The sequence below is a fragment of the Bartonella sp. HY761 genome (assembly GCF_026743145.1).
Taxonomy (GTDB): Bacteria; Pseudomonadota; Alphaproteobacteria; order Rhizobiales; family Rhizobiaceae; genus HY038.
Genome location: NZ_CP104887.1, coordinates 1,787,814 through 1,902,431, shown reverse-complemented (window position 1 = coordinate 1,902,431; position 114,618 = coordinate 1,787,814). Strand labels below are relative to the sequence as shown.

The 114,618-nt window shown below is 41.2% G+C and carries 117 protein-coding genes, 3 tRNA genes and 1 pseudogene (1 of these 121 cut by a window edge); 43 read left to right on the top strand and 78 right to left on the bottom strand.

Translation table 11 applies throughout. The features are described 5' to 3' along the window. Positions 1-310: 310 nt before the first annotated feature. The 9 genes from ilvA (at position 311) to rplQ (ending at position 9,442) form a co-directional block, all read left to right on the top strand. Positions 311-1,567: a threonine ammonia-lyase IlvA gene (gene ilvA / locus N6A79_RS08265; protein ID WP_262078154.1), complete on the top strand. Its 1,257-nt coding sequence runs from the start codon at positions 311-313 to the stop codon at positions 1,565-1,567. Positions 1,568-1,785: 218 nt separating this feature from the next. Then, a complete protein-coding gene (locus N6A79_RS08260) occupies positions 1,786-2,316 on the top strand; it encodes a hypothetical protein (RefSeq protein WP_262078153.1) in 531 nt (176 codons plus the stop codon). A 596-nt stretch (positions 2,317-2,912) separates the two neighbouring features. Then, complete coding sequence (locus tag N6A79_RS08255) at positions 2,913-4,385, top strand: DEAD/DEAH box helicase (protein WP_442784279.1); 1,473 nt, start codon at positions 2,913-2,915, stop codon at positions 4,383-4,385. A 511-nt stretch (positions 4,386-4,896) separates the two neighbouring features. Continuing rightward, the gene (gene secY, locus N6A79_RS08250) at positions 4,897-6,228 is read left to right on the top strand and encodes a preprotein translocase subunit SecY (RefSeq protein ID WP_182417115.1); all 1,332 of its coding nucleotides are present in this window, start codon (positions 4,897-4,899) and stop codon (positions 6,226-6,228) included. Next, complete coding sequence (locus N6A79_RS08245) at positions 6,225-6,803, top strand: adenylate kinase (RefSeq protein ID WP_182417114.1); 579 nt, start codon at positions 6,225-6,227, stop codon at positions 6,801-6,803. Before secY ends, N6A79_RS08245 begins: the two co-directional genes overlap by 4 nt. Positions 6,804-6,980: 177 nt before the next feature. Continuing rightward, entirely contained in the window at positions 6,981-7,349 is a 369-nt protein-coding gene (gene rpsM, locus N6A79_RS08240) for a 30S ribosomal protein S13 (protein WP_182417113.1), read from the top strand. 143 nt (positions 7,350-7,492) lie between these two features. Continuing rightward, on the top strand, positions 7,493-7,882 hold the full coding sequence (gene rpsK, locus N6A79_RS08235) for a 30S ribosomal protein S11 (RefSeq protein WP_182417112.1): 390 nt from the start codon (positions 7,493-7,495) through the stop codon (positions 7,880-7,882). Positions 7,883-7,975: 93 nt separating this feature from the next. After that, complete coding sequence (locus N6A79_RS08230; RefSeq protein ID WP_182417111.1) at positions 7,976-8,989, top strand: DNA-directed RNA polymerase subunit alpha; 1,014 nt, start codon at positions 7,976-7,978, stop codon at positions 8,987-8,989. Positions 8,990-9,013: 24 nt separating this feature from the next. Further along, positions 9,014-9,442, top strand: a complete 429-nt coding sequence (gene rplQ / locus N6A79_RS08225; RefSeq protein ID WP_262097502.1) for a 50S ribosomal protein L17 — start codon at positions 9,014-9,016, stop codon at positions 9,440-9,442. A 4-nt stretch (positions 9,443-9,446) separates the two neighbouring features. On the opposite strand, the gene N6A79_RS08220 is transcribed toward rplQ, so the two are convergent. Continuing rightward, positions 9,447-9,605: a hypothetical protein gene (locus N6A79_RS08220; protein ID WP_268545573.1), complete on the bottom strand. Its 159-nt coding sequence runs from the start codon at positions 9,603-9,605 to the stop codon at positions 9,447-9,449. Positions 9,606-9,901: 296 nt separating this feature from the next. Here N6A79_RS08220 and N6A79_RS08215 point away from each other — a divergent pair, with 296 nt between their 5' ends. Continuing rightward, a complete protein-coding gene (locus N6A79_RS08215) occupies positions 9,902-10,549 on the top strand; it encodes a hypothetical protein (protein ID WP_268545572.1) in 648 nt (215 codons plus the stop codon). Positions 10,550-10,654: 105 nt separating this feature from the next. On the opposite strand, the gene N6A79_RS08210 is transcribed toward N6A79_RS08215, so the two are convergent. The 4 genes from N6A79_RS08210 to N6A79_RS08195 all read right to left on the bottom strand — a co-directional run bounded on the left by N6A79_RS08210 (position 10,655) and on the right by N6A79_RS08195 (position 15,465). Continuing rightward, the gene (locus N6A79_RS08210) at positions 10,655-11,908 is read right to left on the bottom strand and encodes a class I SAM-dependent RNA methyltransferase (protein WP_268545571.1); all 1,254 of its coding nucleotides are present in this window, start codon (positions 11,906-11,908) and stop codon (positions 10,655-10,657) included. Then, on the bottom strand, positions 11,905-12,657 hold the full coding sequence (locus N6A79_RS08205) for a TlyA family RNA methyltransferase (RefSeq protein WP_268547567.1): 753 nt from the start codon (positions 12,655-12,657) through the stop codon (positions 11,905-11,907). The genes N6A79_RS08210 and N6A79_RS08205 overlap by 4 nt, the downstream gene beginning before the upstream one ends. Before the next feature lie 39 nt (positions 12,658-12,696). Next, entirely contained in the window at positions 12,697-14,616 is a 1,920-nt protein-coding gene (dxs, locus tag N6A79_RS08200) for a 1-deoxy-D-xylulose-5-phosphate synthase (protein ID WP_182417107.1), read from the bottom strand. Positions 14,617-15,099: 483 nt separating this feature from the next. Further along, complete coding sequence (locus tag N6A79_RS08195; RefSeq protein WP_262078149.1) at positions 15,100-15,465, bottom strand: response regulator; 366 nt, start codon at positions 15,463-15,465, stop codon at positions 15,100-15,102. A gap of 253 nt (positions 15,466-15,718) precedes the next feature. Between N6A79_RS08195 and N6A79_RS08190 the strand changes: the two genes are divergently transcribed. Further along, a complete protein-coding gene (locus N6A79_RS08190) occupies positions 15,719-16,006 on the top strand; it encodes a DUF3572 domain-containing protein (protein ID WP_268545570.1) in 288 nt (95 codons plus the stop codon). Further along, positions 16,006-17,316: a DNA polymerase IV gene (locus N6A79_RS08185; RefSeq protein WP_268545569.1), complete on the top strand. Its 1,311-nt coding sequence runs from the start codon at positions 16,006-16,008 to the stop codon at positions 17,314-17,316. The genes N6A79_RS08190 and N6A79_RS08185 overlap by 1 nt, the downstream gene beginning before the upstream one ends. Positions 17,317-17,373: 57 nt before the next feature. On the opposite strand, the gene aspS is transcribed toward N6A79_RS08185, so the two are convergent. Then, positions 17,374-19,161 (bottom strand): aspartate--tRNA ligase, encoded by a 1,788-nt coding sequence (aspS, locus tag N6A79_RS08180; RefSeq protein ID WP_268545568.1) that lies wholly within the window; start codon positions 19,159-19,161, stop codon positions 17,374-17,376. Positions 19,162-19,318: 157 nt separating this feature from the next. On the opposite strand from aspS, the gene rnd reads away from it, so the two are divergent. Together rnd and N6A79_RS08170 are read left to right on the top strand one after the other, a co-directional pair. After that, complete coding sequence (gene rnd / locus N6A79_RS08175) at positions 19,319-20,476, top strand: ribonuclease D (protein ID WP_268545567.1); 1,158 nt, start codon at positions 19,319-19,321, stop codon at positions 20,474-20,476. Between the two features lie 222 nt (positions 20,477-20,698). After that, on the top strand, positions 20,699-21,664 hold the full coding sequence (locus N6A79_RS08170) for a 1-phosphofructokinase family hexose kinase (RefSeq protein WP_268545566.1): 966 nt from the start codon (positions 20,699-20,701) through the stop codon (positions 21,662-21,664). A gap of 48 nt (positions 21,665-21,712) precedes the next feature. Here N6A79_RS08170 and N6A79_RS08165 read toward each other — a convergent pair whose 3' ends face one another. Beyond that, positions 21,713-22,678, bottom strand: coding sequence for a hypothetical protein (locus tag N6A79_RS08165; RefSeq protein WP_268545565.1), 966 nt, complete (start codon positions 22,676-22,678; stop codon positions 21,713-21,715). 53 nt (positions 22,679-22,731) lie between these two features. Next, positions 22,732-23,610 (bottom strand): LysR family transcriptional regulator, encoded by an 879-nt coding sequence (locus N6A79_RS08160; RefSeq protein ID WP_268545564.1) that lies wholly within the window; start codon positions 23,608-23,610, stop codon positions 22,732-22,734. A gap of 90 nt (positions 23,611-23,700) precedes the next feature. Between N6A79_RS08160 and N6A79_RS08155 the strand changes: the two genes are divergently transcribed. Then, complete coding sequence (locus tag N6A79_RS08155; protein ID WP_268545563.1) at positions 23,701-24,105, top strand: CidA/LrgA family protein; 405 nt, start codon at positions 23,701-23,703, stop codon at positions 24,103-24,105. Then, complete coding sequence (locus N6A79_RS08150) at positions 24,092-24,808, top strand: LrgB family protein (RefSeq protein WP_268545562.1); 717 nt, start codon at positions 24,092-24,094, stop codon at positions 24,806-24,808. The genes N6A79_RS08155 and N6A79_RS08150 overlap by 14 nt, the downstream gene beginning before the upstream one ends. 18 nt (positions 24,809-24,826) lie before the next feature. Here N6A79_RS08150 and N6A79_RS08145 read toward each other — a convergent pair whose 3' ends face one another. The 3 genes from N6A79_RS08145 to rplM form a co-directional block, all read right to left on the bottom strand. Beyond that, positions 24,827-26,779 (bottom strand): P-loop NTPase fold protein, encoded by a 1,953-nt coding sequence (locus tag N6A79_RS08145; protein WP_268545561.1) that lies wholly within the window; start codon positions 26,777-26,779, stop codon positions 24,827-24,829. Positions 26,780-26,918: 139 nt separating this feature from the next. Further along, entirely contained in the window at positions 26,919-27,410 is a 492-nt protein-coding gene (gene rpsI, locus N6A79_RS08140; RefSeq protein WP_182417095.1) for a 30S ribosomal protein S9, read from the bottom strand. A gap of 2 nt (positions 27,411-27,412) precedes the next feature. After that, positions 27,413-27,877: a 50S ribosomal protein L13 gene (gene rplM / locus N6A79_RS08135; protein WP_182417094.1), complete on the bottom strand. Its 465-nt coding sequence runs from the start codon at positions 27,875-27,877 to the stop codon at positions 27,413-27,415. Between the two features lie 345 nt (positions 27,878-28,222). Here rplM and N6A79_RS08130 point away from each other — a divergent pair, with 345 nt between their 5' ends. The 5 genes from N6A79_RS08130 (at position 28,223) to N6A79_RS08110 (ending at position 34,550) form a co-directional block, all read left to right on the top strand. After that, complete coding sequence (locus N6A79_RS08130) at positions 28,223-28,648, top strand: CoA-binding protein (RefSeq protein WP_262078140.1); 426 nt, start codon at positions 28,223-28,225, stop codon at positions 28,646-28,648. 62 nt (positions 28,649-28,710) lie between these two features. After that, the gene (locus N6A79_RS08125) at positions 28,711-29,994 is read left to right on the top strand and encodes an O-acetylhomoserine aminocarboxypropyltransferase (RefSeq protein ID WP_268545560.1); all 1,284 of its coding nucleotides are present in this window, start codon (positions 28,711-28,713) and stop codon (positions 29,992-29,994) included. Between the two features lie 572 nt (positions 29,995-30,566). Continuing rightward, complete coding sequence (locus N6A79_RS08120) at positions 30,567-31,676, top strand: branched-chain amino acid aminotransferase (protein WP_182417091.1); 1,110 nt, start codon at positions 30,567-30,569, stop codon at positions 31,674-31,676. 323 nt (positions 31,677-31,999) lie between these two features. Further along, the gene (locus N6A79_RS08115; RefSeq protein WP_182417090.1) at positions 32,000-32,632 is read left to right on the top strand and encodes an invasion associated locus B family protein; all 633 of its coding nucleotides are present in this window, start codon (positions 32,000-32,002) and stop codon (positions 32,630-32,632) included. A gap of 205 nt (positions 32,633-32,837) precedes the next feature. Then, positions 32,838-34,550: an ABC transporter ATP-binding protein gene (locus N6A79_RS08110; RefSeq protein WP_326848731.1), complete on the top strand. Its 1,713-nt coding sequence runs from the start codon at positions 32,838-32,840 to the stop codon at positions 34,548-34,550. A 41-nt stretch (positions 34,551-34,591) separates the two neighbouring features. On the opposite strand, the gene N6A79_RS08105 is transcribed toward N6A79_RS08110, so the two are convergent. Together N6A79_RS08105 and N6A79_RS08100 are read right to left on the bottom strand one after the other, a co-directional pair. After that, complete coding sequence (locus tag N6A79_RS08105; RefSeq protein WP_268545558.1) at positions 34,592-36,967, bottom strand: hypothetical protein; 2,376 nt, start codon at positions 36,965-36,967, stop codon at positions 34,592-34,594. A gap of 171 nt (positions 36,968-37,138) precedes the next feature. Next, a pseudogene (locus N6A79_RS08100) lies at positions 37,139-37,797 on the bottom strand (IS1595 family transposase). Positions 37,798-38,208: 411 nt separating this feature from the next. On the opposite strand from N6A79_RS08100, the gene N6A79_RS08095 reads away from it, so the two are divergent. Further along, positions 38,209-38,394: a hypothetical protein gene (locus N6A79_RS08095; protein WP_182417170.1), complete on the top strand. Its 186-nt coding sequence runs from the start codon at positions 38,209-38,211 to the stop codon at positions 38,392-38,394. A gap of 85 nt (positions 38,395-38,479) precedes the next feature. Here the strand turns inward: N6A79_RS08095 and N6A79_RS08090 are convergent, their stop codons facing one another. From N6A79_RS08090 to N6A79_RS07910, 37 genes are all read right to left on the bottom strand, one after another. Continuing rightward, on the bottom strand, positions 38,480-38,731 hold the full coding sequence (locus N6A79_RS08090) for a hypothetical protein (RefSeq protein ID WP_268545557.1): 252 nt from the start codon (positions 38,729-38,731) through the stop codon (positions 38,480-38,482). Between the two features lie 5 nt (positions 38,732-38,736). Beyond that, complete coding sequence (locus N6A79_RS08085) at positions 38,737-40,005, bottom strand: Y-family DNA polymerase (protein ID WP_268545556.1); 1,269 nt, start codon at positions 40,003-40,005, stop codon at positions 38,737-38,739. 57 nt (positions 40,006-40,062) lie between these two features. Beyond that, positions 40,063-40,350, bottom strand: coding sequence for a hypothetical protein (locus N6A79_RS08080; protein WP_268545555.1), 288 nt, complete (start codon positions 40,348-40,350; stop codon positions 40,063-40,065). 77 nt (positions 40,351-40,427) lie between these two features. Further along, positions 40,428-41,171: a BRO-N domain-containing protein gene (locus N6A79_RS08075; RefSeq protein WP_268545554.1), complete on the bottom strand. Its 744-nt coding sequence runs from the start codon at positions 41,169-41,171 to the stop codon at positions 40,428-40,430. Further along, the gene (locus N6A79_RS08070) at positions 41,168-41,518 is read right to left on the bottom strand and encodes a hypothetical protein (protein WP_268545553.1); all 351 of its coding nucleotides are present in this window, start codon (positions 41,516-41,518) and stop codon (positions 41,168-41,170) included. Before N6A79_RS08070 ends, N6A79_RS08075 begins: the two co-directional genes overlap by 4 nt. A 483-nt stretch (positions 41,519-42,001) precedes the next feature. Then, positions 42,002-44,014, bottom strand: coding sequence for a hypothetical protein (locus N6A79_RS08065; protein WP_268545552.1), 2,013 nt, complete (start codon positions 44,012-44,014; stop codon positions 42,002-42,004). A gap of 107 nt (positions 44,015-44,121) precedes the next feature. Beyond that, complete coding sequence (locus N6A79_RS08060; RefSeq protein ID WP_268545551.1) at positions 44,122-44,607, bottom strand: hypothetical protein; 486 nt, start codon at positions 44,605-44,607, stop codon at positions 44,122-44,124. Next, on the bottom strand, positions 44,604-44,906 hold the full coding sequence (locus N6A79_RS08055; RefSeq protein ID WP_182417163.1) for a hypothetical protein: 303 nt from the start codon (positions 44,904-44,906) through the stop codon (positions 44,604-44,606). Before N6A79_RS08055 ends, N6A79_RS08060 begins: the two co-directional genes overlap by 4 nt. 138 nt (positions 44,907-45,044) lie before the next feature. Continuing rightward, entirely contained in the window at positions 45,045-45,302 is a 258-nt protein-coding gene (locus N6A79_RS08050; protein ID WP_268545550.1) for a hypothetical protein, read from the bottom strand. After that, the gene (locus N6A79_RS08045) at positions 45,299-46,243 is read right to left on the bottom strand and encodes a glycoside hydrolase family 19 protein (protein ID WP_268545549.1); all 945 of its coding nucleotides are present in this window, start codon (positions 46,241-46,243) and stop codon (positions 45,299-45,301) included. Before N6A79_RS08045 ends, N6A79_RS08050 begins: the two co-directional genes overlap by 4 nt. Positions 46,244-46,322: 79 nt before the next feature. Then, positions 46,323-47,027: a hypothetical protein gene (locus N6A79_RS08040; RefSeq protein WP_268545548.1), complete on the bottom strand. Its 705-nt coding sequence runs from the start codon at positions 47,025-47,027 to the stop codon at positions 46,323-46,325. Between the two features lie 39 nt (positions 47,028-47,066). Further along, positions 47,067-48,173, bottom strand: a complete 1,107-nt coding sequence (locus N6A79_RS08035; protein ID WP_268545547.1) for a phage late control D family protein — start codon at positions 48,171-48,173, stop codon at positions 47,067-47,069. Between the two features lie 3 nt (positions 48,174-48,176). Continuing rightward, entirely contained in the window at positions 48,177-48,383 is a 207-nt protein-coding gene (locus N6A79_RS08030; protein ID WP_182417158.1) for a tail protein X, read from the bottom strand. Positions 48,384-48,386: 3 nt separating this feature from the next. Continuing rightward, a complete protein-coding gene (locus N6A79_RS08025) occupies positions 48,387-48,812 on the bottom strand; it encodes a phage tail protein (RefSeq protein WP_268545546.1) in 426 nt (141 codons plus the stop codon). Further along, on the bottom strand, positions 48,813-51,716 hold the full coding sequence (locus tag N6A79_RS08020) for a phage tail tape measure protein (RefSeq protein ID WP_268545545.1): 2,904 nt from the start codon (positions 51,714-51,716) through the stop codon (positions 48,813-48,815). A 121-nt stretch (positions 51,717-51,837) separates the two neighbouring features. Beyond that, a complete protein-coding gene (locus tag N6A79_RS08015) occupies positions 51,838-52,167 on the bottom strand; it encodes a phage tail assembly protein (protein WP_268545544.1) in 330 nt (109 codons plus the stop codon). A gap of 52 nt (positions 52,168-52,219) precedes the next feature. Further along, on the bottom strand, positions 52,220-52,726 hold the full coding sequence (locus N6A79_RS08010) for a phage major tail tube protein (RefSeq protein ID WP_268545543.1): 507 nt from the start codon (positions 52,724-52,726) through the stop codon (positions 52,220-52,222). Between the two features lie 43 nt (positions 52,727-52,769). Continuing rightward, positions 52,770-54,203, bottom strand: a complete 1,434-nt coding sequence (locus N6A79_RS08005; protein ID WP_268545542.1) for a phage tail sheath subtilisin-like domain-containing protein — start codon at positions 54,201-54,203, stop codon at positions 52,770-52,772. 78 nt (positions 54,204-54,281) lie between these two features. After that, complete coding sequence (locus N6A79_RS08000) at positions 54,282-54,851, bottom strand: hypothetical protein (RefSeq protein WP_268545541.1); 570 nt, start codon at positions 54,849-54,851, stop codon at positions 54,282-54,284. A 1-nt stretch (position 54,852) separates the two neighbouring features. Continuing rightward, the gene (locus N6A79_RS07995) at positions 54,853-56,139 is read right to left on the bottom strand and encodes a phage tail-collar fiber domain-containing protein (RefSeq protein WP_268545540.1); all 1,287 of its coding nucleotides are present in this window, start codon (positions 56,137-56,139) and stop codon (positions 54,853-54,855) included. Positions 56,140-56,155: 16 nt separating this feature from the next. Then, positions 56,156-56,815 (bottom strand): phage tail protein I, encoded by a 660-nt coding sequence (locus N6A79_RS07990; RefSeq protein WP_268545539.1) that lies wholly within the window; start codon positions 56,813-56,815, stop codon positions 56,156-56,158. Then, positions 56,805-57,863: a baseplate assembly protein gene (locus N6A79_RS07985; RefSeq protein WP_268545538.1), complete on the bottom strand. Its 1,059-nt coding sequence runs from the start codon at positions 57,861-57,863 to the stop codon at positions 56,805-56,807. The genes N6A79_RS07990 and N6A79_RS07985 overlap by 11 nt, the downstream gene beginning before the upstream one ends. Further along, positions 57,860-58,240, bottom strand: coding sequence for a GPW/gp25 family protein (locus tag N6A79_RS07980; protein ID WP_268545537.1), 381 nt, complete (start codon positions 58,238-58,240; stop codon positions 57,860-57,862). The genes N6A79_RS07985 and N6A79_RS07980 overlap by 4 nt, the downstream gene beginning before the upstream one ends. Before the next feature lie 3 nt (positions 58,241-58,243). Beyond that, positions 58,244-58,426 carry a hypothetical protein gene (locus N6A79_RS07975; RefSeq protein WP_268545536.1) on the bottom strand — a complete coding sequence of 61 codons (183 nt, stop codon included), beginning with the start codon at positions 58,424-58,426 and terminating at the stop codon, positions 58,244-58,246. A gap of 24 nt (positions 58,427-58,450) precedes the next feature. Further along, positions 58,451-59,080, bottom strand: coding sequence for a phage baseplate assembly protein V (locus N6A79_RS07970; RefSeq protein ID WP_268545535.1), 630 nt, complete (start codon positions 59,078-59,080; stop codon positions 58,451-58,453). A gap of 10 nt (positions 59,081-59,090) precedes the next feature. Beyond that, positions 59,091-59,801: a hypothetical protein gene (locus N6A79_RS07965; RefSeq protein ID WP_268545534.1), complete on the bottom strand. Its 711-nt coding sequence runs from the start codon at positions 59,799-59,801 to the stop codon at positions 59,091-59,093. After that, positions 59,798-60,166, bottom strand: a complete 369-nt coding sequence (locus tag N6A79_RS07960; RefSeq protein ID WP_268545533.1) for a hypothetical protein — start codon at positions 60,164-60,166, stop codon at positions 59,798-59,800. Before N6A79_RS07960 ends, N6A79_RS07965 begins: the two co-directional genes overlap by 4 nt. A 23-nt stretch (positions 60,167-60,189) precedes the next feature. Next, the gene (locus N6A79_RS07955) at positions 60,190-60,405 is read right to left on the bottom strand and encodes a hypothetical protein (RefSeq protein ID WP_268545532.1); all 216 of its coding nucleotides are present in this window, start codon (positions 60,403-60,405) and stop codon (positions 60,190-60,192) included. A gap of 27 nt (positions 60,406-60,432) precedes the next feature. After that, on the bottom strand, positions 60,433-61,485 hold the full coding sequence (locus tag N6A79_RS07950; RefSeq protein ID WP_268545531.1) for a major capsid protein: 1,053 nt from the start codon (positions 61,483-61,485) through the stop codon (positions 60,433-60,435). 11 nt (positions 61,486-61,496) lie between these two features. Beyond that, positions 61,497-61,847 carry a hypothetical protein gene (locus N6A79_RS07945; protein ID WP_268545530.1) on the bottom strand — a complete coding sequence of 117 codons (351 nt, stop codon included), beginning with the start codon at positions 61,845-61,847 and terminating at the stop codon, positions 61,497-61,499. Next, complete coding sequence (locus N6A79_RS07940) at positions 61,840-63,156, bottom strand: S49 family peptidase (RefSeq protein ID WP_268545529.1); 1,317 nt, start codon at positions 63,154-63,156, stop codon at positions 61,840-61,842. The genes N6A79_RS07945 and N6A79_RS07940 overlap by 8 nt, the downstream gene beginning before the upstream one ends. Positions 63,157-63,165: 9 nt before the next feature. Next, positions 63,166-63,420 (bottom strand): gpW family head-tail joining protein, encoded by a 255-nt coding sequence (gene gpW / locus N6A79_RS07935; protein ID WP_268545528.1) that lies wholly within the window; start codon positions 63,418-63,420, stop codon positions 63,166-63,168. Positions 63,421-63,422: 2 nt separating this feature from the next. Continuing rightward, on the bottom strand, positions 63,423-64,859 hold the full coding sequence (locus N6A79_RS07930; protein WP_268545527.1) for a phage portal protein: 1,437 nt from the start codon (positions 64,857-64,859) through the stop codon (positions 63,423-63,425). 118 nt (positions 64,860-64,977) lie between these two features. Next, on the bottom strand, positions 64,978-67,092 hold the full coding sequence (locus tag N6A79_RS07925) for a terminase gpA endonuclease subunit (RefSeq protein ID WP_268545526.1): 2,115 nt from the start codon (positions 67,090-67,092) through the stop codon (positions 64,978-64,980). Further along, positions 67,064-67,627 (bottom strand): hypothetical protein, encoded by a 564-nt coding sequence (locus N6A79_RS07920; protein WP_268545525.1) that lies wholly within the window; start codon positions 67,625-67,627, stop codon positions 67,064-67,066. Before N6A79_RS07920 ends, N6A79_RS07925 begins: the two co-directional genes overlap by 29 nt. Positions 67,628-67,807: 180 nt before the next feature. Further along, complete coding sequence (locus N6A79_RS07915) at positions 67,808-68,377, bottom strand: phage tail protein (RefSeq protein ID WP_268545524.1); 570 nt, start codon at positions 68,375-68,377, stop codon at positions 67,808-67,810. A 218-nt stretch (positions 68,378-68,595) separates the two neighbouring features. Continuing rightward, positions 68,596-69,072, bottom strand: a complete 477-nt coding sequence (locus N6A79_RS07910; RefSeq protein WP_268545523.1) for a hypothetical protein — start codon at positions 69,070-69,072, stop codon at positions 68,596-68,598. Between the two features lie 781 nt (positions 69,073-69,853). On the opposite strand from N6A79_RS07910, the gene N6A79_RS07905 reads away from it, so the two are divergent. After that, the gene (locus N6A79_RS07905) at positions 69,854-70,204 is read left to right on the top strand and encodes a hypothetical protein (RefSeq protein ID WP_268545522.1); all 351 of its coding nucleotides are present in this window, start codon (positions 69,854-69,856) and stop codon (positions 70,202-70,204) included. Between the two features lie 41 nt (positions 70,205-70,245). On the opposite strand, the gene N6A79_RS07900 is transcribed toward N6A79_RS07905, so the two are convergent. From N6A79_RS07900 to N6A79_RS07890, 3 genes are all read right to left on the bottom strand, one after another. Next, on the bottom strand, positions 70,246-71,022 hold the full coding sequence (locus N6A79_RS07900; RefSeq protein WP_268545521.1) for a hypothetical protein: 777 nt from the start codon (positions 71,020-71,022) through the stop codon (positions 70,246-70,248). A 413-nt stretch (positions 71,023-71,435) separates the two neighbouring features. Further along, entirely contained in the window at positions 71,436-73,235 is a 1,800-nt protein-coding gene (locus N6A79_RS07895; RefSeq protein WP_268545520.1) for a DNA primase family protein, read from the bottom strand. After that, positions 73,225-74,475, bottom strand: a complete 1,251-nt coding sequence (locus N6A79_RS07890) for a DUF7146 domain-containing protein (RefSeq protein ID WP_268545519.1) — start codon at positions 74,473-74,475, stop codon at positions 73,225-73,227. The genes N6A79_RS07895 and N6A79_RS07890 overlap by 11 nt, the downstream gene beginning before the upstream one ends. Positions 74,476-74,513: 38 nt before the next feature. Here N6A79_RS07890 and N6A79_RS07885 point away from each other — a divergent pair, with 38 nt between their 5' ends. Beyond that, complete coding sequence (locus tag N6A79_RS07885) at positions 74,514-75,884, top strand: hypothetical protein (RefSeq protein ID WP_268545518.1); 1,371 nt, start codon at positions 74,514-74,516, stop codon at positions 75,882-75,884. Positions 75,885-75,898: 14 nt separating this feature from the next. On the opposite strand, the gene N6A79_RS07880 is transcribed toward N6A79_RS07885, so the two are convergent. The 6 genes from N6A79_RS07880 to N6A79_RS07855 form a co-directional block, all read right to left on the bottom strand. Then, on the bottom strand, positions 75,899-76,243 hold the full coding sequence (locus N6A79_RS07880; RefSeq protein WP_268545517.1) for a dATP/dGTP diphosphohydrolase domain-containing protein: 345 nt from the start codon (positions 76,241-76,243) through the stop codon (positions 75,899-75,901). A 1-nt stretch (position 76,244) separates the two neighbouring features. After that, positions 76,245-76,451, bottom strand: a complete 207-nt coding sequence (locus N6A79_RS07875; RefSeq protein WP_268545516.1) for a hypothetical protein — start codon at positions 76,449-76,451, stop codon at positions 76,245-76,247. Then, positions 76,448-76,768, bottom strand: coding sequence for a hypothetical protein (locus N6A79_RS07870; RefSeq protein ID WP_268545515.1), 321 nt, complete (start codon positions 76,766-76,768; stop codon positions 76,448-76,450). The genes N6A79_RS07875 and N6A79_RS07870 overlap by 4 nt, the downstream gene beginning before the upstream one ends. Continuing rightward, a complete protein-coding gene (locus N6A79_RS07865) occupies positions 76,765-77,241 on the bottom strand; it encodes a hypothetical protein (protein WP_268545514.1) in 477 nt (158 codons plus the stop codon). The genes N6A79_RS07870 and N6A79_RS07865 overlap by 4 nt, the downstream gene beginning before the upstream one ends. Beyond that, positions 77,241-77,729 carry a phage regulatory CII family protein gene (locus tag N6A79_RS07860; RefSeq protein ID WP_268545513.1) on the bottom strand — a complete coding sequence of 163 codons (489 nt, stop codon included), beginning with the start codon at positions 77,727-77,729 and terminating at the stop codon, positions 77,241-77,243. The genes N6A79_RS07865 and N6A79_RS07860 overlap by 1 nt, the downstream gene beginning before the upstream one ends. A 186-nt stretch (positions 77,730-77,915) precedes the next feature. After that, the gene (locus N6A79_RS07855) at positions 77,916-78,137 is read right to left on the bottom strand and encodes a helix-turn-helix domain-containing protein (RefSeq protein WP_268545512.1); all 222 of its coding nucleotides are present in this window, start codon (positions 78,135-78,137) and stop codon (positions 77,916-77,918) included. 94 nt (positions 78,138-78,231) lie between these two features. On the opposite strand from N6A79_RS07855, the gene N6A79_RS07850 reads away from it, so the two are divergent. After that, the gene (locus tag N6A79_RS07850; RefSeq protein WP_268545511.1) at positions 78,232-78,885 is read left to right on the top strand and encodes a LexA family protein; all 654 of its coding nucleotides are present in this window, start codon (positions 78,232-78,234) and stop codon (positions 78,883-78,885) included. A 591-nt stretch (positions 78,886-79,476) separates the two neighbouring features. Here N6A79_RS07850 and N6A79_RS07845 read toward each other — a convergent pair. Beyond that, positions 79,477-80,406, bottom strand: coding sequence for a hypothetical protein (locus N6A79_RS07845; protein WP_268545510.1), 930 nt, complete (start codon positions 80,404-80,406; stop codon positions 79,477-79,479). A gap of 254 nt (positions 80,407-80,660) precedes the next feature. On the opposite strand from N6A79_RS07845, the gene N6A79_RS07840 reads away from it, so the two are divergent. Genes N6A79_RS07840 through N6A79_RS07825 form a run of 4 tightly spaced genes read left to right on the top strand, consistent with a single transcriptional unit; the run spans position 80,661 to position 82,170 of the window. Continuing rightward, positions 80,661-81,197 (top strand): hypothetical protein, encoded by a 537-nt coding sequence (locus tag N6A79_RS07840; RefSeq protein WP_268545509.1) that lies wholly within the window; start codon positions 80,661-80,663, stop codon positions 81,195-81,197. A gap of 4 nt (positions 81,198-81,201) precedes the next feature. Next, positions 81,202-81,423: a hypothetical protein gene (locus tag N6A79_RS07835; RefSeq protein ID WP_268545508.1), complete on the top strand. Its 222-nt coding sequence runs from the start codon at positions 81,202-81,204 to the stop codon at positions 81,421-81,423. 34 nt (positions 81,424-81,457) lie between these two features. After that, on the top strand, positions 81,458-81,895 hold the full coding sequence (locus N6A79_RS07830; RefSeq protein ID WP_268545507.1) for a hypothetical protein: 438 nt from the start codon (positions 81,458-81,460) through the stop codon (positions 81,893-81,895). 20 nt (positions 81,896-81,915) lie between these two features. Further along, positions 81,916-82,170: a hypothetical protein gene (locus N6A79_RS07825; RefSeq protein ID WP_268545506.1), complete on the top strand. Its 255-nt coding sequence runs from the start codon at positions 81,916-81,918 to the stop codon at positions 82,168-82,170. Here the strand turns inward: N6A79_RS07825 and N6A79_RS07820 are convergent. Together N6A79_RS07820 and N6A79_RS07815 are read right to left on the bottom strand one after the other, a co-directional pair. Then, positions 82,130-83,479, bottom strand: coding sequence for a DUF6538 domain-containing protein (locus N6A79_RS07820; protein ID WP_268545505.1), 1,350 nt, complete (start codon positions 83,477-83,479; stop codon positions 82,130-82,132). The genes N6A79_RS07825 and N6A79_RS07820 overlap by 41 nt on opposite strands. 132 nt (positions 83,480-83,611) lie before the next feature. Continuing rightward, a tRNA-Ser gene (locus tag N6A79_RS07815) sits at positions 83,612-83,701 on the bottom strand. Between the two features lie 340 nt (positions 83,702-84,041). Between N6A79_RS07815 and N6A79_RS07810 the strand changes: the two genes are divergently transcribed. From N6A79_RS07810 to N6A79_RS07790, 5 genes are all read left to right on the top strand, one after another. Then, positions 84,042-84,728, top strand: coding sequence for a hypothetical protein (locus N6A79_RS07810; RefSeq protein ID WP_268545504.1), 687 nt, complete (start codon positions 84,042-84,044; stop codon positions 84,726-84,728). Positions 84,729-84,844: 116 nt separating this feature from the next. Beyond that, positions 84,845-85,132 (top strand): hypothetical protein, encoded by a 288-nt coding sequence (locus N6A79_RS07805; protein ID WP_268545503.1) that lies wholly within the window; start codon positions 84,845-84,847, stop codon positions 85,130-85,132. A 180-nt stretch (positions 85,133-85,312) separates the two neighbouring features. Beyond that, a complete protein-coding gene (locus N6A79_RS07800; RefSeq protein ID WP_268545502.1) occupies positions 85,313-85,714 on the top strand; it encodes a hypothetical protein in 402 nt (133 codons plus the stop codon). 450 nt (positions 85,715-86,164) lie between these two features. Continuing rightward, positions 86,165-86,803 (top strand): TetR/AcrR family transcriptional regulator, encoded by a 639-nt coding sequence (locus tag N6A79_RS07795; RefSeq protein WP_268545501.1) that lies wholly within the window; start codon positions 86,165-86,167, stop codon positions 86,801-86,803. Between the two features lie 2 nt (positions 86,804-86,805). After that, positions 86,806-87,630: a CPBP family intramembrane glutamic endopeptidase gene (locus N6A79_RS07790; protein WP_268545500.1), complete on the top strand. Its 825-nt coding sequence runs from the start codon at positions 86,806-86,808 to the stop codon at positions 87,628-87,630. 198 nt (positions 87,631-87,828) lie between these two features. Here the strand turns inward: N6A79_RS07790 and N6A79_RS07785 are convergent, their stop codons facing one another. Next, the gene (locus tag N6A79_RS07785) at positions 87,829-88,341 is read right to left on the bottom strand and encodes a peptidoglycan-binding domain-containing protein (RefSeq protein ID WP_268545499.1); all 513 of its coding nucleotides are present in this window, start codon (positions 88,339-88,341) and stop codon (positions 87,829-87,831) included. A 166-nt stretch (positions 88,342-88,507) separates the two neighbouring features. Beyond that, complete coding sequence (locus N6A79_RS07780; RefSeq protein ID WP_268545498.1) at positions 88,508-89,701, bottom strand: sensor histidine kinase; 1,194 nt, start codon at positions 89,699-89,701, stop codon at positions 88,508-88,510. A 620-nt stretch (positions 89,702-90,321) separates the two neighbouring features. Here N6A79_RS07780 and N6A79_RS07775 point away from each other — a divergent pair. From N6A79_RS07775 to N6A79_RS07755, 5 genes are all read left to right on the top strand, one after another. Then, positions 90,322-90,618, top strand: a complete 297-nt coding sequence (locus N6A79_RS07775) for a DUF5330 domain-containing protein (RefSeq protein WP_182417064.1) — start codon at positions 90,322-90,324, stop codon at positions 90,616-90,618. Positions 90,619-90,972: 354 nt separating this feature from the next. Further along, on the top strand, positions 90,973-91,464 hold the full coding sequence (locus N6A79_RS07770) for a universal stress protein (RefSeq protein ID WP_182417063.1): 492 nt from the start codon (positions 90,973-90,975) through the stop codon (positions 91,462-91,464). A 177-nt stretch (positions 91,465-91,641) separates the two neighbouring features. After that, a complete protein-coding gene (locus N6A79_RS07765) occupies positions 91,642-92,211 on the top strand; it encodes a NifU family protein (RefSeq protein WP_268545497.1) in 570 nt (189 codons plus the stop codon). Between the two features lie 378 nt (positions 92,212-92,589). Next, positions 92,590-92,679 (top strand) — tRNA-Ser (locus N6A79_RS07760). 386 nt (positions 92,680-93,065) lie between these two features. Next, positions 93,066-93,141, top strand: a tRNA-Lys gene (locus N6A79_RS07755). A 165-nt stretch (positions 93,142-93,306) separates the two neighbouring features. Here N6A79_RS07755 and N6A79_RS07750 read toward each other — a convergent pair. Beyond that, positions 93,307-93,996, bottom strand: coding sequence for an HAD family hydrolase (locus N6A79_RS07750; protein WP_268545496.1), 690 nt, complete (start codon positions 93,994-93,996; stop codon positions 93,307-93,309). 368 nt (positions 93,997-94,364) lie between these two features. Between N6A79_RS07750 and N6A79_RS07745 the strand changes: the two genes are divergently transcribed. Beyond that, positions 94,365-95,498 (top strand): site-specific DNA-methyltransferase, encoded by a 1,134-nt coding sequence (locus N6A79_RS07745; RefSeq protein ID WP_268545495.1) that lies wholly within the window; start codon positions 94,365-94,367, stop codon positions 95,496-95,498. Between the two features lie 70 nt (positions 95,499-95,568). On the opposite strand, the gene N6A79_RS07740 is transcribed toward N6A79_RS07745, so the two are convergent. The 11 genes from N6A79_RS07740 to N6A79_RS07690 form a co-directional block, all read right to left on the bottom strand. Next, positions 95,569-99,063: an AAA family ATPase gene (locus N6A79_RS07740; protein WP_268545494.1), complete on the bottom strand. Its 3,495-nt coding sequence runs from the start codon at positions 99,061-99,063 to the stop codon at positions 95,569-95,571. Beyond that, positions 99,063-100,313: a metallophosphoesterase family protein gene (locus N6A79_RS07735; protein WP_268545493.1), complete on the bottom strand. Its 1,251-nt coding sequence runs from the start codon at positions 100,311-100,313 to the stop codon at positions 99,063-99,065. The genes N6A79_RS07740 and N6A79_RS07735 overlap by 1 nt, the downstream gene beginning before the upstream one ends. Before the next feature lie 308 nt (positions 100,314-100,621). Next, complete coding sequence (locus tag N6A79_RS07730) at positions 100,622-101,035, bottom strand: DUF2155 domain-containing protein (protein WP_268545492.1); 414 nt, start codon at positions 101,033-101,035, stop codon at positions 100,622-100,624. 246 nt (positions 101,036-101,281) lie between these two features. Further along, positions 101,282-101,677 (bottom strand): NADH:ubiquinone oxidoreductase subunit NDUFA12, encoded by a 396-nt coding sequence (locus tag N6A79_RS07725; RefSeq protein ID WP_268545491.1) that lies wholly within the window; start codon positions 101,675-101,677, stop codon positions 101,282-101,284. Between the two features lie 92 nt (positions 101,678-101,769). Beyond that, positions 101,770-102,267 carry a GNAT family N-acetyltransferase gene (locus N6A79_RS07720; RefSeq protein WP_268545490.1) on the bottom strand — a complete coding sequence of 166 codons (498 nt, stop codon included), beginning with the start codon at positions 102,265-102,267 and terminating at the stop codon, positions 101,770-101,772. 5 nt (positions 102,268-102,272) lie between these two features. Beyond that, complete coding sequence (gene gatB, locus N6A79_RS07715) at positions 102,273-103,772, bottom strand: Asp-tRNA(Asn)/Glu-tRNA(Gln) amidotransferase subunit GatB (protein WP_262099580.1); 1,500 nt, start codon at positions 103,770-103,772, stop codon at positions 102,273-102,275. A gap of 361 nt (positions 103,773-104,133) precedes the next feature. After that, entirely contained in the window at positions 104,134-105,327 is a 1,194-nt protein-coding gene (locus N6A79_RS07710) for a hypothetical protein (protein ID WP_268545489.1), read from the bottom strand. Between the two features lie 358 nt (positions 105,328-105,685). Next, positions 105,686-107,794, bottom strand: a complete 2,109-nt coding sequence (gene recG, locus N6A79_RS07705; protein ID WP_268545488.1) for an ATP-dependent DNA helicase RecG — start codon at positions 107,792-107,794, stop codon at positions 105,686-105,688. Positions 107,795-107,978: 184 nt separating this feature from the next. Beyond that, positions 107,979-109,256 carry a multidrug effflux MFS transporter gene (locus tag N6A79_RS07700; RefSeq protein ID WP_268545487.1) on the bottom strand — a complete coding sequence of 426 codons (1,278 nt, stop codon included), beginning with the start codon at positions 109,254-109,256 and terminating at the stop codon, positions 107,979-107,981. Positions 109,257-109,883: 627 nt separating this feature from the next. Then, positions 109,884-110,435, bottom strand: coding sequence for an RBBP9/YdeN family alpha/beta hydrolase (locus N6A79_RS07695; RefSeq protein WP_182417050.1), 552 nt, complete (start codon positions 110,433-110,435; stop codon positions 109,884-109,886). A 114-nt stretch (positions 110,436-110,549) separates the two neighbouring features. Beyond that, the gene (locus tag N6A79_RS07690; protein WP_262078117.1) at positions 110,550-111,356 is read right to left on the bottom strand and encodes a TSUP family transporter; all 807 of its coding nucleotides are present in this window, start codon (positions 111,354-111,356) and stop codon (positions 110,550-110,552) included. 284 nt (positions 111,357-111,640) lie between these two features. On the opposite strand from N6A79_RS07690, the gene N6A79_RS07685 reads away from it, so the two are divergent. Continuing rightward, entirely contained in the window at positions 111,641-112,078 is a 438-nt protein-coding gene (locus N6A79_RS07685; protein ID WP_268545486.1) for a tellurite resistance TerB family protein, read from the top strand. 164 nt (positions 112,079-112,242) lie between these two features. After that, positions 112,243-112,632 carry a cobalamin biosynthesis protein gene (locus N6A79_RS07680; RefSeq protein WP_268545485.1) on the top strand — a complete coding sequence of 130 codons (390 nt, stop codon included), beginning with the start codon at positions 112,243-112,245 and terminating at the stop codon, positions 112,630-112,632. A 70-nt stretch (positions 112,633-112,702) separates the two neighbouring features. Here N6A79_RS07680 and ruvX read toward each other — a convergent pair whose 3' ends face one another. Further along, complete coding sequence (gene ruvX / locus N6A79_RS07675) at positions 112,703-113,167, bottom strand: Holliday junction resolvase RuvX (RefSeq protein WP_268545484.1); 465 nt, start codon at positions 113,165-113,167, stop codon at positions 112,703-112,705. Between the two features lie 283 nt (positions 113,168-113,450). Between ruvX and N6A79_RS07670 the strand changes: the two genes are divergently transcribed. Beyond that, a complete protein-coding gene (locus N6A79_RS07670) occupies positions 113,451-114,158 on the top strand; it encodes a metal-dependent hydrolase (RefSeq protein ID WP_262078114.1) in 708 nt (235 codons plus the stop codon). 195 nt (positions 114,159-114,353) lie between these two features. Here the strand turns inward: N6A79_RS07670 and N6A79_RS07665 are convergent, their stop codons facing one another. After that, positions 114,354-114,618: the 3' portion of a lytic transglycosylase domain-containing protein gene (locus N6A79_RS07665; RefSeq protein WP_182417044.1), read on the bottom strand. The gene runs 254 nt beyond the window's last position; 265 of the gene's 519 nt are visible here — the last part of the coding sequence; the start codon falls outside the window, past its right edge; the stop codon is at positions 114,354-114,356.

The window sequence follows — 114,618 nt, the reverse complement described above, 5'->3', positions numbered from 1 at the left end:
ATAATCCAATGAAAACAAAATCTTGTATTTTTGTAAAATGTATTTCTTACAGTTGATTTTTTTGAATTTTTATAAGGAAAAGAATGATTTTGTGAAAACGCCATAGTCTTAATCGATGGTCACTGGCGTTTTTTTGTAATATTTTTATCCAAATATAACAAATGTGGTTGTTTAAAAGGATTAGTTTGTAAATATACAATCCTCAGTGCATATCTTATCACAATTGCGACAAAAGGTTTTCAATCTCTCATTGTTATAGTAGGTGATAATTGTCAGGTTTTCTTGCTGTTAAAATAATAAGGACAATAAAATGACTGCTTTTTTGGAAAATGTTCAGCATGCGGCTGAAACATTAAGGGGATTGTTCCCAGAAACGCCATTGCAAAAAAATGAATTTTTGTCAGAGCGTTATGGAGCGGAAATTTATTTAAAGCGTGAAGATTTGACGCCTGTGCGTTCCTATAAGATTCGTGGCGCCTTTAATTTTGTTTCCTCGATGTTAGATCAAGTTTCACCTGCTCAGGCATTCGTTTGTGCTTCGGCAGGCAATCATGCGCAAGGACTTGCGTTTGTATGCCAATATTTTGGCCGCAATGCCGTAATTTTTATGCCAGTGACAACGCCGCAGCAAAAAATTGACAAAACGCGCGCTTTTGGGCGTGAATTTGTCGAGATTCGCTTGATCGGTGATACTTTTGATCAATGTTATGCGGCTGCGCAAGATTTTGTGGCTAATGGCGGCGGTGTTATGGCTCCCCCTTTTGATGATATGGGGATTATAACAGGGCAAGCTACTGTTGCATATGAAATTTCACAGCAATGGATGCATGAAACTCCGCCAGATTTGATTGTAGTGCCCGTCGGTGGTGGGGGGCTTGCTAGCGGCGTTTCAACCTTTGTAAAAGATAGTGGCTGGGCTACCGCAATGCGGTTTGCCGAGCCAGAAGGTGCTTCTAGTTTATTTAAAACATTACAAGCTGGCGAGCGCGTTAAACTCGATAAAATGGATACATTTGTTGATGGTGCTGCTGTTGCGCTTATCGGTGGGATGAATTTTGATATATTAAAACGCTTTGCGCCGCGTGATGTTATTCGCATCCCCGAAAATCGTCTATGTGCAACCATGATTGAAATGCTTAATATCGAAGGTATTGTGGTCGAGCCGGCAGGTGCTTTGGCTATTGATGCTCTAAAAGATATGGGAGCTAATGAATTGCGTGGCAAGCGCATTGTTCTTGTTGTATCGGGTGGTAATTTTGATTTTGAACGGCTGCCTGACGTTAAGGAGCGCGCATTGCGGTTTGAAGGTTTGAAAAAATATTATATCTTCCGCTTTCCACAGCGTCCTGGTGCATTGCGCGCCTTTCTCGATTTGTTAGGGCCTGATGATGATGTGGCGCGTTTTGAGTATTTGAAAAAATCTGCACGTAATTTCGGCTCGGTTTTGATTGCTATTGAAACCAAGCATAAAGAAAATTTTGTTTTGCTTAATAAAAAATTTGATGAATCTGGTTGGGCCTATAGTGATGTAACTCTTGATCCGGTTCTATTCGATTTTGTTATTTAACTTAAGTATGGATAATAATGTTGGCGGACTGTATAAGGCTAGGTCAAGTAATTGGGTAATTGCTAGGATAAGCATCGCCCGCCAATATTGGTCCTATGGTCGTAAAAAAATTTATGCAAAATATCTATAAAGCTTATGTATTTTAGCAATTATCTACTTTGCTATTTGAGTAAGAGGCTTTAAGTTGAATTTAAAGTGATAGGAATTGGAAAATAATTATGGCGAAAATATCAAGCATTATTATTGGTGTATTCATGCTTTTAGCTTTGGCTATAAATGCCAATGCTCGTCAGCCTAGCGGACTTGAACAACGCGAATTGGTTTTATTAGTAAAAAATATTAATGACGCGGTAGAAAAAAAAGATTTTTCAATTCTTGTCAACTCAATGCCTGAGCGCCTTTATAAAGAAATGGCGATTAAAATGTATACAACCGAGGTTGTATTGCGTGAAGATTTTAAAAAGCAAATTACGCAACAATTTAGCAATGTCATTGAAGGTGGTTATCAGCTAGATGGTGATAAAATTGAATATAAAGAAACGGCCGATGGCACATTCTATGCGCTGATTCCAACGCGTTTCGAAACATCACAGGCTGTAATTGAGTCGCAAACCTTGGCTATTTTTGATAATACTAAATGGCATATTGTTTTGGGGGGGCAAAAAACTGTACAAAATCCAGTTTTCTTAGAAATCTACCCTTCTTTTCAAAATGTAAGTGTTCCAGTTGGTAAAGCTATTGCTAAATAATGCTGTTATGGACAACTGGGTGACTTTTACTTAGAAAGACAGCGGGGTATTTCGATGCCTCGCTTTTATTTTAAGTTACGATAGATCATTCGGGATCCAGTCATAATATCAAGATATAATGTTTTGAAGTGCTGAAATTTAAATAGTAAAAGCATATTGCTTTTTGACTAAAATAGGCTTATAGAGCACCAAGCGATCCATTGCTAAAAAGTGCATGATAAAAATTGTGCAGCATTATTTGTTTATCATTTGAGAACTGATATAATATTAAAGTTAAGTATGGCATTTAAAATGCCAACTTTGTATTTTCCGATGACATAAAATCCAACGGAATTTAACAGCTTTTGAAGGCTGTGCCCATTGCAAGGCAGTTATTAGCTGCATATTTGGGTTTTTAACATTGTTTTATACATTTAGGGACACGCGGTCTTCATATTTCGAAGAAGGCACGAAATGTTTTAAACATAAATGAAACATAGACTGTCCCAAGATTTTTGAACTTAAGAAAGTATTTTAAATTGACAAATTCTAATTCATCCGGTTTCGCTGATTTCGGATTGCCTGAGCTATTGCTTAAAAATTTAGATCGCGCCGGTATGGTATCACCAAAGCCTATTCAAGAAGAAGCTTTGCCTGTTATGCTCGATGGAAAAGATCTGTTAGGTATTGCTCAGACAGGTTCTGGTAAAACCTTGGCTTTCAGTTTGCCTATTATTGCCCAAATTATCAAAAAAGGTGATAAGCGCCGCCCCAAAAGCGCACGCGCGCTTATTCTTGCGCCAACACGTGAACTTGCGCAGCAAATTCTTGATGCTATCAGCGCAATGACGAAAGATATGCATTTGTCATTAGGTCTTGTCCTAGGCGGTGTGTCGCGCTTAAAGCAAATCAAGCGTGTGGGGCCAGGTGTCGATATTTTGATTGCAACTCCCGGTCGCTTGATGGATCTCGTTCGTGATAAGGAAATTGATCTATCACAAACCCAATATTTAGTGCTTGATGAAGCAGATCGTATGCTTGATATGGGCTTTATTAACGATGTGCGTAAAATTGCATCATTATTGCGTAAAGATCGTCAGACCGCATTGTTCTCTGCAACGATGCCAAAGGAAATTAGCGCGCTTGCTGCAAGCTTGTTGAATGATCCGGTAAGAGTTGAGACAGCTCCACAAGGCACGACAGCAGCTGATATTAATCAGATTGTTTATGGTGTTCATCGCCGCAATAAAAAAGATGGTCTTTTAGGTCTATTGGCAGATGACGCTTTGCGTTCTGTTATTGTTTTCTCTCGCACCAAGCACGGTGCGGATGCGATTAAGCGTGATCTTGATCGCGCTGGTGTTTTATCTGGCGTTATTCATGGTAATAAAACTCAAAATGCGCGTCAAAAAGCATTGAATGGTTTCCGTAGTGGTGCTTTACGGGTTCTCGTCGCAACAGATATTGTGGCACGCGGTATTGATGTGCCTGGTATCAGTCATGTTATTAATTATGATTTGCCTGATGAAGCTGAAAGCTATGTTCATCGTATTGGTCGTACCGGTCGTAATGGTGCCTCAGGCGAGGCTATCACCTTGTTTGATGCAGAGACTGAAACAGTAAGATTGCGCGGTGTGCAGCGTGTAACGCGCAAAAAATTTGCAGTTGAGCCGTTAAGCGATGAAGTAATGAAGCGCAAGCCTGTGCCAGTTGAATTACCTCCAGAGGAGGACGAGCGTCCTTCACGTGGTCGTAATAGTAAAGGTAAACCAAATACTTCGCGTTTTGCCAAGGGGCGTGCAGAACGTAAACGTGGCGGAGAAGATACAAATTCAAGAGGCGGCCGTTCAGGCGGTCGTAATGATAGGTCATTCCAAGGTGCCGGTCGTAAACGTGAAGATTCTTCTTTTGATGGTGATCGTAAAGAGCGTTCATCAGCTGGCGAACGCCAAAGCTACGAAGGCAAAAAGCGTAATGGCGGGCAAGGTGAAAGACGTGGCTCAAATGCTAATGCTTCAGCGAAGAAGAAAAGCGGTTTCCAAGGTGGGCGTGGTTCACGTCGCTCAAATCGTGAGTCTTATGCAGCCTAATTAATTTTTCTGGCGCAAATTATCATTGCGGCAGGGTGGTTCTTATAGGGCATATCCCTTAGTATCATAGATAAAGGCCCGTCATTTGATGGGCCTTTATTTTGGTTAAAGTATTAATACAATATTGACCCATTATTGTGTCGGACAAAATTTGTGTGAACCGATTATCAAATTACATGCGCTAATTGAATAATATTGATGGTTTTGACAAAAAATGCTTGAGCAAGCTGCATTAATGTGTATCGTTGCGACACTTATTATGCGTTTGCTATTGATTGCCTTTAATAATTAAAGGTATCATTAAAGATGTATCATTGAGGGTGCTTTGTTACCTTCATAATTAATTAATAAAAATAATTAGTTACGGTGTTTTTTGTAAAAACATCTTTAACTTATGGCTTATGATAGTAGTTGGTTGCTATTAGTAACTGATTCTAAATTTGGATTGATTACTGTTTTTTCAGTGTCAGTTCCGGGTAGTACCCGATTGGCGACATACCGGAGAAAATATATGGCTTCAGCCGCAGAACAATTGGCGTCAAATCTGAATTTTTCAGCATTTTCGCGCGCTAGCGAATTAAAACAACGTATATGGTTTACATTGGCTGCTTTATTGGTTTACCGATTAGGGACCTATATTGCTATGCCTGGCATAGATACACAAGCTTTGGAAGATGCATTTACCAATCATGCTGGCGGTGTTCTTGGTTTGTTTAATATGTTTTCCGGTGGTGCTGTTAGCCGTATGGCTATCTTTGCATTGGGTATTATGCCTTATATTTCGGCATCTATTATCATCCAATTGATGACTGCAGTTATTCCTTCTCTTGAAGCTTTGAAGAAAGAGGGCGAGTCTGGGCGTAAGATTATTAGCCAATATACACGCTATGGTACTGTGCTTTTGGCTATTGTTCAGGCTTATGGTATTGCTATAGGGCTTGAAGCAAGTAATCTTGTGGTTGATCCGGGTTGGGCTTTCCGTCTGTCTGCAGTTATTACCCTAGTTGGTGGTACTATGTTTATGATGTGGCTTGGTGAGCAGATTACATCACGCGGCGTGGGTAATGGTATTTCATTGATCATCTATGTCGGTATCGTTGCAACGTTACCTGGTGCTGTTGCTCAAATGCTACAGCTTAATAGAGATGGTCAGCTTTCTGCATTTATTGTTTTTGCTGTTATCGTTCTTGTTATTGCACTTATTGCTGTTGTTGTTTTTGTTGAACGTGCGCAGCGCCGGTTAATGGTGCGTTATCCTAAGCGACAAGTTGGTAATCGCATGTTTGAAGGTGATACTTCAAACCTTCCATTAAAGATCAATACAGCTGGTGTTATTCCGCCTATCTTTGCGTCTTCTTTATTGTTGATGCCATCTACGCTTGGAGCATTTACTCAAAATCCACCAAGTTGGGCTCAACCAATTATAGTTGTGCTTCAACATGGTCATCCGGTATATATGGCGCTATACGCTGCTTTGATGGTATTCTTTTGCTTTTTCTATACTGCAATTGTATTCAACCCCAAGGAAACTGCAGATCAATTAAAAAAACATGGCGGCTTCATCCCAGGTTACCGTCCTGGTGAACGTACAGCTGAATATATTGATTATGTATTGACGCGTATCACTGTCCTTGGTGCGATTTATATTGTTGGTGTTTGTATGTTGCCAGAATTCTTTATTTCGTCGACCGGAATTGGTATGCAGCTTGGCGGTACATCGCTTCTTATTATCGTAACGGTAACACTAGATACAATTTCACAGGTTCAAGGTCATCTCGTTGCGCATCAATATGAAGGCCTAATTAAAAAGTCGAAACTTAGGGGAGGTAAGAAAACACGATGAAACTTATTTTATTAGGACCACCCGGTGCTGGAAAAGGCACTCAGGCTAAGATTTTGACTGAAAAATATAATATTCCACAACTGTCAACTGGTGATATGTTACGTGCAGCTGTTGCTGCTGAAACTGAAGTTGGTAAGCGCGCTAAGGAAGTTATGGCAGCTGGTCAATTCGTTTCTGATGAGATAGTCAATCAAATCGTTGCTGACAGAATTAGCGAGGCTGATTGCGTAAACGGCTTTATTCTTGATGGTTATCCTCGCACTGCAGCTCAAGCTACAGCTCTTGAAGAAATTCTTAAAGCTCGCAATACGCATCTTGATGCCGTCATTGAGTTGAAGGTTGATGAGAATGCTTTGATTAGCCGACTCGAAAGTCGGATAAGAGAAACGCAGGAAGCTGGTGGTAGTATTCGTTCGGATGACAATCCAGAAACATTCGCCAAGCGTTTAGTAGAATATAGAGAAAAAACTGCGCCATTGTCGGATTTTTATCGACAGAATGGCCAGTTGAAAGAGGTTGATGGTATGGCGCAAGTTCATGCCGTAACAGCTGAAATTCAAAGCCTATTACAATAAACTAGGTATTATTTCAGTTCTATATGAATTTGCTTGACTTTTTCGTTAAAATAGGATTAAGACAGCAAATTCATTTTTAAAATGTTATAGCCCTGATGGTTTTCTGTTAAGGGCTATTTTTTCACTGTAAATATATGCGGTATTTGCAGTTGTTAACCAGAACCAAGGAGAAAAGGCGTGGCTCGTATTGCTGGCGTCAACATCCCGACTAATAAGCGCGTAGTAATTGCGCTTCAGTATATTCACGGGATTGGACCAAAATTTGCTCAAGAGATCTGCGAAAAAGTAGGTATTCCTGCTGAACGTCGCGTTAATCAGCTTACCGATGCTGAAGTTTTGCAGATTCGCGAAACTATTGATCGTGACTATCAGGTTGAAGGTGATCTTCGTCGTGAAGTTTCCATGAACATCAAGCGTTTGATGGATCTTGGTTGCTATCGCGGTCTTCGTCATCGTCGTTCATTGCCTGTTCGTGGTCAACGTACACATACTAATGCACGTACTCGTAAGGGCCCTGCAAAGGCAATTGCTGGTAAAAAGAAATAATCATAGCTAGCCAGATTGTTCTGGTTGTCTATTTTAAGATTTGCTGTCCCTTTCTTGCGGCTTGTTGGATTGATAAGTCAAAAATAGGAATGGGTGGAGCTGCTGAAGTTACGGCAGTGTAGAGATCGATTGAAAGGTAGAATATGGCAAAGGAAGCCACACGTGTTCGCCGGCGCGAACGTAAAAATATTTCATCAGGTGTTGCGCATGTTAATTCAACATTCAACAACACAATGATTACAATTACCGATGCTCAAGGCAATGCAATTGCATGGTCTTCAGCCGGTGCGCAGGGGTTCAAGGGTTCACGTAAATCCACTCCATTTGCAGCACAGGTTGCCGCAGAAGATTGTGCGAAAAAAGCTCAAGAGCATGGCATGCGCTCATTGGAAGTTGAAGTTTGCGGTCCAGGTTCTGGCCGTGAATCTGCACTTCGTGCGTTGCAAGCTGCTGGTTTTGTGATTACTTCTATTCGCGATGTGACGCCAATTCCACATAATGGCTGTCGTCCACGTAAAAAGCGCCGCGTTTAATTTGGCTGTTTTATTAGCTAAAGGGGCCCCTTTAGCGTTCATGCTCATTGTCACGAATGGATGGTGACAAAAGCTAAGGACAGGAATTTAATCATGATCCAAAAAAACTGGCAGGAACTAATCAAGCCTAGTAAGGTTGAGTTTCAAAGTGATGCTTCTTTTACGAAAGCCACTTTGGTAGCTGAGCCTCTTGAACGTGGTTTTGGTTTGACTATCGGTAACGCGCTAAGACGCGTTCTTCTTTCATCTCTTCGCGGTGCGGCTGTTACTGCTGTGCAGATTGATGGTGTTCTACATGAATTCTCATCAATCCCAGGTGTTCGCGAAGATGTGACGGATATTATTTTGAATATCAAGGAAATTGCTATCCGTATGGATGGTGACGGTCCAAAGCGCATGGTTGTTCGTAAAGAAGGACCTGGTGTTGTTACCGCTGGTGATATTCAAACCGTTGGCGATAGTGAAATTCTCAATCCTGATCTTGTTATTTGTACACTTGATGAAGGTGCGGAAATTCGCATGGAATTTACCGTTAATAATGGTAAAGGCTATGTGCCTTCCGATCGTAATCGCGCTGAAGACGCACCAATTGGTCTTATTCCAGTTGATAGCCTTTTCTCACCGGTTCGCAAAGTATCCTACAAGGTAGAAAATACCCGTGAAGGACAAGTTCTTGATTATGATAAGTTGACTTTAACCATTGAAACCAATGGTGCAGTTAGTGGTGAAGATGCAGTGGCTTTTGCGGCTCGTATCTTGCAAGACCAACTTTCTGTTTTTGTTAATTTTGAAGAACCACAAAAAGAAGCTCCGCAAGAGCAAGTTTCTGAACTTGCATTCAATCCTGCACTTCTTAAGAAAGTGGACGAGCTGGAGCTTTCTGTTCGTTCAGCCAATTGCCTTAAAAACGATAATATCGTTTATATTGGCGACCTTATCCAGAAGACGGAATCCGAAATGTTGCGGACACCGAATTTTGGCCGTAAATCGCTTAACGAGATTAAAGAAGTTCTCGCTGGCATGGGTCTACATCTTGGTATGGAAATACCAGCTTGGCCGCCAGAGAATATCGATGATCTTGCAAAGCGCTATGAAGATCAATATTGAGCCATTAATTGAAGGAGAAAGCTCATGCGCCATGGTAATTCAGGCCGCAAGCTGAACCGGACTGCAAGTCATCGTAAAGCAATGTTCGCCAATATGGCGGCATCGTTAATCGAACACGAGCAGATCGTGACTACGCTGCCAAAAGCTAAAGAAATTCGTCCAATCGTAGAAAAGCTAGTAACTCTAGGTAAGCGCGGCGGTCTACACGCTCGTCGTCAAGCCATTTCAGCTATTCGCGACGCCAAACTTGTTGCTAAGTTGTTTGATACACTTGCACCTCGTTATGCTACTCGTAATGGTGGCTATTTGCGTATTATGAAAGCCGGTTTCCGTGCCGGTGATAATGCACCTTTAGCTGTAATCGAGTTTGTTGAACGCGATGTTAATGCAAAAGGCGCAGCTGATCGTGCTCGCACTGAAGCTGCTGCAAAAGAAGAAGCAAACGCTGCTTAATTATTTAAGCCCGTTTAGTATTGAAAAAGCCCGCTTTGGAAACAAAGCGGGCTTTTTTGTTTCTATAATCATCATATAATATATGAAAGGTATGGGATGTATTTAAAGTATGCTCAAATGCTTTAGAAGCAATAGCAGCTGTAATTTTTGCATCTTTGCGCATGAGCAAAATACAAGTGTTTTTTATTTTGCCAAAAAGCTATGAACATTATTGTTTGTTGTTATAATAGTATTTTAAAAGCAGATGAAAATTGTCTTTATCAGTTCAAAAAAAATTCGATAAGAAATTATTAGTTTGCAATGAGATGGGGACTCCATAGTCAGTTCATGAAGCTGTTGGTTAATTTTGACCCAGCAACTTCGGCTATATTTTATATTTTGCTGCATTTAAAAATTTAAAAATTGAGTCTAATATTGCTGAACTACTTTTTAATTATAATTTTTATTGAGGGAAGATTTATGCAATTTATAGCGTCTAACTTTAACTATAAATTAGTTTCTAGATTATTTTTGTTATGGATAATATCGTTGTTATTAACAACTCAGGTTAATGCCAAAGATGGCTATGAAATTTCATTGCAATTAGAAGATGGGACGACTCTAGAAGAATTATCTAAGCAATGGTGGATGTGGGCTAGTAGCTTTGAAAATACATCTGATGATCCTATTGATGATGAGGATGGTCATCTATGTTATTTGGGCAATAAGGATCATGTTTGGTTTTTAGCAGGTACTTATGATGGCATGCCAGTTACTAGGCATTGTAATATACCAAAACATAAATATATTTTTTTTCCAGTAGTTAATTTTATTATTGGCGAAAACCCTCGGTCTGCTATTTGTAGCGAAGTGAGCCGCGAGGTTAAGGATATAATGGATACTGCCAGTGGGATCTATGTTGATTTGAGTGATAGTTCATTATTTAAAAACCAAATTACACGTGTTTCAACAAAAAGTTGTTTCAAAATACCAAATGATAGCTATATCTATGCATCAGATGGTTATTGGGTTCTATTGAAATTTTCTGTGGCTGGAGAATATAAATTAAATTTTGGTACTAAAGATGAGTTTTCCCAAGATAATCATTATGTTATTACTGTTGATTAATATCCGGATATTAATCAACAGCTGCTATACATGATTTGAATATTGCGTGAGTTATTGCTAATTATTTATATCACTTAGTGTAAAGAAAACAGGATCTTTTCAACTTTACAGCTTCCAACCAGGTTTTGGATTTCTTTTGCTTAAAAGGGCGACAGCCTCCACATGGGGTGACCATAAGAACTGGTCAACTGGTATCACTTTTTCAAGCTTATAGCCGCCTTTGACAAGGATTGATAAATCACGTGCCAATGTCACAGGATTACATGAAACAGCAACCACGCGGCTAATAATAGCATTGGCTATTTCCTTAGCTTGTTCTTCAGCGCCGGCGCGTGGTGGATCAAAAACAAGGCCATCAAATTGTGCAAGTTCCTTGGCGTTTAATGGTCGGCGGAACAAATCGCGTTCTTCGTGGACAACTGTCTTTAACCCCGTTGCGTAACGGCTTGCGCGATCCAAGGCTTGTAATGCTGCTGCAGTATTCTCAACGGCTTTGACGTTCATTTTTTTTGCCATTGGGAAAGTAAATGTGCCTGATCCTGAAAACAGATCAACTGCATTTTTCGTCTTTTTTAGCCAATTGACTGCAATGCCCGTCATTGCAATTTCTGCTTCCGTGGTAGCTTGTAAAAAACCACCCGGTGGCAGGATAACTTCGACGCCATCAAAATCAATTAGGGGCTTTGCAACTTCAATAATGATTTCATCGTCAATGGCAATTCTTGCGATGTTTAGTTTGATAGCAAGGGTTGTAAGACGCTGGCGGTGGCGATCTTCGATATTTTCAACGCCAGAAATCATGATGTCGAGACCGTTATTAGCAGCCGTCACAGTCACATGAAAACTACGTGCATTATCTTGCAAAACTGCTGCAATGGCATGAATATCATCAAAGCGTGATGTTATAGCCTCAACGGTAACAGGACATTCATGAATCTCAACAATTTCGTTGCTTTGGTAGCGGTTAAATCCAAGTACTAAACCTTTTGGTGTTGCTTTAGCGGTTAAGACGATACGCCGTCTCGTTTGTGGCTCACAGGAAATGAGTGGTGCAACTTCAGTCTTCAAACCACGCGCTTCTAATGCATGAACAACAAGGTCACGTTTCCAAGCTTCATAATTTTCACGGTTCCAATGTTGTAACGAGCAACCACCGCAATCTTCAAAATAGACGCAAGTAGGTTCAATACGCTCATTAGATTTGCTTGTAAGCGCAATGAGCGTGCCTTTATCACCCTCGGTTGCAACATTAGCCTTTTCGCCTGGCAGGGTGAAAGGGACGTAAATATTGCCCGATGAGCCTTTGGCAATACCATCGCCACCAGCTCCAACGGCGCTTATTATAACATCTTTCGTCACTTGTCTTTCACTCCATAAAGTAAGAATTCCTGATTGCCATCTCCGCCTTCAATGGGCGAGGCAATAAGATCAATAGCGCGCCATTGTGGTAAATTATCCAACCACTCAAAAAGCGATGCCTTAACGCGCTCTACCGCCTTTTTGTCTTTAACAAGGCCACCTTTGCCAATGGCTTCGCGCCCAACTTCGAATTGAGGCTTTAGCAATAAAATCGCTTTGGCATTCTTATCAGCAAGTTCGAGTGCTGGTGGCAGTGCAAGGGTTAGAGATATAAAACTAACATCTGAAACCACAAGATTTAGCCTTTCACCGCCAAGGTGTGTTTTTTGCAAATTACGGGCATTCAAACCTTCATGCAGGGTAATTCGCGGATCACCTTGCAAAGATGGGTGAAATTGCCCATGCCCAACATCAATAGCAGTTACATGGCTTGCACCACGTTCTAAAAGTACTTGGCTAAAGCCACCAGTGGAAGCGCCAACATCTATGCAATGACTATTCTTTACATCAATCTTAAAATGATCAAGCGCACCAATCAACTTTAGAGCTGCGCGTGACACATAGGCCTTGGCAGGATCGTCAACCTCAATATTTGCGTCAAAAGGCGTTAAAGCGCCAGCTTTGGTTATTACTGTATTGCCAACTTTAACTGTACCGCGTTCAATTGCATCGCGTGCCCTTGATCTCGATGAAAAAAACTTGCGTTCAACCAATAATTGGTCAAGTCGTAGTCGCGTATTAATACCCATTTGATCAGGCTCTTGATCATCCTCTTTTGGCACTTTATTTTAAGCCCTAATTTGTGGCTGCTTGGCGAGATCTCGTCCAAGTGCATTAAATACTGCTTCAACAATACCGTCATGACCAAGGCCAATACGTGCGAGTACTTTATCTTGATTGCCATGGGCAAGGTAGCTGTCAGGTAGTGTCAGTGTGCGGATTTTTAAGCCATGTTCAAGTAGGCCTTTTTGCGCCAAAAGTTGTAATACCTGTGCGCCAAAGCCGTTCATTGCGCCTTCTTCAATGGTTATTAACACTTCATGCTCTTTAGCAAGGCGTGCGATTAAGTCTTCGTCTAGCGGCTTTGCAAAACGCGCATCTGCAACAGTGGTCGAAAGACCTGCGGCAGCTAGCTCATCTGCAGCCAGCATAGCTTCACCAAGGCGCGTGCCAAAGGATAAAAGCGCTATTTTTGTGCCTTCACGTATAATTCTGCCCTTGCCAATTTCAATGATTTCACCGCGTTGCGGTAATTCAAGACCGGCGCCTTCACCACGTGGATAACGGAAGGAAATAGGCCCTTGGTCATAAGCTGCAGCAGTGCGCACCATATGCATCAATTCAAGATTATCCGACGGTGCCATAACTACAAAACCGGGTAGGGCGGTTAAAAATCCAGTGTCAAAGCTACCTGCATGGGTTGCGCCATCCGCGCCAACAAAGCCTGCGCGGTCAATGGCAAAACGAACAGGCAAATTTTGTATTGATACATCATGGACAATTTGGTCATAGCCACGTTGTAAAAAGGTTGAATAAATGGCGGTAAATGGCTTGAAACCTTCAGCTGCAAGGCCAGCTGCAAAGGTTACAGCATGTTGCTCGGCAATACCTACGTCAAAGATGCGCTTTGGAAATTCAAGCCCGAATTGGTCAAGCCCAGTGCCACCTGGCATTGCGGCTGTAATGGCAACAATTTTATCATCATGGCGCGCTTCTTCAATAAGGCTTGATGAGAAAACCTTGGTATAGCTTGGCGTATTGCTTGGTGCTTTTGCTTGCTTACCAGTGATAACGTCAAATTTGTTAACGCCGTGATATTTGTCGCTTGCGGCCTCTGCTGGTGGATAACCTTTACCTTTTTTGGTGACCACATGAATGAGGACAGGACCAAAGGGATTTTCACGAACATTTTTTAGCACAGGTAATAGATGGTCGAGATTATGGCCATCAATTGGGCCAACATAATAAAGACCCAACTCTTCAAACAATGTGCCGCCGGTTAACATGCCGCGTGCATAGCCTTCAGAGCGGCGCATTCTATCCCAAAAGAATTTTGGCAATTTTTTTGTAAGTTCTTTGGCACGCTCACGCAAAGTTCTAAAGCCGGGATTAGAAACAAGGCGTGCAAGATAAGCGCTCATTGACCCTGTCGATGGCGCAATGGACATATCATTATCGTTTAAAATGATAATGAGGCGGGCATCCATAGCGCCTGCATTATTCATTGCTTCATAAGCCATGCCGGCTGACATCGACCCATCACCAATAACGGCAATCACATTGCGCTTTTCATCATTAAGTTCGGCGGCAACGGCCATGCCGAGGCCTGCTGAGATCGACGTTGAAGAATGCCCCGCACCAAAAGCATCATAATCACTTTCGCTACGTTTGGTAAAACCTGAAAGCCCATTTTCTTGGCGCAATGTTCGGATAGTATCGCGTCGTCCAGTTAAGATTTTATGTGGGTAAGCTTGATGGCCTACGTCCCAAATAATGCGGTCGTGGGGTGTGTCAAAAACATAATGCAGCGCAACGGTTAGTTCAACAACACCAAGTCCCGCACCCAAATGACCGCCTGTGACCGAAACTGCATCAATCGTTTCGCTACGTAGTTCTTCTGCCAATTGCGGCAAGTCAGCTTCTGACATTTTGCGCATATCAGCTGGGAATTGAACCTTATCTAGTAGCGGTGTCGTAGGACGTGACAATATAAAACTCCGTTGCTGCAACTTGGTCTTTTAAAATATTTCTATTTTTCTAAAATAGCTGCCTTAACGCAAATTACAGAAAAATGATATAATTTATTTTAATATCCTAAGGGATTTCGCTTCATCATTTATGATGGTTTGTAAAAATTGCTCATAGTGTGAATAATTTAAGCACTTGAGCAATGCAAAATGGCTCTCATATAAAGCCACTTTACTCTTATAATATGCTAAAAAATAGTCTTTTTTCAATAACAGCTATTAAATTTGTTTTAATTTAAAAAATAGCTAAAAGCATAAAAATCGCATTGTATTGCCTTTTTTTGACCATGTTAGACGGCAAAAAAGCTAAATTGCAACTATAATAGGCCTTGAAACAAAAGAAACTGCTATTTAAATATCTTATTTATATGCTTGTGACAGTTTAAAACCATTTTCGGGTTGATGGACATCATGGTGTAGCGGCAATAAAGCCCCGTTGTCGTTTTAGTCAAGAAAGCGTTTAATTGTTTCCATAAATTGCGGAACGGATATTGGTTTTGACATATATTCTTCGCAGCCACCTTCTCTTATACGCTCTTCATCACCTTTCATAGCAAAGGCTGTCACTGCAATAACTGGAATAGATGCAAGTTCACCATCAGCTTTTAATTGCCGTGTTACATCAAGGCCTGAAATTTCTGGCAATTGAATATCCATTAAAATGAGGTCTGGTTGGTGCTCGCGCGCCAACTCAAGAACCGTTAAACCATTACGTGTTGTTACTGTTTCATAGCCGGTCGCTTCAACAAGATCGCGAAAGAGCTTCATATTGAGTTCATTATCTTCAACAATTAAAACTTTTTTAGCCATGGTTTAAGTCTTCCTGCTTTAATTTTGTCTTTTTGCGGCAATTTGCAAAATTCCGAGAATTTAAAGCGCCTTTGAATGAATATTTTTTGTTCAGCTTTACAAAAAGCTCGACAAAATTACATGATACCAATTAGCAGATTATTTGCTATAAGGAAATGGCAAGCTTTTGCACGGTCAAAAGCATAAGTAGTTATTTTAGTGCTATTAGCAAGGTGTAGCATGGATCAACTCACATAATGAGGTAAATGGGTTAATGAAACATAGTGTTAATCATGAGCAGGCTGAAACTATTGCAATTACTGCGCTTGGCTTTTTAGCTGGTGATCAAGAATTATTGGAGCGGTTTATGGCAATAAGTGGCATTGCTGGTCAAGATATCCGGCAAGCCGCTAGCAGTCCAGGCTTTTTAGCAGGTGTTTTGAGCTTTTTGCTAAATCATGAGCCAAGTTTGTTGATGTTTTGCCAGAGTTCCAATATTCAACCAGAGCGCGTTGCCGAAGCATTTGCTGCGCTGCCAGGTGGCTCACCGATTGAGTTTTAATGGAAAAGCAAAACGATTTCTCAACGCCAGTTTTTGGATTTTGCCGAGATTGCCTCACCATACAGCGCGATAAGCGAAAGCGATGTGTGAAATGTGGCAGCCCCCGCATTATCGCTCATGATGAGCTTTATAGCCTTTCCATCGCGCATATTGATTGTGATGCCTTTTATGCCTCTGTTGAAAAGCGTGATAGGCCTGAATTGCGCGATAAGCCGGTAATTATTGGTGGCGGCACGCGCGGCGTAGTGTCTACATGCTGTTATATTGCGCGTATTTATGGCGTGCGTTCAGCCATGCCGATGTTTAAAGCATTAGAAGCATGCCCGCAAGCAGTGGTTATTCCTCCAGATATGGCAAAATATAGTAAAGTAGGTAAAGATATTCGCCAAATGATGCTAGAACTTACGCCATTAGTTGAGCCGCTTTCCATTGATGAAGCGTTTTTGGATTTGCATGGCACTGAGAAATTGCATAAGTCGCCACCGGCCTTTACTCTTGCACGTTTTGCCAAGCGCATTGAGAATGAAATTGGCATTAGTGTTTCTATCGGTCTTTCTTATTGTAAGTATTTGGCCAAAGTTGCCTCTGATCTTGATAAGCCTCGCGGTTTTTCAATTATTGGCCAAAAGGAAGCTTTGTCCTTTTTAGCTACCCAAGAAGTAAAAATGATTTGGGGCGTTGGTAAAATGATGGCGGCAAAACTTAATAATGATGGCATATTCACGATTAGCCAATTGCAAGAAATGGAAGAGGTCGAGCTCATGCGCCGCTATGGCGTGATGGGGCAACGTTTGTTTCGTCTTTCCCGTGGGGTAGATGATCGCAGTGTTGAGCCTGAAAATGAAATGAAGAGCGTGTCTGCCGAGCGCACTTTTGAAAGAGACTTATCAAAACGTGAAGACCTTATTGCGGTTTTACGTCATTTAAGTGAGCTGGTTTCACAGCGTTTGAAAAAAGGTAATATTGCTGGGCAAACCGTAGTGTTAAAATTAAAAACCAAGGATTTTAAATTACGTACGCGCAATCGTCATTTGAGTGATCCGACGCAAATAGCTGATCGCATTTTTCGTGTAGGGGTGGACTTATTGGATCGTGAATTAGATGGTAGTTCTTTTCGCCTGCTTGGCATTGGTGTTCAGCAATTAAGTGATGATGAACAAGCTGATCCGATTGATTTAGTTGATGAACAGGCAACAAAACGAGCAGCCGCTGAAACAGCGATAGATAAATTGCGTGATAAATTTGGATCAAAAGCAGTAGAGACCGGATTTACCTTTGGCAAAAATCCGATAAAATCATCCAAAGAGTAAATTAAAAACTGCATAAAATAAAAAGGCCGGTAAAACCGGCCTTTATGTTGTTTTACCTTACGCCTTTGTTGGGGGCGCCAATCTAATATGCAAATCACGCATTTGCGCAGGCGAGACATTAGAAGGTGCGCCCATCAACAAGTCAAATGCTTGTTGATTCATTGGGAAGAGTGAAATTTCACGCAAGTTTTGTGCACCTGTGAGCAACATGACAATACGGTCAACACCTGCTGCCATACCACCATGCGGCGGTGCGCCATATTGGAATGCACGATAAAGACCGCCAAAACGCTCTTCTACTGTTTCACGCGATAGGCCCGCAATTTCAAAGGCTTTAACCATTGTTTCTGGAATGTGGTTACGAATACCACCAGATGCAATTTCAAAGCCATTACAAACCATATCATATTGGAATGCTTTAATGGTAAGTGGATCTTGATTTTCCAGCGCATCCATTCCACCTTGTGGCATAGAAAATGGATTATGTGCAAATTCAATGCGCTTTTCATCCTCATTCCATTCATAGAATGGGAAGTCGATAATCCAAGCAAGTTCAAAACGATTATGGTCGACAAGACCAAGGTCTTCACCCGCGCGTGTACGGGCCGCGCCTGCAAAAGACACAAATTTTTTAGGATCACCTGCAACAAAGAAGCAAGCATCACCATCATTTAATCCAAGCTGTACGCGGATAGCCTCAGTGCGCTCTGGACCAATATTTTTGGCAATTGGACCTGCGCCTTCAAGCACTTCACCTTCTTTACGCCAGAAAATATAGCCAAGACCTGGTTGGCCTTCTTTTTGAGCCCAACTATTCATGCGGTCACAAAATGCTCGGCTACCACCGGTTTTGGCCGGGATTGCCCAAACTTCAGCCTTGGCATCATTGGCAAGAATATTGGCAAATACCTTAAAGCCTGAACCACGGAAATGCTCAGAGATTTCTTCCATAATAATCGGATTGCGAAGATCTGGCTTATCACTACCATATTTACGCATCGCATCATCATAGGTAATGCGTGGCATTACATCATTGACTGGTTTAACGCCGGCAAATTCCTTGAAGATGTCACGGATAACTGGCTCCATTGTGGTAAGAACATCTTCTTGCTCAATAAAGCTCATTTCAAGGTCAAGCTGATAGAACTCACCAGGTAAACGATCTGCGCGTGGATCTTCATCGCGAAAGCATGGTGCAATCTGGAAATAGCGATCAAAGCCGGAAACCATCAAAAGCTGCTTATATTGCTGCGGAGCTTGTGGCAAAGCGTAGAATTTGCCTTCATGGATACGGCTTGGTACCAAGAAGTCACGCGCACCTTCAGGTGAAGACGCGGTCAAAATAGGGGTTGAAAATTCTGAAAAGCCAATATCATGCATATGACGGCGCATTGACTTGATAATATCAAGGCGGCGCATGATATTCTTGTGCAATGTTTCGCGGCGCAAATCCAAAAAGCGATATTTTAAACGAATATCTTCAGGATAGTCTGGCTCACCAAATACTGGCAAGGGAAGCTCATCTGCTTTAGAGAGGACTTCAATCTCTTTGGCAAAAATTTCGACTTCACCAGTAGGAAGTTGGTTGTTTACGGTGTCTTCTGATCTGGCTTTAACTTCGCCATCAACGCGAATAACCCATTCGCCACGTAAGGTTTCTGCCATTTTGAAGGCAGAAGAATCAGGATCAGCTACAATTTGCGTCAAACCATAATGGTCTCTAATATCAATAAATAGAATTCCACCATGATCACGAACGCGATTAACCCAGCCAGAGAGGCGAACGGTAGAACCAACATCGGATTTGCGCAAAGCTGCACAATTATGGGTGCGATAACGATGCATTTTTAACTGCTTTCTGCTAAAAATTCAAAAAATATGTAAAACTATTGGGCAAAAGCACATTTTACCCTTGATTTGTCAAGCCTAACAGATTGATTGATGCAAAATTTAGCGCAATGGTGCAAGACAGATTTAAAGAAAAGAGATATAGGGGGCAATTATGCACTCAATTACAACAACAAAAGACCTTGAAGCCGCCATTGCCGCCTTGAGCAAGTCCGACTTTGTGACCGTTGATACAGAATTTTTGCGCGAATCGACTTTTTGGCCGCAATTATGTTTAATCCAATTGGCGTCACCCGATTTAGAGGTGTTGATTGATCCATTAGCGACTGGAATTGATCTATCCGCATTTTTTGAATTGATGGGCAATAAAAAAGTTTTGAAAGTTTTTCATGCGGCAAGGCAAGATGTTGAAATCGTCTATCATCTTGGCAACCTTATCCCTATGCCGATATTTGATACACAAGTCGCGGCGATGGTTTTAGGTTTTGGCGACTCGATTTCTTATGATCATCTTGTGCAAAAAACTACCGGCAAACAGCTTGATAAGTCGTCACGCTTTACCGATTGGAGTCGCCGACCATTAAGTGAAAGCCAGCTCACATACGCTTTAGCAGATGTTACCTATTTACGTGATGTCTATTTAGATCTTGTTCGCCAGTTGAAAAAGAGTGGGCGCACAAATTGGCTTGATGAAGAAATGCAAATCTTAACCAGTCCAAAAACCTATGAATATTTGCCGGAAAACGCATGGGCGAGGATCAAGGGTCGGTTTAAAAAACCTCGTGAAGTTGCAGTTTTACAAAAAATTGCGGCTTGGCGTGAAAGGGAGGCGCAAAAACGTGATTTGCCGCGTGGGCGTATTGTTAAAGACGATGCATTAGTTGAAATAGCGATACAGCAACCGCAAACTATGGATGCCTTATCACGGTTGCGTGCTTTACCTAAAGGTTTTGAGCGTTCGCATTTTGCCAATGATTTATTAGCTGCAATTAAAGAGGCTATGGCCTTGCCTAAAGAACAATTACCAATTGTAAAGCCGCCTAAAAATCTGCCTGAAGGTGCCAATAGTGCTATTGATATTTTAAAGTTATTATTAAAAATTATCAGTGAAGAAAATAATGTTGCTGCAAAAATTATCGCAAGCAGTGATGATATTGAAAAAATAGTGGTTGATGGCATTGCTGCAAAAATAGGAGCTATGCATGGTTGGCGCTATGAAATGTTTGGTAAAAAAGCTTTGCAAATGCTTGAAGGTTCCCTTGCTATTAGTTTTGAAAATAACCGGATTAAACTTATCGAAACAGTAAAATAATTTGCAATAAAACCGCCATAGAAATCTGATAAATTGGCTTGGCTTATTTATTAGCATTGCTAGGCGGTATTTTTATTTTGTTATTAGTATTTAAGAATCCAAAAGCCTCGTTTTATTGGCTAAAAAAATTGCAATTATTAAAATCTTTTATTGCTTTTTAAATCGATTTAAATAACATTGATTTTACGAAAGCATTATTTTGTGAGATCAGGGGTTGTAATTATGGCGAATGTTTTAACGGTTACCTTTAATCCAACGGTTGATGCAGCTAGTGAAGTGGATCGCGTACAGCCAACCCATAAAGTACGCACGCGCGATGAAAGTTTTCACCCAGGTGGCGGTGGTATTAATGTGGCGCGTGTTATTCATCGTCTTGGTGGTTCGGTAAAGGCGCTTTACGCACGTGGTGGCGTTATGGGTAGCGTTTTGGATCAGCTATTGGCAAAACGTGGTGTAGATGCTCATATAATACAAATTGCTAGTAATACTCGTATCAATAATGTGATTTATGAAACATCGACTGGTATGGAATATCGCTTCATTGCCGAAGGGCCTATTTTTACCGAGGATGATTGGAAGACGGTGGTTGACTCAGTAAAATCTGCGTCTTGGCACTGGCTTGTTGTTAGTGGTTCACTGCCGCGCGGCGTGCCGATGGATGTTTATGATGAAATGATAGCGATAGCTCGTCAACGCGGCGGTGAGATTGTGATCGATACATCTGGGCCAGCATTGCGCCATGTGCTTGATCTTGGTGGGCTCACGCTTATTAAGCCAAGTCAGGGCGAATTTGAAAACGCCATGGGACGGGAATTTAGAACCGTTGCTGATTTGGCTGAAGCAGCGCATAAGCTAGTATGCCAAAAAAAGAGCCAAATTATTGCTGTTACTCTTGGGCATCAAGGCGCAGTTTTGGCGATGAATGATAAAACACTTTATTTGCCATCACCCCCAGTTAAAGTTATCAGTGCATCAGGGGCAGGTGATAGTTTTATTGGTGGCATGGTGCATGCGCTAGCTCATGGTCAATCAATCGAGGATGCTTTCCGTTTAGGTGTTGCTTGTGGTAGCGCAGCGGTGATGGAAAAGGGTACAGGTCTATGTCAACTTCAAAATATCGAGGAACTATTCCAATATCTTACTCCGAGTGATGGTGCATTTGCGGTTTTACCTATTGATCCAGAATAATAAAATATAGTTATGGCTCAATATCAGTTCTTGAAGTGATGCTTTCATCTAGGGGCTAACCATATTTTTTATTTTTAATGCCTTTGTTTGCAAAGGCATTAGATTTTTGGGGAATTTATTAAAGATTTGATGTCTTCTATTATTTAGAGCTTTGATTTTAATCCAGGGAATTGGTCCATCAAATAGCCTTTTAGTAAATTGATCATCTTGATATTCGGGATAGCGTTTTAATATTCTCATCGCTAAGTTAAGATTTCTGATGCTGCGCTCATCACCGCGCTGAGTATATCCTGAAAGATGAATGATAACACTAATAATATCGTCTATTTTTCCATTATCCAGGTATCCTTGATTTAAAATTGCTGATAACTCATTATATCCTGAAGGATCCATGGCTAAACAATCAACTAAATTAATTCCTATTTCATTGCGTGTCCAAATATCTGCTCCAGCTTTTACAAGAATATCAACACCTTCAAAATTTTGTGCAATAGCAACATCTAAAACCAGTGGTGTATCATTACTGTTTATTTGTATATAATTAGGATCGCCACCAGTTTTAAGATAAATTTTTATAAGTTCATTGATGAATATTAAACCTTCAGCCTCATCATCGCCACCGCCCGGCATTCCTAAGTAATTCATAAAAGTCATCGGATGACGCTTTGATGGTCTACCGACCATAGTTACGTCCGTGCCATTAGCAATCAACGTATCAATTGCTTGTATATTGCGCCTCGACAAGGCATGGAAAAGCAAAGTTATTTCTCGTCCATAGCGTTGATTTATCGCTCCCTGCGGAAGTTTTGCTAAATCGCTTTCGCCGATATCTTGATGTCTTTCAATTTTTTGTGCCAAATGATAGACATCACGATCATAATCACGAAACAAACGATCAGATTGTGGGGTTGGCATTAAAGTCATATGATTATAAGTTTGATACCCTACAATAAGCAATAAAATGATTGCAGCAGTCGAAAAGATTATTTTCAATATTGAATGCTTATTTTTCATTTTATAAATCTCTACAATATTGGACCTTCATTGATATTTATCTGCAATTTTGTTCAATTATTGTGGAATTTTTTCGATAGTTGAAGCCAAGCTTTTGCTGCCTCTGATAGATGTGCATTTTCTCGCCAAAGAATAACCATATGCCATGCGATCGGGTGGTCTTCAATTTCAATACGTTGCACGCCGGGATAAGGGCGGGCTTCTGCAATCATTTTAGGTAAAAATCCAACCCCCATATCCGCGGCAACTAAACCAAAGATAAAGTCTATCTGGCTTGATTTGGCTGATATTTTAGGTACAATTCCAACTTCGGTGCAGGCATCTAAAACAATTGGTGTTAAAGCAAATTGGCTTTCAAATAAAATAAAGGGATGAATGGCAAGTTCTGCCAATGATGCTTTTTTTCGTCCTGCCGCAGCACTATCCGACATCAAGGCGACTAAGGGCTCGTTGCGTACTTCTTGGTAATTAAAACCTTTGGTAGTTGGTACCAAGGTTGCGGCAAGTTCTATATCACCGTGACGCACCATTTCTTCAAGTTTTTTGCCGCCATGTTCCACAATTTCAATATCAATATTTGGATATTGCGTTGTGTATTGTGCTAAAACAGGGGCAAATAGTACCGAACTTCCAATAGGTGGTAAGCCAATACGCAGCAAGCCGCGCTTCATGCCTTTTATATCCGCAACCTCACGTAAAATAGCGTCTTCTTCTGCTAAAATTCGCAATGCATGTTGGTGGACGCGCTTGCCAATTGCAGTAAGGCGAACGCCGTTTTTTCCGCGTTCAAGCAAGGTAACATCATAAAATGTTTCAAGCTGACTAATCGCCTTGCTGATGGTTGATTGAGTCGCATTCATGGCAAGGGCTGCAGCCGAAAAGCTGTTTAAACGTACTACTTCAACCAAGGCTTTTAACGAACGTGTGTGCATGATATTCCAATTTAGAATAGTTTTGATGAAATCAATTCACTTTAAGAATAGATAATAATGATCTATATAAAAGGTCAAGGAGTTTTTGCCATGAGCCGTCGTTTATTCATTCAGTCACGCTTTTTTATGCATCGCAGTTTAATTGCACAAATGATGCTTATTGGTGCTTTTTGGCTTTTGGGTGAGGTGATTGCTCGCTATGCGCATTTACCTTTGCCTGGCGGCATTATTGGTCTTGGTCTTGTTTTATTAGCATTGGGTTTGGGTTGGCTTAGTCTTTCAAGTATGAAGCGTGGTGCCAATTGGTTATTGGCTGAAATGCTATTGTTTTTTATTCCGGCAGTATTGGCCCTGCTTGACCACAAAGAGTTTATTGGTTTTCTTGGTTTAAAAATTCTCTTAGTCATTCTTGCAGGCACCTTAGTGGTGATGAGCGTTACAGCTTTGACGATAGATCTTTGTTACCGTTGGACTTTACGTCATGAGCAGCGTTAATTTTTTCTATAATCCACTTGTGCAAACTGTTTTTTGGTCTTTGCTTACTATTGGGCTTTATTATGCTGCAAAAGCATTTTATCGCCGCTTCACCTTTTGGTGGCTAACACCGCTTGCCGTAACACCTTTACTGGTCATGGTTTGTGTTGTGATGCTAAAGGGCGATTATGCGCATTATATCAGCTCCACCCATTGGTTAATGGCAATTTTAGGGCCCGTTACCGTTGCTTTTGCAATTCCCATTTGGCAGCAACGTGAGGTTATCCGTAAAAATTGGGTGATTTTAGCCATTGGTGTTTTGGCGGGTTCCACAACTGCCATGCTGACCGCCTATGGCTTGGCAACTATGTTGCAGTTAGATGAATCTATGCGGCTTAGTCTGTTGCCGCGTTCGATGAGTACGCCTTTTGCCATGACGGTATCAAGTGATATTGGCGGCATACCCGATTTAACGGCAATTTTCGTTGTTTTAACCGGTGTTTTTGGTGCAGCCCTTGGCGAGTTGGTTATGAAAGTTTTGCCTTTGCGCAGCAAAATTGCGCGAGGCGCACTATTTGGTATGGGCGCGCATGGCGCGGGGGTGGCGCGCGCCCACCAAATAGGCGTTGAAGAAGGATCAATCGCCGGCCTTGTGATGGTGTTGGTGGGCATAGTTAATGTAATGTTGGCACCAGTGCTCGGCTATGTGCTGCATTTACTTTAAAAACAATCAATTTTGAATCTATTTCAAAATTAATTTTTTAAAATACCCATCTAAAAGAAGTTTTCTATGGGTTTTAAATGGCTCGGACAGCATTGCTACTTGTTTTTGACATTCGTCTTCTAGTTGTTTTAACCAGCTTTGTTCTTTTTGTCTTAAGTTGGCTTCATTTTGGTAGCGGTTTATTAGTGCTCTAATAGCCAAAGGAGGCATGTCATGTATTTCGCCCGCTATATTTATTAGTCGGGCAAAGTCTTCTACATCAACATAATTCATTAGCGGAAATGAAATATACTGTTCCTCACTCATATTTTTGAAATTATCTTTTGATATAAAATTAATAAGTGTTCGGCTGTTTCTTAGGGTTTTTATAGCTCTTTTTGTTGTGTTAGCTTTGATTTTAGCCACTAGACTCTGAGCGCCTTCTAAATAATATCCATATCCACTATATCCATTAAATCTCAAGTCGTTTAATTCATCAAAGCTAGCAGGTATATTTTGAGCGTTTAGCGAAGTTAAATATTTAGTAAAATATTCCTCCAAACTTTCTCCATTAGGCAGAGGGTTGTAATTCATTTCGATCAATAGATTGATGTGACTTGCAACTTGTAAGATATCTCCCATTCTTGTGAATTTTAAATTCCTTAATGCCTCCATTACAGGTTGAAGATTTTCCTCAAGTTTATTTGGGTCATTAAATTGCCACCCAAATAATCTTATCCATAGAATAGATATATTTTCATCGTTTTGTTTAGGCTTACGTAACAGGTAGTTTTGCTTAAATGATTCAATCAATGATTTCTCAAGAGGTAATATACCTTTTTCGATCAATAAACCAACATTACTATATTCAATTGCAGTTTGTTGCCATTGAATATTGCTATAACGCTTTTCTAAAATGTCATAATCATTAGGTTGTTTTTGCGCTTTACCTTTTGCTGTAAATTCCTCGACAAGTAGTTTTCGATCAAAATCGGTTTTAAGAAAATCAGAAAGAATGTCCTCTGTGGTTGATCTCATTTGAATTACTATTCCTGATGGCTGTAAAATTATGCCAGCACGATATTCCAAGGTAATTACAATGATCTTTAACAAAAGATCGCTTAATTGGGCGGAATAAATTTCGTTTTCTTGTTTACTTTCAATTTCAATATTGCTCAAAAAGCTATGCAAACGCTCGAAGGTAAAGAATGCTGCTTTTAAGCTTCGTAAGTTATTGGTATGAGATTGTTTGAAAATATCAGTTATGGTATTTTTATTGGCTGATATAAGTTCTTTTACCGCCTTGCTATCTAGTTTTTCAATAAATATATCTAAAGCGCATTTAATATCTGGCTTTATTTCCAAAGTTTGACCGATGAGCTTTTCTTTAACTTGCTCATAGGTTGAAAAGCCGGGATCTTGTTTGTTATTTGATAGATCGTTGCCAAAAGGTTCTTTGAGCTTGTCTTCATCTGCAACCAAAATAACTTTTAGCTTATCATGCTCAACAAAATTGTTAATGTAGCCAAAGAGGTTGGATAAGGGCAGGCGGCAACGCTCAATATCATCAAAAATAAAAGCGGCGTTTTTGACTTTCGGTAATAATTTTTTTAAATCTTGCGCAAATTTTTTAGTGTCAAAGCCAACGCCGTAGATTTGCGGGGAAGCAACAATGCTCCCCAAAAAACTTTTTCCTAATTTTACAGCTGTATTACTAAGCCATGTATGAGCTGCCGTAAATATACGCTTTTCAATTTCCTCGACTGTATCAATACCGTTAAGGCTAACGTAGATCCAATTAAACTCTTTGTTCTCTTTAAGTTTTTCATGTGGGGAAAGTGCGTCATACTGCTTTTTCAAATCAAAAATAAAATGGGTTTTGCCGCTGCCCCATTTGCCCGTTAACAATATGGCAAATTGTGCGAAGTTTTCATTGTTGAGATAATCTTTAATATAGGCTGCAACTTCTGCGTTATGGGCTTGGTTTTCCATTGATAACTCTTTGCGCTTTAATGCTTAGTTTGATTGGTTATCATTTATAATGGATAATTTTACTTAATTTGCAATGGAAAAAAACAATAAAAAAAACCCCGCATAAAGCGGGGTTTTCCAAAAAATATAAAGCGAAATATTAACGCTTTGAGAACTGGAAAGAACGACGGGCTTTAGCTTTACCGTATTTCTTACGTTCAACAACACGGCTATCACGGGTAAGGAAGCCACCCTTTTTAAGAATAGCGCGCAATGCTGGTTCATAATAAGTAAGCGCCTTGGAAATACCATGACGAACTGCACCAGCTTGGCCTGAAAGACCGCCACCAGCAACGGTTGCAATGATGTCAAATTCACCATCACGGTTTGTTGCAACGATTGGCTGACGAAGAACCATCTGAAGAACAGGACGGGCAAAATACTTATCAAATTCTTTGCCGTTTACGATGATCTTACCTGAACCTGGCTTTACCCATACGCGGGCAACAGCGTCTTTACGCTTGCCGGTTGCATAGGCACGGCCAAGGCTGTCAAGCTTTTGTACGTGAACTGGTGCGCTTTCAACTGCAGCGGCAACAACATTGCCTGCTACTGCACCAAGGTCAGATAGGGAATTGATTTGCTCGGCCATGATTAAGCAATCCTTTTATTCTTACGGTTTAGCGCTGCAACATCGAGCGCTTCCGGCTGCTGAGCTTCATGGGGATGATTTGTGCCTGCATAAACGCGCAGGTTTTTCATTTGGCGGCGGCCTAGTGGGCCACGTGGAACCATACGCTCAACGGCTTTTTCTACGACGCGTTCAGGGAAACGGCCTTCAAGAATTTGGCGAGCTGTACGTTGTTTAATGCCACCAATATAGCCAGTATGCCAATAGTAAACTTTGTCAGTAAATTTCTTACCGGTCAAAACTACCTTGTCAGCATTAATGATAATGACATTGTCACCATCGTCAACGTGAGGGGTAAAGGTTGGTTTATGTTTACCGCGCAAACGATTGGCAACAAGTGAGGCAAGACGACCAAGGACTAGGCCTTCAGCGTCAATAATAACCCACTTTTTTACCACTTCGGCTGGCTTTTGTGAAAAGGTTGCCATAGAAGTTTTCCTTAAAATAGATCCATGCACAAATATGATAATAAATCATAATGAGGCAGGCTTTTTTTGTTGCTTATATTGCAGCATCACATGCTACAAAAGGTGAGGGATGTGATATCCCAATCCAGTCCTTGTCAATAAAGCGTGAAAGCTTAAAAAGCAAGCAAAATTATTTTGCAATAAAATTAATTAGTATAATTAAATCAATTGGTTGTTTGTGTGGTACTATATTACCGTATTAATTTTGGTTTGATTTTGCTTATTTGGGGCTAAAGTCAAGGTCTATTTTGCGTGTAATAGCTGAAAAAAGCGGTATAGTTTTATAAGAATCAAGGAGGATTTCTTATGGCCGATTTACTTTTAGATGATGATGAGATTTTATCAGCTCTTAACCGTGTAAAAACCATTGCACTGCTTGGCGCGTCCCCTAATCCGGCGCGACCAAGTTTTGTGGTAATGGAATTTTTATTAAGCCGCGGGTACAAGGTCATTCCGGTAAATCCGGGGCAGGCTGGCAAAGAAATTTTGGGTCAAAAAGTTTATGCTCGTTTGGCAGATATTGATGAACCAATCGATATGATTGATATTTTCCGCAATGTTGATGCTGTTCCTGCAATTTTGGATGAAGTATTGGCTTTGCCCCATAAACCATTTCTTTTTTGGATGCAGCTTGGCATTGCCGATATTATTTCAGCTAAACGCGCGATTGAAGCGGGTATTAATGTAGTGATGGATCGTTGCCCCCATATTGAGTTAGAGAAATTTTCTTAAAATATAATTGTACTGATTGACGACTATTGTTTTGTTGTTTGTAAATTAAAAGGGAATATATAATGAGTGACAATGCAAAGCATTTCGACACCTTAGTAATACATGCAGGCGCTGCACCTGACCCAACAACAGGTGCGCGTGCAACGCCAATTTATCAAACAACTGCTTATGTTTTTGAAGATGCCGATCAGGCGGCAAATCGATTTGCTTTGGCAGAGGCTGGCAATATTTATACGCGCATAACCAATCCTACCCAAGCAGTGCTTGAGGAACGAATGGCCGCATTGGAGGGCGGTGTTGCAGCCCTTGCGACCGCAACCGGCCATGCAGCAGAATTTTTAACCTTCCATACTTTGATGGAGGCAGGTGATAATTTTATTGCTGCCCGTCAACTCTATGGCGGTTCGATCAATCAATTTGGCCAAGCATTTAAATCTTTTGATTGGCAGGTGCGGTGGGCAGATGGTACAGACCCAGCGAGTTTTGCGGCGCAAATCGACGGGCGTACCAAAGCAATATTTATTGAAAGTTTTGCCAATCCCGGTGGCATTATTATTGATATTGCAGAAATTGCCAAGGTGGCTAAGGCTCATAATATTCCACTTATCGTCGATAATACAATGGCAAGCCCCTATCTTGTGCGGCCAATTGAACATGGCGCTAATATTGTTATCCATTCCATGACTAAGTTTATTGGTGGTCATGGCAATTCCATGGGCGGTGTTATTATTGATAGCGGTAATTTTGATTGGCATAAATCAGGTAAATTTAATAAATTGACAGAGCCGCGCCCCGATTATGCTGGTCTTGTCATTGCTGATGCTTTTGGAAAGGCTGCTTTTGCATTGGCGGCGCGTGTGCTTGGCATGCGTGATTTTGGCCCAACCATATCGCCATTTAATGCTTTTATGCTGCTAACAGGGGTTGAAACTCTTTCACTGCGTATGCAAAGACATTGCGATAATGCTTTGGCGGTGGCTGAATATTTGCAAAATCACCCACAAGTTTCATGGGTTTCTTATGCTGGTTTAAAGAATAGCCCCTATTATGCTTTACAACAGCGTATTGCGCCACTTGGAGCTGGTTCGGTTTTTACCTTCGGCATTAAGGGCGGCTATGAGGCAGGTGTGAAATTTGTTGCAGGGTTAAAGCTGTTTTCCCACCTTGCTAATATTGGTGACACGCGCTCACTGGTGATTCATCCCGCCTCAACCACGCATCGTCAATTAAATGATGAACAAAAACATGCCGCTGGTGCAGGGCCAGAAGTTATCCGTCTGTCGATTGGTATTGAGAGTATTGACGATATTATCGGTGATTTAAACCAGTCTTTTGCGCAAATTTAGCTTCTGTTTCACACTCAATATAAGCTGTGTAATACAGACGGTCAAAGGTTGATTATGGGTTAAGATGGGAGGAAGCAAAATAAAAAGACAACTCCACTTAGGCAATAAAGAGGGAAAATCTAAGTGGAGTTGTCATGAAACATACTGAGCACGGGGAAGATCAGTATGTTTAGCCCAGTTACCGGGCATAGATACTTTTTATGCGGGGGACTTAAAAAGTATCAAAGGATAATCGCTTAGGAGCTATCCAAGATTTCATGTTTAGAATTAGTGCACCAAAGCTTAAAAAAAAGGGGGGGTAGTCTTTTTTTTAAGCATTTTTTGTTTGGTTATCGTTGAAAACATCAACCAAACGATTTGCAATCTTTCATTTCATTCGTCTTGTTGCAGGTAAAATGCTTGAGACAGAATAAAGTTCCAACTTTTTTTATAAAATATTCAATTTTTTTTGAAATTGGTCTGAAATGCTGACCTATTTACAAAATTATATTGAAAAATCAGAAATATCGCGGCATAAAGTTTAATGATCATTGTATCAATTAATTTACGTCATCTTGATAAGGTATTTAAAAATGGCTACGGCGTCTTCGGATCTTACATTTCAGATTCTTCCCAATGAAAATCCAGTTGGAGTTTCTGAACGTGAAGAAGTTTTAAAGAATCCAGGTTTTGGCAAAGTGTTCTCAGATCACATGGCTGTGGTGGAATGGAGCAATGAAAAGGGTTGGCATAATGCACGAATTTGCGCGCGTAAGCCCTTTGAAATGGATCCTGCAGGTGCCGTATTACATTATGCCCAAGAAATTTTTGAAGGCATGAAGGCTTATCGCAATACTGATGGTAATAATGCCAAGGTTACATTATTTCGGCCAGATCAAAATGCACAGCGTATGGAAAAATCTGCCATTCGGATGGGGATGCCTGCTTTACCTGAAAATATTTTTCTTGAAGCTGTTGAGCAGCTTGTCAAAATTGATAAGGATTGGATACCAACAGAAGAAGATGGCAGCCTTTATTTGCGTCCCTTCATGTTTGCAAATGAGAGTTTCCTTGGGGTACGTCCCGCACATAGTTTTATTTTTTGCGTTATTGCGTCGCCAGTTGGTGCATATTTTAAAGGTGAGGGTAAGCCAGTTAGCGTTTGGGTAGAAGAAACATTGACCCGCGCTTCGCGTGGCGGCACTGGCGCGGTAAAATGCGGTGGAAACTATGCCGCTAGCCTTGCAGCACAAGCAAAAGCTTATGACAAAGGCTGCGACCAAGTAGTGTTTTTAGATGCGGCTGAACATTGCTGGGTTGAAGAACTTGGCGGCATGAATATCTTTTTTGTTCATGAAGGTAATGTATTGGTGACGCCGCCACTTACGGGTACTATTTTGCCAGGAATTACCCGTGCATCGCTTATCCAGCTTGCTCATGATAATGGATTTAAGGTTGAAGAGCGTCTTTATTCTTTTGATGAATGGAAGAATGACGCGGCAAGTGGCAAGTTAAAAGAGGTTTTTGCTTGCGGTACAGCGGCGGTTATTACGGCGATTGGCACAATTCGTTATGAAGGTGGTGAGTTTGTTGTCAATAATAATGAGACGGGAGAGGTTACCCGTGCCTTGCGCAATCAATTGGTGCATATTCAGCGCGGCGAAAAGGCTGATCCGCATAATTGGGTTAAAATTGTAGCTTAATTGGTGCTAGAGTTTAATTTAAAAACACGGTTTTAGTTTTTAGATGCGCACTCTATTTAATTCTCAGTGATCGCTCTGTTGGCTATTGCTGAGAATTTTATGATTTTCTGTTTTCTTTTCAATTATTTATTGAAGTAAGCGCAGCATATAATATTGTTGTTGATATATGCCTTGCTTGAATATAATTTAAAAAAAACGTCTTTAATTTGTTGTATTGCCTTGGATGATTGGGCCGGTCATGTTATTGCCCTAATTCGATTGCAGGAATTTCTCGATATGGTTTCGACCATAAAATATCAAATGTTGAAAGGATATATTTTATTATGCCGATAGCAAAAACCCTTACCACTTTGTCGTTGTTTGCCAGCGCTGCTGCCTTGCTTGCCGCTTTCGTGGTTCCCGCATCGGCACAAAGTGCGATGGATGGCTGGAACAAGGTTTGCAGCGAACAGCAAAATGCTGAAAAAAAGAAAGTTAGTGTTTGCAACACTATGAATAATATTGTGTCTGAAACAGGCCAATATTTAACAATGATCAATCTTATCGAAGTTAAGGAAGGTGGCAAGAGCCAAAAACGCATTGGTATTCAGGTGCCAACCGGTCGTCTTATTCCTGCCGGAATTACCGTCAAAGTTGATGGTAATGCTGAAAAGACCATTCCTTACATGATTTGTAATGGTCCAACATGTATCGCTAATGATAGTTTAAGCGATGAACTTGTTGCCCAACTAAAAAAAGGTACCAAGCTTGTTGTGACGTCAGTTAACTTTCAAGGAGCACCAAATCCTTTAGAAGTGTCTTTAGCTGGTTTTGCTAAAGTCTTCGACGGTCCTGGTATGCGTGAACAAGACTTCCAAGCTGAACAAGAAAAATTGCAAAAGGCAATTCAAGACAAGCAGCAAGAGGAAGATGATAAGATGCGTGAAGCACAAGAAAAGGCTAAAAACGCTCAATAATATTATGGTGTAATCTTTGCTTGGAATTACCAATCATTGATTGCCTTATGTGTTAAATAAAAGGAAGGCATGGTATTTTGTCTTCCTTTTTTTATGGTCTTTTGTTTTTTTACACGCTAAGTCACTGTTGCAAAATCCTTGCTATGCAATATGGTAAGCATCCCTTAAATTTATGATCTTGGAGTATACCGCATAGCGGTGAGCTATGGGATTAATTCCAAATAAATGTAGAAGGAAGCGATGTTTGAAAATGAATAAAAATCTAATTCGCTTATTGTTAAAATCCTTTGGTTCTAAAGGCCTTCACTACTTAACAATAATTTTTGTAATTTCGATTTTTGTCGCATTGCTTTCATCTTATGCGCCTATATTGCTTGCAAACATTATAAAAAATTTGAAAACATTCACTGTTAACAGCCATTCTTCAATAATTTGCGTCCAAATTATTGCTTTTGTTGGAATTATTGGGCTTGCTCGCTTAATGAGCCCATTGATTACGTATCTTAATGCAAAGATTAGAGCTGAAACCTATGGCTTTGTTACCGATACCTATTTAAATTATTTTAAAAAATATAGTGATGACGTAACTTTATATAAAACACCAGCACGTGTGGCGAGCCATATAAACCAAGTGAATAATGAAATATATATTATTTATAATCATCTTACCTCACAAATATTGATTCCGTTTTGCCAGTTTGTATTTTCAACTGCTATCCTTTTGTTTTTACAGCAATATTTATTTTTAATCGCCATTTATATTTACCTTGCTTTATATATGTTTATTCAAATTTATTTTTCTCGGCTCTTTGTGAAGTATAAGCTTGAATTGATGGAATCTGGCCGCTCGGTTTATGATTTGCTAGAGGATTTTTTAAATAATATTAATGTAGCCGTGAGGTTTAACACGCTTAAAATTCTATCTGATGCTTTTAAATCTAAGCTTGCCGATGACCTTAAAGTTCAAAAGCCCTATTTTAAGTGTTACATAGGTTTAAGTTTTATCAATTATCTTTTGGGTTTTTTAATTGGTAATATTGTTTTATTTTACAGCTATAGCGAAGTGGTTTTGGGGCCACAAGGCATTGAGTATTTCATTATGATGAATGGTTATCTCATGATGCTGATAATGCCAATTGAACAAATTGGCGGTGTTTATACTGCGCTTAGACAATCATTTTCAGCAGTGCTGTACTTCATCAAAGAAGTTGATTTTAATGGAGAAGAGCCTCAAAAAGGCAGGATGCTGAAGACCATTGACAATATCCGTTTTATTGATTTTTCTTATGCCTATAAAGATTCTGATAATTTAATTTTTAAAAATATGTCCCTTGATATTGCGACAGGGGATAAAATTGCACTTATTGGTAAAAGTGGCCTTGGTAAATCTACTTTTGCAAAAATTTTATATGACCTTGATGTTGCAAAGCCGCAAACATTATTTTTGTCTAATGTAGATGCATTGAATTTAGCTGCCATTAATTTGCGTGATAAGATCTGTGTCATTACCCAGCATAGCTATATTTTAAATGCTAGCAGTTATTTTAATTTGCAACTTGCCAATGCCAATGCAACTATTTTAGAAATGGAAAATGCAGTAAAAGCGGTTGGGCTTTATGATGAACTTTGCGCCCTACCAGATGGTATGGATACACTGCTTGGCCACCATGGCAATTTATTATCTGGCGGCCAAAAACAACGTTTGGCTATTGCGCGGCTATTTTTGAGTAATCCTGATGTCATTATATTAGATGAAGTGACTTCAGGCTTGGATATTTCAACTGAAAAATTAGTTTACGACCAAATATATAAAGCCTTTGCTGATAAAATCATTATTAGTATTAGCCATAGGGTGCAATTACTAGATTATAGCAGCAAAATGTATCAGCTGATAGATGGTCAGTTTATTTCGCAATAATTTGGTTGTATATGAAAGTTGTCGTGCTATCTCGTTGGTGTTTAATCTGCCTTTGTGGATGGTGTGGGTGGATAGGTTTTATTTAAATAAACTTTTATAGCCTCTTTACCCTGTAAAATCACCTCTTTGCCATTTTCGGTCATAACCAAGGTTTCAATTTCATTATATTGACGAAGCAGGCTTAGATCTACATCCTCCGCTCGTCCCATTTTTATGGTTTTTAAAGACGGCAAAGATTGAAAAAAGTTTTTATAATCATTGATTTTAGCACCGGTTATATCAATTTCACTAACGTGACTATAAGGAGTAGGCGGTGAGGGATTATCTACTATTGCTTGTTTAAGGTTAAGGGTTTTCAGCCTTTTCAAAAGTGGTAGAAATGCTAGGTCTTTGATATGGCTTTGCGTAAGATCAAGATGCTCTAATTTTTTTAATCGACCAATTTCATAGATATCACCAAGATCAAGGTTGCGAACGGTGAGGGTTACGCTATCAAGTGCGATTGGTTTAGCATTTATAATAGGGCCGGGTGCGCCTTTGCTCACCAGAAAATCTACAAGCTCACTGCCTTCATAATATTCCCCATCTATATTTATGGGCATGTGGATATAATAGCTTAATTCTTCATTTTTTTGGTTTGGTATTTTGCCAATATAAAGACGGCTTAGATTAGGCGGAGCGACAAACTTGCTAAAATCAATATTTTCAATGCCACGCACATCAAGAAAATCAAGCTGCTTTAAAGTTGAAATTATGCTTAAATCTTGAACTTTAGTACCAATTAAGCTCAATTTATAAAGAGATGGATGATGAGCAAGCGATGAGATATCTGTCACATCGCTATGGTTTAGATTGAGAATTCTAAGCTTTGATATTGCACTGAGTGGGGTAAAATCATAGCTTATTTTAGCTTTGCGCAAATTGAGCTCTATTAGGCTTGTCGCACCTTGAAGAGGCGCAAGATTTTGTAATTCCAACTCTTCAAGATCAATTCTCTCTAATGCAGTAAGATTTTCTAATCCTTCAAGGGATTTAACTTTTGTGCGCGATATATCGATCCAACTTGCATAAGCAGGATAACCAACTTGTGGTGCATCATCATAAAAAAGCGCCTTTTGAAAAGCGGTGCGTAAAGCTTGATTTTGCCTAAGCGGGGTTAAGTCGCTAATATTGGTTTCACTTAAAAATATACCACGTAACTTGGGGAGTGCAGCAAAAGGACTTATATCCGCAATGTCAGTTTTAGAAAGGTCAAGCAGGCGTAAATCTTTTAACTGAGATAAGGCTTCAATATGGGCAAATTGAAGCCTTGGTAAAATGATTTTATCGATGGAATCAAATTGGGTAAGGGGTGTTAGATCAGTTTTACCTTTTGCGTTTTGTGCTGAAATATTAACACATGAAATGTCTTCCATAATCACGCCATCATAACCCATCAATCCTTCATGAAAGTTAGGTTCGTCACGACCACATTTTTCAATGTTTTGACGCGAAGCCCAATAGGGCAAGCCCGCAAAGGTAACTTTTCGATCACCGCGCTTTTGCTTGAGATAACTGTAAAGCCCTTCACCAATATAGACGCTTTCTTCGCTATTTTGCGGCTCAAGAAGATTAAGCGTAATTTTGCCTTTTTTGTCGTCAAGCGGTGCTTTGCCAAAAGCAATACGTGGATTGCCAGTGGATTGTTTTGAATCTAATAAGTAAAATGTTGAGTAATCGATATTATTAGCGCCACGTAAATCTGCCTCTTCCAATCTCGGTAATGCAGCAAATCCGCTCATATTACGAACTGGGGTAGAGGTTAAATAAAGATAGGTAAGTTTTTCAAGGCCTGCCAATGGTGTTGTATCTTCAACCAATGTTCGTCTTAATTCAAGAAAATTTAATTTATTTTTATTGCGAAGTGCGCTTATATCTTTAACTTTGCTGTCATTTAAATTAACATAAGAAAGATCATCATGCCCTGCTAATACTGAAATATCAATGATATTGGTTTTTCTAAAATCGACACTTTTTAAGCGATGGATAGATTTTAAAGCAGAGATATCGCCAACTCTGCTTAATCGTAGGTCAAGGTGTTTAAGGTTTTTAAAATGGTCAATGCCATCCAGGCTCGCAATGTCGACATCAACAATGGTAAGTCTTTCAACAAAATCTATTTGTGGAACTGATAGCAAATTTTCCATCGTTCCATTTGCAAATCTTAAGTCAAAAATGTTTTGTTGTTGCTTAAGGGCGGCAATTGACTCTGGTGTCCGTAAATAGCGCTTACATACATCGCGTGATTTTGCTTGTTTGGTTTCTTGCTCCGTTTTACAAGTAATAATCAAGTCTTTTCCGTCTAAGCCATCATTGCTAGCATAAACACTGGTTGGCGCAAGTAATACACCAAAAAGCAAAAGCATTTTTTTGATCATAATTCCCACCCCAAATTTTAATAAATCATATTTTTTGCAAAAAAATGGCATTATTAAGATATTGATCAATATTAAATGATCAATATGCTGTAAATTATTTTATTAAATATGTGCTGGAAGATTTAAATAAAAAAATATATTCATGCCTAATTTAATATAAGGGGCTGACACCTAAGATTGTGATTTAAGGATGATTTTAAGATCATCTAGCAACTGTTTAGGTGTACCGATATTAAAGCGCCATTCACATTATTTCAAGAAAAGATTGAAATGCTCTTTTGGAACTCCGTTAAACTTTCTCATATGTCGTTTGGCTTGGTTCCAAAAATTTTCAATGCCATTAATATGGTTCTTTTCATTCGCAAATAAGATTGAATGATTAATGCGGAAATGTTTAAATTCTGAAACATCAAGCGCATTATATCCTCGCCAACAATCTGTATAAACAATGCTGTCAGGTACGATTTTCTGGCGGATTATAGGCATAAGCGTATCTGTTTTAGCATCCAAGATGATTTGTGTATAAACTTGACCACCTCGCTTAAGAATACCAAAGACAGCAACTTTACTTGGCTAGCTCCTCGACCGCGCATGCCTTTGCTATGACCTCCAAAATAACTTTCATCTAATTCGATTTCACCCACAAATTGTTCCGCACGTTCCTGTTGTTTTACGGCAATTGAACATCGCAATTTATGAAAAAAGCGTACAGCTGTATTGCGATGAATACCAGCCAAATCAGCAGCTGTTCTAGCGGTTGAACCCGCAATGAAGTATTTCATAAGCTCCAACTGCTTATTTCTTGTTAGTTTACAATGCTTTACATACATAAAGAGACCCTAACTTATATAAAGTCAGGTGTCAGCCCCTAATATAATTATAATCTTTAATATAAGTTTTGATATAGCTTTATGAAGTAATTATGTTTTTAAATTTGGAAGTTTTTAGAGCAATTTTGGCATCAAAAAATCATATCTTTATCGGCAAATCAATGTTTTTTGGTAAAGTTACAATGGCGGTGAGAGAGGGAATCACTGCTAATAACTTTTTATTGTTTTTATTGTGTAATTACACTTTTTACGCTGAGTTGAGTTACATTTTGTATTGCGTTTTGTGTGACTCTAAGCGCCATTTTTCTATAGATTAATGTAGAATTACATATTAAATGAAATGGGAATTTAGCAATTGACTCCTTTGAATAAAAATAGAACAATACGTGAACAAAATAAAAGGATTCGGTTATGAATACAGCACAGCAAAAGGATGAACTTGACCTGCTTATTGAAGCATGGGGTGGGGACGTAAAAGCCTTGCTTAACCAATTATTGCTAGAGCGCGAGCAGCTTATTTATCAAGTGCAGATGTCGGCCAATGCCATGTCGTCTGGTTTTGTTCGCGGTTGGAAGCCAGAAGTTCCTGTTGAATGAATTTAATATAGATTATCTGTGAATTGCATGGGCCTTAATCACCCATGCAAAGTGTGTTCCTAATACTTATTTTAAATGCATATTATTAAGCTAAACCACCTTGAAATGGACTTGCTTTCCTTGTTCCAACAAGCATCATTCTGATTTCACCTGTGCAACCTCGTGATTTGCATTGTGCTTTGGTTTCCACTTCATCAAGATATAAAAAACGATTATCCGAATTAACCATGATGTCACTTGGCTTTAAAAAATAGATATGCCCGCATTTTTTACATGACATTTCCAATTTCGTATCAGGCTCTAGGTCTTGTATTTGTAATTCTGTTTTCCAACTCATTTAATTCACCAAAAATCTTCTGCTGTGGGTATTCGTGTATAAGATATTTTTCCTCCAGCATGTCCGCCTTTAGGGGGCTTCCAATCGCCCAAACTAATGATCGTCCCCGAATATTTGCTATTTAAACTATCCACCGCTTCATTCACTGCTTCCCACTTTTTGCGTTTTGAATCGTCATCCAACAACATATCTAGCTGGCGTTGGTCTGCTTTTGATAGATTGCACAAACTAACTGAGACTTTGAATATCTTTTCATTTTTTGATAATTGGCTTTCGGCAATCCGCCACAAATCGCCAAGTCCAGATAAGATAGCTTGATCGTCATTGACAACTGGCAGTCTAGAATAACGTGACCAATAATCATTTTGGATTGAAAGCGATAAATATATGCCCGCACAATAAAAATTTTCACGCCGCAATCGCCTTGCAGCTTTTGTAATTAGCAATCGTGCAATTGCATGTGCTTTCGGTAGCGATCGGCTATCGGGTGGCAAAACACGGCCATGACCAAACATACCGCGCTCAGATTCACCGGCTTCTATCTCATAGCCATGAAGAGCATACCATAGGCGCTCGCCAGTGACTGAACGCCACAATTTACGCATGTGTTTTGGTTGTAAGTTAAGCAGGATTTCAGTGTTGAATATATTGGCTTTAAGCAACCGAAATTTCATACGATTACCAATACCCGGAATATCTTCCATCGGAATTTTTAATAAAGGTTCTGGCATGATTTGTGGGTGCCAAACTGCTAGTCCATCACCATATTGCCGACCATCATTTTTCTTGCCTGCTTTACACGCAATTTTTGCAAGCTGCCGATTAGCAGCCATACCGATAGAGCAGGTAATAAACTGCCCAATATCATTGTATAATTTTGATTTTATATTATGAGCTAGCGCCTCTGGTGTAGCACGATATTTAGGCTCAATTTTACATGTTAACTCATCAATGCTTTTTACCGCATCAATGGGAATTATGGTTTCAATTGTATTGATAATTGCATTATGTGCCCGACGATACAAATCAGGCTTTTGAGGGACTATAACTAAATCGGGACAAATTGCTCGTGCTTCCTTAATGCCCATCACATTCTTTACGCCAGACAACTTTGCCTCGCGTGAACACGCAATTATACTCGTTCTATCCGTTCCCTCAAAAGGAACAATGCCAACTGGTTTGCCACGCAAGTTTTTATCCGCTTGTTGCTCAACAGAAGCAAAAAAGCCATCAAAATCAAGATATAGACGTTCAATTTCAGTTGGTTTGCGCATCAAAATAAGACTCACTAAATTAGAATGTTCTTATTTTGTTCTCATTCTCGCCGGTTGTCAATCTTCAAATAATTTTGAATTTTGATCACTAAGAGTAAACCAAGCTCTTTCTGCAGCAGCAATTGCATCAACTTGATGCTTTGTGCTTCCACTTTCACGGTCTAATAAATCGCGTGGAGTTATTGTTGGATCAACAACTAGCCACTCCCAAGGTTCTTCATGTGATTGCTCCTCATTGTAGCTAATCTTAACGACTGGAAAATCTTCTTTTGGATGAAGGGCGACGAAATCACGAGGGGCTTTATCCCACGCTCTTTCCCATTTTAGAAGTGGTTTATATGTCATTCATCTATAAGTAGAATGCGATATAAAATAACAAGGGCAGATATTACAAATATCTAGTTTTAAAATGCTGATAATTGTTAATGTGAAATTGTTTTGTGGTCATTAAGCGAGATTTCCTCGTTAATCCTATATCCGCAATAGTAGCTTGTGCCAGATTTGACGCGGCGGATATAAATGCCTTTCACCATTAGCCGCGAAAAGTGCATTTTGGTAAAATAAGGGGCGTGGGCTTTGGCAGCCCATGCGCAATAGGTTTTATAGGCTTCATCGGCGCTGATGCGGCCCGTTGGGTCTTCGATCAAACATTGGTCGATAAATTCGCGTAAATAATCTAATAGCTGGTTATTGTGGTTGATTGCTGGCTTATCATCTTCTTGCGCGACAGGTGGCAGGCCAATATCATCCCATAATATTTGTGCGGCTTTGCGTCCAAAGATGCGGCGAGATTCTGCCACCAGTCGCAATTTTTCGTCGATATTATCAAGGTCAATTGACGCAGTGCGATATTGCCCTGTTTTGCGGATAGAGGGCAAAACCTCATGGGCAAGCCATCGCTTGAAACGTTCTGCCTCTGCTTTGCGTGAGCGAAAGACAAGGCGGTATAATCCCGCCTCGTTAATAATAATCATTTCTTGGTCGCCAGAGGGGGTACCCGTCTTACTGGTACCCCTTTCATCATCGCCTAAACTGGCTAGGGCATCGTGGTATTTGCTTATGTCCAAACATGAGCAAATATCTTTGCCAACAAACCAAGGTTCGCCGTCAATTAGCATTGAGCGCACAACATGGTCTTCAAAATCAAAGGTGGTTAAGGGGTTCATATGTAAATCCCCTTATATCTATCCATGGCGGGAATCTCGAAAAGGCTGCGCATAGCGGTTGCTGGATGCTTATCATTGACCAGCCGATAAGGTTCGCCCTTGTGAAAGCTTTTGCAATCTTGATTAAAATAGGAAGACCAACCGTATTTGGGTTCAAAATCGCCGTCTTCTTCAAAATCGCTTTCATCAGGTTCAAAATCAGCATCGCCGTCGATTTGGTCTAAAAGATTAATCAGATTTTCAATGATAGCTTCTACTAAAAGCCGCTTTTTTTGATAAATTTCATAGGCTAGCTTTTGGGCTAAGACGGATTCATCCGTTAGTTGGGGAATGGAAGTAACAGCCATGACGGCCTCCTAGTGTTTTTGAATAAACCCCTTTTGAGAGGGCAGTCGGGTGCTCAAAACAGCCACTAGGTACTGCCCGCAGCCTTTCCGTTTCCGGTATTGTATAGCATACGGACACCCGACCATAGCAAGCAAGGCGCTGAAAAGCGTTGCCATTGCGATAATCGTATAAGGAAATTGCAATATCGGTTGCATTTCCGCCTAGTTGTAGTGTTTTGAGCACTGTCGAAGAATCTGCCGCATAAGCGAATAAATGTCAAGATTTTTTTAAGATAGAAGTCGGGCGGTTGAACACGGCTCACAGTCCGCCCATAACCTTTCCATTGCTGGTATTGTATAGCTACAGACACCCGACCATTAAAATAAAAACTTTTGGTTAGATAAAATACCCATACAGACAATAGGAGGCAATCGTATTCTGTTTTTTTAGAAATAAAATATTTCTTTACCTTGCTGCTTTATTTGGGATAATCTATCCAGTTCTTAATCAAATTTCCAAGGATATTTTTCGCGAAAAATCTGTCCGATTGTATTGTTGTAAGGATTAAATATTAATCCATACCAACATTCGGCTTTATCTCTATATTTGCGGAGTGTTAAATGTTCTCTAATATCATTCATAACTTTATCATCAACCTTTCGCGCAATGTATAAAGTTAAACCACAAGACGAATCCTTCATCGGGATAGAAACATCTTTCATTATTTTTTTTGATTTTGCGGTTTTGATGGATTTTTTTAACAATTGGGATAGATCTTCAATGGCTTCACCTGATAGGGAAAGGATAAAAAATGCAATTTCTATTGCTTCGGCATTAGGTTGATTTCTTAGTTGTTTAAGAATTGTACCTAGTACAGTATTACGATACTTCGTAAGTAAACCCTTTATTTCTTTGTTGCCACGTAAACCCAAGCGCCTAACCATGAACGCAGCATCGATTTCAGAGGTAAACTCGTCACGTAAGTGAACTAGATCTAAGTTATCCTCAAAATAAAGGTTATGTTTTAGATGAAATGCCAAAGCGACAAGTTCATCATTAATCAAAAGTTTTTCATATGAAGCGTGTCTTTGGTTTAAATAATGTAAGAATTGTATTGGCGTATCAAGAAATTCTGCCATTACATCTAAGGTAAAAATGTCGATAATTAACGGGTTTTTGATTATATCATCAGTTTTAGGCAATAAAAATTGCTTGCTTTGGGTGTTTAAAGCAGGGTAATGGTCAGAAACTGCACATATAAGGAAAATATGTTCAATTGGTGCAGGGATATTTATTGCATTATTTTTAGTATCTTTAAAAACTAATTTTTGTGCATCCCAATTGATTAGCGCATCAGCGCAATCTAAACTTTGATCATAAGCGTTTTGGACGGCTTTTTTAAAGTCATCGCTAAGTATTTTACTATCACCTTTACGTGCAGGAATAGTTAATCTTTTTGACTTTGCCTGTACAACAATTGCACAATTACCATATAATATTAAAGTATCCGCTTCAGCGAAAATATTTTTACCTTGATAAATGTTAATATTTCTTAATACGTTATTTTTACCAAAAATGCTTTCAAGGCGGTCACTTATATAATTTTCGGTAAATTGACCACGATTGCTTTCCGCTTGATTTTTATATTTTGCGTCCTGAAGCATCCAAAAAAATGGTGATTCATACAATGCTTCGTAAAGTTGATAATGTTGAAATACTGCGTAACTATCACCACCAATATGAATAATTGGTTGGATATTAATTTGATTAAGATCAGATGCAGTTTTAAAGCAATCATTATTTTTAGTGCTATCAAATTGAAAAGCGGTTAAAAAGCTTTCGATAATCGAGCTTGATAAACTCGATTTTTCTTCTAATTCTTGCTTTGTAAAAGTAAATATTTGTAAATACGTTAGGCTGTTAATGTTTGAAATATCAATACTATTTAGCATTTCTGATATTTTTTGAATAATTAATTTGCTTAAAACTTTTACGATTAATATAGCATCGTCGATTCTAAAGCCGCAGTTCTTTTCCAACCAACCATCATCAGCTTTATACTTCAATTTTATTAATTCTTCATACTGAAAACTATAGGCTGAATCATGGGCATAGAGAATAGATTCGCGTAGAACATTGCCCTCTTTAAATGGATTTTTGCCTTGCTTATGCAAATCAACTAGTTTTGTAATGTCTAAGGACGCGTTATTAATTGCGGCGTGCAGTTCTTCAATGAGTGCACGTGATTTGTGGATATAATTTTTTATGGTTGCCGGACAAGGCAAAGCTTGGTTTAAAGGTTTTTTTACCATTTGGCCGATTAATATAGCCAATTCGCTTCTTATAAGCGGTGATGAATCTTTAAAACGCCGAATATCATCGGGTGAAATCACATCTTTAGAAATAATAATATTATCGATAAAACTAATTGATGATAATGCATGAATATATCCTGGTGAGGTACACAATTTTAAAAGATCATCAAAGATTTCATTTTCGGAACGAGCTGTAGACATTGTATTCCCCGCGAAATTGGTTCTTCTTAATAGCTTCGATATGGGGATACTTATTAGTAAATACAAGAACTCATACCATTTATTCTGATGCTTAATCATGAGAATATTTAACGACTTATGTGCGATGCCGTTACTCTAAACACATCACAGAATGGTCCGAAGGTGCGGGTGTTGTCACTTTCGTCCTCTAAGTCATAATTGGTGCAAATACGGTAACTTCCCGCGCGTAAATTGCAGGGGCTGCCGATAAAACGGCTTAAGGGCATTAATGTGGTTCCGTTGGTATCAATTTGGTAATAGGCATAGCCGCCGCCAGAGCAGCTTAAGCTAAGCTGGCCTTGATCTTCTTGCGCATAAATACTGGTAAACCATTGCCCACGCACTGGGCGGTTTACCCTTAAGTGATAGGCAATTTCAGGATCTTGCCCTATTTCAAAATTTGGCACATCAAAGCCTGCGGTAAACCAAGGTTGCGGCGAGGTGGCATCATCAATAAAGCGGTTGATTGGCTTGGTAAAAAGCAAGGCGATAAAAGCCAGTACGATAATCGCGCCATACCAATTTTTGCTTAATTCAATATGGGGAAGTTTCATTTTCCACCTCGTAAAATTTGTAATATTCGAAAAAGGTCTTCTTTATTAAGGTCGCTGATAAAGCGCACTGCCGCGTAGCCCGCCATGGCTAATAGCCCTGCAACACTATTGCGATAGGTGGCGGGATTTAATTCCATCCAATGCATCATCGGCTCAGTAAAGAAAAAGGCGCAAAACAAGCCAGCAGAAATACGGGTGAGGGCAAGCCAAAAAGAATGGCGTGTGGATGTAAGCATGGACACCAAAAGGCCGCCAAGAATTGCGAATATAAAGCCAAGTTGATCCTTAAAGTCATTCATTATTATGGTCCTTGGCGTTATTTTTAGTGGTGGGGAGAAGCGTTGCATTATTTCCAACACTTTTGCTTTGTTCCAAATTGGGTGGTTGTGACCAGCCATTTGGTGAGTTGCGGCTCGGTTTTAACCAATTGCGCAGGCTCATTGATTAAGGGTGGCTTTGTCCAACCCGCGCAGGAAAATGTGGCATTCCTCTGACACCCCACCAAGAGCAATGCAAAGGGCATAATCAGAAAGGTGATTAACTTCATTTTGGATCTCGCTAGCGGATTGATAGGCGTTAGCGGCGTTTTTCAAGGCGGTTGCCCGCTCAAATTCGCGGCCATAAAAAAAGCCGCTAGCAGCAGCGGCGATAATAAGGGCAACGAGCCCGATAATGCGGTAGGGCAACGGTATCATGAAAGTTGGTCTTTTAAGTCGCGAATTGCTTTAGTAATGCGGTCTTGGAAAATAAGCCCGAAGATTGAAACAAAAATCAGCGCCGCCGCAAGCGCGGTGATAACCCGCCAATCGCCAAGCCAACTGGCGCCGCTTATACCTGCAAGGCCAGCAATTGAGGTGATACGCTCCCAAAATAAAGCCGTTTTGTGCAAGGGCTTATCCAATTGCTTTGGAATTTTTACCTCCACCACTGGGGCATCAGTGATGATTTTTGGCAAGGCTGCTTTGTCTGATAGTTTTACCAAGGCCTTATGCATTTCTGCTCGCGTTCGTGGGCCTGAAATGCCATCCACCATGATATTAGCAGTTTTTTGAAAGTCTTGAATGCTATCAAAGCCAAGCAAGACAAGGCTTGCCTTATCATACCATTGCAAGCGGTCGGCATAGCCATTAAGCCCGCCATTAATGCATTTGGTTACCATTTCAATATCGCCGCGATCAGCATAGCGATTGATGCGGTTGGTATTCCAATACCAAAAGGCGCAAAGGGCAGACCAAGGCGCTTTGGCGATTTGTTCTGGCCGGTCAATAAAATTAGGCACTGCCATTTTTTCATTAAGGCACCAATTATAAAAGGCAGTGATATTGGCCTTGCCAGTAATTTGAATTAAGCCCCAGCCTTTATATTTTTCGCCGTCACCGTCACGCTCTTTGGTATTGCCAAGGTCGGTGCGGATATCATAGCGGTGTTGCGCCTTGGTTGGGCCCCATATTTCTTGGTTGTAAAATAGACCATCCGATTCATGCAGGATTTGGGCAAGAAATTGTGCCAAGCGGTGAGGTAAATCAAGGCCGTAGCGCGTGCCATAGCGATTATAGGCATCAATTACGGATTGGATATTATGTTCTTTTGCGCGTGCGCCAGCAATCTGACGCAGCATTTTTGCTGTCAGCTTCATGAGATATCCTTTTTAAAATGGGCAATAAAAAAGGCAGCTAAAAGCTGCCCTTTGAATAATTTAGATCGGCTAAGACAAGTTAATCAGAGAGGCGTCCTGTAGTTGCCTTAACATCAATGACATGATCAACTAAAAAATCATAATCGCATTGATAAGTCTGATATTGCCATGATCCTGCGAAAGTTTGAAATTTCACAGAGTCACCTATATACGAAATTATGTGCAGGCGACTATTCTTCCAATTAAAACGCGTAAATTTGGGTGTAGTAGTATCGTTCGTCCATTCAACTCCGTAAGTGGCTAACTGTTCTATAGATTTGCTACAAGCGATTTCAGCATTTTGTAAGAACTTATGGCCCACACACTGTGCACTGTCTAAACATGCTTTTCCCTGCACGGTTTTGGTTAGTGCTTCAAGATAATCTAATTTCTCTTGCAATTCTTGATTTCTAAACTTTTTGTCCGTCAGCATTTCCAAACTACGAGGGGCAATATATAGAGTAGTTTTAAACTCTTGGAGTTTTTTAAATTCTTTCCACTTCTCAGGGTCCGTTATATTTTCTTTCCTAGCGGCAAGGTAATCGTCATAACTTACAAAACCGGTTGGGAAGACTATCCCACGACTGCTATCCTTTAGATAAAAGGCACTGGCAGCCCAGATAATACAACTACTTACCACTATTATAATGCCGACTTTGCGTTTGTTCTTAAAAATTAGCATAATAATCCCAGCAACAAGCGTTACAGGACAGGCAATATATAAGAGTAAGGTGATAAAGTACATATTTTATCTTTCTAATAACCTAAGCGCTCATTACAATTATTACACCTTATTATCAAGGTCACTCCAGTCAAGATCGCGCATTGGTGTTTCGCCTTTTTTAGCCTTTCTTGCTTTTTTCTTCTTTTGCTTTTTGGCGTCATTATCCTTTTGCGGGTTTAAATCGGCATCAATGCTTGTTGTGTAGCCAGATTTTGAAATAGCGTGCGTTGCAGTTTCAATATTAAAGGCAATGCCATCAATTTGTGGGCGCATATCTTGGTAGGTAAAGGGCGATCCTGCCCGTACACGCGGATCACCGACAATTTGACAAGATGTGGTTATAGTTTTTGACTTTAACTCCTCACCTTTAGCTTTTGCGGCAATTTTTGCCTCTTCCTCATCGCCAAAGGGTTCAGCTATTTCATAATCTGCTGTGCCGTCCACATCGCTTTCTTCGCTAAATAAATCACGTTCCGCTGTTTCGCGGTTTTGCTTATGGGCTTTTACCGATTTGAATTTGGAGCGATGGGAAAAAACAACGCGGGCACTGCCCTCAATTGTATTTTGCGGCGTGGCAGTAAAAGCCATGAGTTTTTTGCCACTTGCCGATTTTTCGCTGCCTTTTTTGGCAAAGATCATTTTGCCATCTTTTACTGTGAAAATGGCGCCATGGCGTTTCGCAAGCCGCTCAATGAAGTGAATGTCACTTTCATCTTGCTGCCCAACCCATTTATAAACATAGGAGCCAACTTCTGGATCTACCATTGGTGAAAGACCATGCTCGCCGGCAATTTCACTTACAATTTCATGGATGCTTTTATTATCAAAATGGCGACCTTTTTGTGCTTTTAACCCATCACGCATATCGGCGCCCTTGCCATTAATTGACAAGGTATAGGGCTTCATTTTAATTTCAGGATCATCAACTGTATATTTGCCAAAATAGGCGACCCCTGTTTCAAGATAACCAAGCCAAGCTTCGATAATGTCGCTTTTTTCTGGTATTGCCAAGAATGGATCGCCATCGCGCAATTCAAGCGTGATGGTGTCGGATGTAATGCCGCGTTTGTCTGATATTTGAACGGAAATTAGACGGCCATTAAAGCCATCGGCAATGGTTTTGCCATTCACCTTGATGACGGCATGGGGTGTCTTTGCCTCGCTCATCGTTTAATCCCATAAATAGACAAGGTTAAGCTCGTTATTCTTTTCAACTTCTGGCAACATAATGAGCGTGCCAAAGGGCAGGGGCTCGCCTTTTTTGGCAAGACCCGGATTGGCTTCTAATACGGCCTCAACATAGCCGCTTTCATCGCCATAGATTTTGCGGCAAATGCGGTCAAGCATTTCGCCTTGAATGGTTTTATAATGCGCCATAAATTATCCAAATAAGGTTTCCACAATTGACACACCGGCTGATGGTGGGCCGATATGTAAGGTTAGGGCAATTGAATAAACATTCTTGCGCGCAAGGCCGTAACGGGTGTGATAGGATTGATCTTCCTCCACTCCTTCAATGCGGTAATTGCCAAAATACTGCCCCGTCATGGCAATAAGTGGAAAGATAAGGCCGCCTTTTGCTGCCATACGTAAAGCTTCCATAACAATGAGGCCGCCAAACTCTTCAGGGAAAAGCACACCTTCAAGCCGAATTTTGTCTGTTTGGCCGCCCATCCATTGCGCCACATTAAGTCCGCCAACCACGCTTAACTCTGCCCAAGTGGTGCTTAAACTGCGCCCTAAGCGGTTATAGCCAAAGCGGGTGGAGTGGAACATATAGGGCCCCAAGCACATTGGTATCGGCATTTAATACACTCCATCAGAAAAGGCGCTGCGCCCCAAGGCATCAACTTCAGCCGATAATTTACGCATAATCGTATCGGCTAGAGCATTAACGTCCATATTGGGGCTTGCTTGGACATTGATTGTAACGCCGCCAAGATTGACGCTTGTTTGTTTGCTGCCACTGCCAGATGCACTACCGCCGCTTGGTAAAGCCGTAGCAAGACTGGGTCTGCGCATATTGGCGATGCTACTTAAATGTGCCGCAGTATCGCTTGCTGGGTGGATAAGACCACTGGTGCCAGGTGAAAACAGTTCTGGCCCTTGCTCACCAACAAGATAAGTGCCGCCGCGTGTGACTGGCCCACCTGCAGCCCTTGCACCATCAATGGCAGCTGTTGCAGGGGGGCTTGGCGTGCCGCCCATCCATTCAGGCAACATGCCGCGCAGCGAACCTGCCGCGTTAGAAGCAGCATTTGATATGCTTGATTGGATATAGCTGACAATTTCACTCATCACTTGCTTGATGCCATCCATCAGCGCGTACATTAGTTGTTTGCCTGCTTCCACAAAGGCCGCAGCGTTTGTTAAAACTGCATTGGCAAGCATGGGCGGTAAGCTTGCCATTTTACCAACCAAAGACGTTAGCGCATTCCAATATGCGGTTGCAATCGTCTGCCCCCATTGCATACCAATAGATGCAAGGTCACCAACGGCTGAAAGTATAAGCGAGGGCAATCCAGCCAGCATTCCAGCGATAGTGGTCACCCCTTGCCAGTAGCCATTTATCATCTTTAATCCTAAAGATAGGCCAACTGACATGAGATTGCCTGCAATGGACAGAATACGGGAGGGCAAGCTTTTCCAAATATTTATCGCCATCGGCAATACATAAAGAAAACCTTGCAATAGTTTGCCACCCCAATCCATAGCTAGTCGAAAATAGGCGCCAGCCAATGATAATAATCTTGACGGAATAGAAGCGATGAGGCTTAAAATAGTTGATGGTAGATTTTTAAGGCCGTTCAATATCCTTTGTGCAATATTGCGCCCCATTTCCTCAAATCTAGCAGCTTCACTGTCGCTATATTCATTCATGGTGAATATATCAGAAAACCAGTTGCCAATTGCTTCAGGTAAGCCTTTAAGCCAATCAATAATACCAGATGTAAAATCTGTTACAACATTCCAAACGTCAGCAATAGCACTTATAACCTTTTCAGGATCAATACCAAGCCATTCCATAAAGTCGAATACCTTAGTAGTTGCAAAACTTGCCACAGCGCTGACAAAGCCAGTAATCGAATTGATAATGCCGCCGAGTGCTTCCCCAATAACAGAGGCAAAACCAACAATAAAACGTGATATTGGTACCCAATAATTATAGACTGTGAGCGCAAGCCCAATAACAAGTGCAACAATGGCGGCGATAATGCCCCAAACCGGCGCTGTAACACCAGCAATGGCCGCACCGATGCTGGCTAATATGCCACCAATCATGCCCACAACCGAACCAAGCGCAGAAATGAGGCTTGCAAAAATGCCTCCGCTAAAAATTGTACCAAAAAGCGAGCCAATGGTTGCACCACCGCGTAGCAGGCTAAAGCCTTTTGAAGCACCAAGGGTTGCTTGGCCAAGACCACTCATGCCGCTTATTGCCGCTGAAAGTAATCCACCTTTAGTCCACAAAAGCGCAAAGCGAGCGGCCGTTGCTGCAACGCGAAATGCAACAAAAGCCGATGTTGCTAAAATAATATTGCGGGTTAATTCAGGATTAGCTTCAGCAAAATCAGCTATGGAATTGATAATTGGCACTAATTTGTCGGCAAGGTCGGCTAAAACTGGCAATAAAATATTGCCAATAGTGATGCTAATACTTTCAAAGGCAAGGCCAAAGCGCTTGGCCGCAGCCGCACCGGTTTTTAGCCGCCTTTGATAATCTTCTTCAACAACGCCTTGCGCTTCCATCGCTTCTTTGCGAATTTTGCGATATTCATCAATATTTTGTAAAAGTGGCCGCAAACCTTGCTGCACCTGCGCATCAGCAAATAAGTAGCCAAGCTTGGACATATCGCCCTTTAAAGTGCGATTTGTAATCTCAGCAATGGCTTCAATTGGCGTCATGCCTTTTTTTGCTGCAACCTTTAATTCCTTTTCTAGATTAACCCCCATTTTCCTGAAGGCTTTAACCGTTTGCGGCGCTTGCATCTTTTGCATGATGTTGGCTAGATTGGTGGCAGCACTCGCACTATCGCCCGTGCCTTTGCGCACAATTTGAAGGGCTGCCGATAGGTCGGCCACAGCTGGTACACCTGTTTGCCCTAAGCCTTGGTATGCTGCGCCAAGGGTTGGGAAATATTGCGCCATGTCCTTCAGTTCAAAGGCGCCGGCTTTACCAGCCTGTGCCATGGCATCCAATGCTTTGGCAAATTGATCAGCTGGTACTTTCAAATTGCTTAACGCCGCATACCCAGCTTGAGCCAGATCTGAAACTTCGGCATTATAGGCGGTGGCGGCTTTGCCAATTGGATCCATCAGCTTCATGGCATCTTCACGGCTAGCGCCCATGCCGGCCAAAACGTCAATACCAGATGCAGCTTCTTGCGCCGATAGGGTTGTCGCGCGTGCCACTGCTCGCACTTCCTTGCCAAGCTCTTGCAATTGCGAAATTGGCACATCAACCTTTTGCGCAATATCTTCCAATGCGCCCTCAAAAGCAATAGCAGCTTGAGTGGGTTTGGATAGAGCTTGGTAAAGCCCAAAGCCTGCCGCCGCCGCACCTAGCATTGCACCTTGCGAGGCGGCAAGGGCCGCGCTTGTTCTTTGCTGCGATGCTTGTAGCCGCCCCAATGTGGCACCAATAATGCGAGCAGGAGCTGAGGCTTGATCAATTAATTTAATAATCAAGCTTGATGTATAGCTGCTCATTTTTATTTTTCACTTTTAGGGGTAAGTTTTACCGCTGCCTCTGCAAATGCAAAAATGCGGTCTATATCCATGGCCAAGAATTCACTAACAGGCGTGCAAAGCTGGTGGGCGCAAAGGGCAATTACGTCAATGAATTTTCCGTCAGCTTTGCTTCCTGTGCTTGTTGCGCTTTCTCCACCATTTGCTGTGCTCGCTTTCCCATAAAGGGAACTGCGGCCTCCAGCACATTGGTTAAGTCATCAATAGAAAGCCCAGTGAGCACTGGTAGTGGCACGCTTGCCATAGAGGCGATGGTGGCAAATTCCTTGCGCTGTTTGCCTTGCACGGCATCGCTGGCTAGCATATCTTCACCAATCATTTTACGGTTAAAGGTAATGCTGTCATAATTCTTGTTGTTATAGGTTACGCTGTCTTCAAGTGTGATTGTAACTGGGGCTAATTTTTCAGCCATTATAAACCTCTTATATTTGCGTGATACATGTTTTAATCGGGAGGCGATTATTTTACGCTAATAGTGCTTGGCGAATGCTACTGGTCTGCGAAACACCGCCAACTGACACATTAAAAGGATCCATTTCGATGATAACACGGCCAGCAACTTCCAAGCGATAATAACGAACTGAAATTGTATAATCATTTTCGCTCATTTCACCGGGCGACCAATTACCAGCATCATGTTTCATTAAACGACCACGAATATAGCCAACAGCACTTACTGTATCACCGGTTTCATGGGCCAAAGCACCAGTAATCATAAACTCACGCTCTGCACCGACTTTTAAGCCAAATAGAGAGATAACCTGCGGGTCAAAACTAGTTAGCTTGAATGAGGCTTCAGCCTTTTCATAACCCATGGGCACATCAATCGGCATAACCATGCCTGCATTGCGCAGCTCTTCCATTTTTTCGGTAGGCACGGGTAAATTAACAGATTTTGCTTGACCAATCTGGGAGACTTGATCAACAAAAATAGCGCAATTGCGCAAAATATAACGCGGTAAATCAGACATTGCATTAGACCTTTATACTAACTGATTGATGATATTAGGGAAATTAATTCGCGGCGAGCGAACCAGAATTGATTTCCTGCGCAACTTTGTTCAGCAACAATGTATAGCTGGCAATATTGCGATGCGCCGTGATGCGAATATCAACCATTGGGGCAGGTGGCTCAAACTGGACGCCAAGTTTAATAATGCCTTGTGCCATTTCACCATCGGTGTTGCTTTCCAAAAGCCAGACATCCCAGCCGGGCAAGATTGCGCCTTCAAGCTCCATTGTGCGGAAAAATGTTCGTGCTCCTTCCACCATGAATTTGAGATTGGCCACAGAAAATGGCTTGTCGACAAATTTCAAATAGGCTTTTTCAATACCTTCATTTATGGCATCGGCAGTGCGGCGCACCGGTATAAATTGCCACATTAAATCGCTATCGCACGTCCAAACGCCCCATGCGCGAAAGCCTTCATTGTCAATATTGACAATGGTGTTAACGCGGTTTTCGTTAAGGTAATTGGATTGGGCACCATATTCAATCGGGCGGTTGATGCCAACAATACCGGCAATCGGCATATTAGAGCCTGCCCACCAGAAGCCTTGCTCAAGATCCATTTTGGCTTGCAATGCAGCAAAGATTGCAGATGATGGCTCAGGCACATTATATTGCTTATCAGTGTCAAATTTTAGAACTTTTGGATCACACACAATAATGCGTCCTGAATTGATTAGGCCGCGATATTGCACGGCTGCTTGGTCGGTAGTGTCTGGGGCATCAACATAGGCAACCGCGCGCATTTTGTCCGCAACGCCCATGAGTTCTGCAACAACTGGGTTCATGGTTGCGCCAATATTGGCTGTTGCTGTTGCGCCTTTACCATCACCGCTAATTGTTACAATAGGTATGCCAGTAAAGCCAAATCCTGGCTTTTTAATAATGATGGCACTAATTGCTCCACCATCATCAATAATTGCTTCAGCTTCAGCGCCTTTGCCTGTACCAGTAATGCTAACAAAAGTACTGTCGGCCTTATAGCCAGTTCCTGCAATAGTTACATTGATTGATGCGATGCCGTCACTTGCCGCGCTTTGGGTAAGGCTTGGGGCAATAAGCAATTTGGGTTGGTATAAGCCAAGGGCGCGGCTGCGACGAAAGGCATGAACGCCGGTAAAAGAAATCTGGTCGCCGATTGCGTTTGCCCATAAGGCTGGCGCTGTTTCCGCGTCTTGGATGCGCACAATAATGATTGGACAAATAACAGTGTCGTAAACGGAATCGAGTGCCTTTGCCAATGTGCCAGTTTTGCCAAGCAGAGCCGCATCTTGTGGCTTTAATATCTGCACGGGTTTATTTAATGGAAAGGCTTGCGGGTCAGCATCGGGCGCAGTGCCAATAATGCCAATGACAGCCGTTTGCGCAAGGCGCACCAGCAAGGGTGTTTCAGCCGATTCAAAAACGCGGGTGCCGTGGTGAAAAGATACAGCTGCCACTTCAGTTCTCCTTAGATAAAATAAAAAAACCGCTATACAGCGGTGTGGTTTGTAATATTTTTTTTCAGATGGTTTTACTTAAGGCCACTTCACAGCATCAAAGATTGCTTGCGCTTGTTCTACCGTTGTTGCGGTATCAATACTGGCCTTTGTTTGTAGGCGTATAGTTTCAATAGCCGCACCAACTTGTTCCCAAAGCGCATAAGCCCAAGTGATGTTTTCAGCGACTTCCGCCAAGGTGTCACCATCAATGCCAAGGCTAGATTTTAACAGCAAATATTCATTTTCATTAGGGGCTTTGTTGTTATCTGGATCTTTTAAATAGGCGGCTAAAGCTTTGGAATAGTTTGCCGCTTGATTGACCTTTTCTTGATAGGTCATAGATTGACCAACGCCTGGCGTAATATATTTTAGCCTTGCTATTTCAGCATCATGGTCAATGGCAGATTTTAAAGCGGTTTTCACTTCCAACAAGGTTGGCGCAACCAATGGTTTTAAAATGGGGTGACCGCTTTTATCAGAAATAATTTCTTGCCCTTTACTTTGCCCTTCTAATAATTCTTGATGCTGCTTATCACTAATCTCTACACAGTCATCTATTTCGGCACTTGCAAAAAATCCGCGTTCTTTTGCTGAATAATAAACCATTTTATTCTCCTATTGCGATGTAAGAACAAACAACTGGCGTAGTAACATTTTTGGTGCCATTGGTATCAATGACAACATCAAATTGAGATCGACTGACGACCTTAGCGTAAGGAATGCCAGCCCAGCCTTCGGGGTTTACGACATTATTGGGAGTAATCGTAATACCTGTGCATCTAGTAGGAAAGGCTATATCAAAAGTCACTCTGCTTGCCGCAAAAGTTATACCGGTTGCTGGTACCGTGATTGCGCCTAAACGCATAAGCTTGGGTACGCGAGAAATAATTTGGTTATCCACCCAATTTTTTATAGCGTTTGAATTTGTGCAAATGAAGTTGGCGCCATCATATATTAGAATTGCAATTAACCCTGCAGGTAATTCACCAGCTTTTAACAGTTGAAGTTCAAAGTTTAATACAGGCTTAGCACCAAAGCCATTGAGATTAAGCGTTGTCGCCCCTATATTTGTAATTGCTATTTTTAATTGAATAACCATACCAGTAGTTAAAGCCAATGGCTTTGGCTCGAGTGTTGCAGTTAATGCGTTTGCTGTTCCGCCCGCCTCTGCATAATTCCATTTGCCGCTTTGGCTATCAAGGGCAATTTTTTCGATATATTGGTCATTTACTTTCGTAAAAACACGCCCGTCAGGTAAGCCAACACCGTGGCCATCTGGCGTTGCAATGATAGCCCAACCCGCTTGAGTAAATTCGGTTAAGTTTCCCTCTTGTGCCGCCCAAACTCCAGTTGAGTTACTGCCAATAATATAGCTGTCACCAATATTCGGGTTGGTTGGTGGCGTAGCAATATCAATCGCTTTTACAGGAACCCAAGGCGTGGTTGTTAAGCGTTGCAAAGGTACATTTAAGGAGGGGTCAACTTTAATTGTGATATTGGCAATATTTGAAAAGGCTACTTCAATGCGAATGATGCCCTCAACCGTTTGGCCTGAAGTAGGTACTGGCTTGTTAATCGGCGGGTCATAACAAGCAATGGCAATTAAATCGCCTTCATCATCTAAAAGACCTGCTTCACGAATGGTGAACGGTCCCTCGCTGGCGCTTAAAAATATATCAAAATAGGCGGTATTTTCACTGCCTGCCACCAATCCATGACCACTAATTGCTTTGCGTAACACTTCCCGGTAAAGCTTGGTTTCACCGCCTGATGGCACGGTTTCGCCAGAGCCAATTGCAATGTGGCTAATATTGATGCTTGTGCCACTTGCCAAGGCCGCAGCTTCTTTAGCGCGTCCTTTAGTTGTCATTAAAGCAAATGTTTGTTGTGCCATAATCTATCCCTTGAACCTATATTTTAGGGTGAGCTGTTGCCGTAAAGAGCAAAGCAGGTGTAGCGCCGATAAAAATGTCACTTAGTATAGTTGCGCCTGAAAATTGAAATGGGTGGGCAATGGCTAAAAAGCTGCCTTTACTAACCGCACTAAGATAAAGCTCGGCCCTTGCCTTGATAACTGCTCGCGATGTAAAAACGCGCGTTTTAGGCTTGGCGGCAATCACTGCCTCAAGTGCAGCCTTTTGCAAATCTGCGTCAAAAATAGGGCTACCATTGTAATAGCCAATTTCCACTCTGAAAGTACCATGGCGGGCATCTTCTTCCCACCACTCAATCAGTCTTGCATCTAACTCGAAAGCTGATAGGGCTGTTTCAACAGCACCTCGCGTGCCTTTTAAGCGATGTATTTTAGGAGACGCTGCTATTACTCGCCGTTTTTGGTTTTCTGACCATTTATTAGACCAAACATCAACTGACACGGCCTGCGCCAAAAAAGGCAGCAGTGCTACTGGGCAAGACCAAGGGTTCCAAATGGTAAGAATAATTTCAGGCGAGACACTTGCAATACGGGCAAGTTCTGCCGTTAATATAGCACGCTCTATCGCTTTTGCGTTCGGCGGCAATATGGCGCGTGCAATAGGCTGCATAGCCTTGATTTTTTCATTAATCGTCACGCCAAGAGCCTCGTGTTTGTAGTGTTCGCACAACGATGTTATTGACTTCACCATAACCCTTGGATCCGGGTAAAATATCGTGCGGTGGGCTGATGACTTCAACGGTTACACCATTATCAATAGCAGCCCGCCCACCAATAACCTCACGTTGTATAGCAAGCCCAATGCGGCGACGCGCTTTAGCGTATTCTGTCAAACGGTATAATGCTGCTTCACGTAAAGTTTCGACATCGGCACCGGGCGCATAAGATAAAACAACTTCAATGTCGTAACTTATCTTTTTTGCAGGCTCAATACGCACATTATCGCCAATTGGTCGCACATCTTTTGATGTAACCGCTTGAAAGGCGCGATCCAGTAAGGCTTGGTTAACCTCGCCATATTCAAGCGTTGGCATAATCACAATTAACGCTTCAGGCGCAAGTACTGGTGCATTTTCATGACGGCTTTTAAACGGCGTATCCCGCCAATTTGCGCTATAAGCGTCGGCAAATAACCCGACCGAATAAGTGGCGCCATCTTCCTCAGAATAAACCGCAGCATCTGCAATGTCGCGCACGCCATCAAGTTCAAGCGCATGGAAAATATATGCCCCTTCAGGTCCGGCAGTTGAAAATGCTTCATAAGCCAGCATGATGCGAGCGCGAAATGAGCTGTCATTCTCAACCCATTTTTGTTTGTCTTCATTCCAAATGGCATCCAGTGGCGGATTGTCTTTTGCGTTGCTATATACAAGGCGGCTAATGCCACCTGCATAGGTTACACCAATGTGATCAAGATCGCCACCAAGCGCTGTTGCAAGCGAAAGCCCACGGATTGCCTCATTTACTCTTTGGCGAAATTTCATTTCCTGATAGCCGCCGCCTTCACTATAGGCAATCACCAAAGGGTCGGTTTCAAGATTGGTAACATCATAGTCAATGCCGGATGCTTTTAAGGCAGCTTTAAGATAGTCATCGCGGCTTTGCTTGATCTCTTCAAAGTCGATTGGTACGGTTTGCGGAACATCACCAAGATCGGCAAGGTTAGGGGCTATAAATCGGCTCATCTTATTATTCCAAACGGGATATCAACGGGCATATTTTTATGTACAATGCTAAAATCACCTAAATGACCACGTGGGTAATAATCACCTTTAAGTAAAATTGCCACTTGCCCAGCCTCATTGCTATTCGTGATTGAACAAGTGCTTATTTGAAAGCGCGGCTCCCAAAGCGCACATGCTGTAACAATCGCGCTATAGGCGGCCAATATGATTCGATCTGAAAGTGGGCGATCAATCAAATCTTGCAGTTCACAACCAAAATCACGGCGCATCACACGGCTATTTAATGGGGTTGAAAATAAAATTGCTAGTGATTGCCGCACGTGGTCAAAACCATCCAAGGTTTCAATCCGGTTGCGGCCAAAGCCAAGCCCAACCATATTTTACTCTTTGGGTTGCGTTTTAGTTGCTTGCGGCGTTACTTTTTCATTCTTTGGGTGTTGTAATGTGTCACCAAATGGCGGCAAATATTGCTGCGCAACTTCATCCTTCATGGTAACGGCTTGCTCACTTGCGTCAAACCAATCACCACCATAAAAGCCTGATTGTTTTACAATTACTTTCATATCAATCTCATTTTTCAATTTGAATTATTCGGGAACATCAGTTGTTGATCCACCTTTTTGCACACCAAGGTGCTTGTGTGTGTCGCCGATGTTTTTATCATTATGGCGGACAGATGAACCTTTGAAATGAACTTCACCTGAAGCTGTGGTATTGCCTGCAACATTAAAGCTGCCGTCAACCTTTAAATCATTGGTTATATGCACAAGATCAGTGTCTAAGGTTATTTTAGAACCGCATTTTACCGTGATATTTGACGCTGTTTCTATATTGATAGTGCCTTCATCAAGGGTGATGCGGCTTTCCCCATGCTGAATGACTGCTTGTGGGCCATCATGTGGGCGTGGATTTTTGTTGGAGTGGATGGCAAATTCAATAACGCCATCGGTCAAATCACCGCTTTCCGATAAAACATCGACTTGCTGGCCTTTGACAGGTGGAATATGGGTTGATGTGGTACCGGCTGCAATTTCTTTCCACGGTACCCAGTCGGTTAAGAATGGTTTATCATCGCCAGTCAATTCCACCCGTGCTAGACCCTTTTTTGTGTCAACTTCGCTTATGGTACCTGTGCGTTTTCGATTACGGGCGCGTCTTTCCATTTCAGCAATGCGGTTTTCCATCTGCTGGATTCTTGCCGCTATTCCAGATGCCATTTAAGCCTCTTTACTTTAAGTTAAAAAGCGCTTTTGTTTCTTCAAAGGTCAAACCATAACGGCGTTGCGGATTGTCACCATCGACAATATTAGGATTTAACTGGCTTTCAAAAAAGGCAAAAGCGGGGTGACTTTGCTCTTTCATTAATTTTAGCATTTTTCGCCAAGGCGTTGCTTCACTTAATATCGTGCCAAAAGGCTGGTCCGGCAATAATGAAACACGTACTCGCAATTGATGGGCGGCTAGGGTTAGGCTGTTATTTTCACTGCCCACTCGTTTGCGTTCAATTTCGACTATGCCAGTGCTAAAGGAACGCCAAATTTCAGCCCATGGATTGCACTCATCATGCAAGGCCATTGCTATATCATGGCCAATACAATCAAGGACAAATTCCATTGCCCCATCGGTGACAGGTATGCCAAAACCAACGATTTGACTTTCACCCTTATCGTTGGTTTCGCTCATGGCGCTAGAAATACCAAATTCAAAAACAATATCGGTATCGCCATTTTGCCGCAGTTGGCGACCATTATCATCACGCACCTTGCTGCCTTCCGTATAAACGGCAATGAAGGGGGCATCTTGGTCGGTACGAAGGCTTCCATCAGCTGCAATATCAATGGCACCGATTTGGCTATCAACGACATTTTGTTTAACAGATGTTTTGTCTTTTAATGCTTCAATAGCGCTAAGGCGAAGTGCAAGTCTTGCAAGGCTCATGCTTCACCCAATTCAACTTTTAAACGACGATGATCGCGATCATTGACACTGATAACAATAAACCAAGGACTGCCATGGCGTTCAAAAGCTCTGATCTTATCACCCTTTTTTATGATAATATCTGGCCATGCCGCACGATTTATAAAAAGCACTGAAGATGTACTAGTAAAACCAACATGCCAACTGTTAGATTTGCCGCCATCGGCTTTTTGCGAGTTTTCATTATCTACTCGCAAAATTCCTTTGATGGTCGCTTCTTGACGCTCACTATCAACAACACCTTGCTTCATGCAGCATAGCAATAGCTGTTCGCCCCACAAATCATCATTGATGGTCAATGTCTGGTTTTTAATGTCTTGCAGCATTTAAGTAGCCTTATAATATTGCTTTAGACGAGGCTATTCTTATCAACGCCGCCACTTTGCTGCTCTGTTTGGGCCTGTGATGTTTGCTGTCCTGCTTCATCTTTGTCCACAACAGTTGCTACAACCAGTTTAGATGCTTTAAGCATTGCGAGCTCTTTAGCAGGCAGTGTCGGCAAAACATCACCTACCGCAATCGTGCCCTTAGAGGACAGTATTTGCACTTTAGCTTTATAATCCATATTAAATTACCTTTATTAAAGCGAAAATCACAACACGGTGGCTTTGAGTGTTGCATTAGGGCGGCCCGGTACCATCAAGGGAGCCGACTGCGACATGATATATTCAGCCGATGGATCAGGCTGTATCCACGATTTTGGGAAGATATCAGTCGCGACAAGCCCAGCTTGCACATCTTGGATCGCGCCAAAGACTTTAACGCCGTGCGCACCACCTTGGCCGTCATCATTAGGGGCAGCAGTTAAAACCACTTCGCCGGCTAGTAACGCACGGGTCTCCTTGCCATCTTGATCGCGGAACCGGCCAGCATAGACGTAAAGGCTAAATTCACCATATTGACCAACATAACGCACGCTATCCTGTGCAATCTTTGGCTGTAAATCAGGCATGGAGGTAATGCCACGGCGCAAATCAGCATTGCGCAAAACGGCCTTATTTTTGCGGAAACATTTCCATACTTCTGGTGACATGATGAGATCTGTGCCAGCATATCCACTTTTAGTCAAAAGCTGCAGCGACCAATCTTCTAACAAGCCATCAATGTCAGCATTTTCATTTGCCCATTTTTGGGCGTCTGCTGAAATGATGATTTCATTATTTTGATCACGGCCAAAATCGACAATTTGTGCAGGGTAATCTTCACCTGAGACTTCAACCTTACCATTGATAATTGCTTGTGCCGCCATCCATTCCCAACGCGCATAAATCTGGCGCTTTTGCTCAGCTATAAGGCGGACAATTTCACGGTTGCGGCGCTCTTCCATCGATAATTCGCCGGTCAAAGCTTCACCCGGTAAGCGGCTCACAAAATCGCCTGGCTTGATTTGATGTTTTGGCTTCACATAAGCAGGGCGAAAAGACTTTACCCCATAGCCGGTGCGTTGTTGCGGTTTAGCTGCAACGAGTGGCGACACAAATGGCGCCATCACTGGTAAGCCTTCCAAGATTTCATCAAAGATGATGTTTTCTTGGGTTGAGAACTTAGGCGCACTGCGAAAATAACGGTCAAGAAAGAAACTTGGTGCTACCCGCACAGTTGCTACCACACCGCAAAGGTCAGCCGTATTAAAAAGCGGATCCATATATGTGCTCCTTAAGCAATATCAGGGGCAGCGCCCCATTGACGAATAAAAATGCCGCAATCGCGCAAAGCTGACTTGATATCTTCAAGCTCTTTGCCGTCTAGCAAAATAGCATCTTGATTAAATGAGCCGCCAACATAGACCGCCATGGTAGTCTGCGCGGTGACATTGACCGTGAAGGGCATGATCGCTGCGGCAACACTATTTGCAGTTGATAGCTTGCCATAAATATTGCCAACGCGGCCCAAGACTTCACCGCGCTTATATTCACCTATGCTTAAGGTAACAGGCTGGGTTTGCTCATTGCCTTCAATCAAATTATCAGGCTTAAAACTTGCAACTTTAATATTTGCATCAGGCATGCTTGCCTCCATTTATTTGCTGTGCAATCGCAGTAAGCGGCGCAGAGGTTGCAGAAGAAGCAGCAGCGCTGAATAGTTTATCGTTCGTGCTATTATCAGCTGCAAGGCGATTAGCAAGTGAAGCAGATGATGCCTCCATCCCAATATTGCTCGCAATAAAATTGACAACCGCGCTTGCTTCCATGGTTGGTGATTGGCAAGCAAGCTCAAGGGCGGCAACAAGACGCTTTGTATTGCCTTTAATGCCATCGGCTGAGGTAATTGCTTCAATGCGGCTCATGGCTTTTTTCTCGCCCATTGCTTCGCCTTCTTGACGAGCTTTTGCGAGCGCTTGATTATGCGCCTCAAGCGACATTTGATTATCAGCTTGTGCGCCACTGCTCAAGGTGGGGTTGGTTTGATCGTCCATTAGATTTCTCCCTTTTTGGACTTGATGTGCTTTGGCTGGGTTCACTGTTTTAATACGTGATAATTCGTCTATAACGGTGTCAAAAGTGCCAAGACGATCAGCAAGCCCCGCTTCAATAGCAGCTTCACCAATAAAGGTGCGCGCTTCAGTTCGTTTAGCGGCGGCAATGGTAAGGCGGCTGCCACGACCTTTGGCAACATGCTTCAAAAACAGCCCATAAAGCATATCAACTTCAGCTTGCAGGTCAGCTTTTACTGTATCGGTTAGCGGCTGCAGCGAATTACCGTCTGCCTTGTGCTCTCCAGCATGGATAAGTGTTGGCGTTATGCCGTTTAAATCAAGCTGCCGGCTAAAATCGGTATGGAGTAACACAACACCAATTGAGCCACAGACACCCGTTTCTGTAGTGACAATTTCACTTGCAGCGGAGGCGATAGCATAAGCGGCAGAACAAGCCATGCCATTGACAACAGCAATGACTTTCTTTTTAAGTGACAACTGCCTTACTTGTGAAACAAGCTCAAAACAGCCGACTGCTTCACCACCGGGCGATTGAATATCAAGCACAACAGATTGCACCTTGTCATCATTCATAGCGGTTTTAATTTGGTGCGCTAATCCTTCATAAGAAATGAGCCCAGATTGAGCACCAATCCATGCGCCGCGATTAACCAGTGAGCCTAAAATGGAAATAATAGCTATATTGTTTTGCGTGACGCTATAGGGCTTACCAATGACGCGCCCTTCTTCGTCACGCGCAATTGGCTCTCCTTCAAATCTGCTTGCTACAGGTAGGCCTGATCGATTTGTTATTACTGATAAAATAACTTGCGCTTTATCTGGTGTAAGCAAAAGCGGTCGATTTAAAATGCGCTCAGCAATATGCAAAAATTGTGTCATCAAACAATCCTAATAAGAGCGCCAGCCAGTACTAATGGCATGACGACGTGGGCGGCGTGTTTGCTTTGCCATACACTCTGCTTTTAGCTCAGCGATCCGCGCTTTAAGGGAAGCGATATTAATCGCTGTAAATTGCACTTCATCTTCACCAAAGCGGCTGCGTACGACTTTTTCCCCAACCAGTAAGCGGTCAAGCGCATTTTGCATTTTTGGCCAAACTGCGCAGGGGTCAGACATATCAATGCCATCAAAAAGTGATGTCATATTTAATCCTCAATTTTGTCAGCTAAGCTTGGCGCTGTGTTTTCTGCTAAAGGCTCACTTAAGCCCTTATTGATACGGCTTGCTTTTTCGCGGGCCAGTTGCTCGTGCACATCTTCATGGTCGACACCAAGATCATTACAAATCATTTCTTGGCTGATAACGCCCATTTTGTACCAAGTCTCATGGGCACGGGCGGCCTTATAATCATCGGCTTGCGGCTTTGGTGGGCCGCGCCAATCGCTGCGCGTTAAAGCGGTGCGATTATTAACAAATGTATCAATGCCGCCCGGCAATGGTATGCGCCCTGCGTCAATTTCTTCCTCTAGCCATGCGCTATAAACGGTTTGTGCAAAACGCCCCGGCAAGTGACGGCGGCGATACTCCATTAGCGGCCATTTTTTGGCGATACCCATGCGCACCGATGAATAGGTGTCACCACGAAAATCACCAGTTAAATCGGATGGCATAACCCCAAGGCAAGCTGCAACTTCACGCAACAGAAAATTTGAAAAAGCTTCATAGGTAGAGTTTGGGTGTTCACTTGCATGCAGCTTTAATTTTTCACCGGTTAAAAGATGCGCAATCTTGCCGTGACGGCCAAGGTCAATATTAACATTCTCATACCACGCCATTTTTTTATCAAGGAGCACGTCTAAAGCATCTTCGCCGCCCTCTATAATTTCACTTTCGCCTTGCAGTGCCTGCATGACTTCATTGGTGGGATAATCGCTTTCAATTGTTGCGGCAAAAATTGCATGGATCATGGCGGCTGTTAAGGTTGCATCAGCCAATTGGTCATATTGGCGAACAATCTTTAAGGCTGGCGCCAATGGTGTAATACCGCGTAACTGCCCCGCAGAACCATCAAAAATATGGATAATGCGCGGGCGGCCATATTGATCACGCGCTTCACGACGTTCCTCACGCTCCACGCCATAGCCATCTTTTATTTTAAAAGCATAGGCAATTGGCAGGCCATCTTTGTTTGTATAAACACCATCTTTTAAGTCTTGACTGGCACTATTTTTTTGCGATAGCCAATGGCTTGGCATAAGTCGTACTTTGGTGAGGCTTTGCGCGCCTTCGCGGTTTACTTCCTTGACTTGGGCTAATATTTCACCCGTGGCGATCCACTGCCTGATAGCGGCAGCTTCCAACTGCGCCATGGTATAGCGGCCAGCAAGGTCACATTCATAGGGTTGCGAAGCCCATATTTCCCATCTGGTTTCAACAAGTCTTGCCCAGTCGGACGCTTCTTTTTCGTTCCATTTTAAAAATGTAAGGTCTGGCTTAGCATTTAAGCGCAAGCCAGAACCAATCATTGATGTAACGATTTGTTCAACAACACCAGCAATCCAGCCGCTATTCATTGTCGCATCATTAGCGCGTGCATTGGCTGCATACCAAGCAACTGAAATATCATCAGCGCGATCACGCAAAGCCGGGTTCACCGCGCAAATAGCCAGCTTTTGGCGTGTTTCTTTTTTCTAAGTCAAGCTTTTGTGAGCCTGCTTTAACGCGGATTCTTGGCTTTTCTTGTTGCATTTTACCCACTAACTATTTGTTTAAAGCTGCAGATTTTTCAGCCCAAGAACTGCGTTGTTTCTTTTTCTTCATACCTTGTTTGGCAAATGGCCCATCAATCGGTTTATTGAATAAATCGGGCTCTGCAGGCTGGCCATGCACTTGCAATAGCAAATCTGCCCAGCGTTCTTGCGTAAGGCGCAATTTATGCTCTAAATGCCAACCAAGGGCAAAACCGTAAACAGTCGTGTCAAACCAATCATTTTTGCGCCCGACAATCTTTTTCCATTCTCGCGGCGCGCGTGAGCTTATCAATTTACGTGAACGCCGATTAACTGATGCGCGGGCTTCTTCATCGGGGTCAACCAAACGTTCAGCGGTAATTTCCTGCGCAAAACCTTCATCACATAAGTCTGGCGGCAAATGCAGCACATTGCGTGGCCATGAACCCTTGCTATCCTGTCCTTGCATAAAATTTGCCAGCGATGCGACAACTTCCGTTTTAACGTCATAATTGCCAACAGGATAAAGCTGGACTTTAGCAATGAGCCGCCGATTATGATCTCTCACATCACGCTTTACGGGTGTGCCAAGCCAAGGCAGACCTTTGGGAGCGCGTCCATCAAGGGCATAAACATTGGCGCGGCTTGCGCAATAGCGATAAACGCGGTCAGTGGCAAAGCCTGAGTCAATGCCTGATAGATCAATGCCTTTCATCAAGCCGCCCGCTGTTGGGTATTGACGAGCTAGTGCGTCACTCAGCTCTATCCATGGATCATCGGATTGCTCCGGTGAGCCTTCAAAGACCTCTCTATCAATCAGCCACCTTTGACCGCGTGGGCCAATTGCATAGACTGCCCATTTAATGCCATAACCTTGAATATCGGCGGCTGATACTAACAATCCAGCATTCAAAGGTATGACGCGAGAGGGAATATCACTGCGCTGTGCAGCTTCAACAATCTTTTCCCATTCAACAGCCGCACCACCTGGATCATAGGGCAAGGCCAAATCTTGCTGATAAAACACCCGCATTTTTTGTGTGTTTTCTTGTGCAGCTTCCCATCTTACCCAAATATCGTTAAATTTTTCACGCGGTGCATAGGCTGCCCAAAGGTGATAGCTAGGTTGCCAGCGTCTGCAACGCCCTTCACACGGTGGGCAGCTATATTTTTCAATGTCTATAGCTGTGATCAGGCGTGGTATTGGCTTTTGCCCTTCAGTAACGCGCCTTGCTATCCAACGGCCATTGGCCAAGAGGTCTCCCTTGTGTCCATCCAATATCTTCTCATTGCAGTTGCTGCATAAAAAATGCGCCGGTGTTTTATCATCTGGCGCTTGCAACTGGTCAAATTCTAAGGCTTGATAGCATTGACAATGCGGACAAGGCACATAGTAAAAGCGTTGGTCGCCTTTTTCAAAATCATCAGAAATGGCACATTCGCCAACAATGCCGGGTGTTGAACCTTCCCATTCCTTTGCCATATCGCCGTACATCTTTTGGCGCGCTCTTGCTTGATCGCGTGGGCTACCACGTCCATCAACATCTAAAGGATAGCCGGTAACCTCGTCCATCGCTAAATATTTAATAGACACCATCTGCAAGCCCTTGGAAGAACCCGCATTGACGATTTGGCAAAAGCCACCAGCATAGCGTTTAAACGCTGTTGTTGAACCTTGCTCATCGCGGCTATTAACTGGCAACACCTTATGGGCAATTTGCGGTGTTGCATCAATGGTCGGCCCCAATTTAACACGGTTAAATTTGGTGCTTTCATCCAATGTTGGCAAAACAATCATCATTGAGCCGGGGGCTCTGTCAACAATATAGCAAAACCAGTTTTCAATCACCGTTGATTTGCCAAGCTGCGCAGCCATTCGAGCGGTTACGCGCCGTGCAGGGTGGTCTGGATGCAAGCAATCTTGTGGCTCGCGCAAATAAGGCACGCGTGCTGTTTTGAATTTACCCGGCCACGGTGAACCAGATTCGGCGCTTACCATGCGATAGCGATCAGAATATTCCGAAATGGATAGGTCTTCAACCTTTCGGCTTGCAGCTTCAAGGGCAGAAAATAAAACTTCTCTGCCATTACGCAAATTCAAATCATTTAAAAACAAGCTAGGGCTCAATTGGTGGGCTATCTCCATTCTTTTCACCCCGCAATGCATCTAAATGCTCAAGCATAATAGAGTTAAAAATATCAACTCCCGCATGGGCAAAAGACTTAAGTGCTAGTCGTACAGTGCGTTCATCCCATCCATATTTTATCGATAGATCAGCAGCCTGCGGTTCTAGCAAGCGCTCAAAGCTTGATCGCATAAGGGCAACGGCATCGCGGCCAGCGCGATCAACTTCTGTTGTGCGGGTTATAAGTTTTAACCGCTCTGCCAAGTCCAATTCACGAATAGTCGCCTCTGCTTGCACTTTGCGCGCTGCGCCATCTGCTTGAGTGCCGGTTAATTGCTTGGCTTGTTTTGCAGCAGGCTGCGCGATAATGCGAATATTTTCACGGCGGTGGTTTAAAAGCTGGCCATACTCAACCAAGCGTTTCTTGCCGTCAATTTTTGTAGCTAATGCTTCAGCATGTTGGTCTAAATAGCGAGAAAGGCTAGAGCGCGTTACACTATCGCCAGCATCGGTTAAGCGCCGTGCGGCAGCTGAAATTGAAAGCCATTCTTCCATTTTTGCCCATCCGTGCAATGCACGTTTTTATTCGTGCATCCGTGCACCGCTTTCAAACCCATCTACTAGCGAAATCTCAGGCCTCCCTGCGCCGTATGAGCAGTTAAAAACAGCCAAAGGTACCTAAAAACAAATGGTTAGATGAAAAATTAATGTGCCTTTGGTTGTTTTTTAATATGCCTAAGGCATCAAACGCTTGAGCTCATGATAGAGGCGTGGTGCAAGGTCCTTGTTGACCACACCGTCAAAGGCTTCCTTTGTTTCACCCTTAATCATTTCATCTGGTATAGTCACACCCGAAAGAACTTTGGTTATTGGCAACCTAGCCGCACCTTCACGTATCATCACCTGACCATAAACGGCGAGCTTTTCACGGTTTGGGAATTGGCCACCATAAATAAAGCTCTTGGCAAAGATCTGCCGCTTTCCAAAGGGAGCAGCCGACACACCAGCCTTGGTCTCACGCGCACCGAAGTGACGCAGTGATATTTCTTTACCACTACTGCGTAAAATATAAATAACTCGTGACGGATTAGCCTTGTATTCTCTAACCGCTTTAACAATTGTTTTGCGTTTTAGCCCTGTTTGCTTAGTTAATGCCCTTACAACTTTTGTCTTGGCTTTTTGCCCAGTGTGATTTGCAGCACGCATTGCGGCTATTGGCAATTTGTCGCCAACGGCATGAACTGCACCGGCAAACTTCTTTATGGCATCTTCATTAGACCAACCAATGGATAAGACACCTGCCATTTTTATGTTCCCTTTACATATGCGAACCTCGTAGTTAGCCAATAAAAAACCCCGCTACATTGCTGCACGGGGTAATAAACCTTTTTTCATTCTTCTTTTATACGTCAAGCCACTGCCGCATGTCAAAATTTATTTTTAAATGCTTGCTTAATATAAATACATCTTATTGTTTTCAAATGTATTTTTATTTTTATTGGTGATTTATTATTATTTCATAATCAGTCAAGAGATAGTTTCCAAGTTTCTCTTAAATTAATTGGAGGACTATCTGTAAAATCACGAATATCAGCTAAACAGAATTGAACTTCCATATCTTTAAATCGTTCAAACCGTTCAAATGTACGCGATAACGCATCCTTATGTATACCAACAACGCTGGCCGTACCAAATACTTCATTTAGTGTTTTTACTTCCAATACTGAATTCATAGGGACTTTAAAATCACCATACAATAAATTTAGAATGATATAGTCACCAATTTTTAAAGTTGCGAGTTTATGTCCATCCAGTGGTAGTTCGTTGTGTACTACTTGTAATATAGGCAATTCATTATTGTTGGTGCGTTGTATAGCAATTTTAATTTTATATAAATCAATTGCACGTTTCACAACTTCATTTTGAGTTAAGTGTTCGCTCATCGCTATTTCCTTTACATGTGTCAAGGTTTCTTCGTTAACTTTAATAGTTTTTGTCATTCAGTGCTCCTTTTAATAAATAGTTGGTGGATAGTATTTTTCGTGAATACCACTATTGAGTGGTATTATAAATACCTTTTTCTACTTTATGGTGTTTAATGTGTATATATGCGGCAAATTGCATTATTTAATTTTTACATATTTAAGAAATCTATCATCCCTGTTTTATAACTTCCGCCCCAAATAGATAGCTACCGTCCCCAATATATATTTTAATAATATATTGTTTTTAAATAATAAAAAATAAAATAGGGACGCTAGGGGCGCAAGGGACGATAAAACTACGCCACACATGGAAAAAATATTCTTGTTTTTTAAAAAACATATGCACACACATTATATATAAAGTCAGAATACTCGCCCCTTGCGCCCCTAGCCTTATTATTCATTAATAAAATATTGATTTTATTTGATTTATTTTTGGGCGGTAGCAGTTAACTATAGTCCAGATTTGGCTGCTACCGCCCCAGCATTACAGCTATCGCCCAAAAAATGCCTATTTTGCTAAATTTGCTGCTCATCGCTTGACAATTTGGGTGGTTTGCGGCAGAGTCATCAGAAGTGCTGAAAACACTATCCAACGGCGGGAATGCAACCGATATTGCAATCTCCTTATACCTTTTTTGCATAACAACGCTTTTATGTGTTGCTTAGGCATGGTCGGGTGTCTGTAGCTATACAATACCGGTGACGGAAAGGCTATGGGCAGACTGTTGGCTGTTTTCACCACCCGACTGCCTCTCTGAAAAAGGGGCTAATTGAAAACCAACAGGAGGCCGTCATGGCTGTAACATTCATTCCCCAAATAGAGCACGAATCCACCCTAATCCAAGAGCAAGCATATGAAATTTATGCTAGGAAGCGACTTATGTTGGAAGCTGTGATTGAAAGACTAATTTACCTTTTAGATCAGATCGATGGAGATGCAGATTTTGAGATTGACGAAAGTGACTTTGAGGATTGTGGTGATTTTGAACCAACTTTAGGTTGGGCAAATTATATAAATCAAGATTGCAATAGTTTTCAATCTATGCCGCCTTATCGACTGATGTATAGTCAAAGTCCCAATATGCTCATAACGCGCTTTTTTGAAATACCAGCCTTATGTAGATATAAGGGAATTTTTCTATAAAAAGATATGGTTATTATCGACAACCTTTGCAATATCATTATTTAACCGAATATCGCAATTTTGGAATTTTTCACTTTAATCCAAGGCGTTAATTTAACCAAAAACGGGCTTAAACGGTGATCTTGCATATTGCTGTTTAATGTTAAAAAAATGTGGTTTAAAGCCGTTACCCAAAACTGATATTCAATGCGTGCCATGATATCACTTTGCGGATTATCACTTAAAACATATTTGCGGTATGCACTGGTAAATGGGCGGCCAGATTTTTTATTATAACCGTCCATTTCCATTTCAACCTCGCGGCCAAGCTCGTTAAGCACCGTTTGCTTGATAAACCATAAGGGTTTGCCGTTTTGTTTGACAAAATCAACCTTTGGCACGGGGGCGCTAAAGCATGGCGTTTTGCATAAAACTGCATGGGTTACAATTTGCGCAATAACCGATTGGGCGATTTGCTTTTGTGTGCGGCTTTGCAAGCGCTTGATCACTTCCTCATAAAATGGGGTTGCGAGCCAACGCTCAGCCACTGGCCAATCGCTTAACAACTCGTCCAAAGGAGCAATCTTATAGACAATGCCTGCAACGCCGCGCACGGCTTGCGCAACCAACACTGCATCGGGGTGTGGCTCACCTTGTTCCAATTGCATGGGTAAATCGCAAGAGCCACGGTCACGGTCGATCCTAACACCAAGCTGGGCAATGGCATCAAACGCACCCCAAGCTGATAGAGGGCTATTTAAGCTATCTTCACCACCGCCTTTTACCAATTCATCAACAAAAGCCCAATGCAGTAATTTTTGTAAATTAAGCGTTTTCATGTCTATCGTCCCTTAAATTGCCATTGCTACCCAGATTTAAATTTTGCTGCCCATTTTATATTTTTCTATTCGATTGTTTTTAAAAGAAAAAACATAAGAACAGGGTGGAAAGGGGCGCAAGGGCAGCAAAAACACCGCCACTACATGAAAAAAAATAAAACTTTTAAAACAATGATCTTTATTCATGTGTGACGCGGAATTTATCGCCCCTTGCGCCCCTAGCGTCATAAGCCTTTGATTTCCCAAACCCTTTTTTGGGGTGCAAGCCTTGCATTATGGAAATTTGCGCCCCTAGCCACCCGAATTTTAAAAATCGAACGGCTATGCCAAGCCAAAATGCAGATAAAGGGCAAAACAGCGGTAAATGGTGCAGTGTAAAAAAGGGGACAGGGTTTTGAATAAATACACATCATTTAGCCTCTAACCTCTGCAAAACTCTCGCGCCCATTATCAGGCGTTACAAAACTGTCTTTAACACGAATGCCCTTGTAAACCGTGGTGCCGCTTTTTGCCTTCCAAAATTGCCGCATTTGCCCATCAGGTGCGGCAAAGCTAAGGCGCGTATAATCAGGAAAGCGGCGCGAAAAGGTGTTTTGCTTAAATTCCGCAGCACCTTCTTTACTAGCAAAATTGCAATAACCAATAAAAAGATCACCGGGGGATGATGTGTCCTCTTCCTTGCCAGTGACAATACAAGCTGCGCGGATAAATGCCCCAATCGGGTCGCTTTCCTCGCGATATTCATTGGTGGCAAGCAGCACCTTTTCAGGCGGGTTAAGGCCATAGTTTAAATAATCCAACGCCCCACTTACCATCCATGCAAAAATGCCTGATGCTTCATGGCGCAATTTATCAGGCAAAGCGCGGTCAACATCTTCTTTGGGGATTTGAACCTCCCACGGCACTAAAAAAACACGCCGCCAAATACCGTCAGATGTGTCGTCAATGCGCGGCTTATGGTTGCCTGAAAGGATAATCTTAAATTGCGGATGCACTTCAAAAAAATCTTCATGCAAGCGCCGCACAGGGATAACTTCGCCGCCGGTTAAGGTCTTGATCAAAGCGTCTTTTAGTTTAACGCCCATTTCAGGCTCACTCGCCGCAACCAAACGCGCACCGGGTAACCGTGCAAGATCAGGCGTTGCTTCCGCGCCGCCGCGCCTTGTGTCACCGGCAAAGGAGTCGATAGACAACGTCACCGCATAATCACCAATCACATGCGATAAAGCATCTAAAAAGGTGGATTTACCATTGCGCCCAACACCATAGAAAAACAACAAACATTGCTCTGCCGTTGACCCAAGCAGACAATAGCCCATAAAGCGCTGTAAAAAGAGCCGAATGTCAGCATCAGGCAAAACCGTAGTTAAAAACTTATGAAAATTAGGCGCTTCACAGTCTTTCTCAAACTTGGTTGGCGCAAGTTTTGAAATAAGATCTTCAGGGCGATGCGGATCAAGGCGATAATTCCAATAATGCTTTGGCTCATTGTCAGTGCCAATGTCTTCACGATAAAAACGCAACGTGCCGCTACTCGTGTTAAAGGCATAAAGGTCGGCATTCATGTCGGTAACGACCTTAGCCACATGGGGCAGGGCTTCGGTAAGCATATTGTTTAATTTGCTGGTACCAGCTGAGCTTTTGGCATGGCGGTGGCGTGACGATTTGCGGCCATTGACTAGCTTTTTGGTGTCTTCCGCCTTTTCTAAAATATCGTCTAATTCCATATAGCGGCCAAGCTTGTCAGTATCCCAGTCTTTTTTAGGGTAGCCCATTTTCTTTTGTTCAATTTTGGCAGTGCGGCCTTCGTCTAATATTTTTTGCTCATCTTCCGTTGCGGTTAATAGATGCGCTTCATTGTCGATAAGTTCCGCGGTGTTTTGTGCTAGTGGCCGCACGACGGAACCATCATCATCTTCTTTCCAGCGTTTGCCGTCAAAACCATGCCAACCAATACGCGCCACATGCAAAACTGTGTCGCCATAACGGTGCAAAAAACGCCGCCCATTGCCAATATCGGTCTCAGGCTCACCCATGCAATCGGATAATAGTTCTTGTGGGTTGCTTTCAACACTTGCGGCATTATCTCTCGCCAAAGGGTGCGGGTTTTGCGTGCTTTGCCCAAGGGCTGCCGCCTCTTGTGCATTGGCAGCATCAAGCATTGCTTTGACAGATTCTGGTATATTATTGTTTTTGTTTTCTTTATCGCTCATCTTCAACCGCCATCATATCTGCCACATCGCGCCCCCGTGGCGGCCAAACCACAATGATGCGGCGGTTGGGCTTGCTAAAGCGCACCTTGGCGCGGGTCATGGCAGCAGCAGTCATCACCCGCTCGCTATCGCCATCGGCAATTAAAACCAACTCGCTAATCCAGTCAGGCACAAAAATGCAATTTGCCGCATCGCTCATTAGTGGCTTGTCACCTGCCACAAAAACACGCCGCTCACGCCCTTTACTGTCGGTCATGGTTTGGCTTGGGTGGGCAAAGCGGCTTGCAGGATCGGCAGGACCGCATAAATTGCCAAGGTCGCCACTTGCCGCATAAATTGTGTCATTGCGTAAGCCTTCGGCAAGGCGCAAAGCAAGCACTGTCTCAATGCCTTCACCCACCACCATGCGCTTGCACTCAAAACGCGGCTTGAAATAGCCATCACGGTTAAACACAAAACCACTTAGCGGAATGAGCCCGCCTTTTTTGCTGCCGCGCATTTTCTTGGTTGGCAGAACCTCACCTGATTGCGGCGCGGTGAATAATGGGCGATATTTGGGCGGATTATTCAAATCAAGCCAAGTTAAATGGCAGCCAATAATCAGCCCTTCGACATTGATAAAAGGCGCAACCATGGCTGGCCCTTCATAAATAATCTTAGAACTGCCACCATCGTTAAAATAATAAGGCTCGTTGGATAGTAAACGAAGTGGAAAGCTAGAGATCGCCCCACCGCAGCGCTTTGCTAAATAGGCATTAAATGGGCTGTCTTGCAGCAACCGCCCCGCTTGCCACTTTTCTCGCGCAAGTCTTTGCTCTTTTTCGCGGTAAAATTTGGCTTCCGCATCCGCTTTCGCCCGTGACGCCGATGCCTTTTTTTGCCTTTGCTCAAAAAGCCACTTAGCTTTTAAACGCTCTTCATCGCTAACTTCATTTTGTGGCGCAGCGCGGCCAAGCACTGTTTCCGCCGCTTTGATTAAATCTGCACGTATATGCAAATCCAACCCCAAAACATGCCCAGCAAGCGACAAGGCACCATGCCCACCTTTGGCACAGCCACGGCAATTCCAAACATCTTTACGGATATTATAAGAAAAGCGATCCTTGCCACCACATTGCGGGCAGGGGCCAGCATATTCACCATTGCGAGAAATTGTTGGCAAACCAAGATCAGTCACGCAATCGGCAATTTTTACGCCACCTGCTTCATCAATAAAAAGATTGATTATTGAACCACTCATGCTAACAATCTCCCCTGTATGAAACGCGAGGGAAAAGCATGAGCAGTAGTCGAAATATCGATAATGCAAATGAACAAAAGCCGCCAATACGTAAATTGTTCGTATTTACGTTCATTTTTGTTATTATTGTAAGCTATATCTGGATTGTTAGAATTGTAAATTTGTTTACCGATGAGCTTTTTACAAGTAACCAACAGTACATGATAGTAGCTATATTCGGTTTTTGTTTGGCGATAATCTATATTGGAATAGGATATGCCTTTCGAAGCAAAATTTCCGACCTGCTGCGGGCACCCACAAGCATAGTTCCAAAAACCAGAACAAAAGTGGCTTTTGGATTTGCAGCGCTTTTCATAAGCTTTTTTCCCCTTATGGCTTGTTGGTTTGCACTGTCTGTTTATGAAAAAAGTTACAAGTCTTGGCAAGAAATCCTTAATCTTCCCAATATTAGTTGGAACGAAGATGCTGCAAGGAATATAATTCTTGCTATATTTGCGTTTAGTGGCTTTGTGGTGGTCGTTTATCGCGGTCTGCTTCACTCCGAGCAGGTTACTAGCCAAAACATACAACTTGAGCTTGGTAATAAACAGTTCGAAAATGCTACAGACAACCTCATAGAAACGCAAAAAAACAATCTTGCTAAACTGCTGGTTGATGCCACTAAAATGTTGGGTGCTGATACAACAGATGCCGAAAAAATGGCCGGAGTCATTTGCTTGTCTTACATCATTGACGTTCCTGATGAAAATAACGTCTTTGCTTATCAAGCTGTCAAAGTGCTTAAATTGTTTGTCAATGAACGTGCACTGCAAAGCCCTGATGGAATGAATTCTAATACTAACCCAATTGAATTTGAAGCGCTTGATGTAATTGACAAATACAATCAAAATAACGGGAGTACAATTGTTCTCCGTGATGTAACGATTAGCGACAATAAGACGGTTAAAGAAATTAAAATGTGGCCAAATACCAAGGGCATCATTTATGATAATTATATATTCACAAACGAAGTTTTTGATGAAAAATACGTACCTTTCAGAATCAAAAATTGCGAATTTTTTAGATGCACATTTAATCAGCAAAACAAATTTATACCAGTATTTATTACGGTAAATGGGACAACTTATGACCCAAATACAGGCGAGTGCAACGAATATGACGCAATATCTTATCCTTATGAAATTGGTTTTAAAAATTGCCTTTTTGGGACTTCTACATCTACTAGTCAGGACTTTTGGATAGTAAAAACAGAAAATATTTATAATTTTGATTTTGGTACTGATTGCCGTTTTAACGATGAAGTCCTGACCGATGCTTCCATTGTTAGTGGATTTATAAAATGGGGTATTCAGCCGCTTAGCGATCGCGATGTTGACGCCCCTCCACTGGTACCTCCTAGTGTTACATGACAAATTATCTACCATCACACGGCCCCCTTTTTCACTCGGTCATCAACGCCGCCGCCATTGTTCATAAATTCAAGCAAAAAGATGATATTGCAGGCGGCGTGGGCAAGGTGGGGCAGGCCGGATTCCGCGTCCAAATCCTCACCATTCCAAAAGGCAAATAGATGCCGCAGGGTGGCTGCGTAAAGCCGCCCCCATACAAACCCGCCATCGGTTTGGCTGCGCCAATTGTGGTCGCCATATTTTTGCGCGCCAAAGGCTAAAACCTTAGCTATTTGTAGCAAGGGCTCTACTGGCAATAGGTCAAGGCGTGGTTTACCGCTATCATGCTTTGTTGCACTATTGGCTTGCTTAACTATCATCTTAATAATCCCTATAGCTAAGGGCAAAAGGCGGGGCATTTAGCGCGGCATCATATTCTTCGCTATATAGCCATGTCATTTGCATGATTTTGCGCTTGTTAAAGCCCATTTGTTGCAGTAGCAAAATGCCCTGCTTTTGGTCTACTAGCGGCATAAAACGCAGCCGCTTAACATCAACACAATTTTCAAATCCAAAAGGCGGCATCATACGGCCTCGCTTTGTATGAAAGCAGTGCGTTTTATTTGCAGCGCAGTGGCATAAAACATTTTTGGCTCTATGCCATACCAAGCGCATAGTTTTAAAAAGCTATTGGTACATAAGGGCGCACCTTTTTCTGCCGCAACAATGCTTGGGTGTGGTAAACCAATTTTTTGCGCAAGCTGTTGTTGGCTAAGGTTTATAAAAACGCGCCGCCGCTCCATCATCAGGCCAAAAACACCCCAATCAATCAATTGGGCGCGCTGTGTCTTTAAACTTGACGTTTTAACTTGCTTGCTATGTTGGGTAATTGTACACATCATCATTCGCCCTCATTTTCATTTTGGCTAAGGCTCGCGCGTAAATGGTGGGCGCAGTAGGGGCGGCCATGTTTGTTAGCGCGTTTGCAGCCACAAACGGGCATTAATGGCCCTGCTTCACTCATTGGGTGGCTCGCAAAAAACAAACAGCGGTCTTCAAGCAAGGCGCGCTCATAACTCATAGGCACCACAATAAAGGGCATTTGCTGTAATTGTTTAAAGTTGACGCCCAAATTGGGTTTATTGGGCTGCTCCCATGTGCCTTCACGCTGCTTTTGCAAATTAAGCAGCACTTGCTTTTTCACGCGGCGCGGGAAGTGCTGCGGATAATGGTTATAAATCGCTTCATGGACGCGCTGTGGCTTACAGCCCAAGGCATGGGCAATTTCGCCGCCGCTTTTGCCGCGCTTCCACATCAAAGCAGCTTTTGCCAAGCGCTCTTTTGTCCAAAAGGCTTTTAAAGGGGTGGTGTTGCTCATTAGTAATCTCCACCAACCACATGCAGGGTAGAAACCTTGGCGCGTGACAATTGCTGGCGCAGCTCAAGCATTTTAATTTCCATGGCACTGCATGCGCGGTCAATGTCGGCAGCCTCGGCAGGGGTTAGCTTACCATCAGCAAAGGCGCGGCTGCCTGTTGCCATCACATCGCCCGATGCTGCCACAAGGTCTGAAAACTTGGCCAAGACCGAGCCCATGCTTTTACCCTCTTCATCTGGGGCAATAAGGCGGTAGCCGTTAAGCGCGGCAAGGGCAGTGGTCACAAGCGGCATGCCGCATTCATTTTCCAGCATATAAATAGCATTGGTGGGCATTAAATCAGGGTCGGTGGCATTGTTCCAACGGCCAACCTGACTTTTAGAAAGTGAGGTAATCTCAACACAGCGCTCAATGCCGCCGCATGTCTTAATTAAATCACGCTGCGCCGCCTTTAAGCGGTGAAACCAAGCCTCGTTAATCATTGCCATTTTAACAACCCCTTAATTTAAGCAAAGCTTTCCCGTGGCGGGAAATTCCGCAAGATTTTCCCATAGTGGGAATAGATTTTTTATGGTTTTAATAGCGCTACCAAAGACACTTAAAACCGCACCAAAGGTGAAAGGCACATTTGATGAAACAAAATTTAAAACCACTGTTCAATTTTGGTAAAACGTCTACGGAGTTAAATTTGAATTTTTTGTACGATATTCATCGTACCAATCGGAGGGAGTGACATGACCATTTGTGACCTCTTCTATCTTTAAAATAATTGTGGGCTCGGGAAATCGCCTGCCAGTCAAGTAGCGGTTGATTGCTACTTGTGTGACACCAATCAACAAGCCAAATCGGGCTTGTGAAATTTTATGGTCGATTAAATACAATTTGAGCTTCTTCATAATCCCGTAAATACCATAATGGATTATATACGTCAATATAATAGTCTGTTTTGGTATTTGTCAAGCTAAACCAGATCGGTATAATATGTTAATTATGAACATCATCAGAAAATTACGCCAAAATTTAAAGTTAACCCAAGCACAACTAGCAGAAAAAGCTGGTACAACTCAGCCGCAAATTAAGCGTTTGGAACTTGAGGAACGTAAACTCACTAAGGAGTGGGCAGAAAAACTTGCGCCTCATCTTGGCGTGGAAGCTTCTATGCTACTGTTTCCAGAAAATGAAAACTTGATACCAGTTTTACAACCAATTGGAACTATTCCAGTGATTGGTAAGGTTGCAGCAAATTCATGGTTGGCGGTTGATGATCTAGATGTGTATAATGATGAAGAGGAATACGTTCCAAGTGTTTCTGGTTATCCAATAAAGGCGCAATTTGCTTTAACCGTAGATGGTAATTGTTTAAATAGAATAGCAAACAATGGTGACAAGTTAGTTTGCGTTGATGTAATAGAACTTGGCATGGATGTGCAGCCGAACGATTTGGTGATTGTTCAACGCTCTCGTTTTAATGGGCAAATGATCGAGCGGACAGCCAAACGAATAAGAAAAACAATTGATGGTTATGAGTTGTGGCCAGAAAGTAATGATCCTAACCATCAAGAACCAATAAAAATCACTGGAATAAACGAAGGTGATGAGATTAGGATCATTGGTAAAGTACTGTGGATATTGCGGAAGCCTTAAAAGAAAAAACTTTCAATGTTTATCTAGTCGCTAATATTTTTATTACCTTATTTTTTTATTTTAGTTTTATATCAGCTCAAAGCTAGAATTAAATTTATAATTATCTTGTAACTCAAATTTTTATTTATGATTTTTTTTAAAAAATACTTTATATATCATTTATATCATCTTTCAATTTTTGTATTTTAATAAAATTACTTATAAAGTAAATAATAGAATAAATAGAGCAGCATAATGATGTGCTTTGGCCGAGTAAAGTAAAGTTAATTGAAAGAGAAAAATTAAATAGAGTCAGCTGCAATATATTTTTTTCTCCAATCCAAAAGCTAACTATATATGTAACAGTTGTAAGTACAAAATATATGATGTAGATATTCCTTACTTGGTTAATTCTTTTTCTAAGCTGAGCCAAGTAATCTTTATTTTTTATTTTACCAAATCCCATTGTCACGATTAAACCCATTCCAATGGAAAACATTACGCCTGAAACATTGTACATCGTTGAAAGTACGTTTTGTTCCAGATCGCGATTAATAAAATAATACACAATGAATGTGGTTGCTAGGATAAGTAATAACCGGTATAATTGGTTCATGACTGCTCAATTTGATCAATGTATCTTCTCATTGCCATCTTTAATTCAGGTTCGGAAATAGCGCCATCTTCAGTTAGTGTAACTTCAATCTCCTCTTTGCATTCGATTTCAGATCCCTTGTAGGTATTACCTTTTCTGTCAGTAAGAGTTATATCATCAGTATCAGCTACAGGCCTTAAAAGAGCTCCATAAGATTTTTCAAAATCTTCATCACTCATTGCTCTTGGCTTTTTTACCTTTAAAATAAGTTCTGCGGTCAATATATCTTCAAGATTAACATCTTTTAATGAAGGAGAATCACCCACAATCTTAGCCAGTACCTCTGACACACTATTTTTAATTGAAAAGCTTTTCTTTTGTGTTTCCTGTTGATTTTTGTTGAAACTAAAATTTGGGCCAACTTTAATTAACTTTAAATCTGATAATTTAGCAGCGTGCTGAGGCGCTATCTTTGGAGATAAATTATAATTGTTAGTTTTAAGTAATGAACTTATATAGGCTTCAAAACGCTTTATTGTCTTGTTTCCAGGTAAGTTGCATACTAAATACTTACCTTTTATTAGATAATAAAATTCACTTATTGTTTTTAAGTCGCTGGTTTGACTTTCTTTTTCTTTTATTTCAGAAAGTGCAAAAGTTTTTCTAATTAAAAAATCTTTAGGTATATTTCCTATATCAGAACTACTTTTAATTGTAATCATTGTGCCGAATAGCTGTTCTGCATTATCAATCATTTCTTTTTTGAATTCACAGCAAAGGTCACCCTCTTCTGACGAGCTATTTATTTTTACAATGCGTTGTTCGGCATCTTTACTTGCATCAAGTTGGGCAGAAAAATCATGAACGAGGTCATCTGCATTTTTTTTTAAGTCAAGAGATGTAATTGTAAACACACGAAGCTTAACCTTTTTTTGTGATTCTGCCATTTTAACCTCCAATATTATTTATTATAGATTAATTGCGCTATCTGAGTAAGTAAAGGTTTTAAACTTACAGGTGAAGCTTTTAGCGTATATCGGAGAACAAATCAAGAACATTTTGATACTAGTTGTTTGTTTTAGCGTTTTTTTTATTTTTTTAATTAATAGACCGTTATGGTATTGACATAAATAGTCCATTTTGGTATTTTAATTAAGCCACGAAGAAGCCGTTGCTGATCTGGTTTTATGGAGTAAATACAATGACCAATGTCAATACTAATCCATCTATTTCTCCCCCAAGTGCAATATGGCAGCAGGGGGCTGCTATTCACCCAATTCCCACATGTTGCCACGCTATGATGCTTGCCATGCAAGATATTGCGGCGGCAAAAGGCAATGTTGATGTTGCTGATTTAAAAAATGCTGGCTTTGGTGATGATGAAATCGCTACCTATGGTGAAAAAGCCGCAAGCCTTGCCCAAAGCTATGCGGTTAAAGCAGTGTGCAAACCCAAGCAAAACTTGCTGCAAATACCGCTTATTATTTCCGCGAGTGAAGCGACGCCACCACAATTTGATAATACCATTAATAATGACAAGCTGGGCAAGTTTTGGCGCGATTACTGCGCTTGTGTTGCTGCGTTTAAGCTACACCCATGGCACCCCTTGCGTGAGCGCTGCATTGCCATGCTAGCGCAATATTTAGCTGCGGTTAACATTGGCCAAGCAAGCCGCGCCGCCATTATCCGCCAAGTGGAAGCGCATTTGCGGGCCATTCCTCTTTGTCAAAAGGTGTAGGCCCATGCAAAAACCCATCGCACCGCAAGCCATTGAAACAGTTGCCAAGATTGTTGATATTTTACCAATAGATAATGACGAATTGGCACAGCAAGTCTTAGCAATGACCTTTAAGGCGGTTTGCAAGACGCTTAATATGAGCAAAGACGAAATAATCATAGCCTTTATCCGCATTATTGAAGCGGAAGAAGAAGGTAGAAAAGCCAAAGCACCTTTGGCCAACTAAGCCATAACCCAACCCACATTTTTAGGAGACCATCATGCAACGCGGCAGCGTTTGCAGTGGAGTTCTATTGTCTTTTAACAAGGTTTTTACAATGACCCAAGATGAAGCACGACAAAAAGCCATTAATGCTGGCGTTGAAAGCTTAAAGGCAGGTTTTGCCAATGTTTTTGACCATGATGAATGGCTAAAAGCGCTTAACCTTGCCCTTGATATTTTTACCGAGCAATGCGGCTTTATAAAAGAAGCGCCAAAGCAAGGGCAGGGGTTAGAAAAAGGCGTTTATGTTGCTTTCGATAGCCAAGGAAAAGCGGTTGAGTTTATTGCTAATCCTGCGCAATTTGACGGCAGTTTAGCTGTACAAGCCGACTTATATTCAAGACTAGCGGTAGCTTATAAAAAAGCCGCCAATATGGGCGGTACAGTGCGGCTTCTTTCGCAAGAATATCAAATGCAAATTGTAGACAAGTTTTAAAGTGTAACGAGGTTAAGGTTATGGCCGCGCGCATTCCACCCGTTACCGTTGAATTGTTAGAATCATATCTTGATCATTTGGCCCATCTTATGGTGGATTATGCACCAGATTTTGATGCTTGTTTACCGCTTTATGAACGGTTGGAGGCGGAGATTGAAATATTAAAAGATAAGGAAAAGCGCATGGCGGCTGTTTATGCACGGGCTAACAAACTAAAACAAGAAAAGCCTGCTGTTAAAAAATTGAAAAATCAAACGGCAAAGCAATCCGATTAAGTTGCTCCCACTGCCACAATAAACCGCCGCCAGATCCATAACGTGGGCGGTTGTTAGCGTGGCCCATCAATGCCATACGTAATTCATGATCGACATCGGCTTCTTTCATTCTATCTTCAAAAGCATGTCTAAGGGAGTAGATCACCTGATTGTCTTTTTCAAATAGGCCATTTTCCCTAAAAAATTTATTTAAAGTATTCGATAGGGTGGTTTCCTTATCGCGATAACGGGTAAAGCCGTTGCGATGTAGTTTTATAGCCTCTAATGCCACGCCAATAAGTGGAATGCGCCTAACGCTAGAGTTTGTTTTGATTTCGCGTGGGTCTGCAGGGTCTACACGCGGTGCAATATCAATAAAGGGTACTTCGCCATTTAGGTGAATATTTTCTGTGCCAAGATTGCAAATTTCACCAAGGCGGGCACCCGTATCAGCCAAAATAAAAACCACATGCCGTGCTTCGTCATTAAGCTTTGCCAAAGCGCCTGGTTGATAAAGCTTGTCTTCAATCCAGTTGGTTGAAAAAGGAGGGCGTGTTTTATTGACTTCTTTAAAAGATAGGCCAGACAATGGATTGTTGTAGTCAATTTTACCTATATGCGCAAAATAGGAGTTTAAGAAAACGCGGGCATTGCTAATTTGGCGATTGCCCCATGCTGCTGAATGGGTGGCAGCGCCGCTTGAATCTAAGATTGATTTTCCCAAGCTTTTATAAAAGGCTAAACCGTCTTGACGTGTGATGTCATCTATATCTTTGTCACCAATGGCATCGCTTAATAAACGCAAAGTTGCGCTTCGCCCTTGTATCCAACGTTCACGTTGATGTTGGCTTTTGCCCGTTAGCGTATGGGGGATAATATCTTCAAAATAAAGCTTGATGGCATCGCTTAGTAGTGTGTTTGGCGCTTTTACCGCACCAAGCAAGCTTTGTTGTAGAGGCGGCGGCAAGGTTTTGTCAGTGATAACAGAAAAGCGGCTGATAATTTCATCTAATGATGCCTTGGCGAGATCGCCGGCGGTTTTAAATGCAAAACCAAATGCTTCAACCTGTTTCATTGCCGCTTTATAGCGTTCCATCGCGGCATCGCTGTTCGTGCCTAGCATCAATGCTGCCCATAAATCATTGTCAGCTTTTTCATGCAAATCGCGTTTCGTGCGAGCAATAATCAAATCACTTGTGCGAAGTGAAATTTGAATAATTGGGCTGCGTTTATCTAGTTCAATAAGTGGTGTGGGCACACGTCTTTTATAGACGTAATTGCCATTGCGTAGCATGAGGTAACGATCTAGATTTGATGTTTTTGCAACCACAATAATGCATAGCCCCAACGATTTGTGTGACAGTTTGTATGCTATATTGTGTGATAGATTTGGCGTTTTTGCAATAGCAATGATTTTACAATTGAAAAAGTGCAATAAAAACAATTAGTTGCAAAAATTTAATGGCGGTGAGAGAGGGATTCGAACCCTCGATACGGTTCCCCGTATACACACTTTCCAGGCGTGCGCCTTCAGCCGCTCGGCCACCTCACCATTGTGGCGGCAATATAGCGAAAAATTAATATTTCACAAGCCCTAAAAGCTAAAATAATTGTCGAATTTCATCCCTCGTTGTCGGTAACACTATCTTAAGTAAGGTTTTTAAACTGATTTTTATTGAAAAAAGACACGAAAATAAATAGTTACGAGATTTTGTTGAGGTGGATAGGATTTAAAAATAATTGATTTAATAACAAAATTTTATTTCAACTATAAAGTTTCTTTTTTGAAAATACCTTTCAAAAAAATAATCGATGAAAATATAATTATTACTTGCAATTTCAAATAAATATGAACATTGTTCATTAGTGGTTGGATTCACGGAGTGACATTAATGAAAAAATCTCAACGATGGACTGAAAAATGCTTTAAGTTATTCCTTTGGGGGCTCACTTTCATTTTTGCATGGTTTTTGTTGCAACTTGGTAGTAACATTATTGCGGATTTGCCTAAAGTTGAGGCAAAGCTTACAGTTGGTGATTTTATTGATGATGCCGCAATTGCGCATATCGAAACCAAGCGTTTAGAGCCTCTCCAAGAAATGCAAAAACAACAAGAGATTTTGCACGCGCTTCGCGAAAAAGTCGAGCTAAGTACTAGTTTGTACAATTCTAGCAAAACCGAATTTGATAATTGGTTAGCAACTCGTCGTAGTATCCAATCTAATTCACAAGATGACAGTTTGATTGCGCGTACGAATGATTTGAATACCTTACAACAAGCAAAGCAAAAAGCCGAGCATGATTATGAAGTTCATCAAATACAATGTGAGTTAGCGCAAACCGAGTTTTATGCAGTTGGTAAGGATATCGATAAAGATATTGCCAATATTCGTGCCACTGCTGAAATTCAGCTGCAAAAGGCGGAGGCTTGGCAAAAATTAAAAGTATTTGTCTATCGTTTAATTTTAACCTTGCCCTTGTTGGTTGTCGCTGGTTGGGCTTTTGTTAAAAAGCGTAAAACTATCTATTGGCCATTTGCTTGGGGTTTATTATTTTTGCAATTTTCACGTTTTTTGTAGAATTGGTGCCATATCTTCCAAGTTATGGTGGTTATGTAAGGATAATAACTGGTGTTATAACATCTGTTGTGGTTGGCATTTACTTAATTCGTGCGTTTCAGGGCTATTTGTACAGGATGAAGGAACTTGAAGCCGAGCCGGAAATGCAGCGTCGCAAGAATATAGAATATGACAAAGCTTTAACTTTTTTACAAAAAGAACGCTGCCCAAGTTGCGAGCGCAATATACCGCTTAAGGATGGAAAAACCGATTTTTGTCCCCATTGCGGTTTGCATATTTTTAGTTGTTGCAATAATTGCCATAGTCGTAAAAGTAATTTTTCACCCTTTTGCTTTTCCTGCGGTGCGTCATCTGGTGTAACTGATGTGGATGGTTTTAAGTGCATAGGTGTCGCAGAGCTGTAATTTTATTTATTAATAGAATTACATGAATTTAAACCATAAGGATGATTTTTCATTGTGGTTTGTTCTGTTTTTATTAAATAATTATCTCGATTTTTATTTGTAAATATATATTGATTATGTATAATTACTTTGTTGCAGTGGGTTGGTTCGATTGTTTTATAAAAATTGGGGGTAGTATTCATGTATCAAAATCCTGATATGATTAGGGTCGCAACTGGTTTTGGTACTTTGGATACTTATGCTTTGAAAACTTATCTTAATAGCTATGGTATTGAGGTGATGTTAGATAATAGCTATTTTTCTGCAGCGTCCCCGCATTATGTTTTTGCGACTGAAGGTATAAATATGTGGGTTTTTACAAGTGATTGGCCGGTTGTAAAAGAATTAATTGCCACATATCGACTTGAGCAGGAGCAGGGCGCATCTCATTCTAGCATATTGGGCAAAGTGGTCTTTACAGTTTTATGGGTGGTTTTGATGGTTTTGTGTACAACGCCGCCACCAGCTAGGGGGGTATATTTTACCCACCCTAAAATGGTTGCAAGACTATTGAACCATGAAAATGATGAGCGTAAAGCCTAAATTACCCAGTTACGTTAGCGGCTACATTTTTGTTTGGATTTGCTTGTGGATCCATCATTGCAGAGAAATTTGCCATCGCTTGTGCATTGCTTTACACCGCCTTTTTTGCCGCTACAAGGTGTGTTTGCACTATAAGCTGGTAGGCTTGCAAAAGAAAAAATAGCAAGTACCAAAAGAGCAAAAATGTTTTTCAAAATATTAGTCATAGTTTAACCCCCATTAAATTTAACTTCATCCATTAAAGCTGTATTTGAAAACTAATCAATAGCAAGCTGCAATAGCTTGCGTTTATCCCATAAAATTTGTGCTTTTAGACTGGTTGCTAGGCAGCTTATTCAATTTTAAACAAAATACGCTTGCAATCTTTTTAAAAATCTATAAATGACTAACGGTCATTATTAGCTATTTTGACGTTTTTATCTATGGCGATTTAACCAGTTGAGAGATTTCATGCGTGTAAAAAAAGGCGATGAGCTGAAAAGAGCAATTATAATAGCGGCAACCCAACTCTTTAGCCAGCGCAGCGTAAAAGACGTTTCAATTGACGAAATCGTAAGAAATGCAGGAATAGCTAAGGGTACGTTTTATTTATATTTTACATCAAAAAAAGAGTTGCTTTGCTATCTCGCAGAAGATTGGGTTAGTCAAATGGTTGGCAAAGTAAATGAAATTGCATCAAAAACTGACGAGCGTGCTTTTCAGCTCTTTATTGCTGCTTTTTCATCTTTGAAAGAAATTGAGAATAATCATCCTTATCTCCATGCAGCATTAGATACGCCCAATAATGCTGATCTGCACGAGCAGATCAATGTTGCTTGGGTTAAGCAGATAGGTAAAGCACTCGCCCCTCTGGTTGAGCGAGGGGTAAGAGAAGGAGATTTTAATGTTGATGATGCCTTATCAACTCTTCAATTCATTTTAGCAGGTCAAGCCTACTTACTTGGCAATAAGCAGTTTTCATGGAGCGAGATAGAATATCAAGCCCATTTTGTTTCTGTCTTGAAATTGGTAGAAAGAGCATTGGGAGTAAAAACAAACCAATTGCTTGAAGCCTTTTTAGGTAACCATTTATACCAAAGGAAAGATTAATAATGTCCAATCAAAAAAATATTTTGAGGTTATTTTCTCACCCTTGGCGTTTTTATAGCATAGTCACAATCGGATGTTTTGCTCTTTGGTTTATGGCAGCTTGGTTAAGCCATTTACCACAAAATTCATATTGGCCTTTAATTACTGTTTTACAGCTTTTGGGCTTAATTTTTCCATTTTGTGTATCTTGGTTGATGGTGCGCAAAAACACGTTGTTAAAGTCAGATTTTTATTCACGTTTAACACTGCTTTCAACGCCGCAATTAAAGGCATGTTTTATCGCGATTGTCATTATGTTTGGTAGTATATTGGGTGCAACTGTAATATCATTATTTTTTGGCTACAGTTCAAGCCAGTTTTTAATATCAAAACATGCATCCTTTAGCGCAGGTGTTTTATCCGGTTGGGCGGCATTGTTGCTTGCGCCAATTATTGAGGAGTTAAGCTGGCATAGTTATGGCACCGATTGTCTGCGGCGCAGTTTTTGCATGTTTTGGACTTCGATTATTTTTGCAGTTTATTGGGTGTTTTGGCATATGCCACTTGGCTTTATTGCTAATTATTATCAAGCCAATCTTGTAGAGGAGGGGTGGCAATATAGTTTAAATTTTGCAATTAGCTTATTGCCTTTTGTTCTTATTATGAACTGGTTATATTACCGCGCTGGTCGCAGCATTATTGTTGCAATTATTTTTCACCTTGCTGCAAGTATCGCGAACGAATTATTCCAAACTAATCCTGATACAAAAATCATTCAAACAGGCCTTTTGATACTATTAACGGCTTGGCTATTATATCGCTATCCAAAAGAATTCTTTCAAAAATAAAAGGCATATTTGGAAAATCGCATTAATATTTTGATAACTCAGATTTAGCTCTTAAAACTGTTTTGAAAGAAGATTGAGTGATAATTACAAAATAACAATCAATTCAAATGCATCACAAAACTGCTTAATTTTTTAGAAAAAGGCTAGCTTATATCTGACAATCTTTTTTAGGAGCTTGGTTGGATAATCAAATATGAGCTAATAAAGGCCATTGGTGTCATTTTCCAAAAGTCCAATCTCTCGCATTTTGTTTATTAATTCGGGGGTGATAATACCGGTTTCTTTCAATGAAAACATTTTTTGAAAGGCCAAAATTGCCTTTTTGGTATTATCATCGCTGATGCCGTTTACAACAAGATGAGTATTGCCAAAACTGCGTAGTGCTGTTTGTATTCGCATCATTTGGGCTTTTTCTTTTGATAATATTGCTGTTGGTTTATTATCTTTTAATGGCGTTGGCTTTATTTGCGGCACGGCTAGTGCCATAGGAGCTTGGTTAGAAGGTGTGTTTTCGGTAGCTTGAGTTAGAGGCGCTTGTGGACGAGGCTTTGGTATTGCTGGGGTACGATTATCCACTGTGTTCGGATGAAGATTGTTTTGCTCTTTTAATAAAGCTTCAATAGTAAGCTGGTTTGATGTTGAATTATCTTGCTTTTCATGGCTTTCAGAAAAGAAAAAACTGCGTGTTACCATATATTGATTGTAAAACATGTGATAAGCAAGGAAAGAAAAAAAGCATAAAAATAGACAAAATCCAAGAAAGATTAATGGGTTTTTACGGATTATTTGGGCAGCAGAATAACACAGCCATTTTATTAGCTGCGTGATCGTTGATGATATTAGCGCTGTAACGTTGTGTTGTTTTTTCTTTTTTGTTTTACGCCGTTTTGTCGATCTTTTGTTTACTTTTGCCATCGCCTAAATATTTTTCATGAAGTTCTACTGTTTGGGTTTTATTGTTGATTGCAAAAAAATGCAAATTGTCAGCTTCGATTTTTTGATGCTTATTCGCTTTATCTAGTTGAGGTCCATTCCCAAGGGGGAGGGTGAGCGAAATGGTTGTACCTCTGTTTCTTCTACTGCTGATATTAACTCTACCCTTAGCAGCTTCAACAATACCAAATACCAGTGAAAGACCAATGCCGTATCCATCAATATTGGAGGATAATACATTACTTGCTCTTTTGAAAGGGTGGCGAAGTTCTTCTATTTCTTCTTCAGCAATACCGGTGCCGGTATCGCTAACCGTAAGTAAAAGATGATTATTTTTTAAAACACGCTGTTGAATAGTAATAATCGAGCCATCACCGCTATATTTAGCAGCATTTGTAATTAGATTAATCATTACTTGTTTTAATTGTAAGCTCTTTAATGTTGTAAAGCAGCTGCCATGGAGATCTGATGTAAATACTACTTTGCTATGCTGGGTTAAATGGCTAGTCATCACAATAGCCTCAGCAATGGTGCTGTCCACATCTTGATCAATGACTTTATCTTGTTCTTGTTGTTTTTCAAGATAGGTTGTTATCAATTGCAGTAGGTGATTTCCAGATTCTTTAATATGCATGGCATATTGGCGTTGTAGCGAAGTTTCAAATTTTCCAGAAAACTCATGAAGTAGAAAATCCGTAAAGCCAATGATGGCATTTAGTGGTTCGCGCATTTCATGGGCAACAAGAGTAAGAGGTGGCATTTCATTTAAAATTGCATTGCTATCTTGTTCCATGTTGCCAATAGATGAAGTAGGCGCGGATATTTGCCTTGATACGGTTTTATCGATTAATTGGCAGTCAATGTTTATGCCATTTATCCCAAGAGTTACATTGCCCAGTTGAAAGATGATAAACATACCATCCTTGTTGATAAAACGAAAATTGCTATAGCCACTGTCTTTTTTGCCTATGCGTGCATTGTCCAGCAGTGTGACTAAAGCAATTTTATCATTTATATGGACGCTTTCGGCAAGGTGTTTACCTTTTTGAAAAAAGCCATAGAGATGTGTTTCACCCTGAAAAGCTCTAATGTAGCCTTGAGTTGAAACGGTGAGTTTGATCATTGCTTTATGTTTCATGGTTACCATTTTTTTGCTCTAGCCAACATTAATATGCCAATAGGCCACGAGTATGTTTGCGTCAAAATGCCTTGTAAGGACTTAATGAAAGGATAACTGATCTTTTTTTTGCCGCATTTTACCCTTGAAGCTGCAATTATGGTTAATAAATTATAATCCGTGAATTGGGTTTGGTAAGAGCTTTTTTGAAGAAAATATAGTTGTTTTGAGGTGCACAAATTTTTTGACTAAATATTTTTTAAACAAATCAGTTGTTTATATTAGTTTTTATGTTGATGGAATGTTTTGGGGAGGAGGGCGCGGAAAGTAGCCGGCATTTTGATAAAAATATTTTAAATAAATGATTCATCAATATTTAGGAGATATTGTGAAACTGAAATAATCAGATTTCAGAATTATGGATTTATCAGGGGCTGGAAAATGATTTTTTCTTAATTATTTAGATTTGCAGCTCTTGTAAACCTATTATAGGAGCGCTGGTTTTACAAAATTTAAAGATCTCGCTTTGTCAATAATATTTTTACGGTCTAAATATGAAGTTAGAGGTTTTATATCTATAAAATCAATTAATTAATCGCATTTCTTTAATTGGTTTGTAAGGATTGCTAAGGTTAGATTGCATGAGATTCTTAATTAAAGTTGCTTTTTTTCTCATACTGCTTTTTGTTGCAGTTGCATATTTTGCGCCTTCAGAACATGCGCCTCATAGTAATGGCCAATCTTATTCAATGCTTGATGGCATATTTGCTTTCAAATCAACCGTAAATGATATGGGTGGGTTTTGTGATAGAAATCCAGAAACATGTATAACTGGTAAGTCATTTTTTGCCACTATCAAAGATAAGGCGCTTGAAGGAGCTCGTATTTCATATGAGTTCTTAAATGAAAAGCTTGGCGGTCAAGTGGTCGAAAAATAAGTTATCTATAGCTATATCTCTTGCAAGTTATCTATATGGGAGTTTTCTCTATGCTCCCATTAGAAAGCTAAATATATCAATAAAAAGTTTTTGAAAAATCTGCAGCGGCAGCTTAGCTAGCGTTTTAAATTTTTCCTATATAAAAGTTAACAAGAGACCATTTGCATCTGCGGCTGTGATAAAGTAATATGATGTTAAATTGATCTATAATTACTTTCACTTTTTTCACGCAATGATAAAATATGTTGCAATGGGGAAAATTCTTCCAATTAGATTATAATTAAAAAATGGCGCTTGTTTTTGTCCCTATCAACTGCATAGCAGGTAGCCAAAGAAAAATGGCAGGCTAATTATATGGTATCTAAAAGATTAAGTCATGAAGATGGGCATCGTCGCAAGTTTTTGGTAGTTATTGATGAGACGCCAGAATGTAAAAGAGCTGTTGCCTATGCCTCACGGCGAGTAAAAAATACAAATGGCGCCCTTGTTTTGCTGTTTGTGATTGATAGTTCAGAATTCCAGCATTTTCTTGGCGTTGGCGATGTGATGCGGGCTGAGGCGGAAGAACGGGCCAAAACCACCTTGTCACAAATTGCAGCTGAGGTGCGTGAAGGTTTGGGCATTGAAGCAGAACAAATTGTCCGCGAAGGTAAAGCTGCCTTAGAAATAGCAAGTCTGATTGAAGATGATCAGGATATTGCGGTTTTGATTCTTGCCGCTGGCGCTAATGCCGAAGGGCCGGGGCCATTGGTGGAGGCGGTTGCAGGGCGCAATTCGTCATTTGCAATTCCTGTTACTATTATTCCGGCAAATCTAAGCGATGCTGATATTGATGCGGTGACATAAATTCCTATATAACTGCCTAAAGAATATTAAAAATTGGGCTGCTTTTAGTATTATTTCTCTTTTTAGAATTATTTTTCTGTCGCGCTGGTTAAGTATTTAGTTAACGGAAATTGTCTTTAAGACACCTATTGGTGATGGCAGCTTATTATTAGCAGCAATAGAATAAGGTTATGCACTATGTTTATTCAAACAGAAACTACCCCTAATCCGGCAACGCTAAAGTTTTTGCCCGGTAAAATCGTTCTCCATGATGGCGTTGAAGATTTTCGCGATGCCGAAACAGCCTCCGCGCGCTCGCCGCTTGCAGCTAAATTATTTGCAATACCAAGTGTTTCAGGGGTGTTTTTTGGCTTTGACTTTATAACTGTAACTAAGGCTGATGGCGAATGGGCGCATTTGAAGCCTGCTATTCTTGGCACAATTATGGAGCATATGATGGCTGATTTGCCGATAATGGCGATAAGTGCAAATCAGCTTAATCATGACGAGGAAGAATTTTTTGCCCCTCAGGATCAGGAAATTGTTGATACGATCAAGGAATTACTTGAAACTCGTGTTCGCCCTGCGGTGGCTCAAGATGGTGGCGACATTACGTTTCGTGGCTTTGAACACGGTGTTGTCTATTTGAATATGCGTGGCGCATGCTCTGGTTGCCCATCATCTACTGCTACGCTTAAACATGGCATTGAAAACCTATTACGCCACTTTGTGCCTGATGTTGTTGGTGTTGAGGCAATGCCGCAATAGGTAATATGCGCGTTTTCGACATTTGCTGATAACTTGCTGTTAATGGAATAATCGCAGCATTTTTAGTTATCTATATAGTTTGCAATTCGCCAAATCAAAGTGGCTATGAAGTTCTATTTAAAAAAGCCCAAGTGGAATCACTTGGGCTTTTTTTATAAAACTGTTATGAATTAGTGCAGACTTAGCAATGATAATGAAAATTTATCCCTGAGTATTTTTTTTTGATGAAATTTTTAATTTTTATTAATTAATTGATATTATTGATTTTATTGAAAGATTGAACAATATTTCTTTTTTATCTATGTCTTTTTTTTTAAAAAAATGCATTTTAATGTTGACGTTTCAGAATACTTCTATAAAGAGGTGTTCACCTAACAAGGAGGGGTGGCCGAGCGGTTTAAGGCACCGGTCTTGAAAACCGGCGTGCAGGAGACTGTACCGTGGGTTCGAATCCCACCCCCTCCGCCATTTAGACATATTGATGTTCGATCTATGTCTTTTTCCAAATTATCCCAAAAAAACTAAAATTATTAGATTGTGTCTTTGCTTTAGTCTTTCGGCTGGTTTTCATAAAATCGATTTCACTGATGCGTTGCCAAGTTGATTTTGTCTTACGTGATCGTGGCTGAATGATATCAGCAAAAAGGCCATGATTCTTAAAAATTGGCTATGCAGAATGATGGTTTATCTATTTCTTTCATCTAATATAAGTTTTGTGCAATTATTTTTTTTGTTTAAAAACAGTATATTAGCTTTAAGGTAAAAGAAAATTGTGTTTTTTGGATAAAAACTGTTGACGTTAGCGGTTCTCGAACGTATGTTCCGCCCACTTCTCGCAGAAACTTTCTGTAAGGGAGCGCGTAGCTCAGCCGGTAGAGCAACTGACTTTTAATCAGTAGGTCCAGGGTTCGAATCCCTGCGCGCTCACCAACTCATTTTCCTTTATCGCTCATTTCATTTTTGGTTGGATCTTTATTCAATTTACTTGGCTTGTTTTGCGTTTTTATGGCGCTCACTCTAAAGGTTTTTGGCAAATACAAAATGGGGCGCTATTTCTATGGATAGCGGCCCAAGTTTTTAGCTTAAATGGCTTGGTTAAAGAACGTCTTGCCAGCTTTCCATTGCGGTAATGACAGCTTTAATATCCTTATGGCGATTTACGACCGTTGCTGCACCAACATCAGTTAAAGCGTCTGCTAGGCCAGGATAGGCATGGGTGCCGCCGGTAAAGCCAATAACGCGCATACCAGCCGCAACCGCAGCTGTTGCGCCGGGAACTGAATCTTCAATAACAACGGTATTTTCTGGCGCAATATTAAAAGATTTTGCCGCAGAAAGAAAAATATCGGGGGCAGGTTTTGGTTTTTTTGATCCAGTTTCTGGTGCCGAGAAAATCTTGCCTTCAAACAGGTCATAAAGACCGGTCGCCTGAAGCATTTTTTTGATATTTTCACTGATAGAGTTGGAGCAAATGCAATAGGGCAGATCAAGCGAGTTGACTAAATCACGAACGCCATCAATGGCAAGCAATTCACTATCTATCCGCCGGACAAATTCACTATGGGCTTTATCAAGCAAATTGGCCGATAGCGGAATATCGATTTGCTTCTCAATTGCTATTAAAGTGTCTTCAAAGGTCATGCCATTATATCGTTCGGATAATTCTTCACCAGTTGTGGCAAAGCCGGCATCAGTTAATAATTCGGCTTTAACTTTCGACGATAAATATTCTGAATCAACCAGAACACCATCGCAATCGAAGATTACCAGTTTTATCGCAGTCATTTTTATTCCTTAAATCTAGCTCTATTGGTAAAATTTATAATCATGTTTCTATAGATAAGGGTAACTGGCGTATATTGCAAAAAATATCGTCGATAAAATAAATTTCTATCCAAAGTCATTCTTAAATGGGGTGAACCTGAATATCTAAAGTGTGCTTTAGCCAAGACAATGATGAGGCAAAGTTTTTTAAATGGCTAATTAGGCTTTGCTCAATAGTTTGCGACTCGCCAATGGATAAGAAAATTTAAAAAAGGCGAAAAAATGCTTTCAACAAGAATTTTATTTCCCATGCTTAACGTCATGTTTACCATGTTGGGTGATTATGGGGTTCATTAGTAACGGTGTCCAAATTGTTAGTTGAGTATCCCATGCAAAAATTGAGTGTTGTGAATGCATTGCCAAAAGAAGCCACGGAATTAGCGTGGTGCAATACAATCATAAAAGGAGACTGCATTTCGGCATTGGAAAAATTGCCAACCCATTCTGTTGACGTTATTTTTGCTGATCCTCCTTATAATTTGCAGCTTGAAGGTGCATTACACCGCCCCGACCAATCATTGGTTGATGCTGTTGACAATGATTGGGACCAGTTTGAGAGTTTTGAAGCCTATGACGCTTTCACCCGTGCATGGTTGCTGGCTTGCCGACGTGTGTTAAAACCAACAGGAACAGTTTGGGTTATTGGTTCTTACCACAATATTTTCCGTGTTGGCGCAATTATGCAAGATATGGGCTTTTGGTTGCTTAATGACATTATTTGGCGCAAAACTAACCCTATGCCTAATTTCCGTGGTCGTAGGTTCCAAAATGCTCATGAAACCATGATTTGGGCATCGCGCGATAAAAATGCCAAAAGCTATACGTTTAATTATGATGCTTTGAAAGCCGCCAATGAAGATGTGCAAATGCGCTCTGATTGGTTATTTCCTATTTGCACCGGCAGTGAGCGTTTGAAGGATGATAGTGGCCATAAGGTTCACCCAACCCAAAAGCCAGAAGCTTTACTTGCTCGTGTTTTGCTTTCTTCTACTAAGCCGGGTGATGTTATTCTTGATCCATTTTTTGGATCTGGCACAACTGGCGCGGTTGCCAAGCGTTTAGGACGTAATTTTGTTGGTATTGAGCGCGAACAAGATTATATCGACGCTGCAACAGCGCGTATTGATGCGGTAGAGCCTTTGGGTAAGGTTGAGCTAGAACTGATGAAAGGCAAGCGTGCCGAGCCGCGCATCGCCTTTAACAGCCTTATTGAAGCAGGCCTATTAAAGCCAGGCATGGTGCTTTATGATAAAAAGCGTAAAAATGCGGCAATCATTCGTGCCGATGGTACGGTTGCTTGTAAGGGCGATGCTGGTTCAATCCATATGATGGGGCGTAAGGCGCAAAATAGTGAAAGCTGTAATGGTTGGACTTTTTGGCATTTTGAAGAAGATGGCAAGCTAAAACTCATTGATGAATTGCGGGCACAAATCCGCCGTGATCTTGCAGCCACTGGTGCTTAATTCTTTCCAATTTTAAAGATGTGAAACTGATTGCTTTTAAAAGGCAATCAGTTTTTTGTTTTTTTAAGCATTATGTCAAACTATGAATGGTTACATTATCAACCGCCGCAAGCGCTAAATCACATATATGGCGATGATGGGTTAAGTAAATGACTTGACCGCTTTTTGCCATTACGCCCATCAGCCGCAAGGCTTCACTTGCACGCGGTTCGTCAAAGGTTTCCATAATGTCATCAGCGATAAAGGGAATTGGCTCATGGTTTTGTGCAAATTCTTGATAACCGGCAAAGCGCAAGGCAAGATAAAGCTGAAAGCGAGTGCCTTTGGAAAGGTCTGATGATAATTTAGATTTACCGTCCTTGGCGATGGCGATAAGTGTTTCTTGGCTGCCTTTTAGCTGTGTGGTTAAGCCACTATAATGACCCGATGTTATTTCATTAAAGGCTTGCGACGCTCGTTTTAGCATTGAGCTACGATGGCGATCACGATATTGTACCAAAGCTTCTTGTGCTAATCTTTCGCCTGTTTTGAGCTTTAAATATTGAAAGGCTAGTTCTTCTATTTCTAGCCTTATGGTTTGCCTTTCACTTTCAATCATTGCCACTTTATCATCAAAACCAATGGCATCAAGTTGTTTGCGTTTTTCATCAAATAGAGCAAAAGCTTGTTCTTTTTCAGCGCTTAAAGGTTGCATTGCACGCTTTAACTCACCAAGAGCAATAATATCACTTGGCCCCCCATCTAAATCTATATTTTCAAGGGCTGCATGAATATCAGCGCAATTATAGTCGCTTTTAATTTCATGCTCGCATTTGGCTAGCTCTTGTCTTTTATCGGTAATGTCTTTAGCCAAGTCCAGCTTTTGTGCTAGATCATTTAGATCATCAACGGCAAAATCAGAATTGGCAAAATGGTCAAACCGTTGCTTAATTATTTGATGATGCGCTGCAAGGTCATGAATGATGGTTTGATATTGCTTTTCAACTTCCCGCAACTCATTATAGTTTTTTTGATTTTGATCGGCTTTTTGGATTGCATCAAGAACATTTGTTTGTAAATCACTAAAAGCAATAAGCGGATCGTTAAAATCACTTTCAACAAAATCTGGTTTGGCAATGCGATAAAGCGACAAGACTTCATCATGAAAACTTGCCATATCCTTTTCCATTGCAGTTATGCGGTGCTGAAGATTATCGCATTGCTGCTTTAAATCGGGCAAAAGTTCTAACTTATTGATATAATGCTCAATAGTTTCAATAGGGGATATTTCTGCAAGCCAAAGGCCGTTTAATGCCTCATTCCAATCATTTTGCCATTGCGCGGCCTTATGCAGGGCTTGCTCGCTTGCTTTTCGTCTTTCTGCAATATCGTGATTAGCTTTTTTAAAAGCGCGTTCGCTCTCGCTTTTTTTATGCTTTTGTTCGGTTTGGCTTTCGATGAATTTTTTGCCAAGCACCATAAGTGCTTTAATATCCATAGTGTCATTGGCATTTGGTACATTTTGGCAAATATCGGCTTGGATTTTGGCAATTTCAGCTTGCACCGCATCAAAACGCGCCTGTATCGTGATGATTTCATTGCTTATTGTTTGATAATTTTGGCGTTTTATCAGCCAATCTTGCAAAAATTTCATTGCAGCAAGGCTTGGGATTGCTTGTTCAATACCAATTTTTTGCAAAGTCTCAGTTACAAATTCATTAATCTTGACGCGCTCTTGCTCTTTATGCTGAATGCTATCTTCAAGGTTAATTTGCTTTTTTTGTTCCTCATTCCAATCTATTTTCCCTTGCTCTAACTGGGCAATGCGCTCAAAATGGGTGAGGCGGCCTTGTAACGCATCATCATAATGGCCCATTGCAAGGGAAAATTGATTGGCGCTTTCATGGTCAAGTTTATTATAATGGTTTTGCCAAGCAAGCAGCTTTTGCTGCGCCAATGTTTTTAAGGTTTCGCTGTCAACCAGATTGCTTTGCTTTTTAAGCGTTTCAATCCGTGTTTCAATATTGGCAAGCTTATCAGCAATTTGCCGTTTTTCTAAAGCAAACTCATCCAATTGTTGGTTTAATCGCTGCAACTGGTGATATTGCTCGTTCCAATAATCTTTGTCAGCAATAATCAGCCCATTAAGATCACTTATTGTGCCGCTAAATGGCGCAAGCGCAGCAAAAGCTTGCTGTTGTTCATTTTGCAAGCGTGTGAGATTGCTGGCAAGATTTTGGCTTTCAACAAGCAAGCCTTTGTCGGTTAACTCAGTTAGTTTTGCTTCTAGCAAAAGTACCCTATCTTCATCAAAGGCAAGTGATGGGGTGTCAAAACCTGTTTCAAGCTCTTGCAAGGTTTTTTTTGCTAGTTGTAATTCTTGTTGTGTGGAGGCAATCTGACTATCGATTAAAGGCTTTTTGTGTAACAAATCTTTTAAAGGCGAAAGGCGTAATTTATCAATCAAAAGCCCATCCATTGAGCGTTCTGGTTGATTAAGCTGCTTTATAAGTGCAGATAGTTCCGCTTTCTTTTGCATAAGCTCATCTTGGCGTTTTGCAATATCATTTTTTGCGGTGATAAAGCGCGATTTTGGTTCATCTGCCAGCAGCTTTATGGTGTCGCCAAGCTTAATAAGCTTTGGTTCAAAATTACTTTGTTGAAGTTTTTCCTTTAAACTTGCAATTTGCGCGGTTAAATAGTCTTTCCTTTGCTTAAAAGCACTATCATTTTGCCAAAGCTGCGCCATTTCACTGCGCCAAAGGTTAAGTAAATCATTGGGCAGCACTGGAAAATTAGCAAAATGCTCAAGGCTTTGCACTATTTCAGTGTAGTTTTTTAATTTTTTGCGCAATTCAATTTGCTGGTTTAATCGGTCTATTTCATTTGTTTTGCTAAGTAGTGTTTGACTTTTTTGGTTATAATCTTCTTCTGCCTCGCGCTTTTCTTTAACCAATCTTTTATAGGCAGATGCCGCAACGTCAATTTCGGCACTTTCTTGCTTTAGCTCAATTAAGCGCTTCTTTTTTTGCTGGATTGCTGTTGACGAGGCGCGGCTTCGATAAATGGCATCGGCAGCTTTTTCTATTTCTGCAAGTTTTTGGCTTAAACCATCAAGGCCAGCAGTGGCGGAAAATAAAATTTCGCCAAGGTCGCCTTTGCTGTTTAATATATCATTGCCGCCTTTCTCAAGGCTGTCATCATCAAGGGAAAACATGGCTTGATAGCTATCGCGATTAAGACCAGCCATATTGCTTAGTAAGGCTATTTCACTAAATGGGTTGGCCGCACCATCAAGTAAGGAGTTTTTATTGGCCTTTATGCGTCGCAAATCTAATATTTGGTCGCTTGTTTCGAGCTTTGCACCAATTTGCATTGTGGGATATTTGTGTAAAAAACTATAGGAATTTTCTTTTCCCATGCCGAATAAAAAATCAAGCCAAGCGGTAAAAGTGGTTGATTTACCGGCCTCGTTCAAGCCGTAAATAATATGAAAATCACTGATACCTGCTTGTTTTTCACCAAAATCTAAGGTGAAATCGGTAAATTTTCCATAACGGGTAAGGTGGAGCTGCTTAATTCTCATTATGCTTTTAACCGTGCAATAATATCACGGCTCCCCTCATTAATAAGCTGGTCAATGAAGCTATCAAAGCTTTCCTCATCATCGCCCATAAGGTTATTGAGGCCAAGTTGGGGATCATTGCGTAGTGAAGTGGCCGTTTCTTTGATGAATTCGCGTATATCGCTGCGGTTTTTTGCAATATCTGCCATAATTAATGCAAGTTCACTTGTTGGGTCAGCGGTGCGGCTTTGCGCAATTTCTGGCGTGGTACGCACCAAAAGCTTATCAATCCACATATTGCCCATTCTCTCACCAATGAGTTTGGCTTCCTCTAACAATTGACTGTCATTAATTAACCGCCAGTTTAAAGGCGTTGCACCAATTAATTCAATGCGGGCAACCAGATGCTGAGAAAGTGCTTTTTCCTTGGCAAGCAGCATAGCGTTTTCGATTTTTGGAACAATAGTATTAAAGTTTTCAATACCGCTAACATCAACAGCAATAGGGTCAAACTGCGCTAGGCTTATCGGCTTTTCATCTAAGCTTATGCTGCCATCATCTGCCACCGTGACTAAAGTTACTGATTTATAGCCATTTTCATTAATATCCCGCCCTTGCGGAATACCCGGCATGACGATTGTGGTCTTTGTCGTTTTATCTTCAATGACTTGTCTTTTATGGATATGCCCCAAAGCCCAATAGTTAAAATCACAATTTTGCAAATCTTTAACACTGCAAGGCGCATAAGGGTCATGGCCACTTTGGCCATCAAGGCTAGTATGCATGAGGCCAATATTAATATGGTCGGCAAGTGGCGCTTTATAAAACGGTAAAAGGCTATCGGGCGCCGTTTTTTCTTTAAAACTAATGCCATGAAGTGCAATATTGAGCGTATCAGTTTTAATGGTTTCAACGCCGGCGCGTGTTTTAAAAACTGTTACATTTTGTGGTAAGGTCAATTCATGGGTAATGGTAGAAGCTGCATCATGATTGCCGCGAATGATGAAGCAGGCAATATTAGCGTCATCAAGCCGCTTTAATTCCATGCTTAAAAAGCGTGCGGTTTTCATCGAGGTTTGGCTGCCATCATAAAGATCGCCAGCAATGATAACTGCATTAACCTGTTCTTCAATAGCAAGGTTAATAATATTGGATAATACGGTGCGGCTGGCATTACCGATTAGATTGCCCAACTCTTCATCACGTAAGGATAGCGAGCGTAAGGGTGAATCAAGGTGAATATCTGCCGTATGAATGAAGCGAAACCCCATGATTATATCCCCATATTTATATTAGCGCGCATTTCGATCTGATTTTATCAGATCTGCGCTCTAATCCGTTGTTTACACCGCGTTTTTTGTCCGAAAACCGCTTCACACTTTTCGGAAAAACGCTCTAACTGAAACAATAATACAGCGATTAATATAAGGCAAGCATTGACGTGCAACCGCTTTTATATGGCGAGATCTTTTACTATCTCTAGTCAGGTTTATTGCGCGACTATCAATGACAAAATATCACAGCAATTAAGTTATAAAGCGTGAGATGACCATATGGTTTAAAAATTACCAAACAAAAACTAATTGGCAGCTGGTCGCTTTTGTTTGCAATTGGTAAGCCAAACATCGTAAATGGGGTGTTCTACCGCATTTAGACCCGGGCTATCGGCAAACATCCAGCCTCTAAAAATTGGTTTAATTTTTTGGTCCAAAGTGACCTCATTTACCTCAACAAAACCATCGGTTTTAGTTGCTTCATCGGCGCTGCTGGTAAAGCAGGCACGCGGTGTCACTTGTAAAGCGCCAAATTGGTAGGTCTCACCTATGGTGATATGAAAAGTTGTCGTGCGTCCAGTTATTTTATCAAGGCCAGAAAATTCGGCAATGGGATTGCTAATGCGCTCAGCCAATGTTGGGCTTGCAATAGCAGCTAGGGCCAAAACAGCAAGGCTTAAAGATTTCACAAAAGAAAAAGGCTTTAACAATTTTATCATAGCGACCATTCGAAACTTTAAATTATGTGGCTGTATTTGTTATAAATACAAGTCATGAGCTTTAAACACAAACTATGGCAATAAAAAACCAAATTTACAAATAATCATAATTAAATTGGCTTTTTTTAAAAAATAAACATGCATAAAATTAATTATGCATGTTTAAAATGTTTTATATCAACTGAAATAGAAAAAATCTGCATCAATGGTGCTAAATTTCAAAGTCCAGTATAATATTTCTGCTGCTTATTCCGGAGACCAAGCATTATAATCGCCAGTAACTTTAGGGCGCTTACCATGATTCTCAATCGAGCCTTTAGGTGTATAAGCATTTGCTGAACCAGTCTGGTTTGACAAATGTTCTTTTTGCCACTCAAACGGTACATAATTTTCAGCAGATGGTGGCGTGTCAACGCGGTGATGCATCCAGCCATGCCAACCGGGTGGAATTGTTGACGCTTCAGAATAGCCATTATATATTACCCAGCGGCGTTTATAGCCATCTACGTGCCACCCACCTTCATAATAGACATTGCCAAACTCATCTTCACCAACGCGTTTACCCTTGCGAAAGGTGAAAAATCTTGTGCCAATTGTCGTACCATTCCACCAAGTGAAAACTTGTCTTATTAAACCGGCCATAGCCTTAAACTCCTCAATCATGCCAGTAAAGGGCACAAAATGAATATGTAGGGTCTCTTATGAGCCTATAATTGCATAAATGCAAGAAATAATTAGAATAGTTCTTTTTCCATTACGATTTCAAAAACATCTTTTTGCTCTTGAATGGGTGTTGGAGCTCCAATTTTCTTGTAGCCTTGGCTTTCATAAAATTTCTGTGCGTCTGTACTTTTTTCCAATATTATAACACGGCATTTACGTGCATTGGGAAAAGATTCTTCAACCTCGATCAAAAGACGTTTACCAATGCCTTGACCTTGATATTTGGGGCGCACCATCAGCTGTTGAATAAGAACAGTTTCTGGAAAACCTTTTACGCCACCTTGTAAGGCGTATGCTGCACCTTGTAATTCATCACCATCATCTGCAACAATAAATTCAGAAGAGGGGCGGGTGAGGCACTTTTTAAAATGATCAACAGATTGCCATTTGCCGATAATCTTGTCAACAGCTTCACTGCTGATAAGATTATCATATAGTTCATGCCAAGTGGCAAATAATAGTTCGCGAATTGATTCTATATCATTTTTTGTAGCGGTTCTAAGCCACATAATATTTATTCCAACCCTAGTTTAGCCTTAACAATGTCATTAACTGCTTGCGGATTTGCCTTGCCACCTGTTGACTTCATCACTTGCCCAACAAACCAGCCAGCAAGTGTTGGTTTGGCTTTAGCTTGCTCCACCTTGTCTGGATTTGCGGCAATAACATCATCAACCGCCTTTTCAATGGCGCCGGTATCAGTTACCTGCTTTAACCCGCGGCTTTCAACAACTTCACGCGGATCGCCGCCCTCAGTCCAAATAATTTCAAAAAGATCTTTGGCAATTTTACCTGAAATAGTGCCTTCAACAATAAGCTCAATGATAGTGCCAAGCTGCAAGGGGCTAACAGGCGTTTCTTCAATTGAAAGACCAGCTTTATTTAAAGCACCAAGCAAGTCGTTAATCACCCAGTTTGCTGCAAGTTTGCCATCACGGCCTTTGGCGACTTCCTCAAAATAATCAGCAATGGCTTTTTCAGTAATGAGGATTGATGCATCATAGGCTGAAAGACCAAGAGATGAAATAAGACGGTCTTTTTTATCGTCAGGTAGCTCAGGCAAGTCTGCGGCTAGTTGATCGACCAATTCTTGGCTAAATTCCAGCGGCAAGAGATCAGGATCTGGGAAATAACGATAATCATGCGCTTCTTCTTTAGAGCGCATGGCGCGTGTTTCGCCCTTTGCCGCATCAAAAAGCCGTGTTTCTTGGTCAATTGTACCGCCATCTTCCAAAATTGCAATTTGGCGTCTTGCTTCATAATCAATGGCTTGGCCAACGAAGCGAATGGAATTAACATTTTTAATCTCGCAGCGTGTGCCAAATTCACCGCCTGGGCGACGAACCGAGACGTTAACATCGGCGCGCATGGAGCCTTCATCCATATTGCCATCACAAGTGCCTAAATAGCGAACAATAGTGCGCAATTTAGTGACATAGGCCTTGGCTTCATCAGCTGAGCGCATATCCGGTTTTGACACAATTTCCATCAAAGCAACGCCAGAACGGTTAAGGTCAATACAAGACATGGTTGGATGGTGATCATGGATTGATTTACCAGCATCTTGCTCAAGATGCAGGCGTTCAATACCAATTTCAATATCTTCAAATTGTCCCTTATTATCAGGGCCAACTGAAATGATAATTGCACCTTCGCCAACGATAGGTTGTTTGAATTGCGAAATTTGGTAACCTTGCGGCAAATCTGGGTAAAAATAGTTTTTACGATCAAAAACCGATTTTAGATTAATCTGCGCCTTTAGGCCAAGGCCGGTACGAATGGCTTGTTTTACACACTCAATGTTAATAACTGGCAACATTCCTGGCATTGCTGCATCAACCAATGAAACATTTGCATTGGGCTCAGCGCCAAAAGAAGTTGAAGCGCCCGAAAATAATTTCGAGTTTGAGGTTACTTGGGCGTGTACTTCCAAACCAATAATGACTTCCCAGTCACCAGTGGCACCAGAGATGAAACGTTTTGGTTCTGGAATTCTATTATCAATGATGGTCATTGCCAATCCATATATTCAAATCAATTCAAAGAAATTCTGAAGATATTGGCTACTGCAAATGAGCAAAAAAGGCAAGAGGAAGCATTGGTTTAACATAGTGTTCACGCAAGTTTTTGATAAGTTTTGCAGTAATTTTAAAAAACAATGCTGAATATAAATCACGTTAGATGAGGTTTTGCCCAACGATCTTACAAATTTATTTTTTTAAAAATATCGAGATGAAATGAAGTTAGCTGATGTTTTTTGTTATTATAATTAAGCAATGATCGGTAACCACACTACTTAAAAAGCAGCATATGGCCGTTTAAGGATGCTGTTATCAACATCCTTAAACTGTTTAATTTTTGCAAAATATCAAAACTTAGTTGCGCGCTATTTCAGAAGATTGAAATGCGCGATGCATGGCCTGTGCGCCTTCTTTTTGCATATTGATGCGCATTTTTTCTTCAGTTGCTGCTAATAATTTAGCAACAGTATTATTGCGCTTGGCAACGGGATTTCGCTCATAGCCTTTACGCAAGAAAAAATTTGCTGTTGGCACAATTTCACGCAATTGTTGCGGCATGCTAATCATGTCATAGCCATTGCCATCACCAGTAAGGTTAAGCATTTCAAGTTCTGCGCCAGTTAATTGGCGCGTTACGCCCTTGGCGTGAAGAAAATGCATCGATGTGCGTAATTTATGGGTTTGCAATAGCGGCCCAACATCCTTGTCTAATGTCATAGCATGAATACCAAGGCCGGCTGGCGTTTTGGCAAGCTCTGCCTGTGCACTCCATTGATGGGGTACGGTACGCGCCCTTGCAGTCATTGCGCTGACAACATCTGCTTTACGTAATAAGCGTTGGCGATCTGCCCCTTGTGCCCTCTGCGCTTGGGCTTTAAGTTCGCGGGTGATTTCAGGGCCAAATTCATGCATGACGCTGACACTTGCGGTTGCAACAAGCTGATTATAACCAATAGCGGTGGAAATTGGCCGCGCATTGGCATTGCTTTTTAGCATGCCGGCTTGCAAATCATGGGTACCATCGCCACCTGTTTCAAAAGCATAAAGCGCAACCAGTTGGTAGCGTGTTAGGCCAGCTTGCGAAGCTGCATTGGCATAAGCGCGCATGAATTCTTCTTCATTGCGTGGGCGGTCGGGGGTAAAACCATAGACAGATTTAGCCGCAGCAAGAAAATCACCTGTACCTGGAATTCTTGCACTTGGTTTTGCTGGGGTTATTTGCCCAGGCATTGCGGGTTTTGGTGGGCCATCATAGACTGGAGGCTGATTTAAAACATAATCATTTTGGGTGATGGCTTGACCATTACGGCGTTTTTCATTGCGCTGTTTACGCTTTGCTGAAACATCATCCCAATATTTTTCCGCCTTTTTGCTGTAAGCGGCATGGGCGACTGCCCAGCTGTTACTGGCTGGATTGGTTGGGCGATAGGCTGTAACGCTGGCTGTTGTCTCAATGGATGGTGCTGGGCGGTTTTGCGCAACGGCCGCATTAGGTGCTATATTGGCAGTATTGCTTTTAGGTGCAATGCCTTGCGATAAACCACTCATGGGATTTGAAAAACCACATGCTGTTATGGATAGTGATGCGGATGCTAACAAAAACGCCGTCAAAGCGGACTTGTTGAATTTGCCTGTAGCCTTGGTAAAAAAGCGAAATATCACTATGCTATCCTGTCATCGAGTTTAAAAGATTAATCAGCATAGCAATTTTAAATATTTTTGAAATAAAATATCTAATGCTTGGTTAGCCAATTATTAAAAATGCTCAACATTACCATAATTAGCAATGACGATTTTAATTAGTTTGTCATAGCAATTTTTAACAGAATATGAATTTTTGCCAAAACAAAGGTCATACACAGTTTTTTGTCAATTGAAGGCAGTAATTGGGGTCAAATTGCCGATTTTACCCTGCGCGTAACAGGCGTATTGCATCATCACGCCTAAATAAATAGAGCAAAAGCCGTAAAGCTTGTCCTCTTGGCGAGGTAAGGTCTTGGTCTTTTTCAAGGATAAGACGCGCATCTTGGCGCGCCATTTCCAATAAATCAGCATGGCTTTCAAGATTGGCTAGCTCAAAACCGGGGAGACCAGATTGTTTGGTTCCTAGTAATTCACCTTCACCGCGTAATCTTAAATCTTCTTCAGCAATGCGAAAACCGTCTTCCGTTTCACGCATAACATTAAGCCTTGCAGTTGCCGTCAGCGATAGTGGTGATTTATAAAGCAAAATGCACGATGATTCCTTTTCGCCGCGCCCAACACGGCCGCGCAATTGGTGCAATTGTGCAAGGCCGAAGCGTTCAGCATGTTCAATAATTATAATTGAAGCGTCGGGAACATCGACACCAACTTCAACAACAGTAGTGGCAACCAGCAAGCGAATGTCGCCATTTTTAAATTTGGCCATGGCTTCATCTTTTTCAGCATTAGCCATTTTGCCATGTACTAGGCCAATTTTGTCGCCAAAATATTTTTGCAAATTCAAAAAGCGATCAGTTGCAGAGGTGAGTTCCAGCACTTCCGATTCTTCAACCAAGGGGCAAATCCAATAGATCTTGTCGCCTTTTTTTAATGCTGCATCAACCCGCGCCAATAATTTATCAAGCCGTTCCAATGGCAATGTGGCGGTTTGTATTGGTTTACGCCCCTTTGGCTTTTCACGCAGCTTTGACACATCCATATCGCCAAAAGCTGTTAACACCAAGGTGCGCGGAATGGGAGTGGCTGTCATCACCAGCATATCAGGAGCTTGGCCCTTAGCTGTGAGTTGCAAGCGTTGATGGACACCAAAGCGGTGCTGCTCATCAATAATTGCAAGGACAAGATTATGATAATCGACTTTTTCTTGAATAAGCGCGTGGGTCCCAATGATAATTGCTGCTTCACCGCTGGCAATATCGTCCAAAATCGCTTGCCGTTCTTTGCCTTTTTCACGCCCTGTCAATAAAACTGCTTTAAGACCAATATTGGCAATCAAAGGTGCAATGGTTGCATAATGTTGGCGCGCCAATACCTCTGTTGGTGTCATTAAAGCCGATTGGCCATTATTTTCTGCCGCCTGTAACATAGCATAAAGGGCAACGATGGTTTTACCAGATCCGACATCGCCTTGTAATAAGCGCAGCATGCGTTCAGAAGAAGCAAGATCTTTTGATATTTCTTCAATGGCTATTTTTTGCCCTTGGGTCAGTTCAAAGGGTAGGTAAGATTTTAATGCATTGATATATTTGCCAGTGGTTAAAAGTGGGGTGCCCGAAAGCCGTTTGGTTTTTGCGCGCACCAAGCCAAGCGCCAATTGTCCTGCTAAAAATTCATCATAGGCAAGCCTGCGGCGCGCTGGGCTTAAAAGTGCAATATCTTCAGGTGTTTTAGGTGTGTGGACTTGGCTTAAAGCATTTTGATAGCTTGGGAAGCTTTCGCGTTTTATAAGGTGTTCGTCCTGCCATTCGGGTAGGTTAGGGATATAGGTTAAGGCGTCTATAATAGCGCGAGATAAGGTTTTAGGTGAAAGGCCAGCTGTGAGCGGATAAACGGGTTCTACCAGTAACAGCTTTTCTTCTTCATCAGCGCTAATAATATGGTCGGGGTGCACCATTTGGGCGCGGCCATTAAAATGCTCCACCTTACCAGAAACAAGAACTTTCGATCCTACCGGCAGTAGGCTTTCAAGCCAAGCTTTTTGCCCACGGAAAAACACTAAGGCTATATCGCTGCTATCATCATGGCAATAAACGCGGTAGGGAATATTCTTTCTATTTGCTTCAGGCGGGTAGTGGGTATCAACCACCAGCTCCAAGGTTACAATTTCATCCTGTTTGGCGCCAGCAATGAAAGGTCTATTGCGGCGGTCAATTATTGATGTTGGCATTAAATGAAGAATATCCACCAAACGTGGTTCACCAATATCATGGCTAAGGTCGAGCAATTTGCTTATTAAGGCACAAATCTTGGGGCCAACACCAGCAAGGCTGCGAATGGAAACAAAAAATGGATCAGTAATTGATGGACGCATTTAGCCAGCCTGAGGAGTGTAAATTAATTAGATTTCATTCATTTTCAATTGTTGTTTTAGTTGACTTTAACAATAAATCAAAAAAGCTATTATAGAATGTATTTGGTAAAATATAAAACGCCAAAAATCCATTATCAATATAGAAAATGCCCGGTTAAGGGCATTTTGTTTCGTTTAATATCCGCTATTTAATAGTTTTCATTTTCGCTTTGCTGGGATCTGCACTTACTGTTCTAAATAATTTGCCATCTTCAGCAATAAGAACGAGTATTAATGCTAAAATGCCAACAATGAAAAAGCCTGCGGCAATTGGGGTGATTGTGCCGTGGAAAAAATGGCTGATAAGTAAACCACCGCCAGCACCAATGAGCGTTTGCATAAAGCCAAAAACAGATGATGCGGTACCGGCAACTGCGCCTAAAGGTTCCATTGCTAGAGAGTTGAAATTGGCGCCAATTGCCCCAAATGCGAACATAATGACGGTAAATAATAGCATATAGGGAATAAAGGGCACATGGGTTGGGGTTAGCCATGCCCATAAAAATAATACAAATGAGGCTGCCACAAAAGCTAAAAGTAGAAAATGTGAAATACGGCGCATGCCAAAGCGGCCAACAAAGCGAGAATTTAAAAATGCAGCCAATGCTTGGAAAGTAGCAACGGCGGCAAATGCGGCTGGAAACCATTTACCTAAACCGTAAATTCCGTCATAAATTTGTTGTGCGGTATTAAGTGCGCCAAAAAGTGCACTTAAAATAACCGAAAAAGCCAAATTATAGCAAAATGAAATCTTATTAGATAAAACGGTTTTAAAGCCTTGAGTAATGGCGGAAAACGTTAATGGGCGGGGAGCAAAAAGCGTTTCTGGTAAACGCTTCCAAACCCATGCCGCCATAATAATACCGACTGCTGCCATGACAAAGAAAATGAGCTGCCATGGGCCAAGCATGAGAATACCTTGCCCTGTTGCTGGGGCAATAATTGGCACTACCATGAAAACCATCATCACAATGGACATAACTTCTGCCATTTGGCGGCCGCCATAAAGATCCCGAACCACTGAAACGCAAAGCACGCGCGTTGCTGCGGCACCAATGCCTTGTATGGCGCGCAAAATTAAAAGGCCGATAAAAGATGGGGCAAATGCACAGGCAAAAGAGGCAATTGCATAAAATATCAGACCGATAATTAACGGCACACGTCTACCAAGACGGTCCGATAATGGGCCGACAAATAATTGCGTAACACCAAAGCCGAGCAAATAGCAAAAAATAATATAATGATGCGCATTTTCGCCGATTACGCCAAGGCTTGCTTTAATGTCGTCAAAGGCGGGCAACATAATGTCAATGGCAACGGCGTTGGTCGCCATAAGAGCGGCAATAAGAATAATAAATTCTTTAACGCCAACACGTTGCTTTATTGCTGCGATATGCTGTTCTTGTGCCATATCTTGGGTCATAGTTTTGTCTTTAGTCTTTCAATAATGGGCCGTATTTATTCGGCATATGGGCGGTTTATTTTTAAATATTTATCAGTGGTTTAGGCTGGTTATTTAAACGCATTTTATTGGGTTATAAATTCATATTATTTGTGACACCTGACCCTAATTTATTGGCATTTCAAAAAAACGAAGAATTATAGAAAAACAAATAAAATCAAAAAGTCAGGTTAAATGAGCACATAGAAATGGTTAAACACAGCATATCAACATTTAGGTGCTGACCATATTGCGCTGTTTTTTTAATATAATCATTTACTGAGCATTTTGCTTTTGTAATCTTACGGGCGCATTGCCCCAAAAGTTGCGACCCAAAATTTGCCTAGCCATTTAAAGCCTGAAAACTGGTTATAGTATTATCTATAAGTTGAAAGAAATTGCAAAGCAATTCTAAAATCTGAGTTTGGCAAAAATATAAATCGATTTAAAGCTATAGGTTGCAAATGTGATATTATATAGATTATTTGCATAATATTTTGTTTTAAAAGGTTTTTAGCCTTAAACTACCACTTGCATTAAATCATTATATGTTTTGGGGAAAATAAGGCCCATAATCGCTAAAATGAGCCTTCTAATGCAATTTGCCTCTTACGATAGATTACCTATAAATTGCGTAAATACCATAAGGCCTTCTGGCCAAGGGCCATGACCGGATTTAGTGTTAATGTGACCTGCTTCGCCAGCATCTAAAAATAGTGAACCCCAATCTTCCCCCAGCTTTTCAGCTACTGAAAACTCGCAATATTCATCATTGCGGCTTGCAATTAACACAGATGGAAAGGGTAGCTTTTCAGTTGGGTAGGGCCCGAAAGTCATTAAATGCTTAGGCCGGATATTGGGATTGGCAACATCGGGAGCAGCAACTAAAAAAGCGCCTTTTACGCGTTTGCCAAGTAAAGGTACTGCTTGCACAATGGTTGCAACGCCCAAAGAATGACCAACAAGCAAAACGGGACGTTCAGATTTTTCAACTTCTTCACGAAGTCGTGCAATCCATTCGCTGCGCACTGGTTTTGACCACGCGTCTTGTTCAACCCGACGCGCAGTTGTTAATTTGCGCTCCCAGCGTGATTGCCAATGGTTTTCATCAGACCCTTGGTATCCAGGTACCATTAAAATATCTAATTGATTTGCTTTCATATTTTATATTGTTGCCCGTTTTTGCAACATCCTTTATCAAATAATCAAACTGAATTTTGTTAATATATAGCCATATAGTTGCTGAATAAAAGAAATTTAACCCTAATGGTCATTTTATGATGGATTAAATACACTGCGGATGAAGTGATTAAGAGGATTATCTGGCTCTAGCATTAATTTTATTGCTAATATTGTACATATGATAACAAGAAGTGGTTTTATAAGTTTGGTGCCTATTTTCATGGTTAGCCTTGCGCCAATTTGCGCGCCGATAAATTGAGCCACTCCCATGACAAGGCCAATTTTCCAATTAACTACACCAACTGCGGCAAAAGCTGCAAAACCACCAATATTAGATGAAAAATTAAGCAGCTTTGTATGGGCAGTTGCTTTTAGCATACCAAAACCTGCAAGAGAAACAAAAGCCAGCATGAAAAAAGAACCGGTCCCTGGGCCAAAAACGCCATCATAAAAGCCGATTAAAGGCGGTATCGTCATGGTAAATAAAAACTGCCCCATGCGACGCGTGCGATCAACATCGCCTATATTGGGTTTTAGTGCAAAATAAAGGGCGACGCTTACCAGTAAAATTGGCAAAAAGGCAGTTAATACTTCTTTGGGAAGCTTGGTTGCTAACAATGCACCTAGTAATCCGCCTGCAAATGCTAATAATGCCTCCCATCCTTGACTTTTAAGATCAACATGGCCTGCACGCGCATAAGCAATGGTTGCGGATAGTGAGCCAAAGAGTGATTGCAATTTGTTGGTACCAAGCGCTGCAACTGGTGAGCCGCCAAGCCCTAGATAAAGAGCAGGTACAGTAATTAGCCCGCCGCCGCCAGCAATGGAATCAATGATCCCTGCAATGAGAGCTGCTGCGATCAACATCAATGTTGTTGGATCAAGAAGAAAATCAATCATATCGTTCCTTTATGTAGTATGATTTCAACATTCTTCTCATGATTGAAACCTTCAACCGTTTTGCACTATTTGTCGATGCTCTGCAATTTCAAAATCGCGAAGGTCATTTTAATGTGATTGAGCAACTTAGTGCAGTAAATTGTTTACGGAAAAAATTATTTTTTTCAACTGATTGAACTTTTTCAAAAAATATATGTTTATAAATGGGTTACCCAATTAAATAACAGTCATTTATCAGCTATGGTTCTTTAACTAAAAAATAGCTATTTACATCGGAGCGCTTGATGAGCGAAGGTTTCTTTCATAAAATTGCTAATTACTTCACTCGAAATAGTGTGGTAAGTAAAGTCGCAGGCGATCCAGCTATTGCAGCTGAGCTTCTTCTGCTGATCAAAATTATTTTTGCCGATGGTGAACGCGGCCACGCAGAGACCGAAGTTTTTGCACAAATTGCACAGCAACAATTTGATATTCCTGCCGATGCCCTGCCTGATGTAATCCGTTATTTGGGCGATTATGGATATGAAACAACCACCGCTCAAGCTGCAACGTTGTTTAGTGATTTAGCACCTGAACGACGCATATCATTGGTGCGTAATTTGATGGCTGTTGCCTCAGCTGATAATTATATTGATGAGAATGAAGTTGCCTTTATTGAGCGCGTTAGCGCGATTTTGGGTATTAGCCCCCAAGAGGTCGATGAAATCTGGAAAAGCAATTAGGGTAAAAATCACCAGCTAGAGCGCATTTTGATCTGGTTAGATCAGATCGGCGCTCTAATTCATTGTTTAAACCGCGTTTTTTGTCCGAAAACCGCTTTATACTTTTCGTGAAAATGCTCTAATAGTAGCTTCATTGATTGATTATAAAGCTTTATGACATAGTGATGAATGATATAATTGAAAAAAAATATTGCTTAGGTGTTGGCGCCTCGTCCAAGGCTAATAATATTGATGCGGTAAAAGAATTACAGGAAGTATTGGATGCACTTGAAATTCAATTCTCTTATATTGCCACATTAGACAAATTTGGCCATTCTGCATGGCTACCTTATCTAGAAAGGTATTTTGCAGTGCCAATTTTTCTTTTACCAATCAGTTCTTTACAAAAATATCAATCACATATTGAAAAACCTTCCATGAAGGTTTTTCAAAAAACCGGCTATTTGGGTATTGCTGAAGCTTTAGCGCTTGCCGCGTTTAATGGCAACGCCAAAATCATTAATCCCAAAACCGTTTGCTGTGGTTTTACCTATGCTATTGCATGTGGTGATTAAGTTTGACGTCTATTTTATTTGTTTTGAAACCAGCATTCATAGGTTTCAAAAATATTAGATTTGGCATGTATTATAAATTTGCAAGTCGATCAAGAGCGCCTTGTAAGATAAAGCTTGCAGCCGCAGAATCAATGCGCTCAGATCGCTTGACTCGTGACACATCCATATCAATTAGGCTGCGTTCTGCCGCAACTGTCGATAATCGTTCATCCCAATAAATAAAGGGTATATCGGTGAGTTTTTCCATGTTGCGCACAAAGGCACGCGTTGCCTGTACTCTTGGGCCACTAGAGCCATCCATATTAAGCGGCAAGCCAATAACCATAATGCAAATATTTTCTTTTTCTAAAACGCTAAGTAAATCCTGCGCATCCTTGGTAAATTTACTGCGTTTTAAAACCGGACGCGGATTGGCAAAGCTTAAACCAATATCAGAAACCGCAAGGCCAATTGTTTTAGTGCCAAGATCAAGGCCAATAATGCTTTGACCATCAACAAGATATTGGGGGGCGTCTTCAATGGTAATCACCGTCATTACGGTTTCCTTATTCGAGGGAGAACTATATTACATACGTCGATTTTAAATTTTGAATAGACAAAATCAATTGGCTATCATTTGCATAAATTATAAAAATATTCAAATCGTTAGTGGGTAGTTAAGACGATATCATCATGCTTTGACTTTTTAAAAAAAGCTATATTTAAATTGATTATAAATTTAATTGTTATTTCTGTACCATTTGGCTTATCTTAGTGCTTGATAAATAAAACAGCCGCTTGGCATGGTAACCAAAGATAGACTGATAGGAGAAATTTTTATGAAGATTATTTGGCTTGGACATGCGGCATTTCGCATTGAAGTAGGCTCTGCTATTATTTTGATTGATCCGTTTTTAACTGGAAATCCAAAAGCAGCTGCGCTTGATTTGGCAAAAATCACCGATGGCGTCACCCACATTGCTTTAACCCATGGCCATAGTGATCATGTTGGTGATACGGTTAGGATTGCTATTGAAAAAAACATACCTGTTACCGCCAATGCCGATTTGGGAGATTGGTTAAGCGCACAGGGTGTTGCCAAAATTTGTCCAGGCAATACCGGTGGTACGCAGCATCATGATGGTTATAGTGTTACCTTTGTCAACGCCCTTCATTCATCGGCTATGATGAATGAAAATGGCCAGTCTTTTTCACTTGGAAATCCTAATGGGTTGGTTTTCCATTTTGAAGATGCGCCAACTCTATATCATATGGGCGACACTGATATTTTTTCTGATATGAAATTAATTGACGAATTACATGCGCCAGAAATTGGTATTGTACCAATTGGCGATTGTTTCACCATGGGCGGCGCAGTTGCGGCCCTTGCTTGTCAACGCTATTTAAATCTTAAAACTGCAATTCCTTGCCATTATGGCACTTTCCCATTGCTTGACCAAACGGCAGATAAATTTATTGCAGGCTTAGAAGGTTCAAACACCAAGGTTGTTGAAGCAATAGTTGGTGATGCTTTAGAATTTCATTAGAGCGCATTTCAATCTGATTGTATGAGATCAGCGCTCTAATCCATTGTTTACTCCGCGTTTTTGCCCGAAAACCGCTTCACACTTTTCGGAAAACGCTCTAATATCGGCCTTAGCATATTCGTGTCATGCATCATTATGCATGACACGAATAAGTTCTGTTTTATATTGGTTTAATTGTAGTTGAAGATTTATAATTTAGTTTAACGAGGCCAAATAAGATTTAACCTTGCTACAATAGCGGGCAGAAACTGGATTCATACGTTTGGCTGCATGGCCGGCATTATATTTTAAAATTGTATTGCACATATTGCCGCCACTTAATTGGTGGGCAAGGCCAAGATATTTCATTCCATATTCAATATTGGTTTGTGGGTCGTAAAGGGCCTTTGCAGAGCCACGATAACCAAGGCTGCGTGCAGTTGATAATTTAATTTGCATAAGACCAATTTCGCCTGCGCGT

Excerpts from the sequence above, each read along its gene's own strand:
- ilvA (WP_262078154.1), top strand. The coding sequence starts at position 311 with ATGACTGCTTTTTTGGAAAATGTTCAGCATGCGGCTGAAACATTAAGG.
- N6A79_RS08260 (WP_262078153.1), top strand. The coding sequence starts at position 1,786 with ATGGCGAAAATATCAAGCATTATTATTGGTGTATTCATGCTTTTAGCT.
- N6A79_RS08255 (WP_442784279.1), top strand. The coding sequence starts at position 2,913 with ATGGTATCACCAAAGCCTATTCAAGAAGAAGCTTTGCCTGTTATGCTC.
- secY (WP_182417115.1), top strand. The coding sequence starts at position 4,897 with ATGGCTTCAGCCGCAGAACAATTGGCGTCAAATCTGAATTTTTCAGCA.
- N6A79_RS08245 (WP_182417114.1), top strand. The coding sequence starts at position 6,225 with ATGAAACTTATTTTATTAGGACCACCCGGTGCTGGAAAAGGCACTCAG.
- rpsK (WP_182417112.1), top strand. The coding sequence starts at position 7,493 with ATGGCAAAGGAAGCCACACGTGTTCGCCGGCGCGAACGTAAAAATATT.
- N6A79_RS08230 (WP_182417111.1), top strand. The coding sequence starts at position 7,976 with ATGATCCAAAAAAACTGGCAGGAACTAATCAAGCCTAGTAAGGTTGAG.
- rplQ (WP_262097502.1), top strand. The coding sequence starts at position 9,014 with ATGCGCCATGGTAATTCAGGCCGCAAGCTGAACCGGACTGCAAGTCAT.
- N6A79_RS08220 (WP_268545573.1), bottom strand. The coding sequence starts at position 9,605 with ATGCGCAAAGATGCAAAAATTACAGCTGCTATTGCTTCTAAAGCATTT.
- N6A79_RS08215 (WP_268545572.1), top strand. The coding sequence starts at position 9,902 with ATGCAATTTATAGCGTCTAACTTTAACTATAAATTAGTTTCTAGATTA.
- N6A79_RS08205 (WP_268547567.1), bottom strand. The coding sequence starts at position 12,657 with ATGGGTATTAATACGCGACTACGACTTGACCAATTATTGGTTGAACGC.
- N6A79_RS08195 (WP_262078149.1), bottom strand. The coding sequence starts at position 15,465 with ATGGCTAAAAAAGTTTTAATTGTTGAAGATAATGAACTCAATATGAAG.
- N6A79_RS08190 (WP_268545570.1), top strand. The coding sequence starts at position 15,719 with ATGAAACATAGTGTTAATCATGAGCAGGCTGAAACTATTGCAATTACT.
- N6A79_RS08185 (WP_268545569.1), top strand. The coding sequence starts at position 16,006 with ATGGAAAAGCAAAACGATTTCTCAACGCCAGTTTTTGGATTTTGCCGA.
- aspS (WP_268545568.1), bottom strand. The coding sequence starts at position 19,161 with ATGCATCGTTATCGCACCCATAATTGTGCAGCTTTGCGCAAATCCGAT.
- rnd (WP_268545567.1), top strand. The coding sequence starts at position 19,319 with ATGCACTCAATTACAACAACAAAAGACCTTGAAGCCGCCATTGCCGCC.
- N6A79_RS08170 (WP_268545566.1), top strand. The coding sequence starts at position 20,699 with ATGGCGAATGTTTTAACGGTTACCTTTAATCCAACGGTTGATGCAGCT.
- N6A79_RS08165 (WP_268545565.1), bottom strand. The coding sequence starts at position 22,678 with ATGAAAAATAAGCATTCAATATTGAAAATAATCTTTTCGACTGCTGCA.
- N6A79_RS08160 (WP_268545564.1), bottom strand. The coding sequence starts at position 23,610 with ATGCACACACGTTCGTTAAAAGCCTTGGTTGAAGTAGTACGTTTAAAC.
- N6A79_RS08155 (WP_268545563.1), top strand. The coding sequence starts at position 23,701 with ATGAGCCGTCGTTTATTCATTCAGTCACGCTTTTTTATGCATCGCAGT.
- N6A79_RS08150 (WP_268545562.1), top strand. The coding sequence starts at position 24,092 with ATGAGCAGCGTTAATTTTTTCTATAATCCACTTGTGCAAACTGTTTTT.
- N6A79_RS08145 (WP_268545561.1), bottom strand. The coding sequence starts at position 26,779 with ATGGAAAACCAAGCCCATAACGCAGAAGTTGCAGCCTATATTAAAGAT.
- rpsI (WP_182417095.1), bottom strand. The coding sequence starts at position 27,410 with ATGGCCGAGCAAATCAATTCCCTATCTGACCTTGGTGCAGTAGCAGGC.
- rplM (WP_182417094.1), bottom strand. The coding sequence starts at position 27,877 with ATGGCAACCTTTTCACAAAAGCCAGCCGAAGTGGTAAAAAAGTGGGTT.
- N6A79_RS08130 (WP_262078140.1), top strand. The coding sequence starts at position 28,223 with ATGGCCGATTTACTTTTAGATGATGATGAGATTTTATCAGCTCTTAAC.
- N6A79_RS08125 (WP_268545560.1), top strand. The coding sequence starts at position 28,711 with ATGAGTGACAATGCAAAGCATTTCGACACCTTAGTAATACATGCAGGC.
- N6A79_RS08120 (WP_182417091.1), top strand. The coding sequence starts at position 30,567 with ATGGCTACGGCGTCTTCGGATCTTACATTTCAGATTCTTCCCAATGAA.
- N6A79_RS08115 (WP_182417090.1), top strand. The coding sequence starts at position 32,000 with ATGCCGATAGCAAAAACCCTTACCACTTTGTCGTTGTTTGCCAGCGCT.
- N6A79_RS08110 (WP_326848731.1), top strand. The coding sequence starts at position 32,838 with ATGGGATTAATTCCAAATAAATGTAGAAGGAAGCGATGTTTGAAAATG.
- N6A79_RS08105 (WP_268545558.1), bottom strand. The coding sequence starts at position 36,967 with ATGATCAAAAAAATGCTTTTGCTTTTTGGTGTATTACTTGCGCCAACC.
- N6A79_RS08095 (WP_182417170.1), top strand. The coding sequence starts at position 38,209 with ATGAATACAGCACAGCAAAAGGATGAACTTGACCTGCTTATTGAAGCA.
- N6A79_RS08090 (WP_268545557.1), bottom strand. The coding sequence starts at position 38,731 with ATGAGTTGGAAAACAGAATTACAAATACAAGACCTAGAGCCTGATACG.
- N6A79_RS08085 (WP_268545556.1), bottom strand. The coding sequence starts at position 40,005 with ATGCGCAAACCAACTGAAATTGAACGTCTATATCTTGATTTTGATGGC.
- N6A79_RS08080 (WP_268545555.1), bottom strand. The coding sequence starts at position 40,350 with ATGACATATAAACCACTTCTAAAATGGGAAAGAGCGTGGGATAAAGCC.
- N6A79_RS08075 (WP_268545554.1), bottom strand. The coding sequence starts at position 41,171 with ATGAACCCCTTAACCACCTTTGATTTTGAAGACCATGTTGTGCGCTCA.
- N6A79_RS08070 (WP_268545553.1), bottom strand. The coding sequence starts at position 41,518 with ATGGCTGTTACTTCCATTCCCCAACTAACGGATGAATCCGTCTTAGCC.
- N6A79_RS08065 (WP_268545552.1), bottom strand. The coding sequence starts at position 44,014 with ATGTCTACAGCTCGTTCCGAAAATGAAATCTTTGATGATCTTTTAAAA.
- N6A79_RS08060 (WP_268545551.1), bottom strand. The coding sequence starts at position 44,607 with ATGAAACTTCCCCATATTGAATTAAGCAAAAATTGGTATGGCGCGATT.
- N6A79_RS08055 (WP_182417163.1), bottom strand. The coding sequence starts at position 44,906 with ATGAATGACTTTAAGGATCAACTTGGCTTTATATTCGCAATTCTTGGC.
- N6A79_RS08050 (WP_268545550.1), bottom strand. The coding sequence starts at position 45,302 with ATGATACCGTTGCCCTACCGCATTATCGGGCTCGTTGCCCTTATTATC.
- N6A79_RS08045 (WP_268545549.1), bottom strand. The coding sequence starts at position 46,243 with ATGAAGCTGACAGCAAAAATGCTGCGTCAGATTGCTGGCGCACGCGCA.
- N6A79_RS08040 (WP_268545548.1), bottom strand. The coding sequence starts at position 47,027 with ATGTACTTTATCACCTTACTCTTATATATTGCCTGTCCTGTAACGCTT.
- N6A79_RS08035 (WP_268545547.1), bottom strand. The coding sequence starts at position 48,173 with ATGAGCGAGGCAAAGACACCCCATGCCGTCATCAAGGTGAATGGCAAA.
- N6A79_RS08030 (WP_182417158.1), bottom strand. The coding sequence starts at position 48,383 with ATGGCGCATTATAAAACCATTCAAGGCGAAATGCTTGACCGCATTTGC.
- N6A79_RS08025 (WP_268545546.1), bottom strand. The coding sequence starts at position 48,812 with ATGCCGATACCAATGTGCTTGGGGCCCTATATGTTCCACTCCACCCGC.
- N6A79_RS08020 (WP_268545545.1), bottom strand. The coding sequence starts at position 51,716 with ATGAGCAGCTATACATCAAGCTTGATTATTAAATTAATTGATCAAGCC.
- N6A79_RS08015 (WP_268545544.1), bottom strand. The coding sequence starts at position 52,167 with ATGGCTGAAAAATTAGCCCCAGTTACAATCACACTTGAAGACAGCGTA.
- N6A79_RS08010 (WP_268545543.1), bottom strand. The coding sequence starts at position 52,726 with ATGTCTGATTTACCGCGTTATATTTTGCGCAATTGCGCTATTTTTGTT.
- N6A79_RS08000 (WP_268545541.1), bottom strand. The coding sequence starts at position 54,851 with ATGGTTTATTATTCAGCAAAAGAACGCGGATTTTTTGCAAGTGCCGAA.
- N6A79_RS07995 (WP_268545540.1), bottom strand. The coding sequence starts at position 56,139 with ATGGCACAACAAACATTTGCTTTAATGACAACTAAAGGACGCGCTAAA.
- N6A79_RS07985 (WP_268545538.1), bottom strand. The coding sequence starts at position 57,863 with ATGAGCCGATTTATAGCCCCTAACCTTGCCGATCTTGGTGATGTTCCG.
- N6A79_RS07980 (WP_268545537.1), bottom strand. The coding sequence starts at position 58,240 with ATGGTTGGGCTTGGCTTTGGCCGCAACCGGATTGAAACCTTGGATGGT.
- N6A79_RS07975 (WP_268545536.1), bottom strand. The coding sequence starts at position 58,426 with ATGAAAGTAATTGTAAAACAATCAGGCTTTTATGGTGGTGATTGGTTT.
- N6A79_RS07970 (WP_268545535.1), bottom strand. The coding sequence starts at position 59,080 with ATGGCATCTGGAATAGCGGCAAGAATCCAGCAGATGGAAAACCGCATT.
- N6A79_RS07965 (WP_268545534.1), bottom strand. The coding sequence starts at position 59,801 with ATGAGCCTTGCAAGACTTGCACTTCGCCTTAGCGCTATTGAAGCATTA.
- N6A79_RS07960 (WP_268545533.1), bottom strand. The coding sequence starts at position 60,166 with ATGCTGCAAGACATTAAAAACCAGACATTGACCATCAATGATGATTTG.
- N6A79_RS07955 (WP_268545532.1), bottom strand. The coding sequence starts at position 60,405 with ATGGATTATAAAGCTAAAGTGCAAATACTGTCCTCTAAGGGCACGATT.
- N6A79_RS07950 (WP_268545531.1), bottom strand. The coding sequence starts at position 61,485 with ATGGATCCGCTTTTTAATACGGCTGACCTTTGCGGTGTGGTAGCAACT.
- N6A79_RS07945 (WP_268545530.1), bottom strand. The coding sequence starts at position 61,847 with ATGCCTGATGCAAATATTAAAGTTGCAAGTTTTAAGCCTGATAATTTG.
- N6A79_RS07940 (WP_268545529.1), bottom strand. The coding sequence starts at position 63,156 with ATGACACAATTTTTGCATATTGCTGAGCGCATTTTAAATCGACCGCTT.
- gpW (WP_268545528.1), bottom strand. The coding sequence starts at position 63,420 with ATGACATCACTTTTTGATGGCATTGATATGTCTGACCCCTGCGCAGTT.
- N6A79_RS07925 (WP_268545526.1), bottom strand. The coding sequence starts at position 67,092 with ATGGAGATAGCCCACCAATTGAGCCCTAGCTTGTTTTTAAATGATTTG.
- N6A79_RS07920 (WP_268545525.1), bottom strand. The coding sequence starts at position 67,627 with ATGGAAGAATGGCTTTCAATTTCAGCTGCCGCACGGCGCTTAACCGAT.
- N6A79_RS07915 (WP_268545524.1), bottom strand. The coding sequence starts at position 68,377 with ATGGCAGGTGTCTTATCCATTGGTTGGTCTAATGAAGATGCCATAAAG.
- N6A79_RS07910 (WP_268545523.1), bottom strand. The coding sequence starts at position 69,072 with ATGACAAAAACTATTAAAGTTAACGAAGAAACCTTGACACATGTAAAG.
- N6A79_RS07905 (WP_268545522.1), top strand. The coding sequence starts at position 69,854 with ATGGCTGTAACATTCATTCCCCAAATAGAGCACGAATCCACCCTAATC.
- N6A79_RS07900 (WP_268545521.1), bottom strand. The coding sequence starts at position 71,022 with ATGAAAACGCTTAATTTACAAAAATTACTGCATTGGGCTTTTGTTGAT.
- N6A79_RS07895 (WP_268545520.1), bottom strand. The coding sequence starts at position 73,235 with ATGAGCGATAAAGAAAACAAAAACAATAATATACCAGAATCTGTCAAA.
- N6A79_RS07890 (WP_268545519.1), bottom strand. The coding sequence starts at position 74,475 with ATGAGTGGTTCAATAATCAATCTTTTTATTGATGAAGCAGGTGGCGTA.
- N6A79_RS07885 (WP_268545518.1), top strand. The coding sequence starts at position 74,514 with ATGAGCAGTAGTCGAAATATCGATAATGCAAATGAACAAAAGCCGCCA.
- N6A79_RS07880 (WP_268545517.1), bottom strand. The coding sequence starts at position 76,243 with ATGATAGTTAAGCAAGCCAATAGTGCAACAAAGCATGATAGCGGTAAA.
- N6A79_RS07875 (WP_268545516.1), bottom strand. The coding sequence starts at position 76,451 with ATGATGCCGCCTTTTGGATTTGAAAATTGTGTTGATGTTAAGCGGCTG.
- N6A79_RS07870 (WP_268545515.1), bottom strand. The coding sequence starts at position 76,768 with ATGATGATGTGTACAATTACCCAACATAGCAAGCAAGTTAAAACGTCA.
- N6A79_RS07865 (WP_268545514.1), bottom strand. The coding sequence starts at position 77,241 with ATGAGCAACACCACCCCTTTAAAAGCCTTTTGGACAAAAGAGCGCTTG.
- N6A79_RS07860 (WP_268545513.1), bottom strand. The coding sequence starts at position 77,729 with ATGGCAATGATTAACGAGGCTTGGTTTCACCGCTTAAAGGCGGCGCAG.
- N6A79_RS07855 (WP_268545512.1), bottom strand. The coding sequence starts at position 78,137 with ATGAAGAAGCTCAAATTGTATTTAATCGACCATAAAATTTCACAAGCC.
- N6A79_RS07850 (WP_268545511.1), top strand. The coding sequence starts at position 78,232 with ATGAACATCATCAGAAAATTACGCCAAAATTTAAAGTTAACCCAAGCA.
- N6A79_RS07845 (WP_268545510.1), bottom strand. The coding sequence starts at position 80,406 with ATGGCAGAATCACAAAAAAAGGTTAAGCTTCGTGTGTTTACAATTACA.
- N6A79_RS07840 (WP_268545509.1), top strand. The coding sequence starts at position 80,661 with ATGACCAATGTCAATACTAATCCATCTATTTCTCCCCCAAGTGCAATA.
- N6A79_RS07835 (WP_268545508.1), top strand. The coding sequence starts at position 81,202 with ATGCAAAAACCCATCGCACCGCAAGCCATTGAAACAGTTGCCAAGATT.
- N6A79_RS07830 (WP_268545507.1), top strand. The coding sequence starts at position 81,458 with ATGCAACGCGGCAGCGTTTGCAGTGGAGTTCTATTGTCTTTTAACAAG.
- N6A79_RS07825 (WP_268545506.1), top strand. The coding sequence starts at position 81,916 with ATGGCCGCGCGCATTCCACCCGTTACCGTTGAATTGTTAGAATCATAT.
- N6A79_RS07810 (WP_268545504.1), top strand. The coding sequence starts at position 84,042 with ATGAAAAAATCTCAACGATGGACTGAAAAATGCTTTAAGTTATTCCTT.
- N6A79_RS07805 (WP_268545503.1), top strand. The coding sequence starts at position 84,845 with ATGAAGGAACTTGAAGCCGAGCCGGAAATGCAGCGTCGCAAGAATATA.
- N6A79_RS07800 (WP_268545502.1), top strand. The coding sequence starts at position 85,313 with ATGTATCAAAATCCTGATATGATTAGGGTCGCAACTGGTTTTGGTACT.
- N6A79_RS07795 (WP_268545501.1), top strand. The coding sequence starts at position 86,165 with ATGCGTGTAAAAAAAGGCGATGAGCTGAAAAGAGCAATTATAATAGCG.
- N6A79_RS07790 (WP_268545500.1), top strand. The coding sequence starts at position 86,806 with ATGTCCAATCAAAAAAATATTTTGAGGTTATTTTCTCACCCTTGGCGT.
- N6A79_RS07785 (WP_268545499.1), bottom strand. The coding sequence starts at position 88,341 with ATGTTTTACAATCAATATATGGTAACACGCAGTTTTTTCTTTTCTGAA.
- N6A79_RS07780 (WP_268545498.1), bottom strand. The coding sequence starts at position 89,701 with ATGAAACATAAAGCAATGATCAAACTCACCGTTTCAACTCAAGGCTAC.
- N6A79_RS07775 (WP_182417064.1), top strand. The coding sequence starts at position 90,322 with ATGAGATTCTTAATTAAAGTTGCTTTTTTTCTCATACTGCTTTTTGTT.
- N6A79_RS07770 (WP_182417063.1), top strand. The coding sequence starts at position 90,973 with ATGGTATCTAAAAGATTAAGTCATGAAGATGGGCATCGTCGCAAGTTT.
- N6A79_RS07765 (WP_268545497.1), top strand. The coding sequence starts at position 91,642 with ATGTTTATTCAAACAGAAACTACCCCTAATCCGGCAACGCTAAAGTTT.
- N6A79_RS07750 (WP_268545496.1), bottom strand. The coding sequence starts at position 93,996 with ATGACTGCGATAAAACTGGTAATCTTCGATTGCGATGGTGTTCTGGTT.
- N6A79_RS07745 (WP_268545495.1), top strand. The coding sequence starts at position 94,365 with ATGCAAAAATTGAGTGTTGTGAATGCATTGCCAAAAGAAGCCACGGAA.
- N6A79_RS07740 (WP_268545494.1), bottom strand. The coding sequence starts at position 99,063 with ATGAGAATTAAGCAGCTCCACCTTACCCGTTATGGAAAATTTACCGAT.
- N6A79_RS07735 (WP_268545493.1), bottom strand. The coding sequence starts at position 100,313 with ATGGGGTTTCGCTTCATTCATACGGCAGATATTCACCTTGATTCACCC.
- N6A79_RS07730 (WP_268545492.1), bottom strand. The coding sequence starts at position 101,035 with ATGATAAAATTGTTAAAGCCTTTTTCTTTTGTGAAATCTTTAAGCCTT.
- N6A79_RS07725 (WP_268545491.1), bottom strand. The coding sequence starts at position 101,677 with ATGGCCGGTTTAATAAGACAAGTTTTCACTTGGTGGAATGGTACGACA.
- N6A79_RS07720 (WP_268545490.1), bottom strand. The coding sequence starts at position 102,267 with ATGTGGCTTAGAACCGCTACAAAAAATGATATAGAATCAATTCGCGAA.
- gatB (WP_262099580.1), bottom strand. The coding sequence starts at position 103,772 with ATGACCATCATTGATAATAGAATTCCAGAACCAAAACGTTTCATCTCT.
- N6A79_RS07710 (WP_268545489.1), bottom strand. The coding sequence starts at position 105,327 with ATGAGTGGTTTATCGCAAGGCATTGCACCTAAAAGCAATACTGCCAAT.
- recG (WP_268545488.1), bottom strand. The coding sequence starts at position 107,794 with ATGCGTCCATCAATTACTGATCCATTTTTTGTTTCCATTCGCAGCCTT.
- N6A79_RS07700 (WP_268545487.1), bottom strand. The coding sequence starts at position 109,256 with ATGACCCAAGATATGGCACAAGAACAGCATATCGCAGCAATAAAGCAA.
- N6A79_RS07695 (WP_182417050.1), bottom strand. The coding sequence starts at position 110,435 with ATGAAAGCAAATCAATTAGATATTTTAATGGTACCTGGATACCAAGGG.
- N6A79_RS07690 (WP_262078117.1), bottom strand. The coding sequence starts at position 111,356 with ATGATTGATTTTCTTCTTGATCCAACAACATTGATGTTGATCGCAGCA.
- N6A79_RS07685 (WP_268545486.1), top strand. The coding sequence starts at position 111,641 with ATGAGCGAAGGTTTCTTTCATAAAATTGCTAATTACTTCACTCGAAAT.
- N6A79_RS07680 (WP_268545485.1), top strand. The coding sequence starts at position 112,243 with ATGAATGATATAATTGAAAAAAAATATTGCTTAGGTGTTGGCGCCTCG.
- ruvX (WP_268545484.1), bottom strand. The coding sequence starts at position 113,167 with ATGACGGTGATTACCATTGAAGACGCCCCCCAATATCTTGTTGATGGT.
- N6A79_RS07670 (WP_262078114.1), top strand. The coding sequence starts at position 113,451 with ATGAAGATTATTTGGCTTGGACATGCGGCATTTCGCATTGAAGTAGGC.